Source organism: Sphingomonas sp. R647 (assembly GCF_020177055.1).
Lineage (GTDB): Bacteria > Pseudomonadota > Alphaproteobacteria > Sphingomonadales > Sphingomonadaceae > Sphingomonas.
In genome coordinates this window covers 227,845-339,444 of record NZ_JAIQXT010000003.1, presented here as the reverse complement: position 1 = coordinate 339,444, position 111,600 = coordinate 227,845, and the positions used below count along the sequence as shown (strand labels likewise).

Genomic DNA, 111,600 nt, shown 5'->3' with positions numbered 1-111,600 from the left:
CACCAGCAGCACGCGCTCGCCTTCCTCGAAAACCTGTCCCGCATTGTCGGGCTCAACCATCAGATAATGCGCCTGGCCGTGCCAGTCCTCGACCCGCGCGCGCGCCGGCGATCCGGTGGTCGCGCGCCCGGTAAGGATGGTCGCGCCGCTGCCCACCAGCGTCTCGATATCGATCGCGGTCGTGTGATCCTGCGGCAGGATCGGCGCGATCAGCCGCGCCGACAGCGCGGTCGCGGGCAGCGCCAGCGCCCCGGCGCCCGGCACCGCGATCCAGCCGGGAACGAGAATGCCGAAGATGTCGCGCGCCAACTGCTGCCCGATCAGCCCGATCAGCCCAAAGCTCGCCAGCAACAGCACGATGACGACCAGCAGCGGCACCCGCCCGAATCCCAGCCAGTCGAGCCAGTCCGGCGCGTCGAAATCGGCGTCCCCGGCCAGCCCCACCGCCTGCACGATTCCGAGCAGCAGCATCAGGACAAGCGCCGAAACGAAGACGATATTCTCCGGCGCTGACAGAAAGGCGAACACGTTGATTTCCCCCGATTCGCCGCTCAGTCTAGGGGTTGGGCACGCCCCCCGCCAGCGAATCCGGACAGATCAGAGCCAGCCTTCCTCCGCCCGGCGCCGCAGCACGCCGCGCCAATAGAGCCAGCCCCACAAGGCGACACCGGCGACGAACAGCCAGCCCCACAGATGCCGCCAGAACGGATAGACGAACCCCTCGGCCGGGTCGCGGCCCAGTTCCTTGCGCAGCAGCGCCTTGCCGGTCTCGCTCAGCGGCGCCATCACCGTTTCGCGCGGCGTCTCGGTGTACAGCACTGGCCCCAGCTCGGTGAAATAGGCAAAGGGCATCCCCAGGAACGTCCATTCGCGCACGCCATGCCCCAGCGCCGGCCAGATCTGGCTGTCCTGATAGGTCGGGGCGAACTGCGTCTGCCCGGCGGTCGCGCTCAGCATCAGCTGGGCGACCTTGCCATGTTCGACCGGGACATGGACCCCGCCATGAAACACCCATCCGGGCAGCTGGCTCAGGCCCGGCACGTCCTTTGGAATATCGGCGACATGCGCGACCATCCGCCGCTGATCGCTCAACACCCAGCCGCGGTCGGAAAACAACAGGATCCCCAACAACGCAAAGACCAGCACCACCCCCACGAAATCGCGCATCTTTCCCCCCGCTGCGTCAGTCCCCAATGGTCAGGACGATCTTCCCCATATGCGCGCCACTTTCCATCCGGCGATGCGCCTCTGCCGCCTGTGCCAGCGGATAGGTGCGGTCGATCACCGGGCGCAGCTGCCCGTCGGCGACATAAGGCCACACCGCACGCGACAGCTCATCGGCAACCAACGTCTTGAACGCCGTATCCCGCGCACGCAGCGTCGATCCGGTCAGCGTCAAGCGGCGGCGCATGATCTCGAACACCGGCACCGTCGCCATCGCCCCGCCCTGCACCGCGATCGACACATGCCGCCCGTCATCGGCCATGCACTTCATGTTGCGCGCGACATACTCGCCGCCGACCATGTCGAGCACGACATTGGCCCCGCGCCCCTCGGTCAGATCCTTGACCCGCGCCACGAAATCCTCGGTCTTGTAGTTGATCGCATGGGTAGCACCATGCGCCAGACAGGCGGCGACCTTCTCGTCGCTGCCCGCCGTCACGATCACCGTCACCCCGAACAGATTGCACAGGCTGATCGCCATCGTGCCGATCCCGCTGGTGCCGCCATGGACCAGTGCGACATCGCCCTCGCTGGCATAGCCGCGCTCGAACAAATTGGTCCACACGGTGAACAACGTCTCGGGGATCGCCGCCGCCTCGACCATCGACAGCCCATCGGGCACCGACAGGCACTGGCCGAGCGGCGCGACCGCATATTCGGCATAGCCACCGCCCGCGACCAGCGCGCACATCGGCTGCCCGATCATCTCGGGCGGCAGGTCCGCGCCGACCGCGACCACCTCACCCGCGACCTCCAGTCCCAGGATGCTCGTCACGCCCGGCGGTGGCGGATAACCGCCCATGCGCTGGAGCACATCGGGCCGATTGACCCCGGCGGCGGCGACGCGGATCAGCACCTCATCCGCACGCGGCACCGGCACCGGTCGCTCGACCGGGACCAGCACCTCAGGACCACCCGGCTGGTCAGGGTCGATCGCCATCATCCGGTCGGGCAGGCTGGTCATGCATATCCCCCAAGAACTGCGCCTGAATCGGGGCCGTATCCAATGACGTCAAGGCCGCAGTTGCGCAAAATGGCAGCGACCACCCGCTTGACACGGCCGCACCCGCGTCCGACCTTGGCCTGCATGGACTCGGACGATCTTCCCCGCCGAACCGACGACCCCGCCGCTCAGCTCGCGCGCCAGGATCTCGATCCCTTTTCGGTGGCGGAGCTGGAGGCGCGGATCGCGCTGCTTGAAAACGAAATCGTGCGCTGTCGTAGAATCATTGAACGCGCCGTTAACCATCGCGCAAGCGCGGATGCCTTATTCAAGCGATGAGTGGAGCACCGAACCCCGGGCGTCACGCTATAAGAGTCTTGGGGACAGGTGTGGCGCTTGATGCACGGTGCAACGCTCCCGACATAGGGAATGCACGGGCCGCGTATCCCTTTGGCCCGACTGGAGTTGACCTGAATGCCTAGTTTCGCCTCAGCACTCGAATCGACCCTCCATCGCGCGCTCGAAGCAGCCAGCTCGCGTCGCCACGAATATGCGACGCTTGAGCATCTGCTGCTGGCGTTGGTGGACGACGAACATGCCTCCAAGGTGATGGGCGCGTGCGGCGTGGACCTGGGCGAGCTGAAAACCACGGTCGCGCATTATCTGGATACCGAGCTTCAGGCGCTGCGCGTCGACCAGGCCACCGACCCCTCGCCGACCAGCGGCTTCCAGCGCGTCGTCCAGCGCGCGATCCTGCACGTCCAGTCTTCGGGCCGCGACGAAGTGACCGGCGCCAACGTCCTCGTCGCGCTGTTCAGCGAGCGCGAGAGCTACGCCGTCTACTTCCTGCAGCAGCAGGATATGAGCCGTCTCGATGCGGTCAGCTATATCAGCCACGGCGTCGGCAAGGGCTCGACCCCGGTCGAATCCGCCCCGCCCAAGGGTGCAGAGGAAGACAAGACCCAGAAGAGCGACGGCAAGAAGGGCGAGAGCGCGCTCAAGCAGTTCACCGTCAACCTCAATGAAAAGGCCAAGACCGGCAAGATCGATCCGCTGATCGGCCGCGGCCCAGAGGTCGATCGTACCGTCCAGATCCTGTGCCGCCGCAGCAAGAATAACCCGCTCTATGTCGGCGATCCCGGCGTCGGCAAGACCGCGATCGCGGAGGGCCTGGCGCGCAAGATCATCGAGGGCGACGTGCCCGAAGTGCTCAAGGAAGCGGTGATCTACTCGCTCGACATGGGCGCGCTGCTCGCCGGCACCCGCTATCGCGGCGATTTCGAGGAGCGGCTGAAACAGGTCGTCAACGAGCTTGAAAAGCTGCCCCATGCGGTGCTGTTCATCGACGAAATCCACACCGTGATCGGCGCGGGCGCCACCAGCGGCGGCGCAATGGACGCGTCCAACCTGCTCAAGCCGGCGCTGTCGGGCGGCTCGATCCGCTGCATCGGTTCGACCACCTACAAGGAATTCCGCAATCACTTCGAAAAGGACCGCGCCCTGCTGCGCCGGTTCCAGAAGATCGACGTGAACGAGCCGACGATCGAGGATACGATCAAGATCCTCGCCGGCCTGCGCTCGGCGTTCGAGGATCATCACAACGTCAAATACACCCCCGACGCGATCAAGTCGGCGGTGGAGCTGAGCTCGCGTTACATCAACGACCGCAAGCTGCCCGACAAGGCGATCGACGTGATCGACGAGGTCGGGGCGATGCAGATGCTGGTGCCGCCGTCCAAGCGCAAGAAGACGATCACGCCGAAGGAGATCGAGCTGGTCATCGCGACCATGGCACGCATCCCGGCCAAGACGGTGTCGAGCGACGACACCCGCGTGCTCGCCAACATCGAAACCGACCTCAAGCGCGTCGTGTTCGGGCAGGACAAGGCGATCGAAGTGCTGTCGAGCGCGATCAAGCTGAGCCGTGCCGGTCTTCGCGATCCGGAAAAGCCGATCGGCAACTACCTGTTCAGCGGCCCGACCGGCGTCGGCAAGACCGAAGTGACCAAGCAGCTTGCCGAACTGCTCGGCATCCCGCTGCAGCGCTTCGACATGTCGGAATATATGGAACGCCACAGCGTCAGCCGCCTGATCGGCGCGCCTCCGGGCTATGTCGGCTATGATCAGGGCGGCCTGCTCACCGATGCGATCGATCAGAACCCGCATTGCGTGCTGCTGCTCGACGAGGTGGAAAAGGCGCATCCGGACCTGTTCAACATCCTGTTGCAGGTGATGGATAATGGCCGCCTGACCGACCACCACGGCAAGACGGTCGATTTCCGCAACGTCATCCTGATCATGACGACGAACGCGGGCGCGTCAGACATGGCACGCGAGAGCATCGGCTTTGGCGACATCAGCCGCGACGACGTTCAGGAAGACGCGGTGAAGAAGCTCTTCACCCCCGAATTCCGCAACCGTCTCGATGCGATCGTGCCGTTCGATTATCTCCCGACCAAGGTGGTCGAGCGCGTGGTGGAGAAGTTCATCCTCCAGCTCGAACTCCAGCTCGCCGACCGCAACGTCCATATCAGCCTGGACGACGAGGCCAAGGCGTGGCTCACCGAGCGCGGCTATGACAAACTCTACGGCGCGCGCCCGATGGGCCGCCTGATCCAGGAAAAGATCAAGCAGCCGCTGGCCGAGGAACTGCTGTTCGGCAAACTCGTCCATGGCGGCGAGGTCGAGGTAAAGCTGAAGGACAACGCCCTGACCTTCGCCATCACTCCCGCGGCACCGAAGCGCGCGAAAAAGGGCGGCAAGAAGTCCGAGGCCGAAAAGGCGAAGTAACGCGCCTTACCGTCGAAAACCAGGAAGCCGCCCCGGTGAAAGCCGGGGCGGTTTTCGTTTGGGATAGCGAACGCCTCCCCACGTCGTCCGGGCTTGACCCGGGACCGGGCTGCCTTGGGCCGAAAGAAGCCTAGCCCCGGCTCAAGGCCGGCGCGACCATATGTTGGCACTGTCGGGCAAAGCCCCCACCGTGATGCTGAACTCGTTTCAGCATCCACCGCGCAACAGGCGACGGAGCCGCTGGCGCAGGCATGGTTCCTGAAACGAGTTCAGGATGACGGGAGGGGCTGAACCCGGGTCGGAAGCCGACGTTCGCTATGCAGTCACATCAGAAAGCGAACATGATTTACGCGCGTCCTTGATCCGCAAATCGCATATAACTCGGACCTGTTGAGGATGCGCCGCGCCCACCCACTCAACACCGCCGACGACCGGATTTCCCTTGCCATTCGCCAGACGGATTTGAAGGCTTTGCCGCCGGGCCCTCGTCGATCCCAGTTCATTGCGTGCTGCCTTGCTGACGCAGAGCGATCCAACCGTTTTGCAGGCCGAAATGCGCCGCTCAGCGCCAAGGACGCCTTCAAGGAAGGGGTCGCTACCGTTCTCTCCATAGATGATCATCAGAGAGGGCGCATTCTGGTCATTGTCTGCGGTCCGCACATCCACGACCACATCCGGCATTACCGGACGCCAGCTTCGTGCGGCCGCAAGCGCGGTCCCGCCCATTAACAACGCGAATATCGGCAAGCCAAAGGCAATCGTGCGTCTCATGATGCATCTCCACAAGGCCTTTGCACCATATTGCAAAGCCGAGTGTCCGCAATGGGGTCCCTCGCGGCACGTCCGCTCAGCGACCCCTCACCGCACCACCACCACCGTAACGCCCCCCGGCGGCGGCGGCGCATACCACCCCGCCGGCCGCGAACACCGCTCCCGGCACGCCCGCAACTGCGCCGCGCGCTCGTCCGCCAGCCGGCGCCAGGCTCGCGCCTTGCGAATCATCCGGTCCACCTGCCACTCGGTGCTTTCCCACGCCCCCTCGGCGCACGCGCGGTCGCTCCCGCACATCCGCTTCACCGCATGGTCGATCCGCGCCGCAAGAATATCGATCCCCGCCTCGGTCGACAGGTCCAGCCCCGCCGCAGGAACCGCGATCTGGCGCGTCTCGTACCGCTCGCCCGCCATCGCGGGGCCGGTCAGGACCATCGCCGCCGCCAGCGCGGCCATCAGGTGCATCGGTGTCATCATATCCCTCGTTGCGCGCAACTATAGCGCAATGCGCGCCAGTCGTTAACCAGCGGAGCGCATGCCCAGTCCCGCCATCGGACAGGCATCGCACGAACTTGAGCCGCATTTCGCGTGCCGCATCCGCGCCGACGGAGGCCTAAAATTAACCGCTTCTTCGCGTTCGCCCGTTTAGTTCAGTGATATGACAAGGGGGATCATCACACTGCTGGGGCTCGCGGTCGCGTTGGCGGCGATGCTTGTCTTTCCGGTCGAGGCGCGCCCGCCCGGCTGGAGTGCCGGCACCGCCGGTCGTCCGCTATCCACCTGCATCCGCCGCGCCGCGCCGGGCGACGATGCCCGCGCCATCGCGCGCGATCTCACCGGGTTCGATTGCACCACCCCGCAGCAACAGTTCGGCAGCGGCAATTTCTGGGTCATCTCCGAACCCGTCGGCGAACGCTCGCGCTCGCGCCGCCCGCTCAACGCGCGCATGCTCAGCCTGTGGCAAGGTCAGGTCACGCTTCACGTCCTTTACACCGACGGGCGCATCGAAACGATGTCCGACGACGCCGTCGGCCTGACCAAGCGGATCCAGCTCGGCGCAATCGTTGAATACACCATCCCCCGCCTGCGCGCGCCGGTCGACCGGCTGCTGTGGAAGGTCGAGGGGTCGAGCAACCTCTACGCAGTGGTCCGCAACCCGCGCGTCGCGACCGACGCGGAAAGCAACCGCGCCAATCTGTTCATGACGGCGCTCTATTCCGCATTCGGCGGGCTGTGCATCGCGCTGCTGACCTATAATCTCGCGCTATGGACCACGCTGCGCTACCGGTTCCAGCTGGCCTATGCGGCGATGGTCACCGCGTTGATGGCCTATGCCTTCACCTCCTCGGGTGCGCTCGCATGGGCGATGCCGGACATTTCCAACATCGTTCGCCTGCGGCTAAATTACATGCTGCTTATGCTGACCGCCGCATCGGCGATCTGGTTCGCGCGCACCTTTTTCGAAGAGCATGTATTCGGCCCGCGCATGCGCATGCTGATCCGCATCAGCATCGGCACGCTCATTGCCGCCGGCATCGGCTTCGCCCTGTTCGCGCCGCTCGCGCCAAATCTGGCGCATACCATGTACAACTGGGTGTTCGTCAGCATGTTGCTGCCGATCGTCGCGATCGTCGTGTCGGCGTGGCGACATCGCTCCAATTTCCTGTGGCTGTTCGGCATCGCCTGGGCTGCGCCGATCGCCTCGGGCTCGCTTCGCGTGCTCTCCAGCCTCGGCTTGCTGCCGTGGAGCTTCTGGCTCGACAATTCGACATTGCTGGCGATGGCGGCAGAGGCGTTGCTGTCGTCGATCGCCATCACCTACCGCATCCGCCTGCTCAGCCGCGAGCGCGACGCGGCGCTCGCCGCCGAAACGGTCGCGCGTCGCCTCGCCGATCTCGATCCGCTCACCGGCCTGCTCAACCGCCGCGCCTTCCTCGGCCATGCGATCGGGCGCAGCGGGCCACAGACGCTGCTGATCCTCGACCTCGACCGCTTCAAGCAGGTCAACGACACGATCGGCCATGACGGCGGCGACGAAGTGCTGCGCACCGTCGCCCGCACATTGCGCACGCTTGCCCCCGAAACCGGCCTGATCGCGCGCATTGGCGGCGAGGAGTTCGCCTTGCTCTGCCATGCCGACCAGCCGGTCGATCCCGACACCCTGCTTGCCCGGCTGCGCGCAACGCGCATGCCCTATGACCTGCGCGTCACGGCCAGCATCGGCAGCGCGCACGGCCCGATCGCCAATGAACGCGAGTGGAAAGCACTCTACCGCGCCGCCGATCAGGCGCTGTTCGACGCGAAGTCCGCCGGCCGCGACCGCGCCAAGACCGCGCTGGCCGCCTGACCGCAAATTCAGATGTCGTTCATTTGCGATTTGGTTTACAGCCGCTCCATCGGGAGGGCATGATGGACCAGTTGAACAAGCGCAGGATCATTCTGGCCGCCGGCGCCGCCGCGCTGCTGATGACCGCCGCGACGGTCCATCCGACTGCCGAGTTCGAGATCCTGACCCACGAACTTACCGACAAGACCCCGCGCAAATTCCAGGCCGCGGTCGACACCGGCGTGCTCGCCGTCTCCGTGATCTACACCTGGACCGAACGCTCGCTCCGCTGACCCACATGGCCCGACTTGCGTTTCGCCGGACCTTGCTTACACTCGTGTAAATGAACGATCCCGAGCACGCCTGGCGCACTAGCTATCGTCATCCCGGTCCATGGGACCAGATTCTGCCCCCGCTTTCCATGGTCGATGCGTTCGAGGAATCGGCGCGGCGCAAGGGCGATGCCCCGCTGCTCGACTTTCTTGGCCGCCACTACAGCTTCGCCGAAACGCTCGACGGCGCCAATCGCGTCGCCTGCGGCCTGAAGGCACTGGGCTATGGCCCGGGCGACCGCATCGGCCTGTTCCTGCCCAACGTCCCCCACTATGTCGCGGCCTATTACGGCATCCTCAAGCTCGGCGCGACGGTGGTCAATTTCTCGCCGCTCTACAGCGTCGATGAACTCGCCGCGCAGGTCGCCGACAGCGGTACGCGCCTGCTGTTCACGCTCAGCGCCACCGCCCTGCTCCCAACCGCCCTCAAGGTGCTGGACAAGAGCGGTCTCGAACGCCTGATTGTCGGATCGGTCGCCGGCGCGCTGCCCACCACCAAGTCGATCCTCTACCGCCTGTTCAAGGGCAAGGAGGTCGCGGCCAAACCCAACGACCCGCGCGTCACCGCCTTCTCACAACTCATCGCCAATGACGGCGCGTGCGTCGCGGCACCGATCGATCCCGACACCCAGCTCGCGCTGATCCAGTATACCGGCGGCACCACCGGCGTGCCCAAGGGCGCGATGCTGACCCACCAGAACCTCTCCGCCAATGCCCGGCAGGTGGCAAAGCTCGACCCCGATCTTGGCTCCAGCTTCGACCGCGTGCTCGGCGTGCTCCCCTTCTTCCACGTCTTCGCCAACACCTGCGTCCTCAACCGCACCATCCTGACCGGTGGCGAGATCGTGATGCTCCCGCGCTTCGACGCGGCCCAGGCGCTGGCGGCGATCAACCGCACCAAACCGACCGCCCTCCCCGGCGTGCCGACGATGTTCCAGGCGCTGATCGACCACCCGCACTCGAAATCGACCGACTGGTCGAGCCTCAAATACTGCATCTCCGGCGGCGCGCCCCTGCCCGCCGAGCTCAAGAAGCGGTTCGAGGCCGAGACCGGCGCGACGCTGATCGAAGGCTATGGCCTATCCGAAAGCTCGGGCGTCGTCTCCGCCAACCCCTATCGCGGCGAGGGCAAGTCCTGCACCATCGGCCAGCCGATCGTCGCCACCCGCGTGCGGCTGGTCGACAAGGAAGACCCTTCACACGACGCGCCGCAGGGCGAACCGGGCGAGATCGTCTTGGCCGGCCCACAGATCATGGCCGGATATTGGGACCGCCCGGAAACCGACGACACCACCTTCTGCCACGACGCCGCCGGCACCCGCTGGCTGCGCACCGGCGATGTCGGCCAGATCGACGCAGACGGCTTCATCCGCATCGTCGATCGCCTCAAGGACATGATCTCGGTCGGCGGGTTCAAGGTCTTCCCGAAACACGTCGAGGACGTCCTCTACCGCCACCCCGCGATCAAGGAAGTGCTGGTCGTCGGCATGCCCGACCCCCGCATGGGCGAAGTCCCCCGCGCCTATGTCGCGCTGAACGAGGATGCCGATCCGGTGACCGGCGACGACCTGCGCACCTGGCTCAACCCGCAAGTCGGCAAGCACGAGCGCGTCGACGCGGTGGTGGTGCGCGAGAAACTGCCCAAAACGATGATCGGCAAGCTGAGCCGTAAGGATTTGCTGCTAGAAATCGCGGCGGAGGCGGCGGGGGCTTAGTCGCGTAACGGAATGTTCGATACGAACAATCGTCTCTGTGGATCATCGATACCTGCACCCACTAACAGGTTATGTAGCGAATGATAAACAGGTAGAGGATGCGCCGTAGGCCCGATTATCAGGCGATTGACTAGCGCCTTCGGGTCAATCCCGTGCACGCCCTTTTCCGCATTATCTTCAAGGGCAATCTTGACGACCTCTTGCGGAACGCCGTTGATAATCTCGTTGTCTTTCCGTAGCCAGCTCGATGTGCCGTCGAGTATAGGTGAATGGAAAATTCGCCACTCTCGCTCTTCACTAAATCCGGGATGCTTAGTGCAGAGTGCGAACACTCGAAATGCGTACTTAAGCAAGAACAGGAGAGTGTCAGGTGGAGCAGCACATAACCGGGCCTCATTAGCAATGAGCTTCGCCGTCCAATCACTAAACCACGAGGCAAATTCGGGTACACCAAGATAGCGGACGGGTGCCGAATACACTTTCAATTCGTCTGTTTCAGCGGTGAAGATCGTTGGATTCAATACCAGCGCCACGCCGCACCTACCACCATAGGCACGCCACATCGAAAGGCGGCCAAACTCGTCCTCCGAATCATCGTGCTCCGAAAGCGACATCATAAAGGTGGCGACGCGCAACCCCTCCGTATCGGCGTCGAACGAGCGCTCCAACTCGAACCGAAGGTCTGGAAGCGCGCGGTCGAGCCAAGCCTTGAACCGCTCACCGCCCTCTGACCTCCAGCCAGCATACAAGCATTCGAGACCATGCTGGATTTCCGAGAAATCATTCATCAGCAGCGCATTTCGCAGCCAAACTTCTCGGCCAGAAATGATCCGAGCGGCTGCCTCAGCGCTGGTATAGTGAACCACTCGGCCTCCAGCTAACAATCGCTGGTGAGCCTGTTGCATGTCCTCAAAGAATAGCGCGGCGATCTCTTCATTCGTCATTACCCGAGGAGAGCGTCAAATCGTGCAAAACTCAACGATCTTTCTCGGACGTATCAAAACACGCCCTCAATCCCCCCGCATCTCAGCCTTCAAGTTCATAAACTCATGCAGCCCCCATGGCCCCAGCTCGCGGCCATGGCCCGACAGCTTCACCCCGCCGAACGGCGCGCCCGGCACAGACGCGAGCATCTGGTTCACCGCGGTCATCCCCGCCGCGATATCGCGCACCAGCCGCGCCTGCTCGTCGGCATCGTTGGTCCACACGCTCGACCCCAGCCCATAGGGCACATCGTTCGCCAGCCGGATCGCGTCATCGACCGACCCCGCCCGGAACAGCATCGCGACGGGTCCGAAAATCTCCTCCTTCGCGAACTCCGCCTCTGGATCGACATCGGTCAGCACGCCTGCCCGCATCCACGCGCCATCGCGGTCGATCTTCTCGCCCCCGTGCAGCACCGCGCCCGCCGCCACCGCCCGCTCCAGTTGCTCCAGCACCGTGTCGCGCTGCTCGACGCTCGACAGCGGGCCCATTTCGACCCCGTCTTCCATCGGATCGCCGATCTTCACCGCCTCCATCGCGGCGACGAACTTCTCCGCAAACGCATCGTACACATCGGCATGCACGATCATCCGCTTGGCACAGATGCAGCTCTGCCCGGCATTCTGGACCCGCGCCTTGACCGCCGTCTTCACCGCCGCATCCAGATCGGCCGACGGCATCACGACGAACGGGTCCGACCCGCCCAGCTCCAGCACGACCTTCTTGAGCGCCCGCCCCGCCGCCTCCGCGACCTTGGCCCCCGCCCCCTCGCTTCCGGTCAGCGTCACCGCGACCACGCGCTTGTCGGCGATGATCCGCGACACCTTGTCCGACTTGATCGGCAAATTCTGGAACAGCCCGTCCGGCGCCCCCGCCGCGCTCACCATCTGCTGGATCAGCGCCGCGCACCCCTGTGTCAGCGAGGCATGCTTCAACAACCCGACATTGCCCGCCAGGATCGTCGGCGCGAGCCAGCGCACCGCCTGCCAATACGGAAAATTCCACGGCATGATCGCGAGGATCGGCCCGAGCGGCAGCCAGTGCATCACCACCCGCCCGGTCGTCAGCGCGATCTCCTCGCCCTTCAGAAAGCCCGGCCCATGCTCGGCATAGTAGCGGAAGCCCGCGACGCATTTCTCGACCTCCGCCACCGCCGACGCCAGCGTCTTGCCCATCTCGCGCACCGCGGTTGCCGCAAGGTGGTCCTTCCCAGCCTCGAACCGGTCGGCAATCGCGTTCAGCAACGCCACGCGCCGCTCGATCGGACCGACCCGCCACGACGCAAACGCCGCATCCGCGCGCACCAGCGCCGCCTCGATCCCATCGCCGTCCAGTTCCTCGAACGTCTCGCCCGTTTCGCCCGTCGCCGGATTGATGCTGGTAAACATGCGCGCACTCCTTTGCAGGGCATATGGGAACGCTGGGGCAATCGCGGGAGGTTGAATTGGTTCCGCCGCCATCGCATAGCATCGCCATGACCGACCAGATCGACATCGCCGCCCTGTCCTTTGAGGATGCCCTTCGCGAACTCGAGCGGATCGTCGGACAGCTCGAAACCGGCGACGTCCCGCTCGATCAGGCGATCACTTTGTACGAGCGCGGCGACGCGCTCCGCCGCCAGTGTCAGGCCCGCCTCGACGCGGCGCAGGCGCGGATCGAACAGGTGCGCGCCGACGCCAGCGGCAACGTCACCGGCACCACCCCCTTCGCAGCAGGATGAGCGCGGACGTGGCCGACGCCAGCCAGACCCTCGAAACCGCGCTGCGCGATGTCGCGGCAGAGATCGACCGTCAGTTCGACCATTTCCTCGCCGTCCCAGCCGATCCGCGCGCCAAGCTCTATGAAGCGATGCGCCACGCCGCGATCGGCGGCGGCAAGCGGCTGCGCCCGCTGCTGACCTTCGCGACGGCGCAATTGTTCGCGGTCGACCGCCGCTGCACCGCGCGCGTCGCCACCGCGATCGAGGCGATCCATGTCTATTCGCTGATCCATGACGATCTGCCGGCGATGGACGATGACGATATGCGCCGCGGCAAGCCGACGGTGCACAAGGCATTCGATGAGGCGACCGCGATCCTCGCCGGCGACTGCCTCCACGCGCTCGCCTTCGAAATCCTCGCCGATCCCGACACCCATGCCGACCCGTTCGTCCGCGCCGAACTGATCGCCGATCTGGCGCAGGCGTCCGGCCCGTCGGGCATGGCGGGCGGGCAGATGATGGATCTGGTCGCCGAAAATACCAGCTTCGACCTCGCCACCGTCACCCGGTGCCAGGCGCTCAAGACCGGCGCGCTGATCGCCTGCTCGGTCGAGGCCGGCGCGATCCTCGGCCGCTTGCCACCCGAAGGCCGCACCGGCCTGCGCGGCTATGCCCGCGACATCGGCCTCGCCTTCCAGATCGCCGACGACATTCTGGACGTCGAGGGCGACCAGGACGCGGTCGGCAAGCAACTGCGGAAGGACGAAGCGGCGGGCAAGGAAACCTTCCTCTCGCTGCTCGGCATCGACCGCGCGCGCGAACAGGCGCGGATGCTGGTCGATCAGGCGATCGAACATCTCCACAGCTACGGCCCCGAAGCCGACCTCCTGCGCGCCATCGCCCGCTTTGTGCTGGAACGCGACCGCTGATCTGCCCGCTCACCCGATAGGGAGCTGAAACCATGACCACCCGCACCGGCGTCTACCCCGGCACCTTCGATCCGATCACGCTCGGCCATATGGACATCATCCGGCGCGGCGCGAAGCTGGTTGATCGGCTCGTCATCGGCGTCACCACCAACCCGTCGAAAAACCCGATGTTCACGGTCGAGGAGCGGATGGAGATGGTGCGGCGCGAGGTCGCGGACCTCGACGGCGAGATTCACGTCGTCAGCTTCGATTCGCTGCTGATGGACTTTGCCGAGCGTGAGGGCGCGAGCATGATCGTCCGCGGCCTGCGCGCCGTCGCCGATTTCGAGTACGAATATCAGATGGCCGGGATGAACCAGCAATTGAACGGCCGGATCGAAACCGTCTTCCTGATGGCCGATGTCTCGCTCCAGCCGATCGCCAGCCGCCTGGTCAAGGAAATCGCCCTGTTCGGCGGCGAAATCCGCAAATTCGTCCCCGCGACCGTGCGTGACGAGGTTGTGGCGCGGGTCGAAAAGATCGGCCGCAAGGGCAGCTGATCCCGCCCGCCGCATTCACTTTGCTGCAAGCCGCGATTTGCTCTAAGCCGCTTCCGTTCCAGAATCCGGTGGGGATATCGATGCGTTTTGTTGCCCTGTGTGTTGCCCTGCTCGGCTCGCTGTTCGCGATGCCAGCCACCGCCCAGCATGTTCCGCCCCCGCCCGGTCGCGCCGCGCCTCCCGCGACGACCGACAAAGAGAATCTGTGGGTTCTCGACCTGTCGACCGGTGGCCGCGTCACCATCTGGCTGCGCCCCGATGTTGCGCCCAAGGCGGTCGAGCGGATCAAGGAGCTGACCCGCAAGCGCTTCTATGACGGCCTGATCTTCCACCGCGTGATCGACGGCTTCATGGCGCAGGGCGGCGATCCCAAGGGCGACGGCACCGGCGGCAGCGAGCTGCCCGACCTGCCCAAGGAGTTCAACTATCTCCCGCATGTGCGCGGCGCGGTCGCCGCGGCGCGCGCGGAGGATGAGAACAGCGCGAACAGCCAGTTCTTCATCATGCTGGCCCCGCGCCTTCAGCTCGACCAGAAATACACCGTGTTCGGCCGCGTGCTTGAAGGCATGCAATATGTCGACGCGATCCCGCGCGGCGAACCGCCGGCGGAACCCGCCCGCGTCGTCCGCGCCTACATCGCCGCTGACAATCCCCCGGCCTATGCGCCCGTAGCGGCGGCCCCGGTGGAAACCCCGGCAGCGCTTCCCGCCGGCCCGGGCAAGTGAATCCAGATCCTCCCCGGAACGGGGAGGATTGAGACACAAGCATGAACGTCGACCTGTTCGATTTCGACCTGCCGCCCGAGCGGATTGCCCTGCGCCCGGCAAGTCCCCGCGACTCGGCGCGTCTGCTGCTGCTCGACGGGCAAGCGACCGAAGACCGCAGCGTCGCCGACCTGCCCGTCCTGCTGAGGGCGGGCGACATGCTGGTATTCAACGACACCCGCGTCATCCCCGCCCAGCTTGAAGGCAAACGGGGCGAGGCAAAAATCGGCGCCACGCTGCACAAGCGTGAAGGGCCGCGCCACTGGGTCGCCTTCATCCGCAACGCCAAGCGCCTGAAGCCCGACGACAGCATCGACTTCGGCAACGGGGTCACCGCGATTGCCGAGGCACGGCATGACGATGGCAGCTTCACTTTGTTCTTCCCCGGCGACGAGCCGGTCGAACTGCTGCTCGAACGCGCCGGCCGCATGCCGCTCCCGCCCTATATCGCCGCCAAGCGCCCGACCGACGCGCGCGACGCCGACGATTACCAGACGATGTTCGCCAACGAACCTGGCGCCGTCGCCGCGCCGACTGCCGCGCTGCACTTTACGCCGGAACTGATGGCCGCGCTCGACGCCGCCGGGATCGGCCACACCACGCTGACGCTGCATGTCGGGGCGGGCACCTTCCTGCCGGTGAAGGCCGACGACACCGAAGACCACAAGATGCACGCCGAATGGGGCCGCATCGACGCCGCCACCGCCGACCGCCTCAACGCCGTCCGCGCCGCCGGCGGTCGGGTGATCGCCGTCGGCACCACCAGCCTGCGCCTGATCGAAAGCGCCGCAGGTGAGGACAATGTGATCCGCCCGTTCGAAGGCGACACCGCGATCTTTATCACCCCCGGCTACCGCTTCCGCGGCATCGACGGCCTCGTCACCAACTTTCATCTGCCGCGTTCGACGCTGTTCATGCTGGTCAGCGCATTGATGGGGCTGGAGCGGATGCAGGCCGCCTATGCCCATGCGATCGCATCGGGCTATCGTTTCTACAGCTATGGCGACGCCAGCCTGTTGTTGCCGAAGGACCGCGCATGATCCCTGCTCTCGCCCTGCTCCTCGCAGCGACCCAAACCACGCCCGCCGCACCACCGCCCCAGCCGGGGATGGCGACCCCGATCCCGCTGATGATCGCCGAGCCGGTGGCGATGGCCATCGCCGCGTTCGACGCCGACCAGGACGGCATCGTCACCCGCGCCGAATTCGATGCCGGCGTCCGCCGCAGTTTCGAGGTCAGCGCCAAGGGCCAGCCCGCGATGGGCTATATCGCGTTCGGCGACTGGTCGGAACGCTGGCTGGGTAACCGCAACGCCCTGCCCAGCCCGTTCGAAGTCGACGGCGATGGCGACAACCGCATCACCCTGCCCGAGCTGCAGGCGCGGTTCGATTTGTTCTTCACCCGCTTCGACGCCGACAAGGATGGATCGCTGCGGCGCAGCGAATTGCTGACCGTGCGCACCCTGCCCCAGCCCGGCGCGCGGCCCGAGGACAGCACTAAGGGCCGCCCGCGCAAGCGGTAATCAGGTCCTAGCATATCCTGCCGCACTGCGGCTAAGGTCACTGCAATGCACGGCGCGCACCATCATCACGGCCCGGCCGGGCACGACCATGCGGGGCAAGGCCACGGCCACGCCCACGCGCCCAAGGATTTCGGCCGCGCCTTTGCGATCGGCACCGTCCTCAACCTCGGCTTCGTGCTGGTCGAGGGACTGGCGGGGATCGCGACCGGGTCGATGGCGCTGCTCGCCGATGCCGGGCATAATCTCTCCGACGTCCTCGGACTGCTGATCGCCTGGGGCGGCGCGTCGCTCGCCAAGCGGCCCGCGTCGCGCCGCTTCACTTATGGGTTGAGCAGCTCGACCATCCTCGGCGCGCTCGCCAATGCCGTGCTGCTGCTGTTCGCGGTTGGCGCGATCGCGCTGGAGGCCGTCCAGCGGCTCGGCTCTCCCGCCCCCGTTCCCGGCGCGACGGTGATGATCGTCGCCAGCATCGGCATCGTCATCAACACCGCCACCGCGTTGCTGTTTATGCGCGGCAGCAAGGACGACCTCAACATCCGCGGCGCCTATCTCCACATGGCCGCCGACGCCGCCGTGTCCGCCGCAGTCGTCGTCGGCGGGGCGCTGATCCTGTTCACCGGCAAGGCGTGGATAGACCCGGCGCTCAGCCTGCTGATCGTCGTCGTGATCCTGTGGAGCACCTGGGGCCTGCTGCGCGATTCGGTGGTGATGGCGCTCCACGCCGTCCCGCCGGGGATCGATGCCGAGAAGGTCGAGCAAACGCTGGCGACGCTGCCGGGCGTAACGCGCGTCCATGACCTGCATATCTGGCCGATGAGCACAACCCAGGTCGCGCTGACCGCGCATCTCCAGATGCCCGACGGGCATCCCGGCGACGCCTTCCTCAACGATACCCAGCACCGCCTCGCGCATGATTTCGGCATCCAGCACATGACGCTTCAGATCGAAATCGGCGACGGCGATCCGTGCCGACTGCATGGTGGCCATGGAGCCGGACATGGCTGACCCCGCGCCGCTGCGGCTGGTGATCTTCGATTTCGACGGCACGCTGTCCGACAGCGGTGGCTGGTTCCTGTCGGTCGTCGACCATTTGTCCGACCGCTACAATTTCCGCCGCGTCCTGCCTGAAGAGGTCGAGCCGCTGCGCAAGATGACGTCGCGCGACGTGATCAGCCATCTGCGCATCCCGCGCTGGAAACTGCCCTTCATCGCGCGCTACGTCCGCAAGCTGTTCGGGCGCAACACCGACAAGGTCCATCTGTTCGCCGGCGTCACCGAAATGCTCGCCGCGATCGAGGCGATGGGCATCCCGCTCGCGCTCGTCACCTCGAATAGCGAGGCGAATGCCCGCGCGGTGCTCGGCCCCGAAAATGCCGCGCGGTTCAGCTGGTGGGCATGCGGCGCGTCGCTGTTCGGCAAGGCACCCAAATTCCGCTCGGTCCTGAAGCAAAGCGGCATCCCCGCCGCACAGATCATCTCGCTCGGCGACGAAACGCGCGACATCGACGCCGCGCGCGAAGTCGGCATCCGCGCCGCCGCGGTGCTATGGGGCTATGCCGAGCCCGAGGCGTTCGCCCACCTCAACCCCGACCTCGCCTTCGCGACCCCCGGCGATGTCGTCGCCTATGTCGCCCGCTCAGCCAAGATGGACCGCCAGCCATAAGGTCGGCTCACCCGGATCGGTCCGGGTCACCCAGTGACGCACGCCGCCGGGGATGAAGAGGTAATCGCCGGGCGCCAGCGACACCTCCGCCTGCTCCTCGATCCGCAGCGCCGCACTCCCGCGCAGCACCACCACCCACTCATCGGCATCCTGCATGAACGGCGCATCCTCCGGCGTCGCCTGCCCATGCGACACGATCCGCTCGATCCGCACCCCGCCGCGCTCCAGCAACGGGGTGAACACCTCCCCGTCCCGCGCATCGGGTAACGGCGCGAAGAGATTGCCGCCTGTTTCAGCCATTGCCATTGCCCCCTCAACATCGCATCGGACGGTCATGTCCCGTTTCACCTTCACCATCCACGCCACCGACGGCAAGGCGCGCACCGGCACCATCGCGATGCAGCGCGGCGAAATCCGCACCCCCGCCTTCATGCCGGTCGGCACCGCCGCCACGGTAAAGGCGATGAAGCCGCAGGATGTGCGCGCATCGGGGGCCGACATCATCCTGGGCAACACCTACCACCTCATGCTGCGCCCGACAGCCGAGCGCGTCGATCGCCTCGGCGGCCTGCACAAGTTTATGGGTTGGGACCGCCCGATCCTCACCGACAGCGGCGGCTATCAGGTGATGAGCCTGTCCGACCTCACCAAGCGCAGCGAGGACGGCATCATCTTCAAGTCGCACCTCGACGGCTCGCGCCATTTGCTCAGCCCCGAACGCTCGATCGAGATCCAGCGGCTGCTTGGATCGAACATCGTCATGGCGTTCGACGAGCTGGTCCCGACCACTTCGACGCGGGAGGTTCAGGCGGCGGCGATGGAACGCTCGATGCGCTGGGCGAAACGCAGCCGCGATGCGTTCGATTCGGGCGGCGACCATGCCGCCAACAACGCGATCTTCGGCATCCAGCAGGGCGCGCTCGACGAGGGCATGCGCAAGGCCAGCGCCGACGCACTGCTCGACATCGGCTTCGACGGCTATGCCGTGGGCGGCCTCGCGGTCGGTGAGGGACAGGAGGCGATGTTCGGCTGCCTCGACTACGCCCCCGGCCAGCTCGACGCAACCAAGCCGCGCTACCTGATGGGCGTCGGCAAACCCGACGACATTGTCGGCGCGGTCGAGCGTGGGATCGACATGTTCGACTGCGTCCTCCCCACCCGCTCGGGCCGCACCGGTCAGGCGTTCACCCGCAACGGCCCGATCAACATCCGCAACGCCAAATTCGCCGAAGATCAGAGCCCGCTCGACCCCGACTCGCCCGTCGCCGGGTGGAGCAAAGCCTATCTCCACCACCTCGTCCGCTCGGGCGAGATTCTCGGCGCGATGCTGATGACCGAACATAATCTGTGGTTCTATCAGCGGCTGATGGCCGACCTGCGCGCCGCGATTGCGGAAGGGCGGCTGACCGCCTTCGCCAATGAGTTCCGCGCAGCATATTATGGCAGCCGCGACTGATTGCACCGGCCCCGCCCCTGTCCTACTCCTGTGCCACCAAGGAGTATCCAGTGACCGACAAGACCGACGCCACCGACGAAATCGCCAACGAAATCACCGCCGCCGCCCGCCAGGCGCGCGAGATTGCCGAGCGCGCGGAAGGCACGCCCATGCCCGGCGATGCAAAGAAATGGCCGCTCGCGAAGATCGGCATCGGCATCGGCTCCGCCGCGCTCGCCGCCGCGGTCATCTACGCCGCGCGCAGCCGCAAGAAAGACTGATTATCCTCCCTCCCGACCGGAGACCCAAATGCGCCTGACCCGCACCGCGCTGTACCTCAGTGCCGCCCTGCTCCCCTTCGCCGCGCACGCACAGCAGGCGGCTCCCGCCCCCGCCGCGCAGCAGCAGATCGCCGTCGCTCCGCTCAACTTCACCGAGCGGACTTTGCCCAACGGCCTCAAAGTCTATGCGATCCGCGACACCAGCACCGCGAACGTCTCGGTCCAGGTCTGGTACGATGTCGGCAGCAAGGACGATCCTGCGGGCAAGTCCGGCTTTGCCCACATGTTCGAACATCTGATGTTCAAGGGCACGAAGAACCTGGTCGATGAGCAGATGGACCGCCTGACCGAGGATGTCGGCGGCTACAACAACGCCTCGACCGCGTCGGACTATACCAACTATTTCGAGGTGGTCCCGGCCAACCACCTCGAGCGCCTGCTGTTCGCCGAAGCCGACCGCATGGCGAGCCTCGTCGTCGACGAGAAGGTCTTCGCCTCCGAACGCGATGTCGTGAAGGAAGAACTGCGCAGCCGCGTGCTCGCCCAGCCCTATGGCAAGCTGTTCTACGTCTATTTTCCCAACATCAGCTATGCGGTCCACCCCTATGCCCGCCCGGGCATCGGCAGCATCGAGGATCTCGACGCGGCGACGATCGGCGACATCCGCGCATTCCACGCCACCTATTACCGCCCCGACAACGCCGTGCTCGTCGTCGCAGGTAATTTCGACCCGGCCCAGCTCGACAAATGGGTAGACAATTACTTCGCGCCGATCGCCAAGCCCAACCGCCCGATCCCGCGCGTCACCGTCGCCGAACCGCCGCGTACAACCGCGGTGCGCAAGACGGTCTACGAAGCCAACACCCCGCTCCCTGCGGTGCTGCTGAGCTACCAGCTCCCAGCCGATAACCACCCCGACATCGCCGCCCTCACCGTCCTCAACGGCATCCTGTCGGGCGGCGAGAATTCGCGGCTCTACCGCAACCTCGTCTATCGCGATCAGCTGGCGGCACAGGCCAGCACCTTCCTCGATTCGCGCCAGTCGACCGGCGCCTATGCGATGTACGCGATCCTCGCCGGCGGAAAGTCGGCCGAGGACGGTGAAAAGGCGATGCGCCGCGAAATCGCGGAACTGCGCGACACGCCGGTCAGCGCCGCCGAACTGGCCGAGGCGAAGAACGAGATCCTGACCAGCGCGCTCAAGAGCCGCGAAACGGCGGAGGGCAAGGCATCGACCCTCGCCGCGTCGATCATCGTCAGCCGCGATCCCAAGGCGGCGGACCAGCAACTCTCCGCCATCGCCCGCGTCACCGCCGCCGACATCCAGCGCGTCGCGCGCCAGTATCTGGGCGACAACCAGTCCGCCGCGATCGTCTACCTCCCCGATGCAATGGCGCAGGGGGCCAAGGGCGATACCGTCGGCATCGCCGACACGGTCAAGGTCGCGCCACTGGTCGCGCCGAAGGACATCGTGATCCACACCGCTGCGAGCGCCGAAACCCGCGTCCCCGTCCCCGCCCCCGGAGCGCCCGTCTCGCCGACCATCCCCAATGCGGTGGAAACGAAGCTCGCCAACGGCATGCGCGTGATCGTGGTGGAAAAGCGTGACCTCCCGATCGTCACCGCCACCGTCGTCGCCCCGGCGGGCGGTGCGAGTGATCCGGCGGGCAAGGCCGGCACCGCCGCACTCGCCGCAGCGTTGCTGACCAAGGGCACCACCACCCGCTCGGCCGAACAGATCGCGCAGCAGATTGAATCGCTCGGCGGTTCGATCGGTGCCGGGGCCGACTGGGACGCCGCCTTCGCGACCGTCACGGTCAAGGCTGATCAGGTCGCACCCGCGCTCACCGTCCTCGCCGATGTCGCGCGCAACCCGGCCTTCGCGCAGGAAGAGCTCGACCGCGCGCGCAAGCAGACCGTCGATGGCGTCACCGTCCAGCTCAAGGATCCCGCTGCGCTGGCCGGCATCGCCGCCAGCCGCGCGGTGTTCGGCGACCGCGCCTATGGCAATCTGCTGTCGGGCACCCCGACCTCGCTGCCGCGCATCACCCGCGAGAGCATCGTCACCGCCTATTCACGCGCGTGGAATCCCGACCAGTCGGCGCTCGTCGTGGTCGGCGACATCGCGACCAAGGATGCGACGGCGCTGGCGCAACAGCTGTTCGGCGACTGGAAGCGCGGGAACCTCACCGTGGTTGCCGCGCCGGTCGCCGCCGCGCCCAAGCCGCGCGTGATCGTCGTCGACCTGCCCGAAGCGGGTCAGGCCGGCGTCGTCGTCGCGCGTCCGGGCATCGCGCGCTCCGACAAGGATTTCTACGCGGCACAGGTCGCCAACGCTACGCTCGGCGTTGGCTTCACCTCGCGCCTCAACCGCGAAATCCGCATCAAGCGCGGCCTCGCTTATGGCGCGGGTAGCAGCGTCGATGCGCGCCGCTCACCCGGCATCGTCTCGGCCTCGACCCAGACCAAGAACGCCTCCGCGCCAGAGGTGGTCAAGCTGATCGCCGAGGAGATGACCAAGCTCGGCGCCGCCCCCGTCCCCGGTGCCGAACTCGATTCGCGCAAGGCGGTGCTGATCGGCAACTTCGGCCGCCGCATCGAACGCACCGACGGCATCGCCGGCGCGCTCGCCGACTATGTCGCCGACGGCGTCCCGCTCGGCACGCTGCAGAGCTACATCCCGTCGATCCAGAGCGTCGATCCGGCGGCGGTGCAGGCCGCAGCCAAGAAGGTGCTCGAGCCCGCCAGCGCCAGCATCGTCGTGGTCGGCGACGCCAAGACCTTCGTCGACGAACTGCGCAAGACCTACCCCCAGCTGGAGGTCATCCCGGCCAGCGCGCTCAACCTCGACAGCGCGACGTTGAAGTGATCGGCGCGGCGGTCCTGCTCGGCGTTGCCGGACAGGCCGCCGCTCCCCCGGCGGCCCCACCGCCGGCGGGCTGGCGCGAGGCGATGGTCCGGCACGACACCGCGCGCCGGATCGCTGCCGACCTTCCTACAGAGCCGCGCCGCTTTCGGTTCCAGTGCAGCGTCGCGCAGGTTGTCCGCCGCCCCTATCAGTGGGTGCCCCCGAAATGCATCGAGGCTCGGGAGCGTCCTGTCACCGATCCGGAGCGCTTCGCCGAACTGGCACGAGTAGAGGCTGCCGCGCCCGAAGCGACGGCGGACGACCGGCTACGCCGCACTGCTTGGCTGCGCGTGATGCTGCTTCGCGCGTCGGCGGAGCCCACGAGCGAGCAGTTCAGGACCTTCTTTTTCGATGAGGCAGTGGCTGCGACGGACCTGCCGCCCCCTCCTCTTTCAAGCGGTGAGGCTCTACGATCCGACATTGTCTTCGCGGTCAAACCTCGATTGATCGAATATCCAAGGCAGGCGCTGCGCGCTTTCGCGCAGGGGCAAGTCGATCTTCGATGCACAGTGATTGGCGGAGGACGGCTGCATTGCGAAAGCATGACGCCTTATCTGCCCGACCCGCTCGTGCGTCCGGACGGCAGCCTTGGCTCACAGGATCGGTTCCACCTCGTTTCCGCCGCTGTTCGCTCCGCACTCTCCGGGATCGTGGCACCGCTCACGACGAATGGGCGGCCAAGTGAAGGCTTGAGCTTCACCTTTTCGGTCAGCTTCCGCATCAACGAGTAGTCCCTAATATTACCTTAACTATCAATCGTTTCACCCCGGGACGCGCCCAAATCCGCAGCAGAATTTAAACCCCCGCCACGCTATGTTGCAGGCTCGGGATTCTCCCGGCGGGACGAACATGCTGCGGCGAATGACACGGGTACAGCTAAGGGGCCTTGCGGCGGCGCTGATTGCGTCGCTGATCGGTGCCGGCTTTTCCGCGCATGCCGGGCTGACCGCGCTGCACGCTTCGCAACAGGGCGCGCGGCTCGCCGGGCCGGAGCCGACCGGCTATGAGGCCGACGATCATTTCCCCGGCGCGGCCTTTTACCAGCTCGCCGATGATGACGGCGCGGCGCAGGCGTCGGGCGCCACCGGCACGGTCGAACTGCCCGACACGCCGGTGCCTGAAGGCGCGGTCGCCGACCCGACGATCCGCCCAGCCCCGCCCTTCGACCTGCGCGGATCGGCGCAGGACAAGGCACGCGCGCTGCAATGCCTGACCACGGCGATCTATTACGAAGCCGCGACCGAGCCAGATGACGGCCAGCGTGCCGTGGCACAGGTGATCCTCAACCGCGCGCGCCACCCGACCTTCCCCGGCACGGTGTGCGGCGTCGTCTATCAGGGGTCGGAAAAATCCGGCTGTCAGTTCAGCTTTGCCTGTGACGGGTCGATGGCGCGCAAGCCGTCGCGCACCCATTGGGACCGCGCCGCGCGGGTCGCTTCGGCGGCGCTGGCGGGCGAAGTCTTCGCGCCCGTAGGCATGGCGACGCATTACCACACCCACGCGGTCACCCCGCGCTGGAACAAGTCGCTGGTGATGACCGGCGTGTTCGGCGCGCATTTCTTCCATCGCTGGAAGGGCTATTGGGGCACCGGCGCCGCCTTCACCCAAAGCTATCGCGGCGGCGAACCCGTCCCCGGCCCCAAGGCGCAGCTCGCGGTCGCGCCCGCGAGCGATGCCGCAACGCCGACTCCGATGCCGACCCCCGTCGCGGCGGTCGGGGCAGTGCAGAAGCCCGGCAACCCGTTGCTCCGCCCCACGCCCTCGGTCCCGATGCCCAGCACCGAACGCCGCGCCCCGCGCCGCGCCGAAGTGGAAAGCGGCGACGTCCTTCCCCGCTATGCCGAGCCGGCGGAGTCGCAAGTGCTCGACCGCTGGAAGGACAGCGGCAAGCCGATTCGGTAAGTGGATAGGACGCCCCAGCTCCGTTTGCCCTGAGCTTGTCGAAGGGCGACATCCGCCCTCACAAAGCGCAGGAGCCGTGCTTCGACGATCTCAGCACAAACGGTGTGAGGCGGGTCATTCAAACCGAAACGGCCCCCGCACCGGGGTGCGAGGGCCGTCATCGTTACAGCTTAGCGCCGAGGCTTAGCGGCGATTCTGCCAGTCGCGCCGCTCCCAGCGGATCTTGCGCGCCAGCACGTCGAAGCGGCGGTCAAGATCGGCCCGCTCAGCGGTCGTCAGGCCGGGGCGGCTCTGACGATAGCGTGCTTCAAGCGAGACGATCCCGCGGAACTCGGCGCGCAGACGGACTGCCTCGGCGCGGGTCAGCTGGCCGCTGCGCACACCCTGGTCGATCCGGCGATCGAGGACCGCCTGACGCTGGTTGATGTTCCACCAACCATTGCCGGCACCCTGATTGTCCTGACGCTCGGCGCGGATCTTGCGCGACAAGGCATCGAAACGACGGTCGAGGTCAGCGCGTTCGGCCATCGTCAGGCCGGGCGCCGAACGGCGATAGCGAATCTCGAGGTCCGCGATGCCGCGGAACTCGGCACGCAGGCGCGCCGCCTCGTTCCGGTTCAGCTGGCCGTTGCGCACGCCTTGGTCGATCCGCTGATCGAGCTGCGTCTGGCGCTGGTTGATATTCTGCCACCCGGCCTGCGCGGTCGCGGCAGGAACGGTGGCGGCGGCGATGCCGAGACCGGCAATCATCAGTGCGAACTTCTTCATCGAACGTCTCCTCTTCAAATTCGTCGCCGCATCGGCGGCTGTGCTCTTTATCGGCAGTGGGTGTCGCAGCGATTTGGCGAGAATGTCGTTATTGTGTCGCGGCGTGTCGCACCTGCGACGGCTCCGTTCATAATCGTTAACACGACCCTAGTGTTCTATCTTGCCAAAACACCTTCAAGGAGCCATCTTGCCGTCATGCTGAACCTTCTCTCGCTCGTCACCGGTGCCGTCGCGCTGCTCATTGCGCTGATCGGCATCCTGCCCATCCCGCTGTTGCCGCTGGTCAACTGGATCGCATTCCCGATCGCAGTCGTCGGCCTCGTCTTCGGCTTGTTGTCGAGCGGCACGGCCGGTCGGAACCTCAACATCGTCGTGCTGGTGATCAGCGGACTGCGCCTGTTCCTGACCGGCGGCCTGATCTGACCTGACGGACACGCCCCGGCCAGATCAGCCGGGGCGCTCCATCACTTGCGTTAGCGGCAGCGCACGTTGCCGCGATCGATTGACGCGCCGAGTGCCGCGCCACCGGCTGCACCGAGCAGCGTGCCAAGCACGTTCGAGCGCCCGTTCGACAGCGTATTGCCCAGCAAACCACCGGCGATCCCGCCAACGATCAGGCCGGTCGTGCCATCATTGCGGCGGCAATAGTAACGCCCGTCGCGCCCGCGATAGATGCGGTCCTGACGGCTCAGGCGGCGCTCCTGATAATACCGGCCGTCCCGATAATATTCGTCGGCATAATAAGCCCGCTGGCCACGCGCCGGGCGATTCCAGTCATAGTTGCGATACTGGCGCCAGTCGCGACGGTCCTCGCGGCGATCCTGGCGCGCGTCGCGCACCTCGCGCTGATATTCGCGCTGGGCGGCACGGCGCTCGGCTGGCGTATCGGCGCGGCGCAGGTCGCGGCGATAGTCACGCTGGGCATCGCGAACTTCTTCGCGATACTCGCGGTTCGTTTCGCGCGGCGACTGCTGAGCCATCGCCGGAACCGGGGCCAGAGCTACCGACGCCAGGATGGCAGCGATCAGAGGGGTACGCATGGAACTTCTCCTGCATCTTGAGTGCCGGGGCTAAACGGCTCGCAGAGACAGGAAGTTGCGTGAACAGAAAACTACCCGGCGTTCATCGCCCGGCCAGATTCACATGCGCGTATCGCCGGGATAGGCAAACAGCAGGTCGGCGTCCGGCGAGGCGGTCAGCACCGCGCTGCCACTGACGCTCAGGCAATCTCCAGCCTGCCACGCGACGCCGTCGACCTCGCCCGTTCCGCGCACCGGCACCAGCCATCCGGTCTCCCCATGCGGCAGGCGAATCATGCGGTCCCCGCCGATCCACCGCTCGAGCACGAATTTCGGCCCCTCGACCAGCAAGGTGCGCCCATGCTCGACGATGCCGGGGCTCGGCTGCGGCACCCATGGCTCGACCACCGCCACATCGATTCCATCCTCAAGATGCAACTCGCGCGGGCGGCCATAGTCGTAGAGGCGATAGGTGGTGTCGCTATTCTGCTGCACCTCGATCAGCGTGATTCCGGCACCGATCGCATGCACCGTGCCCGACGGCGCGTAGAAGAAATCGCCCGCGCGCACCGGCTTCCAGTCGAGCAGGTCAACGATCGACCCATCCTGCGCCGCCGCCCGCAACTTCGCAGTGTCGACCGCTTCGCGCGGCCCGATCGCGATCGTCGAATCAGGCTCGGCATCCAGAACCAGCCAGCACTCATCCTTCCCGCGCGGCAATCCGCGAGCATGCGCGGCAGCGTCGTCGGGATGGACCTGAACCGACAGCTTCTCGCTGGTGAACAGATATTTGATGAGCAGGTCGGGCGCGGAATCATCCGGCGACTGGAACCATACCTCCCCCACCGGCTCGCCATCGGGCGCGGGATCGTCAAAGCCGGGCCACAGCTGGTGGCGGCCCCAGGGCTTTTCGACTCGGTGAATGGCGAGCAGTTGCGCGGGCATCGGTGCTTCCTGAATGAGAATGTCGGCGTCTCGCATCAACGCCCGGATTCTGGCGGTCGATCCCGTTCACCGCAAGCACCCCCAAAAAACATTTCGCCAGCGCGTCAGGCTCGGCTAAGAACCGGCGCAATGCGTATGCTTTCCTCCCGCTCGCTCGTGCTCGGCGCACTGGTTCTGGCCCTTCCGATCGCTGGTTGCGCCAGCGGCGGCGGAAAGCGTGCCGACCTTCCCTATGTCGCGCGCGATGTAGGCACGCTGTACACGACGGCCAAGGACCGGCTCGATCGCGGCCAGTACAAGCTCGCCGCCGCGCTGTTCGATGAGGTTGAGCGTCAGCACCCCTATTCGGTGTGGGCGCGCCGCGCGCAGTTGATGGGCGCCTTCGCTTATTATCTCGACAAGAATTACACCCAGTCGATCCAGTCGGCGCAGCGCTTCCTTGCGGTGCACCCGGGCAACCGCGACGCGCCCTACGCCTATTATCTGATCGCACTCAGCTATTATGAGCAGGTCAGCGACGTGACGCGCGACCAGAAGATCACGCAGCAGGCGCTCGACGCGCTGGGAGAACTCAACCGCCGCTATCCCAACACGCGCTACGCTGCCGACGCGCGGCTCAAGATCGACCTCGTCCGCGACCATCTCGCGGGCAAGGAGATGGAGGTCGGGCGTTACTATCAGGTGCGCGGCCAGTGGCTCGCCTCGATCATCCGTTTCCGCAGCGTGATCGACCAGTATCAGACCACCACGCACACGCCCGAAGCGTTGATGCGCCTGACCGAGAGCTATCTGGCGCTCGGCGTGAAGGACGAGGCGAAGAAGGCGGCGGCCGTGCTCGGTGCCAACTACCCGGGTACCGAATGGTATGAGCGCGCCTATGAGCTGGTGCAGAAGCATGGCGAGGCAGTGCCGGTTCCGGCGCTGGTAACGCCCGCTCCTCCGCCCGCGCGTGACGAAACGCCGGCCCCCGCGCCCGCGACCAACTGACCCCGCGCAGCCTCCAGGCACATCCCCTCTCCCACAGCGGAACAAAAAGGGGTAATGCGGGCGCATGTTGACCGCGCTTTCCATTCGCGACGTGGTGCTGATCGAGGCGCTCGACCTCGATTTCGGTGCCGGCCTCGGCGTGCTCACCGGCGAAACCGGGGCGGGCAAGTCGATCCTGCTCGACTCGCTCGGCCTCGCGCTCGGCGCGCGCGCCGATAGCGGGCTGGTGCGGCAAGGCGCAGCACAGGCCGTGGTGACTGCCAGCTTCGAACCGTCAGACCTCGCTCCGATCGCCGCCCTGCTCGGCGACAGTGGCCTCGACCACGACCCGTCCGAACCACTGACGATCCGCCGCCTGGTCAAGGCCGATGGCGGCAGCCGCGCCTATGTCAACGATCAGCCCGCGTCCGCTGGACTTTTGAGGGAACTCGGCGCGCTGCTGGTCGAGATCCACGGCCAGCATGACGATCGCGGCCTGCTCAACCCGCGCGGCCACCGCGCCTTGCTCGACAGCTTCGCCCGCGCCGATACCGGCGCCGTCGCCTCGGCCCATCGCGCGCTACGTGAAGCCGAAGACGCCCTCGCCGCCGCGCACGCCGAACAGGAAAGCGCAGCGCGCGACCGCGAATGGCTCGAACATGCCGTCGCAGAACTCACCAAACTAGCCCCCGAACCCGGCGAAGAAGCGGTACTGGCCGAGCGTCGCGCGACGATGCAGCGCGGCGAGAAGATCGCGGGCGAGCTTCAGGCGATCGCCGAGCTGATCGACGGGTCGGACGGCGCGCTCACCCGGCTGCGTCAGGCGGCGCGCATCCTTGAGCGAATCGCTGAGGACCACCCCGCGCTCACCGAAGCCCTCGCCGCGCTCGACCGCGCGCTGAACGAAGGCAGCGCGACGCAGGAAGGCATCGACACCGCCGCCGAAGCACTCGCCTTCGACCCCGCCGCGCTGGAGGCGGACGAGGCACGGCTGTTCGAACTGCGCGGCCTCGCCCGCAAGCACCGCGTTCAGCCCGACGACCTCGCCGAGCTGACCGAAACGCTCGCGACACGCCTCGAACGGATCGAGGGCGGCGAGGGTCTGATCGCCCGCCTCACTGCCAATCTTACCGCAGCCGAAAAAGCCTATGTCGCGGCGGCAGAAACGCTCTCGGCGACCCGCACCGCCGCCGCCGCGCGGCTCGACGCAGCGGTCGCCGCTGAACTCGCCCCGCTAAAGCTAGACGCCGCCCGTTTCCGCACCACGGTCGACCCGCTGCCCCGTGACCAATGGTCGGCATCGGGCCGCGACCGCGTGGAGTTCGAAGTCTCGACCAACCCCGGCGCCCCCTTCGCGCCCCTCATCAAGATCGCCTCAGGCGGCGAGCTGTCCCGCTTCATCCTCGCGCTCAAAGTGGCGCTGGCGGAGGAAGGCGGCGCGCGCACGCTGATCTTCGACGAAATCGACCGCGGCGTCGGCGGCGCCGTCGCCAGCGCGATCGGCGAACGCCTCGCGCGCCTGTCGAGCGGCGCCCAGTTGCTGGTCGTCACCCACAGCCCACAGGTCGCGGCGCGCGGTGCGGCGCACCTGCTGATCGCCAAGAGCCATGACGGCCTCGTCACCCGCACCGGCGTGCGCCAGCTCAGCGAAGACGAACGGCGCGAGGAGATCGCCCGGATGCTGTCGGGCGCGCAGGTTACGGATGAGGCGAGGGCACAGGCCGGACGGTTGCTTGAGGCCGCGTAGACCGCTGAAGCGTAGACAACTGCTATCGAAAAGTCCCTGAATCGCCGACTATGGATCCTGATCTGCCCTCGTTGCCTTTTACAGTTTGGCGCAGGCATCGCCGCCAAAGGCCGTTGTCTGGCCGCCTTTAGCCGAAAGGAACTATTGTTTTGATCCCGTGATTGGTTTCACGATCAAAAGTGACATCATAGGCAGCGATGGCCCGAGCAGCGGATTCTGCAGCCGAAGCAGCACCAGCACAGCCAGCGGAATTTATGGCATCGACAACTTCCCGACGTCGAACCCAGGCGTTGCGAATATGCCCATCTTCGTGGGCAATCAGAGATATTAGATAGCGATTGAAATGTTCACGAACCTTTGGCGATACTTTCGGATCGTTTAATCGAGGGATGGTAACAGTAGCGGAGAATGTAATGTCATCCAGACTAGACTCACATTTGCCTTCGCCGTTGTCCCGCCAGCGCCACCGATAATCCCATGCAACAAGGCCATCGACACGCTGGCCATCCGCTTGATCAGTCGGTCGCACCCTGTTGATCGATCGACGGATCGCCGCGGGATCGCGTCCTGAAACTTCATAATAGTTGATAGTGACGCCCGGGATATCGGCGAAAGGCACAGAGACTTCAGCGTCTATCGACCCCGTCGCCTTCGACTGGGGCACGGAGGGGAGGGGCGCTTGGAACAGTCCATAGAGGACGATTAACATCAGCATGTGCGTGATGGTGCCTGAGCAACCAGCGCTCGGCAACGTCTTTCCTCTCGCCGTCGTTAACGCAACTTCCTGATCATGCAGCTTACGATGAGCCGCCACTTTAGAGCGTTTTTCCCCTCATCCGCTGCGGATCACTAAAAGGGCCTTTCAGTCAGTCCGGCGCATTATTTAGGGAAGCGCGTCGCTCGCGCGAGGCCCGCACAGGGGTCGTTTCCCGGCAAACGGCTCTCACGAGCCTACAGCCTAATTGCCTTTGTTCGCGATCAGGTCGATCTCGGTCCCGCCATCGCCGCGGGTCGACAGGAAGACGACATAGGCCGAATCGTCCTTCGCGCGTGTCCCGCCCAGCACATGCTGGCCGTCCTTCAACTGGTGCTCGGCCGAATAGCCGCCGCGGACGGCGCGGGTGTAATACCAGTCGATCATCGTTTGCAGCGGTTGCGGCGTCGAGAAGCTGACGACGCGCAGGGCGCACTGGCCGCCCTCGGCTCCCGCTGCTTCGGTCACGCGGGCCTGCGGATGCAGGGGCATGTCGGCGGGCAGGCGGGCGGCCCAGCCGGCGGAGTAATTCAGCTTTGCCGCGCAGTCGGCAGTGCGGCGGTCCTTTTGGCCCGCGGCGAGGCCGGCCAGCGTCACCGACTTGTCCTGGGCTTCGCAGGCGTCGCACTTGCCCTCGACCGGGGCCGGCGCCTTGAGCAATTCGCCTTCGGCCGGCATCGCGGCCTTGGCTGCGGCGACGGTGTCGGACGGGATCGGCGCGGAATAGGGCTGGCCCGGCGGGCGGATGGCGTCCTTGTTCGATTGCTGGGCAAGCTGCGGATCGACCATGATCTGGTCCTGCAGCGCGCCCATCAGCGCCGGATCGGTGGAATTGCCGCCGATCTCATTGTCGAGCGCATCGACATTGCCCGCCTCGCCCCCGCCACAGGCAGCGAGCGCCAGCGGCATCAGCAGGACGGCAAAATCATTGGCCCGACGGCTCATCATCACGCTCCGCATCCCCGCACAGGCTGCGGGATTTGGGGCGAAGGGATGACAGGCCAGGGTTAAGGAAGCGTTTGCCGGACCTTCACCCCGCCTTGCCGACCCGCGCCTTTTCCGCCGAAATGAACGTATCGATCTGCGCGTCCAGCACATCGAGCGGCACCGCGCCCTGCTCCAGCACCGCGTCGTGGAAGCGCTTAACGTCGAACTCGACCCCCAGCGCCTGCTCTGCCCGTGCGCGCAGTTCGCGGATCCTGATCTCGCCCAGCTTGTAGCCCAGCGCCTGCCCCGGCCAGCTGATATAGCGGTTCACCTCGGCATCGATATTCGCCGCCGACAGCGCGGTGTTGTCGAGCATGAACTGGACCGCCTGTTCCTTAGTCCAGCCCTTGGCATGGATGCCGGTATCGACCACGAGCCGGCACGCGCGCCACATCTCGTAGGACAGCCGCCCCATTTCCTTTTCGGGGGTGTCGTAAATGCCCATCTCGATCCCGATGCGCTCGGAATACAGCCCCCAACCCTCCGTAAACGCGGTGAAATTGGCGAGGTAGCGGCGGAATTTCGACGTCTCCAGCTCCTGCTGCAGCGCGATCTGGTGGTGATGCCCCGGCACCGCCTCATGCGCGGTCAGCGCGGGCAGTTCGTACAGCGGCCGCTGGTCGAGCTTCGAGGTGTTGACGTAATAATGGCCGGCCAGCCCCAGCTCGGGATTGCCCGGACCGTAATAGGCGGTGGTCGTCCCCTCCGCCGTCTCCGCCGGGATGCGCTTGAGGCCATAGGGCAGCCGCGCCATGCGGTTGAAGAAGCCCGGCATCTTGCCGTCGATGTCCTTGGCCTGCACCGCGGCGGCGGCCATCAGCTCCTCGGGCGTCTTGGCATAGTATTTGGGGTTGGTGCGCAGCTCGGCGACGAACGCCTCGCGTGTCGCGAAGCCCGCCTTCTTCGCCACCTCGACCATCTCGGCACGGATGCGCGCGACCTCGTCCAGCCCGATCTTGTGGATCTGCTCCGCCGACAGGTCGGTGGTGGTCAGCTGACGGATGCGGAAGGCATAGTAGCGCGCGCCATCGGGCTGCGCCGAGACGCCGACCGCCTTGGCGCATTTGGGGGCATAGCTGGTGCGGTAAAACGCCGCCGCCTTGGCATAGGCCGGGTTGATTACCTGAGTGACCGTCTTCTTCGCCCGCGCCTGCAGCGCGGCCCATTCGGCGTCGGTTGCATCGACCGGCTTTTTACGGGCGAAGGGCGCGTAGAAGCGCGACTTGGTTGCATCCTGCTGGATCACACCGGTGATCGTCTGTTCGAAGCCGACCAGGCTGACGCAGGGCTGGATATAGCCGCCCTTTACCGCCTGTGCGGTGATCGCGATCAGCGTGTCGTTGGTGGCGGGGAATTGATCCAGCCGATCGAGATAATAGCCATAGTCGGCCTTGCGCCGAAAGGCGGTGCGCTCGCCCTGCCCAGCCGCGCCCTGCCACGGGTTTGAGTAGCTGGTGAACAGGATCGTGCGCTGGCCGAAGCCGTTGCCCTCGATGCTTTCCGCCAGCAGACGGCGCAGGATCGCCTTGTCGGTGCGTTGCGCCGGGGTGAGGCCGGAATCGGGGATGGCATCGAGCCGTTTCAGGAACACCGCCTCCGCCACAGCGCGACGATCCTCGGCCGCGAGGCTGACATCGCCGACCGCGATCGGATCGATGTCGACGCCGACCGAGCGGGCGAAGCCGGGATTCTCCTTGAGCACCCAGTCGAAATGTTCGGCGAGCAGGGTGCGAAAGTCATCCTGCGGTCCGGCGACAGCGGGCGCAGCGGCGAGCGCGGCGGCCAATGCAGCCCCGACAAACGCGCCGCGGACAGCGAAACTTACAGTTTTGCCCCCGTGTACGGGGACAGGTGCGGAGCGGCGAGCGCGTCGCTGGGGGGTGCCGAAAATTGCCATTCCGGGAGGCAAGCAGAGGAAATCCAACATTGCAAGCAGGCTGTGCGGCACCCGATCGAACATCTGCAAATCGGTTTGCGGCGTAAACTTGTTTTCAGGCGGCCGGTGTCTAGATTTGCTCGTGCAGGGAGGTTTGCGATGAAGAATTTCGACATCGGTCAGATCGATGAAATGATCCACGCCCGCATGCGGCTTGGCATCATGGCCTATCTTGCCGATGCCGAAATTGCCGATTTCAACGCGTTGAAGACGCTGCTCCGGGCGACGCAGGGCAATTTGTCGGTGCATCTGCGCAAGCTGGAAGCGGCCGGATATGTCGCGATCGACAAGGGTTTTTCGGGCCGCAAGCCGCTGACCCGCGTGCGCATGACGCCGACCGGGCGCAAGGCGTTTGCGGCCTATATTGAAGCACTGGTCAAACTGATCGCATAAGGAACCTTGCCTCCCGGCGGTCCGTTGCATCCGCAATCGACAGCCCGCTTCTCTCCGGAGACCTGCCCGATGCCGATCTCGTGACCCCTGCCGCCACCCCGCGCCGCACGCTCCGCGCGGTCGATGTGTTCGCCCTGACCGTCGGCATCGTGATCGGCGCCGGCATTTTCCGCACCCCGGCGCTGGTCGCTGGCGTGGCGGGAGACGCGACGACGATGATCCTCGCCTGGGTGGCGGGGGGTGTGCTCTCGATCATCGGCGCACTCTGTTATGCCGAGATGGCGGCAGCCTGGCCGCATATGGGCGGCGATTATCACTTCATCGGGCGCGCATTCGGACAGCGAATCGCGTTCCTCTACGCCTGGGCGCGGCTGGCAGTGATCCAGACCGGATCGCTGGCGTTGCTGGCGTTCATCGTCGGCGATTATCTTCAGATTCTGCTGCCGCTCGGCCCCGCCGGTCCGGCGATCTGGGCAGGGATCGCGGTGGTCGCGGTCAGTGCAATCAACTGGCTGGGCGTGCGATGGGGGACGCAGGCGCAGCGCTGGCTGACGCTGACGGAAGTCATCGGGCTGGTCGCGATCATCGTCGCGGGCTTCTCGCTCGCCCCTGCGGACGCGGTGCCCGCAGCACCGGGCGGCGGAGCGCTGGGATTGGTGATGGTGTTCGTCCTGCTGTCCTATGGCGGGTGGAGCGAGGCGGTTTACGTCTCGGCGGAGATGAAAGATCCGCCGCGCCGGATCGCCGCGATCCTGTGCGCCGCGCTGGCGTTGGTCACCGCGCTCTATGTGCTGGTCAATCTGGCGTTGCTCAACGGACTGGGAATGGCCGGGATGGCGGGCAATGACGCGGTCGCGGCCGAAGTCATGCGCCGCGCATTCGGCCCGGCGGGCGCAGCAGCGATCAGCGCGGCGGTGGCGGTGGCGGCGCTGACCAGTGCAAACGCGACTGCGATCGTCGGCGGACGCACCGCCTGTGCATTGGGGCAGCGGATCAGGCCGTTGCGCTGGCTGGGCCATTGGGATCATCGTCGTGACACGCCGGGCAACGGACTGGTCGCGCAGGGCGGAATCGCACTGCTGCTGGTCGCGCTGGGCGGATTTGCGCGCGACGGGTTTCGCGTTGCGGTCGAGTACACTGCGCCGGTGTTCTGGCTGTTCCTGTTGCTCGCCGGGCTGTCGCTGTTCGTGCTGCGCCGGACCGAGCCGGGTACCCCCCGTCCCTTCCGCGTGCCGCTCTATCCCGTGCTCCCCGGGATCTTTTGTGCGACCACTGCGTATCTGCTTTGGTCGAGCCTCGCTTATACCGGATGGGGCGCGCTCGCTGGCGTCGCGGTTCTGGTCGTCGGCGCGTTGATGCTGTTGGTTGTCACCCCTGAAGAGGAGCTTGCGCCATGAAGCTGTTGATCCTCGCCGTCGCCACTTTCGTCGCCGGAAGCGCGGTCACGCCGCCTGCGGCACCCGTCGCGGTGGCATCCAGCCAAACCCCCGACGTCATCTATGTCCCGACCCCGCCCGCTTTGGTCGAGGCGATGCTGGACATGGTCGAGCTGCGCGATGGCGATGTCCTGTACGACCTCGGCTCGGGCGACGGGCGCATCCCGATCGCCGCCGCCAAGCGCAAACAGGTGCGCGCGGTCGGCATCGACATCGATCCGGCGCGGATCAAGGAGGCGAACGCCAATGCCAAGGCGGCGGGCGTCGCCGGCGAGGTGTCGTTCAAACAGGCGGATCTGTTCACCAGCGACTTCAGCGACGCGACCGTCGTCACCCTCTATCTGCTCGACACGCTGAACGAGAAACTGCGCCCGAAATTGCTCGCCGAGCTGAAGCCGGGGACGCGGATCGTCAGCCACGCCTTCCGCATGGGTGATTGGGAGCCGGAGAAGGAAGAAACGATCGACGGGCGGACGATCTATTACTGGACGGTGCCGGAACGGTAGATGGCGGGCCATGCCAATCCTCCCCCGCCAGGGGGAGGTGGCGCCGAAGGCGACGGAGGGGGAGGACGACTTCGCCCTTTCACCTCTTGCGGCACCCCTTCCTCCCCCTCCGTCAGCTATGCTGACACCTCCCCCTGGCGGGGGAGGATTAGTGACAGTCCTCGGGAATCGACCCGGAGCGGTTTCCGCGCTAGGGCGGCGATATGCATCATCTGTTTCTCGTCATGCTGGGCGGCGCGATCGGCGCCGGCGCGCGGCATCTGGTTGGGCGCGCGGCGCTCGCACTTTGGGGGCCGGGGTTTCCGGTCGGTACGCTCGCGGTCAATGTGATCGGCGGGCTGGCGATGGGTCTGCTCGCGGGCTGGCTCGCGACGCGGGCGAGCGGGGATGAGGCGCTCCGCTATCTGCTCGGCGTCGGCGTGCTTGGCGGCTTCACCACCTTCTCGGCCTTCTCGCTCGAGACCGTGATGATGATCGAGCGCGGCGACTTCGCGACGGCGGTTTTCTACATCCTCGCCTCGGTCGTGCTCGCAATCGGCGCGCTGTTCGCGGGCCTGCAGGTCAGCCGGATGGTGGCGGCATGAGCACCGAGAATGTGCGCCAGTTCACCGTCGCGCTCGACGATGACGGCATCCGGCTCGACCGCTGGTTCAAGCGGCATCTGCCCGACACCAGCTTCAACATCGTCTCGCGCTGGGCACGCACGGGTCAGCTGCGCGTCGATGGCGCGCGCGCGACTCCCGGCGACCGCATCCAGGCGGGCCAGGTGATCCGCGTACCCCCGGCCGACGCGGCGCAGGCTGCGGCGGTGGCGGCAAAGCCCAAAAAGGCGCGTCCGCAGCTGTCGCCCGAGCAGATGGAGTTCGCCGAATCGATGGTGATCCATCGCGATGCGCAGGCGATGGTGATCAACAAGCCGCCGGGCCTCGCGACGCAGGGCGGCACCAAGACGCATGATCATGTCGATCAGCTGCTCGACGGGCTCTATTACGAACTCGATGTGCGGCCGAAGCTGGTTCACCGGCTCGACAAGGATACGTCGGGCGCGCTGGTGCTGGCGCGGACGGCGCGCGCGGCGGCGTATTTCTCGAAGAGCTTTTCGGGGCGCACGGCGCGCAAGACCTATTGGGCCGTGGTCGTCGGCGTGCCGAGCATCGAGGACGGGTTCATCGAACTCCCGATCGGCAAGCAGCCGGGCACCGGCGGCGAGAAGATGCAGGTGGACGAGAAGGAAGGCCAGGCCGCGCGCACCCGCTATCGCGTGATCGACCGCGCCGGCAACCGCGCCGCCTGGGTCGAGCTGCAGCCGCACACCGGCCGCACCCATCAGCTGCGCGTGCACATGGCAGCGATCGGCCACCCGATCGTCGGCGACGGCAAATACGGCATGGCCGAAGCGTTCCTGTCGGGCAGCATCAGCCGCAAGATGCATCTGCACGCCCGCCGCATCCGCATCGACCACCCCGATGGCGGCAAGCTGGACGTGAAGGCGGACCTGCCGACGCATTTCGCGGAGACGTTGGTCCAGCTCGGCTTCAACCTCGAGGATGGCGACAATCTGCCGTCGGACGAAAAGGCGCCGCCGACCAAGGAGCAGGAAAAGGCCTGGGCCAAGGCGCATGCCAAGGCGGTGCGCAAGGAGCGCCGCGGTGAGCGGCAGGGCCGCCGCGACACGACGGTGAAGAAGGCCAAGCCCGGGAAGAAGGACGACAAAAAGGCGGAGAAGAAGGTCGACAAGAAGGTCGACAAGAAGCCCGCGCGGAAGCCGACCAAGAAGCCATGATCCGGCTCGCCGTGTTCGACTGCGACGGCACTCTGGTCGATTCGCAGGCCAATATCTGTCGCGCGATGGAGGCGTGCTTCGTCGCGCACCGGCTCGACCCGCCGACGCGCGAGGATATCCGGCGGATTGTGGGTCTGAGCCTTGTCCCGGCGATCGCGCAGTTGCTGCCCGACGGCGATGATGCGCTGCATGTCGAGATGGCGGAAGCCTATAAGCGCGCATTCCATGCGATGCGGATCGACGCGGCGCTCGATCCCGAGCCGTTGTTCGATGGCGTCGCAGAAGCGATCGAAGCGCTGAGCGATGCCGGCTGGCTGCTTGGCGTGGCCACCGGCAAGTCGGATCGCGGGCTGGCGCTGATCCTGGAGCATCATGGGCTGACCGACCGCTTCGTCACGCTGCAGACCGCCGACCGGCATCCGTCGAAGCCGCATCCGGCGATGCTTCAGGCTGCCATCGCCGAGGCGGGCGGCGATCCGCTGCGCACCGCGATGATCGGCGACACCAGCTATGACATCGCGATGGCGGTCAATGCTGGCACGCATGCGGTCGGGGTTGCGTGGGGCTATCACGAAGCGCATGAATTGCACGCCGCCGGGGCGCATCATGTGACCACGCACGCACGCGAGCTGCCGGCGCTGTTGGAGGCGTTATGACCGAGGATCAGGCCCGCAACCGCTATTTCGCGATGGTGTTCGCGCAGATGATCGCGGTCGCCGGGGCGGTGTTCGGGCTGATCATCATGGGCCGCGCCGAGGATATGCCGATGCGCCTGCTGGGTGCTGCGATCCTGATGTCCGGCCTCTATTGCATCGCCATCGTACCGCGCGCGCTCGCCCGGCGCTGGCGCACGCCGCCGACGGAATAGGATCATGCGACGGTTCTGGAAGCAGGTCGCGCTGGTCGCGGCTGATGGCGGGCATGACGTCCATCTCGACGGCAAGCCGGTGCGCACCCCGGGGCGCGCGCCGCTGACGCTCCCTAATCCGGCGCTGGCGGATGCGGTGGCGGAGGAATGGCGCGGGGTTGGCGAGACGATCGACCCGCGCGCGATGCCGCTCACCGGCCTTGCCAATGCCGCGATCGACCGGATCGCGCCCGATACCGCTGCCTTTGCCACTGGCCTTGCGAAATATGGCGAGAGCGACCTGCTCTGCTACCGCGCCGACCATCCGCTCGAGCTGCAGCTGCGCCAGGCGGCGAGTTGGGACCCGCTGCTCGGCTGGGCGCACGCGCGCTATGGCGCGGCGCTGATCCCGACCACCGGCATCATCCATGTCGCGCAGCCACCCGAGGCAGTGACGGCACTGGCGCAGGCGGTTGCCGCGCGGTCGCCGTTCGAGCTGGCGGGGCTGTCGCCGATCGTTACCGTCACCGGGTCGCTGGTCGCGGCGCTGGCGCTGCTCGAACAGGCCGCCGACCCCGAAGACATCTGGTCCGCCGCCAATCTGGACGAGGACTGGCAGGCCGAACATTGGGGGGACGACCCGCTTGCGCTCAAGGCGCGCGAAGCGCGGCGGGCGGACTATAGTGCGGCGGTCAAGTTCCTGCGCTTGCTTTGATCCCCCATGATGGTAGCGATCCCAGTTGGGGGCGATTTTTCCGCATTTCGGGTCACGAATCCGGCAGATAAAGCGGGCTGATCGATCGACCCAAGGGGGAGCGAGACGGTGTTCGAGGATCTGCTGGTCGATACGTGGCGCGCGCTGGGCGACATCATGGGCGCGCACGGGCCGGCGGTGAACTCCGCGGCGAGCTTTACCCCGACCGACTACAGCATCCATTTCTTCCTGCAGCTTGCCCTTATCATCTTCGCCGCGCGTGTGGTGGGATGGCTGGGGCAGAAGTTCCTCGGCCAGCCACAGGTGGTGGGCGAGATGATCGCGGGTGTCGTGCTCGGCCCGTCGCTGTTCGGGCTGTTCTTCCCCGAGTTGCAGGCGGCGATCTTCCCCAGGGAAACCAAGAACGTCCTGTATGTCGGCGCGCAGTTCGGCGTCGGCCTGTATATGTTTCTGGTCGGCTGCACGCTGCATCTCGACCATTTCAAGACCAAGGCGAAGAGCGCGGCCAGCGTCTCGATCGCGGGCATCGCGACACCGTTCCTGATGGCCGCGCTGATCACCCCGCTGCTGCTGACCGTTCCCGGGCTGTTCGCCGAGGGGATCAGCCAGTGGAGCGCGACGCTGTTCATGGGCGCGTGCATCGCGCTCACCGCCTTCCCGATGCTGGCGCGGATCATCAACGAGCGCGGCCTGGCCAAGACCTCGCTCGGTACCTTGTCGCTGACCGCCGGGGCGTTTGACGACGCGGTGTCGTGGTGCGTGCTCGCAATCGTACTCGCGACGTTCGGCGGCGGTCCCGGCATCGCGGTGATCGCGATCGTCGGGGGCGTCGGCTATGCGCTGTTCATGGCGATCTTCGGCAAACGCCTGCTCGCGCCGCTGGGCCGCGCGGTCGAGGCGCGGGGCGAGATGAGCAACACGGTGCTCGCGATCACGCTGATCCTGTTCTGCCTGTCCGCGTTCCTGATGGACGCGATCGGCATCCATGCGGTGTTCGGCGGCTTCCTGCTCGGCGCATTCATGCCGCGCGGGCTGTTCGTCGATGAGCTCAAGCGCAAGGTCGAGCCGCTGGCGGTAGTGATGCTGTTGCCGATGTTCTTTACCTATTCGGGGCTGAACACGCGGATGGACATGGTCAACAGCCTGCCGCTGTTCGCCATTGCGCTCGGCATTCTTGCGGTGTCGATTCTGGCCAAGTTCGGCGCGTGCTGGGCCGCGGCGCGGCTGTCGGGAGAGGATAACCGCACCGCGCTGGGCATCGGTGCGCTGATGAACTCGCGCGGGCTGATGGAGCTGATCATCATCAATATCGGCCTGCAAAAGGGCGTGATCGGGCCGACGCTGTTTTCGATGATGGTGCTGATGGCGATCGTCACGACGATGATGGCCGGGCCGCTGTTCGAGCTGGTCTATGGCAAAAAGGCGCGCGAGAGTGGAGAGCTGGATGCGATCAGCGGCGAGGACGGGGTTGCGCCAGGTGCCGCCATCGCTCCGCGCCCGGCATAAGGGTATTCACCGCATCACTCCCCTCCCTGAAAGGGAGGGGTTGGGGGTGGGTGCGCGCGTCAGCGCGCTCAAAAAACTAAACCACCCGTGCGGCAAAACAGCAGCAAGCGAGGCATCGAGCCTCGCTTGCTGCTAAACCCACCCCTAGCCCCTCCCTTTCAGGGAGGGGAACTGAAGGTCGCTTCAGCCTAGGGCATCGGAGCGGCAGGCTTTGGCAGCATCCACGCGATCACCGCACCGGCGGCAAGCCAGCCAGCGACTTCGCTGATCCAGCTGTAGATGAAATAGCCCCAGGGCGCGTGGTTGAACACCGGCTGCCCCAACTGGCTGTAGGCGGTGAACGCGACCGCGAACAGGCCGACGGCGGTCAGCCGCTGGGCAAAGCTCATGCCGATCGTCAGCCGCGCGAGCGCGAAGGCGAGCAGTCCTGCGCACAGCACGCCGAGCACCAGCCCGCCGACCAGAGCCGCGGTGTCGGGCAGCGCGAAGCCGCTGGTGTTGAACAGCACCATCGCGATCGGCCCTTCGCCATAGGCCTGCGTCCCCAACGGCGTGCCGGGCCAGGGGATCGGGTAGGCGCCGCTGCCATTGGGGCCGAGATGCTGGGCCAATGCAGCCTGAATCGCGACGCTCGCGGAATCGCCAGCGTTGCTCGTCGCCAGCATCGACAAGGGCGTGCCCCAGAAGATGAATCCGACGATCCACATTGCAACGCCGCCCAGCAGGCCGCCCAGCAAGACTCTTGTCATTTCGGCTCTCCCCGTTGTTTCGCCCAGCCTAACGCATGGGAACGCGGGAAGAAGCAGAAAATCAGCGCGTGGCGAGACCCATCTCGATCGCCTCTTCGGCGCGTTCGCGGATGAAGCCGATCAGGCCGGGCTTGCGTGAACGCTTCTCGCGCTCGGCCTTGAGGATGGTGTGGACCTTCTCGAAACAGGCATCGAGATCGTCGTTGACGACGACATAATCATAGCCGTCCCAATGGCTCAGCTCACGCTCGGCGCGCTTCATGCGATACTGGATCACATCTTCGCTGTCGGTCGCGCGGGCGCGCAGACGCTTTTCGAGTTCGGCGAGCGAGGGCGGCACGATGAAGATGCGGACGACGTCGCCGCCTTCAAGCTGGAACAGCTGCTGTGCGCCCTGCCAGTCGACATCGAACAGCACGTCCTGTCCGTCGGCGAGCATGCGCTTCACCGGTTCGCGCGGGGTGCCGTAGCGATAGTTGAAGACATGCGCCCATTCGAGGAATTCGTGGCGCGCGGCGGCGGCCTTGAAGTCGTCGGTCGACAGGAAATGATATTCGCGCCCGTCCTGCTCGCCCGCGCGGATCGGGCGGGTGGTCGCGGAGACTGAAACGCCCATGCCGGGCTCGCGCTCCAGCAGCTTGCGCGCGATGGTCGATTTGCCCGCGCCCGAGGGGGAGGACAGGACGAACAGCACGCCCCTGCGGTCGAACTCATATTTGGAATCGCGATGCGCCATGCGCGCCATTGGCGCCGGCGGGGCGGTTACGTCAAGGTGACCAGAGCGATTCCCGTCCTCCGTTTGCCCTGAGCTTGTCGAAGGGCTGGGCAAGGCGGTCATCGAACGCGGGCTGCGACGCTTCGACAGGCTCAGCGCAAGCGGAGTTCAGTACCGCCGTTTTCGGCCTGTGAGCAGCGACCACAGCAGGAACAGGCCGCCAACCACCCAGCCGAACGGGCCCATCCGCGTCAACGCGCGCTGGCCCATCGCCCCGATGATCGCGCCCTTCATCCCGCCGCGCCCGTCGCGACGGTCGATCGCGCGACCGAGCAACGCGGCGAAAAGCGTGCGGATCATGCCGCGGTCCGCATGCGACGACGCAGATAGCGATATCCAAATGCCGCTGCACCGATCACGATTGCGGCAGGAACCACCGTCTTGCCAACACGCCATGCGGCGATGCCGGCGATCGCGCCGAGGGTCCCGCCCTCGCCATCGCTCTCATCGGTTCGCTTGCCAATATAGCCTGCCACCAGATCGCCGATCATCTTCCAAACTCCTTGTCACCCGTGGCGAGGTCGAACACCTCGCCCATTCCGCGTAGGCCGGTCCAGAACGCTGCGCCCGCACATGCGACCGCAACTCCGCCGAGCAGCGCACCGAAGATCGATCCGTCCATTAACCAGCCCTCCGTTGGTGGAGGAAAAGCGCGAAACCGAATCCGGTTCCGCGCCGGGCGGTCACACCATGGTTTCGGGGCGGACGAGCCGGTCGAAGGTCGCGGCGTCGACCACGCCGAGCGCGAGCCCGGCCTCACGCAGCGTCGTCCCCTGCTCATGTGCGGTCTTGGCGATCTTGGCGGCATTGTCATAGCCGATCTCGGGCGCGAGCGCGGTGACGAGCATCAGCGAGCGTTCGACCAGTTCGGCGATGCGGCCTTCGTTCGCGGTCATCCCTTCGACACAGCGTTCGGCGAAGCTTTCCATGCCGACGCTGAGCAGATGGATCGATCGGAGCACCGCCGCGCCGATCAGCGGCTTGAACACGTTCAGCTCGAGATGGCCCTGCATGCCGCCGACGGTGACCGCCATATGGTTGCCGATCACCTGCCCCGCGACCATCGTCAGCATCTCGCACTGGGTGGGGTTGACCTTGCCCGGCATGATCGAGCTGCCCGGTTCGTTGGCGGGGAGCTCCAGTTCGCCGAGGCCGGAGCGTGGGCCGGAGCCCAGCAGGCGGATGTCATTGGCGATCTTGGTCAGCGCGACGGCCAGCGTGTTGAGCGTGCCGGAGAGGTGGACGAGCGGGTCGTTGGAGGCGAGCGCTTCGAACGCGTTCTCCGCCGGCATGAACGGGTGCCCGGTGATCTCGCCCAGTGCAGCACAGAACTCGGCGGCGAAATTCTCCGGCGCGTTGAGGCCGGTGCCGACCGCCGTCCCGCCCTGCGCCAGCCGGTTGGTCCCGGCGACCACCCCCGGCTCGATCCGGCGCAGCGCACGATAGACCTGATTCGCCCAGCCCGATGCCTCCTGCCCAAGGGTCAGCGGGGTCGCGTCCTGCAAATGCGTGCGGCCGATCTTGACGATGTCCGCCCATCCTTGCGCCTTGGCTTCGAGCGCCTTTTGAAGCCGCTGGCCCGCCGGCATCAGCGCGCGAGTGACGGCTAGGCTGGCGGCGATATGCAGCGCCGTCGGAAAGCTGTCGTTGGACGACTGGCTCATATTGACGTGATCATTGGGATGGACTGGCGATTTGCCGCCGCGCGTGCCGGCCAGCACCTCATTGGCGCGGCCCGCAATCACCTCGTTGACGTTCATGTTCGACTGGGTGCCGCTGCCGGTCTGCCAGATGACCAGCGGGAACTGGTCGTCATGCTGCCCCGCGGCGACCTCCGCCGCCGCCGCCTCGATCGCGTCGGCCAGCGCTCCGTCGAGCCCGTGGTTGCGGTTCACCCGCGCCGCCGCCTGCTTCACCAGCGCGAGCGCATGAATGATCCCGATCGGCATCCGCTCGGTCGGGCCAAACGGGAAATTCTCGATGCTCCGCTGAGTCTGCGCGCCCCAATAGGCGGTGGCGGGCACCTCGATCGCGCCGATCGAGTCGGTTTCGGTGCGCGTGGCGGTCATTTCAGTCTCCTGCAGCGGCTTGGGCCGAGATGGCGGTCGCACCGGCACGGGGCAAGCCGCGCGCGCGATTGATTTCGTAACGATAACGCAACTAGGCTGCGCCATCGCCGTCACGGGAGCCATCATGCCGCAGCCGATCACCGCCGACGCCTGCGCCGCGATGCGCGACCAGTTCCGCGACGCGCGGCTGATGATCGCCAACGAGTTTCGCGGGCTCGACACGCATGACCAATATTACAACGCCTTTGCCCGTGCCCTGAAGCGCGATCCGCTGGAGCGGGTGGCGATGCTGGGGACCGACCAGCGCGACCAGTTCGTGCCGGTGCTGCGCAGCCTGATCGCGGAGGCCGGCAACGCACCGCGCCGCATCCTCGATGTCGGGTGCGGCGATGGCCAGACCTTTGCGCTGATCGCTGACACGGTGCCGGCTGGATCGACGATCGACCTGATCGATCCGAACGAGGATTATGTCCGCGCCTATGCCGATCGCGTCGCGGCGATGCCCAATCTGGCGCTCGGCGCGGCGCACGCCCTGCCCTTCATCCCCGATGCGGAGGACAGTTTCTACAGCCCCGCACTCGATCGCGGCTATGACCTGATCCTCGCGATCCACGCGCTGTACTTCTTCGCCGACCTCGACGCCTGCCTTGCCGATCTCGGCGCGCGGCTGGCGCCCGGCGGGACCGCGATCATCGTGTTTGCCGACGAATCGGTTTCCTACACCGGCCTTGGCTATCGCGCTTTCCTGCGCAGCGGCGGGCAGGAGGATCTGGCGCAGGCGCATGCCGATCTGTGCGCCCAGCGGATTGCGCTGCTGCGCGGATCGGCGGGGGCACCGCCCGCGATCGCCGCGCGGTGGCAGGGCGATGCCCGCGTGCATCCGCAACCGACGCGGCTGTACGGCCACAGCCTTCCGGACCTGATTGCGCTCGGCAACATCGCCGGCTTGAGCCTGTTCGAGAGCGTGGCGAAGTTCGAGGTCATCGCCGACCTGCTCGAACATGCGCCCGAGCAGGCGGACTTGCGCATCGAAACCGAGGATGGCCCGCGTCAGGGGATGCTGAGCGTAACCCAGCCGCAGATCGTGTGTGCGATTACCAGGCCGGGCTGAACCGGCTTACTTCTTCCGCTTGAAGTCCACCGCGACGACGTTCGACCCATCCTCGACCGGGGTCGCGATGGGGGGTTCGTCATTTTCCGCCTCGTCATGCGGTTCGGGACCATCGGGGTCCTCCGCTGCCTGGAAGCGCAGTTCGAAATTGACGGCGGGGTCGTGGAAGCCGGTGATCGCGGCGAACGGGATGATCAGCAGCGACGGGATCTGGTTGAAGCTCAACCCCACCGAGAAGCGGTTGTCGTCAACCTTGAGGTCCCAGAAGCGGTGCTGGAGGACGATCGTCATCTCGTCCGGGAAGCGTTCGATCAGCCGGTCGGGGATGTCCACGCCGGGCGCGCGCGTCTTGAACGTGATGTAGAAATGGTGCGCGCCGGGCAATGCCCCGGTCGCAGCGACCTGATCCAGTACCCGGCCGACGACCGCGCGCAGGGCCTCCTGCACGATCTCGTCATAGGGAATCAAACTGTCGGGTACATTGCCGGTCATTTGCCCTGACCTAGCGACGCCAGCGGAGCGGTCAAGATTTGTTGCCATTCCCGAAAGTGCAGCGATGATTGCACCGGCCAGCGCAACCGCTATGGGAACCGCCATGCGTACCGCCACGATCAGCCGCAAGACCAGCGAAACATCGGTCGATGTGACCGTGAACCTCGACGGCACCGGCACTTATGCGATCTCCACCGGGATCGGCTTTTTCGACCATATGCTCGAGCAGCTGTCGCGCCATTCGCTGATCGACCTCGACGTCAAAACGGTCGGTGACCTGCATATCGACCAGCACCACACGGTCGAGGACACCGGCCTTGCCATCGGCGAGGCGGTGGCGAAGGCGCTCGGCGACAAGCGCGGGATCCGTCGCTACGCCGATGCGCTCTCGCCCATGGACGAGACGCTGACCCGCGTCGCGCTCGACATTTCGGGGCGCCCGTATCTCGTGTGGAAGACCGAGTTCAGCCAGAAGCGCCTCGGCGAGATGGATACCGAGATGTTCGAACACTGGTTCCACAGCTTCGCCCAGACCGCCGGCCTGACGCTGCATGTCGAGACGCTGTACGGCAGCAACAACCACCATATCGCCGAAGCCGCGTTCAAGGGCCTCGCCCGCGCGCTGCGTGAGGCGGTGGAGATCGACCCGCGCAAGGCGGACACGATCCCGAGCACCAAGGGGACGCTGTAATGGCGCGACTGGACGCCGCGCCGGTCTGTGTCATCACGCTGAGCTATGTCGCGCCGATCGAGCAGGTCGACGCGCAGATGGCGGCGCATGTCGCCTGGCTGGAAGCCGGTTTTGATGAAGGACTGTTGCTGATCGCGGGGCGTCAGGTGCCGCGCACCGGCGGCATCATCCTGTGCCGCGGCCATCGCGCCGAGGTGGAGGCCTTTGCCGCGACCGACCCGTTCGTCAGCTCCGGCGTTGCGACGGCGGTCGTGACCGAGATGGCGGCGAGCTTCGCCGCCGACGCATTGGCCCCGTTGCTGGCATGACCATCGCCCTGATCGATTACGGCGCGGGCAATCTTCATTCGGTCCACAATGCGCTGAAGGCCGCCGGAGCGGTGGGCGTCGCGGTTACCGCCGATCCCGACGCGGTGGCGCGGGCCGATCGCATTGTCCTGCCCGGCGTCGGCGCGTTCGGCGCGTGCGCGGCGGGGCTGCGCGCGATCCCCGGCATGGTCGAGGCGATGGAGCGCCGCGTGCTCGAACAGAGCGCGCCGTTCCTGGGCGTGTGCGTCGGCATGCAATTGCTCGCGACGCGCGGCGAGGAACATGGCAGCCATGATGGCCTTGGCTGGATGGACGGCGTGGTGCGCGAACTGCCGGCGGGCGATGTCCATGTCCCGCATATGGGCTGGAACGACGTCACTCCGCTCGCCCCGCATGTGCTGATCGAGCCGGGCGAAGCCTATTTCCTGCACAGCTTTGCCTATTCGGGCAGCGGCGTGCTGGCGGTTACCCAGCATGGCGGGCCGGTGACTGCGGCGATCGGCCGCGACAATATTCTGGGGGTGCAGTTCCACCCCGAAAAGAGCCAGCGTTACGGGCTGGCGCTTCTCCAGCGTTTTCTAGGATGGAAGCCGTGATCGTTTTCCCCGCCATCGACCTCAAATCCGGGCAGGTCGTCCGCCTTGCCGAGGGGGATATGGCCCGCGCCACCGTCTATGGCGACGACCCCGCTGCGCAGGCGACGCTGTTCGCGCAGGCCGGGGCCGAGTGGCTGCACGTCGTCGATCTCGATGCGGCCTTTGCCGGTGAATCGATCAACGGCGTCGCGGTCGCGGCGATCGTCGATCGCTTTCCGGGCAAGGTCCAGCTGGGCGGCGGCATCCGCAACCGCGCATCGGTCGAGCGCTGGCTCGATCTGGGCGTAACCCGCGTGGTGATCGGCACGGCGGCGCTGGAAGACCCCGATTTCGTGCGCGAAACGGCAGCGGCGCATCCCGGCCGCGTCGTCGTGGCGGTCGATGCGCGCGACGGCTTCGTCGCGACCAAAGGCTGGGCGGATGTGTCGACCGTGTCGATCGCGGAACTCGGCCACCGCTTCGAGGATGCCGGGGTCGCCGCTTTGCTGTTCACCGATGTCGGGCGCGACGGGCTACTCAAGGGTTGCAATGTCGAGGCGACGGTGGCGCTCGCCGCCGAGGTGTCGATTCCAGTGATCGCCAGCGGCGGCGTCGCGGGGATTGAGGACATCCATGCGCTGGTCGGCCAGCCGGGGATCGAGGGCGTGATCACCGGAAGGGCGCTGTATGACGGGCGGCTCGATCTGGCCGAGGCGATCAGGGCCGCCGCATGACCGTCCGCGCGCGCGTCATTCCCTGTCTCGACGTCGCTGGGGGCCGCGTCGTCAAGGGTGTGAACTTCGTCGATCTGGTCGATGCCGGCGATCCGGTCGAGCAGGCGCGCGCCTATGACGCCGCCGGGGCGGATGAATTGTGCTTCCTCGACATCACCGCCAGCCATGAGGCGCGGGGCACGATCCTCGATGTCGTGCGCCGCACCGCCGAGGTGTGTTTCATGCCATTGACGGTCGGCGGTGGGGTACGCAGCGTCGAGGATGCCCGTGCGCTGCTGCTCGCCGGCGCGGACAAGGTTGCGGTCAACAGTGCTGCGGTCGCGCGGCCCGAACTGGTCGCCGACATCGCCGAGAAAATGGGCAGCCAGTGCGTCGTCGCTTCGGTCGATGCGCGGCAGGTCGCGCCGGGCCGGTGGGAAGTCTTTACCCATGGCGGGCGCAAGCCGACCGGCATCGATGCAGTCGAGCATGCGCTCAACCTTGCGCGGCTGGGGGCGGGCGAGTTGCTCGTCACCTCGATGGACCGCGACGGGACGCGCGACGGCTATGACCTCGCGCTGATCCGCACGATCGCCGATCAGGTGCGCGTGCCGGTGGTCGCGTCGGGCGGGGTCGGCGGCCTCGCCGATCTGGTCGCCGGCATTGTCGAGGGGCATGCCAGCGCCGTCCTCGCCGCATCGATCTTCCATTTCGGTCAGGCGAGCATCGCCGACGCGCATGCCGCGCTGGCAGGAGCCGGGATCCCGGTCCGCACCGTCGGTTAATTTGACAGTTACCGGTTGCGACGTCGGCGCGTTAACCCTCGACTCCGGCTGATCCGGCGCATTTGCACCCGCTGGCAGGCTTCTTGCTCCCTCCCCCGCTAACCACAGGGAAAGGGAGAACCCCATGATTCGAACCAGCCTTCGCCTCGCCGCGCTCGCCGCAGCTTTCGCCGCCGCTCCGGCGCTTGCCTATGACAAGCCGCCGAGCAGCTCGACCCCGCCGGGATCGTCGTCGGGCGGCGGCACCGGGTCGTCGGGCGGCAGCCCCACCTCGATCCCCGAGCCTGCCGCGATCGGCCTGTTCGCGCTCGGCATTGCTGGCGCCGCGATCATGCGCCGCCGTCGCAAGCGCGAGGATTGATCCTTCGCTGAAGCGGCGCCGGCGCGCTGAAATCGCGCCTCAACCTTTTGGCAGGGGTCGCGGATTATGGTCGCACCATGATCCGCGCCCTGCCCCTGATCCTACTGACCGCCGCCCCCGCATTCGCCGCGCATAGCGGCGAGATCAGCCGCCGGACGATGCCCGAACTGTCCGATCTGGCGCTCGCCGCGATGGCGGCGGTCGGGCTGTGGCTTGCCCAGCGCGCCATGCGCCGTCGCGCCCGTGCGCGCCGCGAGGCCAGTTCACAGGATTGACAGGAAAGCCGCGCTGACCGACTGCGCGACCATGGCCGACGACATCCTCGCGACGCTCGAATCCGTGATCCGCGACCGCCGCATGGGCGATCCGGCGTCATCCTATGTCGCGAAATTGACCGCCAAGGGTCGCGCCAAGATCGCACAGAAATTGGGCGAGGAAGCGGTCGAGGCCGTCATCGCCGCGGTGCAGGACGACCGCGCCGGGCTGACCGGCGAAGCGGCGGACCTGATCTTTCATCTGCTCGTCCTGCTCGCCGACATGGACCTGAGCCTCGATGATGTCCGCGCCGAACTCGCGCGGCGCGAAGGGGTTTCGGGGATCGAGGAAAAGGCAGGGCGCGCGGTCTGACTTCCGCGTCAGCTCCGGCGGGGTTATGACGGCGGCAAAGGAGCCCCTTATGCCCGTCGACGCTACTCAGCCCTATGACGACCAGAATATCTTCGCGAAGATCCTGCGCGGCGAGATTCCGGCCAAGCGCATCTATGAGGACGATTACGCCCTCGCCTTTCCCGATATCGCCCCGGTCGCGCCGACGCATATCCTGGTGATCCCCAAGGGCGCCTATGTCAGCTGGGACGATTTCAGCGCGCGGGCGAGCGACGCGGAGATTGCGGGATTCGTCCGCGCAGTGGGCACGGTTGCGCGCGACGCCGGGCTGGTCGCACCGGGATATCGCCTGCTCGCCAACACTGGCGCAGATTCGCACCAGACGATCGGCCATCTCCACGTCCACCTGTTCGCGGGGCGCAAGCTCGGCCCGATGCTGGTCGATCGCGGCACCGTGGACGCGATGATCGCGCGCGGCGACACGATCGGTTGAGGATCGCGACGTAACATCTGTAACAAAGCCGCAATTCGGGGATTGCGCGCAACTGAATTGCGGCTAGGCTCCCCGGGCTTTCGTATCAGCGGCGACCGGTCACTCCGGCGTCGCCAAGGGGGAAACCTTCATCATGACATTTGGTCGCGTTAAGCCACTCGGCGCGATCCTGGCGACGGCGGAGAAGAAATCGCTCCATCGCTCGCTCGGATGGTTCCAGCTCACTTTGTTCGGCATCGGTTGCGTCATCGGCACGGGCATTTTCGTGTTGACCGCAGCCGGCGCGCAGAAGGCCGGTCCCGGCCTCATGCTCGCCTTCGCCATTGCCGGCCTGATCTGCATCGTCGCGGCGCTCTGCTACGCCGAAATCGCGGCGATGATCCCGGTCGCGGGCTCCGCCTACACCTATACCTATGCGACTATGGGCGAGGTGCTCGCCTGGACCGTCGGCTGGGCGCTGGTCCTTGAATATGCGGTGGCGGCAAGCGCCGTGTCGGTCGGGTGGTCCGGCTATTTCACAGGGACGATCTTGAACGAGTTCCTGGGGATCCAGCTTCCCGCGTTCCTCGCCGGCGCGCCGCTGGCGCTCGGCGGCGTCGAGGGTGGGTTCATCAACCTGCCCGCGGTCGTGATCGCACTGCTCGTCACCTGGCTGCTGATGGTCGGCACGACCGAGAGCGCCCGCGTCAACGCGGTGCTGGTGGCGATCAAGGTGACCGCGCTGACCGCGTTCATCGTGCTGACCCTGCCCAGCGAGTATTTCTCGATGGAAAAGTTCAACCCGTTCCTGCCCGCTGGCGTGTTCGGCGGCTTCGGATCGGGACTTGGCGCGGTTGGCGCGGCGGCAACGATCTTCTTCGCCTATGTCGGCTTTGACGCGGTTTCGACCGCGGCTGAAGAGACCAAGAACCCGCAGCGTAACGTGCCGATCGGCCTGATCGGATCGCTGCTGTTTTGCACCGTCTTCTACATCCTCGTCGCGGCTGGCGCAGTCGGCACCGTCGGCGGTCAGCCGATCATGGGCCCGAATGGCGTCCCCTTCCCCGCCGGGTCGGAAGAGCTGGCGCGCCAGTGCGCCACCTATGCCGCCGATGCGCTCCCGCTCGTCTGCTCGAACGAAGCGCTGGCGCATGTGCTGCGTCAGATCGGCTGGTCGGGCGTGGGTAACATGCTGGGCATCGCCGCATTCGTCGCGCTGCCGTCGGTCATCCTGATCCTGCTGTTCGGCCAGACCCGCGTGGCATTCGTGATGAGCCGCGATGGCCTGCTGCCCGAATCGTGGAGCACGGTGCACCCGAAGTGGAAGACACCGCACATCATCACCGCCATCACCGGTGGTGCGGTCGCGGTCGCGGCGGCATTCCTGCCCGTCGGCAAGCTGGCGGACATCGCCAATGCCGGTACGCTCTATGCGTTCATGATGGTCGCCATCGCGGTGATGATCCTGCGCAAGACCGCGCCGAACACGCCGCGCAAGTTCAAGACGCCGATGCTGTGGCTGATCGGCCCGGCGACGATCGCAGGAACGGTGTTCCTGTTCCTCAACCTGCCGCTTGAGGCGATGCTGGTGCTCCCGATCTGGGCCGCCGTCGGTCTGGTGATCTATTTTGCCTACAGCCGCAGCCGCAGCCATCTTGGCAAGGGTCTCGTGGAGAGCCACGAGGTCGAGGCGGTGACGGAGATCGAGCCGCACACCCCCGGCACCCACTAAGGGCCGGGGCGACTGCCCAAAGCAAAAGGGCCGGGGTTTCCCCCGGCCCTTTTTTTGTCTCTAGCCCCTCCCGCCTTCGCGGGAGGGGTTGGGGAGGGTCTTCTTCTTGAGGCAATCGCTACGCCTCAAGAAGAAGACCCTCACCCTCCCACCGCTTCGCGGCGGGCCCCGCCCTCTCCCGCGAAAGCGGGAGAGGGAAAGAAGGTCAGCCGAGCTTTGCGGCGACGTCCTTGAGGTCCGCCTCAGGCCGCGCGCCATAGTGCGAGATGATCTCCGCCGCGCACACCGCACCGAGCTTCAGCGACTTTGCGACGTCCCAGCCCTGTGCCTGGCCGTGCAGGAAGCCCGCCGCGAACAGGTCACCCGCGCCGGTGGTGTCGACCACGCGCTCGATCGGCTCGGCCGCGACTGCAACGCGCTCCCCGCCCTGTATCGCAATCGCGCCATTCTCACTGCGCGTGACGACGAGCGTCGGCACCTGCGCCGCAACCTGCTCCACCGCCGCGTCGAAATCCTCGACCTGTGCCAGCGCGAGCAGTTCATTCTCGTTCGCAAACAGGATGTCGACCAGGCCCTCGGCGATCAGTGCGCGGAAATCGTCACCATGACGGCTGATGCAGAACACGTCCGACAGCGTGAAGGCGACCTTGCGGCCGGCGTCGCGCGCAATGCCGATCGCGGCGCGCATCGCCTGGCGCGGTTCTTCCGGATCCCACAGATAGCCTTCGAGATACAGGATCGCGCCGCTGGCGATCAGGTCGCGGTCGAGTGCTGCCTCAGGCAGGAACTGCGACGCGCCGAGGAAGGTGTTCATCGTGCGCTGGCCATCCGGCGTCACGAAGATCAGGCAGCGCGCGGTGGTCGGCTGGCCCGCGCGGACCGCAGTGCCGAAATCGACGCCGGCGGCGCGCAGGTCATGGCCGAACACCTGGCCCAGCTGATCATCGGCGACCTGGCCGATGAACGCGGTGCGGCTGCCCAGCGCGGCCATGCCGGCAACGGTGTTCGCCGCCGACCCGCCCGAAACCTCACGGCCCGGACCCATCTTGGAATAAAGGGCATCGGCCTCTTCGGGCGAGAACATGAGCTGCATCGAGCCCTTGGCGACGCCGATCTCTTCGATGAAGCTGTCTTCGGCCTGGGCCAGAATGTCGACGATGGCGTTGCCGATCGCGACGACGTCGTGGGTGGGTGCGGTCACGTTTTTCTCCGGAGAATAGATGTCGCGCGCCTATCCTGCGGCGCGGTGCGGCGCAACTGCGTTGACTTGGGGCAATCGCCCCCGCATCGATGCGCGTGATGATCCAGGCGCTGCTCCTTTCGATCGGCCAGCTCGGCGACAAGCGGATCGTCGCGGTGTTTGCCAAGTCGATGCTGGTGACGCTGGCGATCTTTGCCGCGCTCGGCGCGGGTCTGTGGTTCGGGATCGAATATCTCGTCGCGACCACTTTCGCCGCCAGCCAGAGCATGGCGAGCCTTGCCGCCGCAGCCGCGTTCCTGATCGCGCTGCTCGGCGCCTGGCTGTTGTTCCGCGTGATCGCGATCGCGGTGATCGGCGTGTTCGCGGACGAGGTGGTCCATGCGGTCGAGGCGAAGCATTATCCCGAACGCTTCGCCGCCGCGCGCGAGCTCAGCTTTGCGCGCTCCGCCGCGATGGGGCTGCGCTCGGCCGGGCGCGCGCTGCTGGTCAACCTTGCGCTCTCGCCGCTTTACCTGATCCTGATGGTGACCGGAATCGGCACGCCGATCGCCTTCTTCATCGTCAACAGCTGGCTGCTCGGGCGCGATCTGGGGGACATGGTCGCGGTGCGCCACATGCCCGCGCGCGATGTGCAGCGTTGGCGCGCCTCCACCCGGCTCGTCCGATTTGCGACCGGCGCGGCGGGAACCGGATTGTTCTTCATCCCGTTCGTCAATCTGATCGCGCCGATCGTCGGCGCGGCGATGGCGACGCACATGTTCCACCGGAGAAGCCCCAAGTGAGAGTGATTGCGGCGCTGACCGCCCTTGTCCTGTTGTCCGCCTGTGGCGGCGGCGGCGTCATTCCCCCGCCCGGCCGCGCCGCGCCGGTGCCGGTGCCCCAGCCGGGCATGGCCGCGCTGACCACGGTGATGGGTGCCAGCGCCAATGCGCTGATCGCGCAATTCGGCCGCCCGCTGCTCGACGTGACCGAGGGCAGCGCGCGCAAGCTGCAGTTCGGCGGGCCGATCTGCGTGCTCGACGCCTATCTCTACCCGCCCAAGTCCGGGCGCGGCGATCCGGTGGTTACCTTTGCCGAGACCCGCCAGCGCGACGGTTCGCCGATCGATCAGGCGAGCTGTGCCGCGGCGATCCGGGCGAGCCGCGCGGGGCGGTAAAGAAGAAGAAGACCCTCCCCAACCCCTCCCGCAAGCGGGAGGGGCTAAGAGTGGCGTTAGGCGCGCGTGCCGAGTAGGACCCGGCGCATGTCCCCCTGCGCGCTGATCGTCAGCCACAGCAGATAAGGCAGCAGGAATCCCGCGCCAGCGAAGAACGCGACTAGCGCCAGCGTCAGGCCACCCGCCGAAAAGCCGCTGCGCCACGCCGTCCACAGCGCGGACAGAACGAGGAAGCACATAAAGTCGAGGTTGAACTGCCCCGGCCAGGCGACCTTGGCCATGTCGCCGAAGAATACGGGCAACAGGTCGATGCCGTGCCGGGCGATCACGACGCCGGTGTAGGCCACCAGCACCAGCCACAGTGCAATCAGCAAGATTTGAAACAGGCGCATCGTCCCCTCCCCTATCCGCCGAGCTTCGCCAGCGCCCAGTCTGCCGCCTCGCTTACCACCGGATCGGGGTCGTCCACCAGTGCCGCGACCGCCGGACGCAGTGCCGGATCGCCGCTGTTCCCCGCCGCGATCAGGCAGTTGCGCACCATGCGGTCGCGTCCAATGCGCTTGATCGGGGAGCCGGAGAACACCTGCCGGAACCCGGCATCGTCGAGCGCGAGCAGATCGGTGAGTTCGGGTGCGGTCAGTTCGGCGCGCGGGGCGAAGGCCAAGTTGCGCGCGGCAACCTGCGCGAACTTGTTCCACGGACACACCGCGAGGCAATCGTCGCAGCCATAGATGCGGTTGCCGATCCCTTCGCGAAACTCCTCCGGGATCGGCCCCTTATGCTCGATCGTCAGGTACGAAATGCAGCGCCGCGCATCGAGCGTGTAGGGCGCGGGAAACGCGTCGGTCGGGCAGGCGCGCTGGCAGGCGTCGCACGACCCGCAGCGGTCGCGGCCGGGCGTGTCGGGTGCGAGCTCTAGCGTCGTGTAGATCGCGCCGAGGAACAGCCAGCTGCCATGCTGACGGCTGACCAGATTGGTGTGCTTGCCCTGCCAGCCCAGCCCCGCAGCCTCCGATAGCGGCTTTTCCATCACCGGGGCGGTGTCGACGAACACCTTGAGGTCGCACCCCGCCTCCTGCGCCAGCCAGCGGCCGAGCGCCTTGAGCGCCTTTTTGACCACATCGTGATAGTCCGCGCCCTGCGCATAGACCGAGATGCGGCCACGATCCCCCTCCCCTGCGAGCGCGAGCGGATCGAGCGCGGGGGCGTAGCTCATGCCGAGCGCGATCACGCTGCGGACCTCGGGCCACAGTCCGGCGGGGCTTTCGCGGTGGTGCGCGCGCTCCTCCATCCAGATCATGTCGCCGTGGCGGCCCTCCGCGAGCCATTCACGCAGCCGCTTGCCGGCGAGCGGCGCGGCGTCGGCCGACGCGAAGCCGCAGGCGGCAAAGCCCAGCTCCGCCGCCTTTTCGCGGATTAGGGATTCGAGTGACTTGCGCTCATGCATCACCCCCCGCTACCACGGTAAGCCAAGCGAGGGGATTCCAGTTGCATCACGAATTGGCGGTCACCGCCCAAGGCCTCGTCAAACGCTTCGGCGACCGCCGCGTGGTCGATGGCGTCGATATCGCGGTGCCCAAGGGCATGATCTATGGCGTGCTCGGCCCCAATGGCGCGGGCAAGACCACGACGCTGCGCATGCTGCTTGGCATCATCGAGCCCGATGAGGGCGAGCGCACCATGCTCGGCAGCGCGAACCCGCGCCAGATGAGCGACCGGGTCGGCTATCTGCCCGAGGAACGCGGCCTTTACCCCAGCATGAAGGCGACCCATGCGATCGCGTTCATGGGCGCGCTGCGCGGGCTGGACTGGAAGACCGGGCGCAAGCGCGCGGTCGAACTGATGGAGGCTGCGGGCCTCGGCCACGCCACCGATCAGAAGATCCGCAAGCTGTCCAAGGGCATGGCGCAGCTCGTCCAGCTGCTGGGGTCGGTCGTCCATCAGCCCGACCTGCTCGTGCTCGACGAACCCTTTTCCGGCCTCGACCCGGTCAATCAGGAGCGGCTGGAGAAGCTGATCCTGGCCGAACGTGACCGCGGCGCGACGATCCTGTTTTCGACGCACGTCATGGCGCATGCCGAACGGCTGTGCGACCGGCTGACGATCATCGCGGGCGGCAAGGTGCGGTTCGAGGGTAGCATGGCCGATGCGCGCGCGACCCTGCCACACAAGGCGCATTATGTGCCGCACCGCGCCGATGCCGGCATCGCCGCGCTGCTCCCCGCCGATGCGGTCGAGGACAGCGCCGGCGGCTGGCGCTTCACCATGCCGGATGAGGGGATCGAGGCGTTGCTGGTCAAGCTGATCGACGCCGGATACGGCATTTCGGGCCTGTCGATCGAACGGCCCTCGCTGCACGATGTGTTCGTCAAGATCGTCGGCGCGCAGGCACTGGAAGAGGCGGCAGCGGCATGAACGGCTTTACCCGACTGGTGCGCCAGACGATGACGATCGCCCGCCGCGATTTCGTGGCGACGGTGTTCACCCCCACCTTCCTGCTGTTCCTGCTCGCGCCGCTGATGATGCTGGCGTTCGGCACGATCGGTGGCCTCGGCGCCGCGACGATGGCGAAGAGCGGTGATTCGCAGTCGCGCATCGTGATCCTTGCCAATGGCGAGCAGGCGCGCTCTGCAATCGCGATGGACAAGCAGATGCGCCGCCTGTTCCGCGCCAGCGAGCAACCGGCCAAGCTGATCGTCGAAGCGCCGAGTGCCAATCCGCGCGCGCAGGCCAAGGCAATGATCGAGCGCAAGGGCGTCGATACCTATGCCGTCCTCTACGGCCCGTTCGAACGGCCACAGATCCTGCATGTTCAGAATGGTCCGCGCTCGGCCGAGTATCTCGCGGAGCTGGCCAATCAGGTCCTGCGCGCGAATCGCGCCGGCACCGATGCGCCGCTGAGCGAAGCGACCAAAACCGTCATTTCACGCACCACCACCTCGGCGAGCGGACAGGGTCAGGCCGCGTTCTTCACCGTGTTCGCGCTGTTCATCGTTTCGCTAATGCTGGCCGGACAGGTGGTCGGCACAATGGCGGAGGAGCGGTCGAACAAGGTGATCGAAATCCTCGCCGCCGCGGTGCCGCTGGAAAGCGTGTTCTTTGGCAAGCTGCTCGGCATGTTCGGCGTGGCGATCCTGTTCCTGCTGTTCTGGGGTACGGTCGTCGTCAATGTCGGCGCGTTCCTGCCCGGCAGGCTGGCGATCGCATTCTCCGACATCGGCCCGGCGGTCGGCACGACGGCCTATGTGCTGCTGTTCCTCGCCTATTTCGTGATGGCCTATCTGCTGCTCGGCGCGGTGTTCCTGGGGCTGGGCGCGCAGGCGGCGACACAGCGCGAGTTGCAGATGATGTCGCTGCCGATCACGATCTTCCAGGTCGCGATGTTCGGCTTTGCTTCGGCGGCGGCGGCGAGCCCGGACAGCTGGGTCGCAACGGCGGCGGAGCTGTTCCCGTTCAGCTCGCCCTTCGCGATGGCGGCGCGCGCGGCGAACTCACCGGAGCTGTGGCGGCATTTCGCGGCGCTGGCGTGGCAGGCGCTGTGGGTGATCATCACCGTGACGATCGCCGCACGGCTGTTCCGGCGCGGGGTGCTGCAATCGGGGAGTCCGAAGCTGCGGCGGAAGAAGGTGGCGGCTGCTTAAGCCCCTCCCCTTCAGGGGAGGGGTGGGGGGTGGGGCAGTGACTGTCTCACCGAGACCGCTCGCCCAGAGGATAGGCCCCACCCCAACCCCTCCCCTAAAGGGGAGGGGCTATTGAAACCCCGCTATTGACATTCCTGTAAGTTAATTCACTCTCCCGGAAAGACAGAATCCGGGAGAGTATCGCCATGGCCACCCTTGCGCCCGAAACCACGCCTGCGGTCGATCCGCTCGACGTGACCCGGCCTGAACTCTACAGCGAGGATCGCTGGCACGAACCCTTTGCGCGGCTGCGGGCCGAAGCGCCGGTGTACAAGTGCGAGAACAGCGCGTTCGGCCCCTATTGGTCGATCTCGACCTACAAGCCGATCGTCGAGGTCGAATCGCTCCCCGAACTCTACTCCTCCGAAGCCGGCGGGATCGTCGTGGCCGACCTGATGCCCGAAGACATCCGCATGCCGATGTTCATCGCGATGGACCGGCCCAAACACACCGGCCAGCGCCGCACCGTCGCCCCCGCCTTCACGCCGAGCGAGATGGTGCGGATGACCGGCGACATTCGCCAGCGCACCGCCGAGATCCTCGATGCCCTGCCGGTCGGCGAGACGTTCGACTGGGTCGATCGCGTGTCGATCGAGCTGACCACGCAGATGCTGGCGTTGCTGTTCGACTTTCCGTGGGAAGAGCGGCGCAAGCTGACCCATTGGTCCGACTGGGCCGGCGATATCGAGATCGCCAAGGACCCGGTGAAGAAGGAAGAGCGCCGCGAAATCCTGTTCCAGTGCGCGGCGGAATTCGGCGCGCTGTGGAACAGCAAGGTCGGCAAGGCGCCGACCCCCGACCTGATTTCGATGATGATCCATTCGGACGCGATGGCCGAGATGGACCAGTTCGAATTCCTCGGGAACCTGATCCTGCTGATCGTCGGCGGCAATGACACGACGCGCAATTCGATGAGCGCCTATGCCTGGGCGCTTGAGCAATTCCCGGAGCAGCGCGCGAAGCTGGAGGCTGACCCCTCGCTGATCGCCAACGCGACGCAGGAAATCATTCGCTGGCAGACCCCGCTCGCGCATATGCGCCGCACCGCGACGCAGGATGCCGAGCTGATGGGCCAGAACATCCGCGCGGGCGACAAGCTGATCCTGTGGTATCTCTCGGCCAACCGCGACGAGAGCGTGTTCGAGCGCCCGAATGACATCATCGTCGATCGCGCCAATGCCCGCCGCCATCTGTCATTCGGCCATGGCATCCACCGTTGCGTCGGCGCGCGGCTGGCCGAATTGCAGATCGGCGTGCTGATGGAGGAGATGGCCAAGCGCCGCCTGCGCCCGAACGTCGTCGCGGAGCCGGAACGCGTCGCGGCGTGCTTCGTCCATGGCTATAAGGCGATGCCGGTCGAACTCAGCCGCTACTGACGCAGTCATCCGGTGCGGCGGGCATGGCGGCGGGGCGCTTGCGGCCCAGCGTCCAGTTGCCCTGCATCCGCACCAGCGGGTTGGGCGCGCACCAGATCTCGCCGCTTTCGTCGAGCGCGGTGACCCAGATCAGGTTGCGCTCCGGCCCATAGTCGATAACGGCAAAGGCATAGCCCTTGCCCTTGTCGATCACCTGCACCGGGATCGGTGGATCAAGCTGTTGAAATGCCATAAGTCGCTCGCCGCTGCCCCCGTGCTGCATGAAAGCCGGGAGCGTGCGTTGGTTCCGGCAGCGGTCTGTCGCATCGGTTGAAACCAAATCGCGTCCCGCCACGTACCTGGGGATGAAGGGAGAAGCATGATGCGCATTCACCGTCGCCAGTTCTTCGGCGTCGTCGGCTCGGCGATGATCGTCGGATGCAGTTCGGACGAGAGCGAGGCTGCGGCCCAGAAGTTCGAATTCAGCCTGAGCGATGCCGAATGGCGCAAGCGGCTGACCCCTGCACAATATCGCATCCTGCGGCAGGAGGGGACCGAGCGTCCGTGGACCAGCCCGCTCAACAAGGAAAAGCGCGCGGGCGTGTTCGCCTGTGCCGGGTGCGGGCTGCCGCTCTATTCATCGAAGACCAAGTTCGAGAGCGGGACCGGCTGGCCGAGTTTCTGGGCGCCGCTCGACAATGCCGTGCGGACCAAGTCGGATTTCTCGCTGGGCATGGCGCGGACCGAGGTCATCTGTCGCCGCTGTGGCGGGCATCTTGGCCATGTGTTCGACGATGGACCGCGCCCGACGGGCAAGCGGCACTGCATCAATGGCGTGGCGCTGAACTTCCGCGCCGCCTGACGCTTACTTCTGCAGCGAAGTTTCGATCCCGAACTTCGACAGGTCGATCTGCGCGATCGTCTCGCCACCGAACGGTGCGGCGTTGTTGCGCGGCGCCTCGCCCGAATAGATGAAGCCGTTGACCGGATAGGTCGAGGTGCCAAGGCCGTTGTTCGACGCGAACCACACCTTGACCCGGCTCCAGTCGCCCGCTTCCGACACGTCGATCGCGATCACGTCCTTCTCGACGCCGCCGCGGCGCGACCAGTTGGCGTGGGTGAGCAGCACCTGGCGCTCGTTCAGCACCTTCGACACCATCGCGACATGGCCAAGGCGCATCTTCTGGGTCGGCGCGAACGACATCACCGCGCCTTCGACCGGGGCGTCGCCACGGGCATAGCGGCCCTCGGCCTGTGCCCACCAGGTGTGCGCGTTGCCATAGATTTCGATGCCGGAGACGGCACGGGCAAAGGGGGCGCACTGCCAGAACTGAGCCTGAGCCGGCGTGGCGATCGTCGCCAGGCAAAGCGCGGCCATCAGCGCGAAACGCGCTTTCAGCGTCTGAAACATGGTGGAAAACCCCTTCCCCGATCTCTTAGAATGGGGATTGGCAGGGCGGTCGCGGGCTGACCACCCCCCGCACCTGTATATCCGATGAATCGTTTCGTCGGGGCGATGACTTGCGGAACGAGGCGCGCTGCGACGCAACAGACGCTTACGGACGACTACCTATACCGCGTGAATCCGGTTCCGGTGCGACCAGCCAGCCCGTCCACGCCCTATGGTGAATGAACCGATCATCCACAACGGGTTCGGTCGCAGTGTTCCGGGCGCAGCATGGTTTGTTGCGCAAAAGTCGCACGCCGCGATCGTTTCAAAAGTGACTGACTCGGTTCGCCGCAGCCATGTTGCGTTGCAATAGATGCTGTGATCACATGCTTAACGCGAGGCGACGCACTGTTATCGCGTCGTTAACCATGCGGGGAGCATGATCGCGAGTGGGCAAATGAGTGGGGTGGGAGTGTAGTCAATGAGTGCACGGAGCAAGCCGGCCGAAGGGGCCATGACCCTCGCCGAGATGAAGGAATTTGCGGGGTTCGCCGCAGCGACGCAGCGCTATATCCGCCGCGCGCTCGACATCGGCCTCGACCGCGACGACGCGATGGAGCGCTGGTCGCGCGACGTGGTCGAAGCGGCAAGCATCCGTGCCCAGGCGCACATCTATGACCGGCTTCCCGAAATCCGCGCGCTGATCCCCGATGATACCGGCCTTGATGCGATGGAGCCGTTCCTAGCGCCGCTGATCACCGTCACTGCGTTCGACCTGTCGCAGGGGCGGCTGACCAGCTTCTCGGCCTATCGTTTCCTTTATGAGCGGCTGGTCGGTGCGGAGGTGCGCCCGTGGCTTCCCGCCGCTTTCTGCTCGGCCGCAGCGCTGCCGCATCTGCACCCGGACCTGCGCCGCAAGCTGCTCCAGTCGATCAGCGAAGCCGCCGCGACCGCATCGGGCTGGTCCAACCGCCAGCCGGCCTTCTACCCGCAATGGGTGGAGAAGGTTGAGGCAGGGGCGCTGCCGAATTGAGCGAGTTGCAGAAACCCCGACCCCGTTTGTGCTGAGCTTGTCGAAGCACCATTCCTGCGCTCGGTGAGGGTGGGAGTCCGCCCTTCGACAGGCTCAGGACTGGCCCTTCGACAAGCTCAGGGCAAACGGGGGTTAGTAGCGCAGCCTATTTCACCCTACCGACACGCCCGCCAGCCCATCGCGCCGCGCTCGGCCTGGTCGAAGTGGAAATGGTCGCGGTGGGCTTCGTTGTAATCGGGTGACAGCACGGTCGCGAACAGGTCGCAGCCGCCGTCGCGCACCGCGCGCAGGAATTGCGCGTTCGGCCCCTCCCCCGCCCAGTCGCCGATCAGCGTGATGCGCGTACCATCGGCCAGCCGGAAGCCGGCGATATCGACCGCGTCGGCGGTGGCATGCTCGCTCCAGCTGGCGCCTTCGCGATTATACATGCGGCGGCAATTATAGCTGCCGAAATGCTCGATCTCCGCGACGCGCTGACCGAAGATGCGCTGGGCGGCGGGCTGGACCACTTCCCATTCCCACACCGCCAGCCCCGCCGCGACCGGGCAGGATACACCGAGGTCAGCGGGCGCGAAGCCGATCCGCCGCGCCCCGCCCTTGGTCAAGCGCACCGCGTCGGTGTAGCCGCAGCCCTCACCCTCCGTGCGCGCGGGCAGCGCGGTGTAGCGGATACCCGCCTTGTCGAGCGCGGCGCGGCAGGCGGGGAAATCGTCGGTCAGCGCGGTCAACTTGCGCCCGGTGAACATGCCGACGGGCTGCGACAGATCGACCTTCGTCCACGGCAGATCCTGCGGCCGGTTGCGCAGCATCGCATAGACGAGCAGCGCCAGCGTCAGCAGCAACGCAGCGATGACGATCGCGGCGATCGAAGTGCGCAGCGCCTTCATGCCCGCAGCGCGGCGCCCAGCGGTTGCGCGGTGACCGGATAGCCCAGCCCTTCGGGAATGCAGAGATGGTCCACGCCGTCGCGCGCCTCGATCCAGGGGGTGATGGTCTCGATCGGATGCGCCCGCGCATCGGCGACCGCATCATCGAAGCTGTTGAACAACGCCAGCCGCTCAAGGTTGCGTCGCGTCGGAAAGATCATGCGCACTTTGCCCGCATCGGCAGCGGCAAGCGTGTCGCGCGCGCTCGACCAGAAGAGCAGGCTATTCTCATTGCCGTCCACCGCCGGATCGGGAGCGCCATCGGGCCAGCGGGCGAGGTAGAAGCGCGTGTCGAAGATGCGATGCGCGACGCCCTGATGTGGCAGCCAGCGGGCGAAGGGGACGAGCGCGGCGAGGTCGAACCTAGCCCCCGCGATCACCTCCGCGAACGGGGTGCCATCATACAGCGCGCGCCGCGCGGCGGGCAGGTCGGGCAGGTCGACGCCGATCGCCACCCCCGCCTCCTCGATGGTTTCACGCACCGCCGCCACCCGCGCGGCAAGGTCGTCGGGGTCGCCGTCCAAGGTCGCGGCAAAGGCATGGTCGCCCGCATCAACTCTGCCGCCGGGAAACACCACCGCCCCACCCGCAAACCGCATCGCCGCCGAGCGTTCGAGCATCAGCAACTCGGGCGCGCCGTCGCTGCGCTCGCGGAATATGACGAGGGTGGCGGCGGGGATGGGGGTTAGGTCTTCGGGCATTGGGGACGGGTGTATGGGGAGTTACGGATATCGGCAACGACTGCTGGCTCCGCGAATGCGTTAGATGAATGGCAAACCACCGCACTTGCCAAGGTCGGTGGATATGTCATTCATCCACCATGCCCTATTCCAGCAGGCGATCGCGAATTCTCGGTTGCGCGGCGCTGTTCGCATGTGCGGCTGCCGCGTTGCTGCTCTTCTTTGGATGGTTTGCCGGGGGACCCTATACATCCAGCCTGCCCCGCCCCTTCAACGCGGCGGCGTGGAAGACCGGCGAGGGCGAAGCGCGATGCGGCATGATTGCCGACTTGCAGCATCGCATAGGTGTCGTCGGAAAGACGCGGACTGAGCTTTATGAGATGCTGGGTCGGCCTGATGATGAAGATGGCAGGGATCCTACTCTGGACCACTGGCATTTGTGTCCGAGTTTCATGGACATCTATATTCTCGAAGTGCGCTGGAAGAACGATCGCGTTGAAACGGCGTGGGTGCGCGACACCTAGGATCAAGCAAGTTGCCTGAGTCGGGACCGAGGCTTTTGATCCGGGCTAGATAGTCGCTCGAAGCTTTATGGGCCATATCATCGTCACCCCCGCGAAAGCGGGGGCCCATCTCCTGCGGGATTGGCGCGAATTGCCGGTGGTGTACGCGGACAGTCCGGGAGATGGGCCCCCGCTTTCGCGGGGGTGACGGATTGGGGCAGGCCGCCTCCCCCTAAAACAACACCGCCTGCTCCCCACCCACCCGCTCTCTAGGCGCCGTCCGAAACGCCGCCGCATGGTCGACCAGCGGAATGTCCGGCCGCCGCCCCCTGAACAGTTCCTCGACCGTCAGGATCTGCATCCGCGCATAGCTCCGCCCGGTCGCCTCTGAATGAAACCGCCCCACCGCCGCCGCTTCGCGCAGCATCGGGGCGGAGGGGGTGGAGCGGGTGAGGACGACGCCGATCGGGGCGCGCTCGCGTTCCATTGCCGAGTGGAGGTCGCGGACCACGCCGACGCCGACGCGCTCGCCGCCCTTGACCGAGACCAGAGCCCGCGCGGTCTGGCGGGGTTCGGGGCGGAAATAGATGATGCCGTCGATCCCGCCATCCGCGCCCTTGCGCCGACCGCCAAACGGCACCGCGTCGATCATCGCGACCGCCCACCATTGGAACTGGTACGGGTCCCGCCGGGCAAGATCGGCGGCGCCGGCGCAGTCGCGCGGCGTCCCCTCCACCCGCAGCGCAACGCCGGGAAAGGCGGCGCGCATCCGCCTTTCGATGAGGCCGATGGCGAGGTGGGTAACGTCGATCCCCGCCCAGCGCCGCCCAAGCTTTTCTGCGGCATGCACCGCGGTGCCGCAGCCGCAGAACGGGTCGAGCACCAGATCGCCGGGGTCGGACGAGGCGGCGATGATCCGTTCGAGCAACGCGATCGGCTTTTGCGTGGGGTAGCATAGCCGCTCCTGCGCCTGCGAATTGAGTGCGGGGATGTCGCTCCACAGCGCCTGCACCGGCGATCCGCGCGCCTCGTCCAGATAGCGTTTGAGCCGGATGCCGCCGGTGCGGGTGAAGTGCAGCCGCCCCTCCCGGTCCAGCCGCTCCATCGTCTCGACCGGCATCCGCCAATATGAGGTCACGCCCTTATAGGCATAGCTATAGCCGCCGCCCGACAGCCCCTTGGCGGTCAGATTGTCGTCCATCCACAGCCGCCCGTCAGGATCGCGGTTGCGGAAGCGCGCGGCATAATCGGCATCATAGGGGGTGAAGAGCGGGTTCCAGCGCGGCTTCGTGCCCTTCGCGTAAAACAGGATGGTGTCGGTGTTGCGCCCGTAGCGCCCGCCATCGCTATGCGCTGCCGTGCGTTTCCACGTGATCTCGTTGCGGAACCGCTCGGCCCCGAACACCGCGTCGAGCAGCAATTTGAGGTAATGGCTCGCCGTGGGATCGCAGTGGAGATAGAGGCTGCCCTCCGCCTTGAGCACGCGGTGCAGTTCGATCAGGCGGATCGCCATCATCGCGAGGTACGCCATCATGTCGTTGGTGCCGAGCGCGCTGCGGAAGGCGGCGAGCAGGTCGAAGGCGCGGGCGTGGCCGCTCTGCATCGCCTGATCGAAGGCATTCTCCGCCGCGTCATTCCAGTGCCAGCTATCTTCGAACGCCTGAACCTGCGCATCCGCGTCGCTGCCGGTCGGGGAGCGGAACAGGATATTGTAGTTCGCATTCGAGTTGAACGGGGGGTCGAGATAGACCAGATCGACGCAGCCATCCGGGAAATGCGCCCGCATCACATCGAAATTGTCCCCGTAGAACAGGGAGTTGACAACGCTCATCCGCTCCTCCCACCGCGCCGTGCGGTCGGGGAACGTTACCGGAACACGTGCGCGTCGGGGCGATGATCCCATCCGTTGCGGACCCATTTGCTGAGAGCGCCAGCCTAGGACCGCGCCCGCCACAGGGGCGAATGGAGATGGATCGAGAGCGGCGCGGATCGCGTCCGCTTTGGATCAGTGACGTTACGATCGTGGCGGCGCGGTCGACTCTCGAACGGTCAGCGACGGCGTGACCACCACCGGCGTGTCCAGGGCCGCACGACAGGAACGCGCGCCGATGATCAACTCGACCGCGCGTGCCGTCACCGCCGCAATCGGCTGTTCGATTGCGGTCAGCGGCGGGTGGGCGAAGCGGACCACTGGCGTATCGTCGAAGCTGACGATCGACAGGTCGCCGGGCACCGACTGGCCGCGCGCGCGCGCGGCCTCCAGGGTCGCCATCGCCATCTGGTCGTTGCTGGCGATGATCGCGGTCGCGCCGACATCGATCAGGTCTGGCGCACGGGCGCGTCCGGATTCGATGCTGAAATCGCCCTGCGCCAGCATCCCCTCGGTCGACAGGCCCGCCTCCGCCATTGCCGCGCGCCAGCCATCGACGCGCCATCCGCTCAGTTCATATTCGAGCGACCCGGAAATGAAGCCGATCCGGCGATGTCCCAGCTCGACCAGATGCCGCGTCGCCATCGCAGCGGCAAGGTCGTCGCCCATCGTCAGCCGGAACCCCGGCCCCGGCATCAGCGATCCGATCCGCGCCTGTTCGATCCCCGCCGCATCGAGCAGCGCCATGATCTTGGGATTGGCCGAGTGCGGCGGCGTCAGCAGCACGCCATCGGGCTGGAGCGCGGCGATCGCGGCAGACAGCTCCCGCTCGATATGGTCGCTATGCGTATCGACCAGCTCGACGATCAGGCGATAGCCATGTTCGGCGCAGGTCAGCATCCCGCCGAACAGCATCTGATCGACCCAGTCGGTGCCCTCACGCGACTTCCAGCCATCGATCGTGCGCTCGCGGTCGTTGAGCGCCATGATGAGGTAGGAGCGCGACCCGCTCATCCGCTGCGCCGCGATCGACGGGACATAGCCCAGCCGCGCGATCGATTCCTGCACCCGCGCCATCATCTCGGGCCGGACGTTCGGCTCCTTGTTGATGACGCGGCTCACAGTCTGCAGCGAGACCCCGGCGTCCGCTGCAACATGCTTGATCGTAACCGCTTGTTTCCGTCGCGCCATCAGGCAGCTGCGGGCTCAGCGGCGCCGCAATAGCGGGCGACATAAGCGGCATGGTCGGGAAGGCCCGCGACGGTGCGCGTCACATCCTGCCGGATCATGCCAAGCAGCCGGTCGAGCTCATCGTCGTTGAGCTTCCCCGCGATCGGGTGCCATGACTGCGGCGCGATCCCCTGCCCCAGCATCACCTGAACCCAGCTATTCTCGGCGAACAGCTCCTCGTTGCGGCGGAAGACGCGTGCGGTTTCTCGGAACAGCTCGATCTTCTGCGCCAGGCTGTCGGGCACGTCCATCGCGGCGCATTGCCGCCAGAAGGGGGAGTCGCGGCGGTCGGTGACCTTGTAGTGGAGGATCAGGAAGTCGCGGATCTGCTCCATGTCCTGGAACTGCTGATCGTTGAATTCGGCAATGTCGCGCGGGCTGATCGCGCCCTGCGGCATCATCCGGACGAGGCGCAGGATCGCGCGCTGGATCAGGTGAATCGAGGTGGATTCAAGCGGCTCCATGAACCCGCCCGACAGGCCGATGGCGATGCAGTTGCGGTGCCATTGCTTGCGCCGCGCACCGGTCTGGAAACGGATCTTGTTGGGCACAGTCAGCGGCTCGCCCTCGATATTGCCGAGCAGACGTTCGAGCGCGGCGTCATGGTCGAGATAGCGGCTGCAATAGACGATGCCGTTGCCGGTGCGGTGCTGCAGCGGGATGCGCCATTGCCAGCCGGCATCATGCGCCATCGCGCGGGTATAGGGGACGGGCGGGCGGACATTCGGCGTCTGCAGCGCGATCGCGCTGTCGCATGGCAACCAATGGGTCCAGTCGTCATAGCCCGCGTGCAGCGCGCCTTCGATCAGCAGCGCGCGAAACCCGGTGCAGTCGAGGAACAGGTCACCCTCGACCCGGCGGCCACCGTCCAGCTCAAGCGCGGCGATGTCACCGCTCTCGCCGTTCAGCTCGACGCGGGCGATCTTGCCCTCGATCCGCGTAACGCCGTCCGCTTCCGCCATCTGCCGCAGGAACCGGGCGTAGAGGCCGGAATCGAGCTGATAGGCGTAGTTGACCTTGTTGTCGGGCAGCTGCGCGAACTTGCTCTGCAGCGCGGCGACCAGTTCGAGGCAGTAATCGTCATAGGACTGGGTGTGCCCGCGCGCACGGCCCTCCAGCCAGTAATGCTGGAAGCCGGCGGCCCAGTGATCCTTTCCGGTGTAGCCGAAGCTGTGGAAATAGCGGTCGCCCGGCTGTTTCCAATTGTCGAACAGGATGCCGAGCTTGAACGTCGCCTGGGTGGCGCGCATGAACTCGGCCTCGTTGATGCCGAGCAGGCGGTTATAGACGACGAGCGGCGGAATCGTGGACTCGCCGACGCCGACCGTGCCGATCGCTTCGGATTCGACCAATGTCACCGCGACCGTTTTGCCCAGCGTCCGCGCAAGGGCGGCGGCGGCCATCCATCCGGCGGTGCCGCCACCGGCAACGACGATACGCTTGGTCATGTCTTTCCTCATCGGCTGAGCTGCCGCAGCAAATAGGTTCGGATGCGCGATGCGGTCTCGGGCGTCAGCGGATCGAGGATGCTGCGACCACCCTCCGGAATATGCGCGGCGACGGCGTCGTCATTGTCAAAGACATAATAGTCGAACAGGTCGCGCCAATGCGCCTTTTGCGCAGGCGGCAGGTCGCGGATCGCGAGCAGCGCGTGGTTGAGCGCATCCTGTGGCGTGCCGAGCCAGGCCGAGGTTTCGCGCCACCAATAGTTCAGCAGGATGTTGAACGGCTCGAGCCCCTCGACATGGTGATACCACATCGACGGGATGTGCAGCGCGTCGCCGGGCTCCAGCTCGACAACCTGCGCATGCGCCAGTGCTTCGCGGAACTTCGGATGCACGGCAAAGTCGGGATTGCTGAAATCGACCATGCTGACTGCGCGCCCGGCGGGCGTGTTGTCGAGCGGGCCGAGATAGAGGTTGCGGAACTGATCGGGCGGAAACAGCGTGAAGCGGCGACGTCCCGCGGCAACACAGGCGAGGTTCGCCGGCATGTCATTATGCGCCGCGATGCGCGTGCGCGTGCCGATCCAGATGCTGGCAAGGCAGCTTCGCTCGCCCAGATCGACCTGATTTTCCTCGTGCAGCCCCTGAAAGAAATCGTGCACGTCGATCGAGGCGAGGTAGATCGGCGGTGCCGCAGGATCGCCTTCGGTTTCGTCGATCTTCGCGAAGATTTCGGGAAGCTTGGCGCGAACGGTCTGGAAGTTCATCCCCATCGCCGCGTCGTAGAACAGCCGACCGTCGCTGCCCGGCGCCCCGACTGACACAGTAAAGCGCGCATCGCGGCGGCGGCGCAGCAGATAGTCGCGTGCGGCCTGGCCCGATTGCAGCCCCGCCTGAACGAGCGGCCAGCCGCGCACCAGTCCGCGGACGACGAACGGCGCGGTCGCGGACCGTAACTGCGCATCGAGCGCAGCGGCATCAGCAACCACAACTTCGGGCACCGCCGCAATGCCCTCTAAGATGCCGGAATCGGCCTCAGCCATCCGCCATCCGCCGGTTCTTGCGTGCGACCAGAGTGGCGATGTTGCCGATCGACGCGACCGCCATGAACAGCGGCATCAAATGCCCCTCGGCATGCAGGTCGCCCAGCGCCGACGCGTCGAGGCCGCGCAGCCGGTCCTCATTCACCGCATGGAATCCGACCAGCCGGTGGGTCGATCCATTGTCCAGCGTGATCTCGAACGTCAGCGGTTCGAGCAGGTCGTGGCGGCGCAACGCCGCGTAAAAACTCGCGGCACCCTGCCATCCGGCATCCAGCGCGCCGAGCTGTTCGGCGATGGTTTCGAGATAGGGGGTCGGGCGCGCATGTTCATCGAACACCCGCACACCCTCCGCCCCGGCGATGCGCGGGCTGGCCAGATCGACATGAACCTGCTTGTCCCCCGCCGCGCCCGGCGCCCCGCCGATCAGAAACGGCTGGATGGACATCGCTAGCGGCACATAGTCGGCGTCCCAGCGATCGCCGTCGAGGAACAGATTCTCGCCCTCCTCGAACCCGAACAGGGCGACCGCGACCACCTCGCCACGTTCGATGTTACGGCGGAACAGGATCGGATAATGCGCCTGCACCTGCCGGAATTCGTCGGGCACGGTGACGCAGGACATGACCGCATCGCCATAGTCTGCGCCGCGTTCGCGACGGACGCGCAGATCGGCATGGGCTTGCGGGGTCAACACGTGATGATCGGTCATAGGGTCTCCAGCGCCCTGCGTGGCGCGGCGGCGCGCAGCGCGTCAAGATAGGCGCGGTTGGTGGGAAGGCTGGCGGCGAGCGCGCGACCGCGCTGTGCGGCCTGGGCCATGGCGCGAACCGCCGCATCGGCATCAACCGCCAATGGCCCGTCGGACGGCACTGAATGGCCCATGCCGTACAGGACATATTGATAGCTGGCGGCGGGGAAAATCTCGTCGATCGCCGGAAAATCCGCCTGTGACGGCGGCTGGTGTCGCCACAGGGTCAGCAGCTCCACCAGCCGATCGGGGATCGACGCCGCATCGCGATGCGCGCGCCAATAGGGCTCGGTCCGGCGGCTCGGCACATAATGGAGCTTCAGAAACTCGACGATCCGGTCCCAGCGGTAACGGAACAGGTCGTTGAAGCGCCGCGCCTGAATGTCCATCGCGGCGCGGTTCACGGGGAAATTGTCGACCAGCGCGTCGAGCGACAATTCGATCAGCACGATCGCCGAGGCTTCGAGCGGTTCAAGGAAGCCTGCGGACAGCCCCACCGCCACGCAGTTGCGCTCCCAGAACCGGGCGCGATGGCCGGAACGAAAGGCGATCCGCCGGGCATTCAGATCGTCCGGATCGCGCCCGAGATAGGCGGCCAGCGTCGCCGCAGCTTCGTCGTCGTCCATAAAGGCCGACGCATAGACGCACCCCACCCCGCGCCGCGTCGGCAGGCCGATGTCCCAGATCCATCCCGCATCATGGGCGGTAGCGTCGGTCTGCGACGCGATGCGACTGTCCGGTTCGATTGGAATCTGCACCGCAAGCGCGCGATCGTTGAACAGCACATCACCACGGTCGATAAACGGCACGCCGAAATGACCGCCGATCAACAACGCCGCCTGCCCCGTGCAGTCGATGAACAGGTCGCCAGAAACCGGATCGCCATCGCGGAGCCGCACTGCGGCGATATCGCCATCGTCCTGCGCCTCGACTCCGGTGACATGGCCGCGCACATGGCGCACGCCCAGCCGCTCGACCGCGTGGCGTGACAGCAGCGCCGCCAGCTTTACCGCATCAAGGTGATAGCCATAGTTGAGCGCGCCGACATAGCCGGACATCGCCCGCTGGCGCGGCGCAAGATCGAGGCTGCAGATGCGCGGCTGGGGCGATACGGCAGCGGCGAAGGGCTCCGTCGCGGCTGCGTCCTGCCACCCACGGACGATCCCGCGCGCTTCGCCTTCGACGGGCGGCGTGAAGGGGTGGTAATAGGCGTCGTCCGTCGCCCCCGTTGCCCAGCCGACGAAGCGCGATCCCTGTTTGAACGACGCGTCGCACGCGGTGAGGAACTCAGCCTCGTCGATGCCGATGCGTTGCAGCGTGCGCCGCATCGTCGGCCAGGTCCCCTCGCCCACCCCGATCGTCGCCACATCGGGCGATTCGACCAGCGTGACGCTGGCACCCGGAACGCGGGCGGCGAGCAAACAGGCCGACAGCCAGCCGGCGGTTCCCCCACCGACGATGACGATCCGAACCGCTGCCTGCTCCACCGTTCAATCCCGTTCGCTGTATTGGGCCCGCGCGATGCGCCAGCCGATCCGCGACTTGTGCCTCCCCCGTAAAAAAAGGGCCACCCTCGAATGAACGAGGGTGGCCTTGGGGGGGAGGTCAGAAGTTGAAGCGGACACCGCCCATGTAGCGGGCGAAGCCAGGCTGAGCGAAGGTCACCATATTCTCGTTACGGCGGTGACCGCGGCGCCCTTCACCGGTCAGGTTGATGCCCTCGACATACGCCGTGAGTCCGGGAATGAACTCATAGCTGATGCTGGCATCGAACTGGCCATAGGCTTCGACATAGGTCGGGTTCGGGTTGCCGCCGGCGTAGAATTTGTCACGCCAGTTATACGCGACACGCGCCTGCAGTCCGCCCTTGTCGTAGTAGAGGACCGCGTTGGCGCTGTCGCTCAACCCCGCCAGCGCGAACTGGCCGATATTGGGGTTGGCGGCATTGTCGAACTCGGCATCGCCGCGCACGATCGTGTAGTTCAGCTGCGCGCCAAAGCCGGTGTCCCAGAAGGCGTGCTGGATCGCGAACTCGAAGCCGTAAAGCGTCGCGGTCTGGTCCGAGTTGAACGGCGTGCCGACATTGAAGTCGACCAGGCCATCTTCCGGCAGGCCAAGAATGCGACCGGTGTAATAGCCGTTCACATCAAGGATCGGATTACCCGATCCGTCGCGTGCGACCTCGACCCCGCTGGTGAAGTTACGCAGGATGTAATTGCGGATCGCACCAACGTCGATGGTGCCACCCAGCGCCGCCTGCGCAGCACGGAAACGCGGTCCGTCTGCGGGATTGCGCAGATCGAACGCGGAGCGCTCGACCTCCTGCGAGTTGATGAAGTTGCTTACCTTCTTGCGGAAATAGCCGGCCGAGACGTAGCTTGCAGGTGCGTAATACCACTCCGCCGAAAAATCGATGTTCTTCGACAGGAACGGAACCAGGTTCGGGTTGCCCTGAAGCCCGCCGCCGCCAGTAATACCGAACTGGCGATTGAGGGTCAGCCCACCCTGAAGGCTGGCATAGTCCGCACGCGTGATCGTGTGGCTGTACGATGCGCGCAGCTTGACATTGTCGATCGGCTCGATGTCGAAATCGATCGCCGGCAGCCAGTTGTCATAGCTGCCCTTGGTGGTCTGGAAATCAAGGACCGGAGCCCCCTGAGCATCGAGCTGATAGACGACATTGAACTCGCCGACCGCGCCCCACGACGTACCAATCGCAACCGGCGTCAGCGAGGACGATGCCACCGTCGTCTGATCATAGCGCACACCCGCGATGATATGCGCATCACGGTCGCCCACAGTGAATTTGGTGTTGAACTGAACGAACGGCGAAATCGTCTTTTCGTGAATGCGCCGATCCGTGTCGTAGTTGGCGAGGCAGTTGCCATCGCCGCCACAGATTCCGAAGCGGTCGTCAAGCAGATCGACCATCCGTTCGAAATCGAACCGCAGATAGGACGGAATCATCCCATCCGAACCCGAGATGCCCGGGAACTTGTCCGGCAGCGTCACCAATTCATACAGGTCGTCGGGCAGATCCGCCGGGGTGCCGAGACCGCCCCAGGTGTCATTTTGCACGAAGCCATAAGCCGAACGCACCTTGTTCTCGACGAACGAGAAACCAAAGTCGATCGAATCGAGGAAGCCGCCATCATGGTCATAGCGACCGGTCAGCTGCGCCTGATTGATCTCGTCCTTGAAATAGGCGTTGCGGAACGAGTTGCCGGTCGCATTGACCAGCGCTGCGTTGAGCGGGTTGATGCCGGGCTGCATGGTGTAGGACAGGACCGGCAGTTCCTTGGTGAAATCGACGGTCTGCGACGCCACGCCAAAGATTGCCGAACCGACCGAGGTGCTGGTCCCGAAGCGATTGGTTGGCTTCGATTCCGCAGTCGAGTGATGGCCGTCGAGCGTGATCGTCACCCCGCCCGGTGCTTCCCACTTGAGGTTCCCGCCGAACGACTTGTTGACCGTCTCGTTCGCGGTCAGCGAACCGCTGTACGACAGATCCTTACCCGGGCCAAAACGCTCGGTGTAGAAGACCGGGCCGGCCGCCGGACCGTCGGTCCATTCGGTGCTGGTGTCGCCGAAGTTGAACCAGATGCCGACACTGCTGTCGCGCGCTTCCACGCGGTTGCGCGAAAAGGTGAAGTCGAGCGTCGCGGTCAGCGAATCGATCGGGCGATACTGCAGCACGACCTGGCCGTTGATTCGCTCACGCTCGATGTCGGTGAGGTTGTACGCCGCGCTCTGCGGGATTTCGTACACTTCGGTCGCACCGGGGCGGTTGATGACGTTCGGCCCCTCCGGCCCGAGCGTACCCCAGTCATTCTCGTTCCCCAGGAACGAGTTGCCGAACCCGACCGAGCCGGTGTTCACGCTGGCATTGCGCTTCTGGTAGATGCCAGAAATGAGGATGCCGAACTGATCCTCACTGCCAAAGGTGGTGCTGAACACGCCCGACACTTCCGGCGTGATCTTGTCCCCGCCGTTGGTCGAGGTATCGAGCACACCCTTGGCCGAGACCGACCCGCGCATGCCCGGACGGTCCAGCGGACGCGGCGTCTTGATATTGATGGTCGAACCGATACCGCCCGATGCGACGGCTGCGCGGCCGGTCTTGTAGACCTCAACCCCCGAAATGCCTTCCGAAGCGAGGTTGGCAAAGTCGAACGATCGGGTTGCCGGTGCGCTGGCACCATCGCCGAGCGACGACGTCGGCATCTGACGACCGTTCAGCGTGACCAGGTTATATTCGGGGCCAAAGCCGCGAACGGTGACGGTCGAGCCTTCACCATTGGCGCGGTCGATCGACACGCCGGTGATGCGCTGAAGCGATTCGGCGAGGTTGGTGTCGGGGAATTTGCCGATATCCTCAGCGGAAATCGCGTCGACCACGCCCTGCGCGTCACGCTTGATGTCCACTGCCGCCTGAAGGCTGGCGCGGATGCCGGTGACGACGATTTCCTCGCCCTCATCGGCCGGTGCAGCCGCTTCAGTTTCCTGTGCAAATGCCGGCGCAGTCACGATCGCCAGCGTCGAAACGCCGATCACAAGTCGCGAAAGCGCGCGCGCCTTAAGGTCACGCATTCCCCAATCCTCCCCATCGAGCGGCACGCCATTCGTGCTCGCGTTGAGAACGTTCACTTGAACCCGTTGTACAACGTTGTCAAGCGGGGTCGGACATGGCATTCGGATGATGAAAGCGCGCAAATCTGCTATTGTGAACGTTCCCAATCTATGCTGTCTGGAGGATCAGTGCAGCTGGCGGGGAAACGCTCGGCGCACGGGTCTGGAGAGGAATTTCGATGTCGAGGATGATCGCCGCACTCTTGTCCGCGGCCGCAATCGGCGCATTTGCGACGACCGCCGGTTTCGCCCAACAGGCTCCCACGGCCTCCGCCAAATCCACCGTTACGCCGAAACAGGCGCGCGCGCGTGCCGATGCGATCGTCGCGAAGCTGACGCTCGATGAAAAGATCGCGCTGGTCCATGGCCTGTTCCCGCCGATGGCCGGCGGCAAGACGCAGGACGAGCTGATCCCGTCGGCCGGCCATATCGACGGCGTGCCGCGCGTCGGCATTCCGATCGTGCGTGAAAGCGATGCCTCGCTCGGCGTCGCCAATCAGGTCGAACAGCGCAAGGGCGATGTCGCCACCGCTCTGCCCTCCAGCCTCGCCACCGCCGCGACCTTCGACCCTGAAATCGCCCGCGCGGGTGGCGCGATGATCGGCGCAGAGGCCCGCGCCAAGCGCTTCAACGTCCTGCTCGCCGGCGGCGTCAACCTGACCCGCGACCCATGGGGCGGGCGCAATTTCGAATATCTCGGCGAAGACCCGCTGCTCGCGGGCGAACTGGGCGGCGCGCACATCGCGGGCGTCCAGTCGAACCGCATCGTGTCGACGATCAAGCATTTCGCGCTCAACGCCCAGGAGACGGGCCGGATGGTCCTCGACGCGCAGATCGACGAGGCCGCGCTGCGCGAAAGCGACTTGCTCGCCTTCCAGATCGCGATCGAAAAGGGCAAGCCCGGATCGGTGATGGCCGCGTACAACAAGGTCAACGGCCATTGGGCGTCGGAGAACGACTTCCTGCTTAACACGGTGCTCAAGCGCGACTGGAATTACCCCGGCTGGGTGATGAGCGACTGGGGCGGCGTGCACACCACGGTGAAGGCGGCCAATGCCGGGCTCGACCAGCAGTCCGGGCAGGAACTCGACAAGGCGATGTTCTTCGACGCGCCGTTGAAGGCCGCAGTCGAGAAGGGCGAAGTGCCGCTGCCACGCCTCAACGACATGGTCGCGCGCTATTTGACCGGCCTGATCCTGACGGGCGCATTCGACACGCCCGCGCCCGCCGCGGCCCAGCCAATCGACTATGCCGCCAATGCCGCGGTCGCACAGCGCGCCGCCGAAGCGGGCATCGTGCTGCTCAAGAATGACGGCGGCATCCTGCCGCTGGCGGCGAGCGCGAAGAAGATCCTCGTCATTGGCGGCGGTGCGGATGTCGGCGTCCTGTCGGGCGGTGGCTCCAGCCAGGTCCGTTCGGTCGGCGGTGCACCGATCGAAATCCCGCTCGCTTATGGCGGCTCCGCCTCGTTCGCGCGGATCACGTACCACGCCTCCTCCCCGCTCGCCGCGCTGCGAAAGGCAGCTCCCGGTGCACAGGTCGACTTCACCGACGGCCGCAACATGAATGCGACGCTGGAGGCTGCGGCAAAGGCCGACATCGTCATCGTCTTCGCAACGCAATGGACGACCGAGGCCGACGACGTTCCGAATCTGCGCCTGCCCGACCATCAGGACGCGCTGATCGGCGGGGTATCGCGGGCACAGCCCAAGACCGTCGTGGTGCTCACCACCGGCGGCCCGGTGACGATGCCATGGATCACACAGGTCCCGGCAGTCGTGCAGGCGTGGTACCCCGGCCAGCGCGGCGGTGAGGCGATCGCCAATATCCTGACCGGCAAGGTCAATCCCTCGGGCCGCCTGCCGATCACCTTCCCCGCGCGTGAGGCACAGGCGCCGCGCCCCACTCCGGTCGGCCTCGACCTGCTCACCGGGCTTGAACGCGACGCCGCGTCGAACCCGGCGGCGGGCGGGGATTTCAGCCTCAAGACCTTCCCGGTGAAGTATCCCGAGGGCAGCGACGTCGGCTATCGCTGGTATGAGCGGCAAGGCAACAAGCCGCTCTTCGCCTTCGGCCATGGCCTCAGCTACACCAGTTTCGCATACGCCCAGCCACAGGTGACCGGCGGCAAGAAGCTGACCGTCAGCTTTACAGTCACCAACACCGGCCAGCGCGCCGGCGCCGACGTACCGCAGCTCTATGTAACCCGCGACGGATCGGGCAAGCCGATGCGGCTCGCCGGGTTCCAGCGGGTGACGCTGAACCCCGGCGAATCGCGCCGTGTGACGCTGACCGCCGAGCCGCGCATCCTCGCCGATTACGACACCAGCCTGCCCGGCTGGCGGACCGGAGGGGGCAGCTATCGCGTCGCCATCGCCCGCGATGCGACGGATCGATCGATGACGCTCACCACCACGCTCGACGCGGCGACGATGAAGCCCTAGCCATCGGCAAACGGTCCGCGCATCCACGCGACCGAACGGGCGGAGAGGGTGACGACCGATAGCGGTTCAGGCGGCGCGGCAGGGCGCGGGATGGGCTTCATCCTGCTGGTCGCGCTCGCCAATGCAGGCGGCGTCATCGCCTTTTTGCCGCTGCTCAGCCTGTTGCTGCCGGTCAAGATCGCGGAGATTGCGGGCGAGGCGCGGATCGGCCTGTTCACCGCGACGGTGATCGCCGGGGCACTCGCCGCAAGCATCGCCAACATCGCCTTCGGATGGGCCAGCGACCGCGCGCTCGCCCGGGGCAGGCAGCGGCGCCCCTGGGTGGTGCTCGGCCTGATCCTGCTCGCCGCGTCCTTTGTCGCGGTGGCGCTGGCGCAGACCCCCGCCGCGATCATCCTCGCGATCATCCTGTTTCAGGTCGCGGTGAACGCGCTGCTCTCGCCCATGTTCGCGATCATGGCGGATGAAGTCCCCGGCGCGCAGATGGGGCTCGCCGGCGGACTGATCGCGCTCGGCTCCCCGCTCGCATCGGCGGTCGGCGCGCTGATGATCGCGCTCGGGCTCGCCGGAGCGGGCGCACAGCTCGGCTTCGTGTTCGCCGCAGTGCTGATCTGTGTCGTGCCGTTGCTCCGCGTCCCGGCTCGTCCCGCAGCGCCCGCGAGTGGCGGCGCCCCGGCCCGCTTGCTCGGTCGCGACCTCGCTATCGCCTGGACCGCGCGGCTGCTCGTCCAGATCGCGGGCAACGTGTTGTCGCTCTATCTCGTCTATTATTTCGTCAGCATCGACCCCGATCTGTCCGCCGCGCAGCAAGTTGGCCCGATCGGCCAGTTGATGACGATCGCCTATCTTCTCCCCCTCCCCGTCGCGATCCTTCTCGGGCGCTGGTCGGACCGGATCGGGCAGCGCAAGCCCTTCCTCCTCGGCGCAGCCACCCTCGCCGCGATCGGCCTGCTCGGCCTCGCCCTGGCCCGCGACTGGTCGATCGCCGCCCCCGCGTTCGCGCTGTACGCAATGGGCTCGTCGGTGTTCCTGTCGATCCATTCGGGCTTCGCAATGCAGCTGCTTCCCAGCGCACAGAACCGCGGCCGCGACCTCGGCCTGATCAACCTCACCAACACCCTCCCCGCCTTGCTCGGCCCCGCCCTCGCCTGGGCCCTCGCAACACCACATGATTTCGGTCCGGTCATGCTGCTGCTCGCCGCACTAACCCTGATCGGCGGCGCGCTCGTCCTCGGCATCCGCCAGCAACGCTGAGGGAGAGGCGAGAAAAAATCGAAGCGCTGCACAAATTTGCGAGCGATGGCGGTTGACAGCCGCGGGACGCAACCGTAGGTGCGCTCGCCTACCCCGTGCCCAGATGGCGGAATTGGTAGACGCACCAGCTTCAGGTGCTGGCGATCGCAAGGTCGTGGAGGTTCGAGTCCTCTTCTGGGCACCAGAGGCCTTTCCGGCGACGTCCGGGAAGGTCCAGTAAGCAGCTGGTTTTACAGCATATTTTCAGTGAAAATCGCCGAATGGAATCCGGGCTCATCCACCCGAATCCATCGGCAGCACCATCAAAATGATGGTGTTTTTGATGGTGCCGGCGAGCCCTTTGGAGCTAGCACCATCATGGCACTGAATCACATCCAGATCACCAACGCCAAGCCCAGGGACAAAGCCTACAAGGTAGCCGACTCCGAGGGGCTTTACCTTCTCGTACAGCCGAACGGCGCGAAGCTCTGGCGTATGAATTACCGTCACCTTGGTCGGCAGAAGACACTGTATTTCGGGGCCTGGCCCGAGGTGGGAATCGCAGCGGCACGCCAGCGACGGACCGAAGCGAAAGAGCAGATCGCCGCCGGACTCGATCCGTGCGCAGAGAAGAGACTCTCTCGAATCGCGGAGAAGATCGCATCCGACAATACGTTCAAGACGGTTGCCGAGGAGTGGCTCGACAAGATTGAACGGGAGGGTCGGGCGCATGTCACGCTGGAGAAGATTCGCTGGCTATTGGGCATGGCCTATCCCACGATCGGCAACCTGCCGATCTCAAAGGTCACTGCGCAGGACGTGCTTTCCGTGTTGCGCAAGGTGGAGGCAACTGGGCGCTACGAGAGCGCCCGCCGGATGCGCAGCGTACTAAGCCGCGTCCTTCGCTATGGCATCGCAACCGCCCGAGCAGACCGCGACGTAGCGGCCGACCTTCGCGGTGCCCTCATCACACCCAAGGTCACGCACCTTGCAGCCATCACGACGCCGAAGGAAGCTGGTGCGCTGATGCGCGCGATCGAAGGCTACACTGGCCACGAGATTACTGCGGTCGCACTTCAGCTATCGCCGTACTTGTTTGTCCGGCCAGGAGAGTTGCGCAAGGCCGAATGGGCCGAAATTGAAGCGCAGAATGCAATCTGGTCGATCCCGGCGGAGAAAATGAAAATGCGCCGCCCGCATCGGGTGTCGCTGTCCCGACAGGTCATGGCGCATCTCGATCACCTTCATACGCTCACCGGACATGGGAAATACCTGTTTCCATCCTTCAGGTCGGCGGACAAGCCGATGTCGGAGAACACGATCAACGCAGCGCTTCGCCGGCTTGGCTACAGTCAGCAGGAGATGACCGCGCATGGCTTTCGCGCCATGGCAGCAACGCTGCTCAACGAGATGGGCATCTGGAACCCCGATGCGATTGAAAAGCAGCTCGCTCACCTCGACGGCAGCGCGGTGCGCCGCGCTTACACGCGGGGAGAATATTGGGACGAGCGAGTCCGAATGATGCAGCACTGGTCGGACCATCTTGACCAGCTGCGTGACGGCGCAGCAATTTTTCGTCCGATCTTCGGGAGCGGAGGCGGTCGACGATAGGGTTAGCCGCCGACCAGCTCCTTGAGGCTGCGATATGGTATGAGTGTCGACCGACCGACCTTGACCGTCTCAAGATCGCCAGACTGGATAAGTTCATAAAGTCGAGAGCGGCTGATCCCCGTGATCTGGACCGCTGTCGCGATGCGCACGGACAATGGCTCGATCGCGACACCGCCATGCTCATGGTTCCGCGTCGGCAGGGAGGGTGAAGTCATGATTTCGCCTTCCCGCGGCTGAAACCGCGATCGCTCTCAAGAAAGGAGCGAAGCATATAGGGGATCAGGTCAGTCACCTGCTCCGACTGACCATAGGCATCCCGATAGGCTTCCGCGTAGTCCGCCAGCAACTGGTTCAGGTCCGGCGTGATGGTGATGGTGAGCTTGATCGGCGTGCGATCAGGCAGCTTGGTCAGCTTAATGGTTGGCATCGTTGTCTCCTAGCCGCGCCAGGGCGCGAGAATCAGGTCGCGATGGACGACCAGCCGAACAGGGGCGCCGGGCCGGATCGTGATGGTCGGCTGAACTTGCAGGTTGCGCGACGTGATCTGGTCTCCAGCGCGGGAGACATTCTGCTGGGTCGATTCCCGAATTGCTTGAACGAGATCGCTTTCACCGGAGAAGGAGAGGTTGGCACCGACGCCCAACAGCGTTGAAATCGCGACGCCCTTGAGCAGCGTCCAGGTGTGGAAGTCGACCTTGTCGGCGAGTCCCGCATAGCCCGACGGGTCGGTCGCGGGGACGTTATCTAGCCGGATCGAACTGCCGTCGGGCAATATGATCCGCTGCCACACGATCAGCGCGCGCTTCTGCCCATACGCTACGACGCTGTCATAGCTGCCGATCAGCCGAGCGCCCTGCGGAATGAGCAGGATGGAGCCGGTTGCGCTGTCATAGACCCGTTCGGTGACCTGGGCGGTGACGAGGCCGGGGAGATCTGACCTAAGACCGGTGATCAGACCTGCGGCGATCACGCTGCCGGCTGAAAGCATATTTGGTGATGCAGGTGGGGTCAGCCGATCACCGTTGACGTCGCCGCCGGAATCGCGCTTGGCCACAAAATCGGCCTTGCGCTGCTGGGCGTTGGGATCGCGGTCCGGGTTGACTGCAGGCCGCGGCGCATCGGCGCTTGCCACCGGTGCCAGAGGCAATGCTGCCTGAGCCTCAGCGGTCGGGATTGGACGACTGCCCGACTGAACGAGCAACCCGGATTCTCGCGCAGCTCTCAATTCAGCAGCGCGCCGCTCACGTTCGGTTGCTGCCGCCTGATCGGCCCGGGCTGCCTCTCCTTCCACCGGCTCGGTTCCCATTGCGCGCTGATGATCGAGAATGGGTCGGCCGAGATCACCAGGCAACGGCGGTCCGAGCTTGGGTACGTCGCCATAGCCGCCCGGAAGTGCGCTGAGCGCGTCGGTAGGGGGCTTCGCAATGATTGTCCGATCGTCAGCCTGGCCTACGAGCTGCAGATTGGATGGCCTGAGCGCAACCCAGGCGGTTGCGACAAGGCTGACGGAGCCGAGCGCCGCGATCGCCACGATGGCACCGCGCTTGAAACGGATCGCCCGCGCCGGCTGGGCGCGAAGTGCCAGTGTTTCCGGATCAGCCTTGCCGGGCGCTGCTTGGACATCAGTCGCCGGCCGATCATTCCCGTCGGTCATGATCCCCTCCGTGTCTTAGCGCCAGCCGCCAGCCGGCTGATGCGGACGACCTGCTGATTCTTCGTGCCGAGACGAAGCTCCGCAGCATCGAAGATCCGATCGACCACGTAGAAACGGCCCTTCACCCGATAGTTGACCAGCTGGGCCTCGCCCTTTGCGTCCACCAGAAAGATCGGGGGAGCCACCCCGACAGCGAGCGACGCAGGAAACTCGATGAACGTCTGCCTGCCATCGTCGAACGCGCGTAGCGGCCGCCAGGAAGGACGATCGCCCGATACGACATAGTTGAAATGAAGAGTTTCCACCTCGATGCCGGCGGCCACCGGGGCCATTGCCTCGGCGGCCGTGGCCGCGCGTTTGAGGGCGATCAGCGCATCCTGCGGATAGGTCCATGAGAGCGCAGCCATCGCCGTCTTCCCGACGCTGGTGAGCGCAATATGATAGCTGCGGCGGTCAGTGGTGATCACAAGGTTGGTCGACAACCCAGCACTGAACGGTTTGACCAACACATGCGTACGCTTCGCGGTGCCCGATCCGCTGGTCGTATCGCCGATAACCCAGCGAGCCGTGTCGCCGCTGGCTACCGCCACGAGCGTTTCCCCTGGCTGGAGCGCAATGTCGGTAACCCGCCCGGGTGCGGTCATCACGCGATAGATTGCCCCTTCCGTAAAGGGATAAACCTGAACGGCATGCAGGAAACCATTTGCAGCGGGTTCGATGGTTGCAAGGCGGTTGGCGGATGCGACCGTCCGTTGCGTCGGGCTGCTTTGAGATGGTGAAGCCCCGGCCGCATGCGCTGCTGGCGGAAGGGCAAGCACCAGCAGGGATGGCACTGCAAGGTAGCGGATCATGGCTGTGTCTCCGGATTGGGGGTCGGTTGTGCGGCAAGGTTCGGATCGAGCGGCGAGCCCAGCGGCAGGTTGTCTGAGGACGGAGGCGGCGGCGTGCGCGCCGGGGCGGTGACCGTTGCCGGCTCGATCTCGCGGCTCCAGTCGATCGCATCGACGTAGATGCCGAGCGGATTCTTGCGAATCGTGTCCGCCGATACGGGCGGCTTCGTCACGATCGTCAAAATCCCCGTCCAGGTCGATGATCCCCCCGCACTCCCGCGCTCGTAGGGCGTTTCGGTCCATTTCACCTGAAACGATCGCTCCGAGGCGCGGACGACGCTGGTCACCTGCACCGCCACGGTTCGCTCGCCGATCCGGGCGAACGGGTCCGCAGCCCTTGCATAGTCGTCGAGGGATCGGGCGCCGCGCTCGGTCACGAAGGCGTAGGCTGATAGCCAGTCGCGGCGCATCAGCACCGGGTCGAGCGAAACAGCGCGAACATTTTCGATGAACTTCGCCAGATGCCAGGCGATCTGTGGGTCTGTGGGCTTGTATCCAGCCTCGGCCTCGGTGACCGCCCGTGCCTCGCCAAGACGATCGACCTCGACCACATAGGGCGTGACCCTGCTCTGGAGTGACTGCCAGATGAGTGCGGCAGACATGGCGCAGGTGAGCGTCAACGTTCCGAACGCCATTAGCCGCCAGTTTCGGGCCTGAACCCGGGCCGAGCCGATCCGCTCGTCCCACAGCTGACTGGCACGTTGGTAGGGCGTTTCGGGCTGGGGTGTCCGTCCGTAGCGCTGGACGGCGCGCTTGAAGATCATCAGTCGTCCCTTTCCTTGATGTCGGGGTGAGCGGAGGCACCGCCACGATCGCCCTGTTGAATCGAGTGCAGTGCGATCTGACGGTGATGACGAGCGTTTTGCTGCGCGCGCATCGATTGAGCCCATTCGGGCGCTCCTTCGCCGACAGTCGTTGAGGAGGCAGGCTCACCTGCGCCGGACCGATTGAGCGCGTTCCAGGCAGCCGTGCGGCCGCTCGATGCGGCTTCGCCAAGCCCGAGCGCGCTCGACGCGCGATCGCGGGCGGCGTTACCTGCGGCGCGGGCGACGCCGCCAAGGCCGGCAGCCATGGTCGGCGACGGGGCGGTGTCCTTGCCGAGCGTGTAAGCGGTCGATGCAGCCGATCCCATTGATGTCCCGGCGCGGACCGCGCTGAGCGCACCGCCCCCGATCGCGCTGGCCGCGCCCATCGTCGCACCGCCGGCAAGCATGGTGACGCCCGCCGCGCCGGCGGCCGTACCGAGCGCAGCGCCTGCACCCAGCTGCGGCGCGCCCGCTACCAAACCGGAGGCGATGCCGGGACCGAAGATACCGAGGCCGAACAGCGAAAGCGCGCCGAGCGCGAGGCTCATCGCGGCACCGAGATCGGGCTCTTGTCCCTGCATCGAGGTGGTAAACTCGGCGAAAAAGTTCGAACCGATGCCGACGATGACCGCGAGCACCATCACCTTGATGCCCGAGCTGACCACATTGCCAAGCACGCGCTCGGCGAGGAAGCTGGTGCGGTTCCACAGCGCGAACGGCACGAGGATGAAGCCGGCGAGGCTCGTCAGCTTGAACTCAATGATGGTCACGAACATCTGCACGGCGAGGATGAAGAAGGCGAGGATGACGATCGCCCAGGCAAACAGCAGGACCATGATCGTCAGGAAGTTCTCGAAGAAGCTGACAAAGCCCATCATGCTCGAGGCCTGCTCGAGCAGCGGCCAGGCGGCGCTGAAGCCGGTTGATGCGACTTGTCCGGGGCGAAGCAGGTCGTCGGCCGACAGCGTGCCGCCGCCAGCCGTCAGTCCGGCCTGGGCGAACGATTTGAAGATGATGTCAGCAAGCGTCGAGAAGCTGTTCAGGATGAACGCGAACGCACCAATGTAGAGGATTTTCTTGAGGAACCGGCCAAGGACGTTGTCGTCGCCACCCATTGCCCAGAACAGGCCAGCGAGCGTGATGTCGATCCCTATCAGCGTCGCGGTGAGAAATCCGACGTCATTGCCGAGCAGCCCGAATCCGCTGTCGATGTAGCGGATGAAGGCCTGCATGAAGCGGTCGATGACATTGAGATCTTGCACGGTTCGGCAGCTTTCGACTTGAGTAAAGGTGTCGCGGAGCCCGCCACCCGGGGGCAAAGGCAAACGGACTCCGCGACGAGGCGGCGCGATCGGGGAGCTGGACTGCGCCGCCTCAGCTCGTCACCGCGCCTATTCGCGCGTGTAGGCTTGGCCGGTGCCCAGAAATTTCCGGGTGCGTTCCCGCCCTTCTGCCTCGGCCTGTGCACGACGCGCGGCTTCGGTTGCTTCGGCGCGGTATTGCGCCGCCATCATCTTCTGGATCTGGAACTGCTGCTTGGCGGTGAGTGCCAGTAGCTGGTTCGTGGCTTGTTGGGCTTGCAAGCCGCCCTCAGCGCCCTGGCTCTTCGCAACGATCTCGCTCAGCGTCCCGGCATCAGCCTGCACGTTGGTGACGATCTGGGATTGCACGCCCATCGCCTGCCGGAAGCCCGACATTGCGGCATCGAGCCGCGCTTTGGCGGCGACCACCTGTTTGTTGGTGGTCAGTGCCTGATTGAAGTCCTTGGGAAACAACTGGCTGAACTGCTGGTCCAGGCCATCGACCCTGAAATCGATCCCTTGCGCCTGCCCCATCAACCGGTCGATCGCAGCCAAGTTCTGGTTGAGCTGCTGGAGTTGCGGAAAGTCGATCCGGCTGAGGTTCTTCGCCTGATTGATTAGCATCGTCGCTTCGTTCTGGAGCGACTGGATCTGATTGTTGATCTGGGTGAGCGTGCGCGCCGCAGTGAGCAGGTTCTGGCTGTAGTTGGTCGGGTCGAATACGCTGATTTGCGCGCGTGCCGGGGTGCTCGCACTGGCGAGCCCCATAGCCAGCGAACCGGCGGTTCCGATGCTGAGCGCGGACGCGATCAGGACTTTGCGGGTGACAATACGCATTACACTTCTCCTTCTTCGGTGGGCGCGAAATTCGGGAAATCGGCGAGGAGGTCGGCGGCCCAGTCGAGACCAGCTTGCTCAAGGAAGCGGGCCGCGAAATTCTCGGGGCCATGCTCCGCCAGCAGCGCGTCGATGCGCGCCTGGGTTGCCGGATCGGACGCACCGCACAGCGCGAGCGCGATTGGCCCGAGGCCGAGCTCGAACAGCCGATTGCCGCGCGCCGATTGAAGGTAATATTGCCGCTTCGGCGTTGCGCGGCTTACCAGCTCGATTTGCCGGTCATTGAGTCCGAAACGCTCATAGGCGGCCCGCGATTGCGGCTCGATCGCGCGGTCGTTGGGCAGCAAAATGCGCTGCGGGCAGCTCTCTATGATCGCCGGCGCGATGCTGCTGTCGGCGATATCGGCGAGGCTCTGCGTTGCGAACAGCACCGCGACATTCTTCTTGCGCAGGGTCTTCAGCCATTCGCGAATGCGCGCGGCAAAGATTGGATGATCGAGAAAAATCCAGGCCTCGTCGAGAACGAGTAGCGTTGGCCGACCGTCGAAGCGCTCTTCGAGGCGGTGGAAGAGATAGGTCAGAACCGGGGCGACCACCCCGGCCTGTCCCATCAGCGCCTCGGTTTCGAAGCACTGGATGTCCGCGAAGGCGAGATGCTGTTCAGCCGCGTCCAGGAGACGCCCATAGGGGCCGTCGAGCGTATAGGCGGTCAGCGCGATGCGTAACGCATTGGACTGGAGTAGCATGGCCAGTCCGGTCAGCGTCCGCTCCTGAGGTGGTGCCGATGCGAGGCTGCAAAGTGCGGACCACACAGCGTCCTTGACCTCGGGGGTGACGATGACCTTTTCGTGGGCCAGCAGCGCCGCGATCCATTCTGCCGCCCAGCTCCGTTCGCTGGGATCATCAACGCGGCGAAGCGGCTGGAACGCCAAAGTGTCGCCGCTATCCGCGCCGAGACCCAACGCATGATGCGCGCCGCCCATCGCCAGCACCGCCGCGCGTGCCGAATAGCCCTTGTCGAAGATATAGAGTTGCGAGCCGGCATAGCGCCGGAACTGCAATGCGATCAGGGCCAGCAGCACCGACTTGCCAGCACCGGTGGGACCGACGACGAGCATGTGCCCGACATCGCCGATATGGGTCGACAAGCGAAAAGGGGTTGATCCACTGGTCTGCGCATAGAGCAGTGGCGGGCCGTCGAGATGGCGGTTGCCAGCAGGTCCTGCCCACACCGACGACAGTGGCATGAGATGGGCGAGATTGAGGGTATGGATCAGCGGCTGGCGCACGTTCGCGTAAGCCTGACCGGGCAGCGACGACAGCCACGCTTCGACCGCGTTGATGCCTTCGCGCAAGCATGTGAAGCCGAGGCCGTTGACGATCCGCTCGACCGCGCGAACCTTGTCCTCTGCGCGAGCGCGATCGGAGTCCGACACCGTGATCGTCGTAGTCAGATACCCAAAGGCAACGTGATCGCCGCCGAGCGTCTGGAGCGCAAGGTCGGCATCGACCACCTTGTTATCAGCGTCGCTGTCGAGAAGCTGGGCTGGCTGGTTGTACATCACCTCGCGCAGCAGCGCGGCGATCGACTTGCGCTTGTTGAACCATTGCCGCCGGATCTTCGTCAGCGCCTTGGTCGCATCGGTCTTGTCGAGGGCAATGAAGCGCGTGACCCAGCGGTATCCGAAATCCTGATGGTTGAGCGCATCGAGAATGCCGGGTCGACTGAGGTTCGGAAAACCGGGGATGGTGAGGGTGCGCAGATGCAGATCGCCGAGCCTGGGCTCAAGCCCGCCGGTCAGCGGTGTGTCAGCGAGCAGCGCATCGAGATAGATCGGCGTTTCCGGCACGACGACGGGGTGACGACGGCTGGAAACGGTGCCGTGGAGATACGTCAGCGTCTCCCCGTCGTTTAATGGGCGCACCTCCGGCATGAAGCTGGACAGAAGGTCGAGCACGCGATCGCTTTCGGCGATGAAGCCGGAGAGGCTGGCGTGCCAGTCGCGCCCTTTGGCGTCGTCGGGTCGCTCGACGAGTGTCCGTCCTGCCGCATCGCTACTGTCGGCATCCGGCAGCCAGACCAGCGTGCCGTGAAAGCGGCTCTCGAAATGCTGGCCTTGGGCCTCGAAACTGGCACGCCGCTCCTGATCGATCAGCCACGACGCAGGATCGGGAAAGACATTTTCAGGATAGCCCAGTGCTTCGCGCCGTTCGGCCTCGAAGAATAGCGCCCAACCCGACCCATGCCGCTTGAGGACGTTGTTGGCGCGCGCGCAGGCGGAGACGAGCTCCGCCTCGGTCGCGCTTTCGAGGTCGGGACCGCGAAACGCGAAACTGCGCTGGAAGCTGCCATCCTTGTTGAGGACGATTCCGGGTGCGACCAGCGCCGCCCAGGGCAGATGATCGGCGAGCCGGTCGGCACGGCTGCGATACTCGGCGAGGTTCAGCACGCCAGATATCCCTTCTGACGCAGGTGGCGGAGCAAAACGGCTGCGAAATCAGGATCGCGGCGCGCGGCGAAAACCGCGATGCTGTGTCCGACTGCCCATAGCGCGATCCCGACCAGCCATTGCTGGAGGCCTAGCCCGATGGCCGCTGCGACCGTACCGTTGACGATGGCGATTCCGCGCGGCGCGCCGCCAAGCAGGATTGCTTGCCCGAGGCTCGCGTGGATCGGCGCCTCGAAGCCCGCAACATGACCGGTGTCCACGGGGCTCATGCGACGAGCGCCCCGCCGCCAAAGCTGAAGAAGGACAGAAAGAAGGACGAAGCGGCGAACGCGATCGAAAGGCCGAACACGATCTGGATCAGCCGGCGAAAGCCGCCCGAGGACTCGCCGAAGGCGAGCGTCAGGCCGGTGGTGATGATGATGATCACCGCGACGATCTTGGCGACCGGTCCCTGGACAGACTCGAGAACCTGTTGGAGCGGCTGCTCCCAAGGCATGCCGGACCCGCCGGCCTGTGCTGCGCTCGCCAAGGTGAACGAAAGGCCGAGCGCCAGGCCGGTCAGGAAAAAGCGCTCGCGGTTGGGGATATGAAGCATACGCATGTCAGTCTCCTTGAAGGTCAGGGGTCAGGACGGGTGTGAGATCGACGACGGCGTAATCGCCCTGGGGGTCGAGCCCTGCGACGCGCGCGATCGTTTCGATGCGCCGCGCGGTGCCGCGTCCGGCAATGAAGACGATCATGTCGATCGCGTCGGCGACGAGGCGGCGCGGGACGGTGACGACAGCTTCCTGAATGAGCTGTTCGATCCGGTAGAGCGCGGATGCGGCGCTGTTGGCGTGGACGGTCGCGATCCCGCCGGGGTGACCGGTGTTCCAAGCCTTGAGCATGTCCAGCGCTTCGGACCCACGTACCTCGCCGACGATGATGCGGTCAGGTCGAAGGCGCAGCGTCGAGCGCACGAGATCGCCCATAGTCACGGTGCCAGCCCGGGTTCTGAGCGCGACCGTGTCCCGCGCGGGCGATTGCAGCTCGCGGGTGTCCTCAATCAGGATCACCCGTTCGTCCAAATGCGCCATCTCGGCGAGCAGCGCGTTGGCGAGCGTGGTCTTGCCCGAACTGGTTCCACCGGCGACGAGGATGTTGCGGCGATCGACGACGGAAAGCGACAAGAGGCGCGCGGCCTCCGCCGACATGATGCCGTCGGTCACATAGTCCATCAGCGTGTAGATGCGGGCCGCAGGTTTCCGGATCGAAAAGCAGGGGGCAGTCGAAACTGGCGGCAGAATTCCTTCGAACCGCTCCCCGGCCCCGGAGCCAAGCGGCGGCAGCTCAGCCGACACGATGGGCCTCTCGCCATGGACTTCGGACCGGACATGCGATGCCACCAGCCGGATGATCCGCTCGACCTGGGCGGGATCGAGCTTCACGCCGGTATCGACGCGGCCTTCGCCCAGAATGTCGATGCCCAGCGCACCGTCGGGATTGACCATGATCTCGATGACGCGCGGGTCGGCGAGCGCGGCGGCAATCGCCGATCCCATTGCGGTGCGCAGCATCGCGCGGCGGCGTTCTGCGGAGACGCTTTCAGGCTGGGCGGACATCACGATGATGCTCCGTCGGATTCGGCAGGCACGAGCGTGCGGGTGCCGCCCGCAATCTGGCGGCCAACCTGTGAGACGAACGCATCGAAGCGGTCGCGGCCGGTGGCGCGGGCCGCGGCGTCGGCTTCAGGCAAAGGTGCCGTCACCATCAACTGGTAGCGGACGAACAGCGACAGGCTTTCCAGCAGCACGTCGATGTCGCGCCGCGCGCCGGCCAGTTCGCGCGACAGCCGGTCGAGGCGAACCTTGAGGAGGTCATCGACCTCCTTGGTCCCCCGGCGCGCGAGCCAGTCCTTCAGTGCATCGTTGACGAGATGGCTCTTGTTGCCGCGCGGTCCGGCGGCGAGCACTTCCAGCGCGTCGCTGAGTTCGCGGTCGATATAAAGGTTCTGACGGATCTTCATCGCAGCCTCAGAAATCCGGTATGAGGTCGCGCTTCGCGCCCTCGTTGATCGCATGGCTCCGGACGACGGCGTTCTGCCCTTGCGCCTGGTCCATGGCGCGCTTGTCGGCGGCGACATCGTCGTCGTCGGGCACGATCTGGGGATCGCGTGTTTCGGCGGCGTCGGTTGCCTTAGAGACCTGTTCGGGAAGGCCGGGATGACGCTGCTGCTGCATGCCGCTTTCGTCCTCGCCGCCCGCAGCATCCTCTGCCTGGTGCAGCCGGGCATCGATGCCGCGCACCTGATCGGACCAGTCATTGCCGCGCGGCTTAGGGCGATCGGAATATTCACCCGATGCCAGCACCGGCGCGGGTGTCACGCGCGCGACAAAGTTGCGGTCGCGGAAGTAGCGCAGTTTACGCGCCCGGATCGGCGCGAGCCCGGACACGAGCACGAGTTCCTCGTCGGGCGATAGCTGCATGACCTCGCCGGGGGTCAGCAGCTGCCGGGCGGTTTCCTGGCGGCTGACCATGACGTGCGCGAGCCACGGCGCGAGGCGATGGCCTGCATAGTTGCGCATGGCGCGCTGCTCGGTCGCGGTGCCGAGCGCGTCGGAAATGCGTTTGGCGGTGCGTTCGTCGTTAGTCGCGAATGCAACCCGGACATGGCAATTGTCGAGGATGGCGTTGTGATCGCCATATGCCTTCTCGATCTGGTTGAGGCTCTGCGCGATCAGGAAAGCGCGAATGCCATAGCCGGCCATGAATGCGAGACTGGTCTCGAAGAAATCGAGACGGCCCAATGCCGGGAACTCGTCGAGCATCATCAGGAGCTGGTGCCGACGCGCGGATGTGCCGGGCTGGTCGAGCCGCTCGGTGAGCCGACGGCCGATCTGGTTGAGCACAAGACGGATCAGCGGCTTGGTGCGGCTGATGTCCGACGGCGGAATGACGAGATAGAGCGACAAGGGGCGTTCGGCCTCGATTAGGTCGGCGATCCGCCAGTCGCAGCGGGACGTGACCTCCGCGACGGTCGGATCACGATAAAGGCCAAGGAAGGACATGGCGGTCGAGAGCACGCCAGAACGCTCGTTCTCGCTTTTGTTGAGCAGTTCGCGTGCGGCGGACGCAATTACAGGATGGACCCTGGGGCTTTGATCGTCGCCAAGATGATTGGTGGTCATCATCCGACGCAGCGTGGCCACGAAGCTGCGCTGCGGGTCGGACAGGAAGGTCGCGACACGCGCGAGCGTCTTCTCCTGCTCGGCATAGAGGATATGGAGGATCGCACCGACCAGCAGCGAATGGCTCGTCTTTTCCCAATGGTTGCGGCGTTCCAGCGCACCCTCGGGATCAACCAGGATATCTGCGATGTTCTGGACGTCGCGCACTTCGTCGATACCGCGCCGAACTTCGAGCAGCGGATTGTAATGCGCCGACGCGACATCGGTGGGGTTGAACAGCAGGCAGTGCGAGAAGCGTGCGCGCCAGCCAGCGGTCAGCGTCCAATTCTCACCCTTGATGTCGTGGACGACGGTCGAACCGGTCCAGGACAGCAAGGTGGGGACGACGAGGCCAACACCCTTACCCGATCGCGTGGGCGCAAACGCCATGATATGCTCCGGGCCGTCATGGCGCAGATAGCGGCCACCGAGCGTGCCGAGCATGACTCCCGCGTCGCAATGCAGCCCAGCGCGTTCGATCTCGCGGCGGCTGGCCCAGCGCGCCGAGCCATAGGTGGTGACATTGCTCGATTGGCGCGCGCGCCATATCGATCCAAAAATCGCCGCCGCGCAGCCGATAAAGCCGCTGGTGCCGGCAAGCATGCCCGCCTTGTCGAAGACGATCGGGGCATAGGCATCATAATGATACCACCAGCCGAATAACGCCCAGGGACGGTAAATTGGCACGGACCCGAGTTGGAACCACGGCCGCCCCAGTTCGGACTGATAAGCGAGCATCGCCGCCGCCCACTGCGTCGCGGCCCACACGCCCGCGATGACGATCGCGAAGACGACAAGGATCTGGCCGATGAGCAATTTGGTCGGTGTCACGTCGAGGCTCCCGCCCGCCGGACAGGATCGGCTCGGGCGGATTCAGACTCGGTCACGGACGCCCAAAACGGAACGGAGCTGATGGGCGCAGATGGGCTTGTCTTGGTGCGTTTCGGTCAGATGCCGGAGCCGGAAGCTATCCGGCAGCTATCGCTCGGCAGTTAGAGACCGGCGTCTATCCGGAGCGTTTCGATACGTTCGCGCGAGACCATTTCGACGATATCGCGAAGGGTGCGGACCGATTGGGACAAGACATTGAGGTCGTCATTGGTGATCTCGAAGCTCGCCGAGTAGCGAGCCTCGACATAGGCGCGCTTGAGCAATTCGAAGCGCCGGCGGTCAATCCGGGTGGCGCGCGGCCATGCGTCGATCAGCCGTGTCTCGCTGTCCTCGGCCAGCGACCGCAGGAATTTGATGTTGTGCGAGCGGGGGAAGTACAGGGTTCGGACAAGCAGGAAGCAGATATAGGCGCGCTCCGTCGCCTGATGCAGCGAGAACACGGCCTCCTTGCGCCATCCGAGATCGTCAGCGCCCTTAAGCGCCTGCTCGTGTGCCGTCGTCAACGCTCTATCTGTGCTGGGCAGCCATTCGGAAAGGTACTTGCTCGCCATCTCATACGCATCAGCCATCGTTAGCGGTTGCGGTGTGGCAAACGCACTGCCAGGCCGTTCGTATAGGACGATGCCGTCGCGGACGATATCGACCCAAAAATACTCGCCCCGGCTCAGCGCTTGGTTCACCTCATCCAGCGTGTGGACGATGATGTTCACTGGCCGGGCGATTTCGGCGTCGCGCAGTATCTTATCCTCGGCGACATACCAGTAGTCGGCAATGTCAGTGAGATCAGGATGACTGACGATGATCAGCAGGTCATAGTCGGACTGGTAGCCATTCTGGGGTTCATCGACCCAATCCTCTCGGGCATAACTGCCGAACAACACGACCTTGAGGATGCTCCCGTTTCTCTTCCAGGGCTGAGTTGCGCGCGCCGTCGCTTGGGCGAACTCGCCCATCAGCAATTGCTTCACTCGGTCCAGCTCGCCTTGCTGGACCAAGGGCAGATGATCCACGCCGTGCCTCACGGTCACGATTCTCGCGGCGAACCGCCTTGGCAGCAACATAATTCGTCCATTGCCTCTTCCAAAGCCCAACGGCTTACGGAGCGGGCCGATCGGAGCATGGAGGAAAGCCACGAGTTATGCACATTTGCCTTTGCACTTCCGCCAATTCGCGCTGCAACTAGCTTGCCGGGAACACAGAGAGAACATGGTTGACGGCGCCTAGCGCACCAATTACATGGGGCTGGCCCCACCTCAGGCCGTTGTGAGCCCCATGCATTATACGATTGGCCAATTGCGTGACACCGTCGGCCTCTCGCTAGAAACCTATCGGCACTGGAAACGCGCGTTGCCGTCCTATGCTGGGCGCACTGGACGAGCGCCATGCTTCACAATTGGTGATCTGGTCGCGGCGAGCATCATCCGGCGACTGACCGAAACGGCTGGCATTCGAGTAAGCGCGCTGAAGGATATTGTCCCGGACATCATCACTATCTGCGATGCGTCCCCTTGGAGCGTCATGGAAGGCGGTGTCTTCGCAATCGACCTGCTGCAACGCAAATGCCGCATTGTCCGGGATCCATCGCCGTGGAAAGCTGGCGAGCTGACGATCTTCTGTCCGCTCGATCCGCTGCTCGCGGAGCTGCGTGGTGCCCTGCTTCGCGAGCAGGGCGAGAGCGATCAAAGTCAATTGATGTTCCCGCCACTTGTACTGACGCGCGCTGCAGCCACCGGATGAGCGACCCGATGACCCTCGCGCTTAGCCCGGAATGGAAGGAGCGGCTTGGCCTCGCCAACCGGCAGGCGCCGGAACTCTACGACGTGTCAGCGTCTGTTGTTGATGCGCCGCACGCCTCGGCGATCCGGGTGGCGCTGGATGACCTTCAGGTGTCGGCGGTGTTTTGCGTCCAGACGGTGCCAACGATCGCTATTCTGGTCACCGACAATTACGACCGCAAGGCGATCGTCGATCTCCATGGTGCATTGTGGAACCAAGGGCTGATCAGTCTGCTCCTAGTCATCAGTGGTGAGGTCATGCGGGCGTTCTCGCTCGCCCGAACGCCGCTGAAAGATGCCGACGAGGCGTTCGAGAATCGTTGCTTGGTCGACACGTTGACGCTGACGGCCGATGCCCTGCGGTTTCGAAATATTGTCGATGGCGCCGAATCGGGTCGGTTGTGGTCCGAGCACGCGGAATACTTCAAGCCGAAGGAACGCATCGACCAGGTTCTGCTCGACAATCTCAAGGTCTCGCACACGCTGCTTCGCAAGGAGGGTCTCGATCCCGACCCCGCTCAGGCGCTTCTGATCCAGGCGATGTTCATCGCTTATCTCGAAGACCGCGACATCATTTCGACCGAATATTTCCGCACGGTATCCTCAGGAGCCGCGAATAGCTTCCTTGAAATGCTAGGACAGCGGGACGTGTCGCTTCTTCAGGCTCTGTTCGCGACGCTCAAGGCCGACTTCAACGGCGATATTTTTGTCGCGCCCTGCTCGTTCGAGCCGCAGGTACAAGCGCCGGAGATCAGGGGCAGCCATCTTGATATCCTCGCCTCGTTCCGCCTGGGTCGCGAAGAGATGGCGCACGGGCAGCATAGGTTCTGGGGCTATGATTTCCGATACATCCCCGTCGAACTCGTCAGTGCGGTTTATGATCGCTTTCTAGGGGAAAAAGAAGCGGAGCGTCGGGCGACCGGCGCCTTTTATACCCCCATGTTCCTGGCCGATACCGTCGTATCGCAGGTCTGGGACATGCTAAGCCCAGCAGTGCGCGACAAAGGCCGCTTTCTCGATCCGGCATGCGGGTCGGGTGTTTTTCTGGTCCGGTCCTTCCAGCGGCTGTGCGAACACTGGCGAAGCCGTTCGAACGATGGCGAGATCGCCTGGGACCAGCTCCTCGGGATACTGCGCCGTGTCCATGGCTGGGATATCAATGGCAGCGCGGTGCGCGTGGCGGTGTTCTCTCTCTACGTCGCATTGCTCGAGGAAGTATCGCCCCGCGACATCCGACGGCTGATCAGCCGAGGGAAGGTCTTGCCGGAGCTGTGGGGCCACAGCCTCATCTGTCGGGACTTTTTCGCGGTGCCCGAAGCCGAGGAGGGCTTCGATCTCATCATCGGCAATCCGCCTTGGACGAGCCGGCGAGGACCCGACCGGTCGTCGGTTCGGTGGAGTAAGGCGGCAGCGCTCCCGATGCCCGGCAAGGAGGACGCCTGGGCCTTCACCTGGAAGGCCGGTCGGCATCTCGCCGCAGGCGGCGTCGTCGCTTTTCTTCTTCCGTCGATGGGCTTCCTGCATAACCATTCGGCAAAGACGGTGGCCGCGCGAAACCAATTTATGCGCGCGTGCCGCATCCGGCGGATCATCAACTTCGCCGACCTGCGCTTCCAGCTCTTCGAACATGCCCATCGTCCCGCAGCACTTGTCATTTATGGTGCCGGCTCAGTGGACCATTTTCCCTACACGTTTGATTATTGGGCGCCGAAAGCCGATCTGAACCTGCGGATCAAACGGGTGATCACGCTCAGCAGCGCCGACAAGATGGCGATGTCCGTGGAGGCCGTTCTAGATAACCCGTTAGCATTCAAGCAACGCCTCTGGATGCGGGAACCGGACGCCAAACTGTTCGGCTATCTCGCCCGGCTGTCAAAAATCGGCGACCTTGTCGCTGACTTTGGGTCGTTCAGCCGGCGGCGGCAGGACCCGACTGGGCACTGGGTCATTGGGCAAGGCTACCAGCCATTCACGACCGATGACGATGAAGATGATGAAACTGCGGGCTACGCCGGCGCCGAGGAGGACGAAACGGGGAGCAAACCGGTCAAGCCTCAGGTTAGCCAGTATGTCGGCACATACCCCGACCTCCCGATCGGTGCTTTTCGCAGACTGGCACAAGCCGATGATGGCCTGCACCCTGCTATCAGCAACCTTGTGCGCAGAAGGGGTTTCGAGCCGGGCTTTGCTGGGGTTCGCATCCTTGTCCCGCGCGGGGTCGAAACCTCCCAAACCAGGTTGCGCGCCGCCTATTGTCAAAGTCCGTTGACGTTCCAAGACATTCTGCAGGCGATCATCGTTCCGTCCGGCGAGGAGCGGCGGGCAAAATTGCTCACGGCTATCCTGAACAGCCGACTTTCCGTCTGGTACGCATTCCATGGCACGGCATCGTTCGGATCGGACCGGCCGGAAGTGAAGCAGGCCGAACTGCGACGCCTGCCCTTCCCGCAACTCGCGGAGCTGCCGGATCCCGATCGAGCGGCCCGCGCCTCGGACGCGCTGGTCGCGGTGATCGACGCGGCGATGGATGCCTCGCGCCAACCTTTCACGCTCGGTGGCGGAGACGATGCGTATCTCGGCGCGATCGACCGCTTAACATATGATTATTTCTGCCTTTCGGACGACGAGATCGTTCTGATCGACGATGCGGTCGAAACAATCATTCCCGCGATCCAGCCGCACGAAGGTGCAAGTCCGGGTCTTTGGAAGCCGCCGCTCGAAGATCAGCGGCGGGCATATGCCGAAACCTTGGCCGAGAGTCTGCGGGGATGGCTCCTTGATGGCGGATCGGTAGGCACGAAGTTGGTCGCCAGGAGCGTCGATCTCGCAATATTGCGGATCACGCTCGAGCATGAGAGCAGCTATTCCGAGGATGACAGCGCTTCTCTGAACGATGTGCTGGATTATCTGTCGGAGCACATCAATCAGCCGCTGGACGGTAATTTCCAGTTGATCCCCGATCTCCGGGTCTTCGTCGGCGACAGTCTCTATCTGATCAAGCCGATGCAAATGCGGTTCTGGCTTCGGGCTGCCGCACTTGCCGACGCGGATTCGATCGCGATGGATCTTCAGGACGCGATCACCATCCAAAGACGGACTGCCGGCGCCTGATGCTGCTGGGCGACACTGAGAAATGGGCAGCGCGTTTTGCCTCGCTCGATGATCGCATTCTCGACCGTATTGCGGCGGTATGGCCCACGCTCCTCGATCTTCTGCCCGGACAACCCGACGAAGACACGATCACAATCAATCTCGTCTCTTTGCTGGGCAAGGATCCTGTGGTTCGTCGGCTTTGTCACTGGATAGAATTTCAGTTCGAACCGACCGGCACCCATCCAACAGGCGCCCAATACAGCAAAGGTCAGATCGACCTCGCTGTCATTCTCGACTGGGATCGCACGCGCTACCTCGCCTACGAATGCAAACGCCTAAATGTGATCTACAGCGGTGGCAGACAATCACTGGCCGGCCCTTACGTCACCGACGGAATGATGCGCTTCATCACCGAGCAATATGCCGAAGGGTTGGAGGTCGGTTGCATGCTCGGTTATGTGTTGGACGGCGATCTCGGTTTCTCAATGGAGCGATTGGCAAATGCGATCGCGTCTCACGCTGCGCTAAATATTCTAGGTGGTCCGGTTCCTATGGTCCCGGTGCATCGAATCAACCGGTTCAGTACGACCCATAGCCGCGCCGGAACGAAGAACATCGAAGTGCGTCACGCTTTGCTTTCGCACGCGCTTGATCCTTTTGGTTGATCGTACATACGCGCCAGCACGGCTGCCCGACTGGTTTGAAAACTGGCACCGCGGATTCTCGTCAGGTACCTGCGAGAACTCCAAGAGCTCACCGAGCTTGACACAACCACGCCGATGTCGAGTTTTGCTGATCGCTGCATAAGTTCGGCTCAATCGCCATCAAGTGCGTAGCCAAGAAATTCGTCGTGCTCCCGACGCTCGACATCCCAGCGTTTAGCGCCATCCGGGCGCTGGCGACAGTGACACGTGGTTAGCCAAAGCCTTTGTTTAGCGCGGGAAATCCCGACAAAATAGGCAGCGCGCTCCGCCGATGATTCACCCCAGAAAGTCTCTTTCTCGACCCCGAGAATGACGACTGTATCAAACTCCAGACCCTTACTCTTATGCACCGACATGATGCGAACCGCGCTGTCGCCAGAGAAGGACGCCAAGGCCGTCGCCGGCTCCGCGTCGCCTTGCAGCAACAGATGCGCGCGTTCGAGTGCCTGTTCTATAAGTTGGTCGAGGCGGCCACCATGCGCGTAGTCAGGCGAAAGCGCGATGAGATTGTCGCGCCCGACTACGCCTACCAGCGCCGTGGCAACGGCTTGCAGGTCGTTGATATGGCCTAGATTGATCTCACCCGACGCGATCTGCCGCCTAGTTTCTGTAACGAAGCGATCCCAGCGTGAGCGCAGTTGATATTCGCGCTCCTCGTCATAGCCATGGTTGAACACCACGATATCCAGTAATCGGCGATAGGCGGCGGGCTGCCGCGAACCGCTGGCGACTAGGAGAAAGTCGATGAGCAGGCAGGCGACCGGCTCCGACGCCAGATCCTGTTCCTTGTCTTCCTCACGAAACGGGATTTCGGCGGCCTCGAATGCGACCGTAAGGCGCTGGCAATAGAGGTTCTGCTGCTTGCTGACGAGAATCGCGATTTCAGAGGGTCGGACGCCATTGTCGATCAGGTCGCGGATTTGCCCCGTCAGGCTGGCAGCTTCTTCGCCATCATCGTCGAAACGAAGAACAGCGATCTCGCCCTCTTCGCCGAGGATATCCGCATCGTCGAGCGCGGCGGGCGGATCCATCACTTTGACCATCGCATTCTGCATGCGGCGTAGCCGCGGTGCGGATCGGAAATTCTGGTAGAGGTTGCGCGGTAGCGCATCGAACTCATCGGCAAAGGTCTGGAAGATACCCTCAAGCGCGCCGGCCCAGCCCATGATGCTTTGCTTGGTATCGCCCACCGCTGTCAGAATCGCCGAGGTGCCCCCGAAGCAAGCGAGAATCAGGCGATATTGCTCGGCCGTGCAGTCTTGAAATTCATCGAGAAAGATATGGGTGTAGGTCTGACGCACTGCGTTGCGTGCAATGAGGCTGGCTTCGATGATCGTATGGGCGAGCGGCACCATGTCGGCGAAGGTGATGGACTGGCGCTGCACCCGACGTGTACCGATCGAATAGTCCGGGCCCAGGGCATCCCGTCCGGTGAGCACGGGGCGAAAGCGATCGATGATCCGCTTCGCAAATGCATGAAAGGTGTGGCTGTCGAAGCGCGCCGCCAGTTCGGGTCCACAGCGTTTGCGGACGCGCGCCTTTAAGTTCTGGCTGGCATCGGTCTTGAAGGAGATGGCGAGGATCCGCCGCGGATAGCGGCAAGTGCCGGTCCGAAGCAGGAAGTCCGCACGTTGCGCGAGCATTTCGGTCTTGCCGGCACCCGGACCTGCGGTCAGCGCCAGATTGCGTGCGATCTCCGTAGCGGCAGCCATCGCATTCGGCTCGAGCGTCAAGCCGTCGGCAGGAGACCATCGCTCGGCCGAGATCATTCTGGCAGGCCTTCCAGTGCGGTTTCAACATAGTCGATCAGCGCTGTCATAACTGCTGGCATGTCGGCCGCTAGTTCCGCATCATCGAGCGCCGCCATCGCCCGGATGTGCCAAGCCGGCTTGCTGCCGATCTTGAACCTGCGGTGATAGGCATCGAACAGCTCCAGCTGCTCGTCGGAGTACTGGCCATCAACTGTGTCGTGCTTCTTGCCAAGAACCGCCTTGAGCGTGCTTTCGTCCGGTTCCTCGCGCTCGTCGTCGTCAATCTTGTACACTTCCCCAAACGCTTCGATCATCATGAAGTCGAGATCAAGCGGAGAAGAGAAGAAGATTCCCCGATCTGCGAAATACTCGATCCAGTCATCGTCATCGTCCAGCAATCCCAGATCGCTGTCCCAGGCCGGAATGCCCGCGATATCGTCGTCGTCGATGCCGGCGTTTTCGATATCGCCGTATTTGAGGCGTTGCTTCGCGGCATATTTGATCCGGCCCCAGCCCCCTTGATAGCGAGCAAGGTCAAGGTCGAGCAGTGTCGCGTGCGGAATGCCGAGCGCGTGCAGCAACCGCCAGAAATGATTGACGTGCCGACCGCCCAAGGGAACGATCGAAATCGACGCGTCATCGGTAAGAATCCCGCGCGCGCCGAGCAGCCGCGGCAGAACGACCTCCTCGCTGTCGCCTTCACCCAGGATCACGAACCGCGAGAAATACAGCTCCGGAAAGGCTTGTACGCCTTCGCGCACATATTTGGCGGCGTCCGCATTTTGAGGAAGCACGACACGCGTAACGACCGTGCGGCGGTTGCCGTCGAGCCGCAGATAACGAATGGTCTCGGGCGCAACCCGCCGCAGAAGCGACGGCGCGTGCGTTGCCACGAGCGCTTGGGTATTCTGACCTTTGGCGAATTCGGAAACGGCACGCACGATGCGTCCCAGATAATGTGGCGACAGGCTGTTCTCCGGCTCTTCGACCGCAATCAGAGTGAAGATTGCGGGCCGCAGCTTATCGATATCGAACGCGCACAGCTCGCCTGCTAGCACCTTGTCGCTGATCTCGCGCATGGCGAGTACCAGCGAGATGTAGAGCAGCGACTGCTGACCGTCGCTCAACCGCGAAAAATCAACGAGAGGTTCACCGTGTCCGGGCGTGAACGTCAGGCTCAAATGGCGAAGCAGCGTATCGATCTCGCTCTGCTCGAAGGAAACCCCGGGGTCGGCGAAGAACTGGCCCTTGTGCAGTTGGCTCCAGATCGTGGTCAGGGATTCGCCAATGCTTTCGATGGCGGCGTTGCCCGTCAGCGCTGCGGTGATCTGCGCGGTGAGATCGCCGATTGCCGCACGTTCACCGCTCCAGTCCGCCGCCCGCAATGCCCGGCCCAACAGCGCATTGGACGAGTAGGAGATATGATCGGAAGGATCGCGCCGAGCGGGCAGATAGTGCACCTGAATGGCATTGCGATCTTGCTTGGATGCGCGGCTTTCCTCGGTCGGCACCCCTGCATCGTCGGTTTTGGTCACATAGGTGAAGGTTTCCTCAATATCGCCATCCTGATCGAGCGTCGCAGCCAGACGGAAACGGACGCGCACAGCCTCATCATCGTCCACCATCAGCATGTGCGCGAAATTGCCCGGCACGGCGGGCATGGCGCCTTCGTCGTCCAGTTCGAGTTCGGGAAAGTCGAAATCGGCTTCGATCCAGAGCCTGCGCTCTTCCGGCGCGGCATCGGGTGCTTCATCGGTTGCAATGTGAAAATCCGAATGCCTGATCTTGCGCAGCGCAGGATCGAGACTGAACATTCTTGCCAGCGCCTGCAGGATCGCAGTTTTGCCGGTGCCGTTAGGTCCGAGGATGAACGTGGTGTCGTCCAACCCGATCTCAGTAGCGACATTTCCAAAGCACCTGAAGTTACAGATGCGCAAATGCGCGAGCTTCATCGGTCCATCCCCCGGAGGTTAGCAGTCTTAGCACTGACTCATACTGCGCTGTGCGATCAATTATTTACGGCAATAACCTTGCGCGGACGTTCTGGGAACGGTCGCTTTTCGGAGTCAGCTTCTACAAGCTAACGCCCAGGGTCGGGTATCTCCGCGAGCGCTTGGAGCGACCGAATCGGTCGTTTGCCACTTCGCTCAACGAGACGCCAAGTCAGCGTGGCGCCAAAGACTCAATGATCCGGCATGTTGAGACCGTCTCCTGGCTGCATTGATCGAGCATCTCTTGCAGTTCGCGGCGGAGCGCCCGCAAATCGGTGATCTTGCGGTCGATTTCGGACACGTGCTGACGAGCCACGGTATCGACTGCACTGCAAGACTGGTCCCGATCATCTGACAAGGCGAGCAAACCGCGTATCTGATCGAGCGTAAAGCCAAGGTCGCGGGCGCGGCGCACGAAGGACAGACGGGCCAGTTGGGTTTGATTGTAGGCGCGATAATTCGCTGCAGTCCGAGCGGGCGCGGGAAGCAAACCGATCTTCTCGTAAAAGCGGATCGTTTCGATCTTGGTGCTGGTCGCTCGTGCGAGCTCGCCGATTTTCATGCCCATTGACCCTCGAGTTACTACAGGGTCCATATAGCCTGTCACATCGAGTCGTGCGAGGTGGCAATGGCCTGCAATAGCTGTGCTTCGGACAAGTCCGACGCGAACAATGACCCCAAATGGCGCCGCGCTCTGTGGATCGCGCTGGTGGTCAACGCGACGATGTTCGTGGCCGAGATGATCGCCGGTGTCTCGGGCGGATCGAAAGCGCTTCAGGCCGATGCGCTCGATTTCCTGGGCGACGCGGCCAACTATGCGATCAGCCTCGGCGTTGCCGGTATGGCGCTCGGCTGGCGTGCGCGTGCCGCCCTGTTCAAGGGTGTGACGCTCCTTCTGCTTGGTACCTATGTGCTCGGCGCGACATTGTGGGCTGTGTGGGACGGACAGACGCCGGAGGCCGAAGTGATGGGTGTTGTTGGCGTCGTGGCGCTGATCGCCAATGCCGGCGTTGCGTTGCTGCTCTACCGCTACCGCGCGGGCGACGCGAACATGCGGTCCGTGTGGATCTGCTCGCGCAACGATGCGATCGGCAACGTCGCCGTGGTCATGGCTGCTGTCGGGGTGTTCGGCACCGGGACGGCCTGGCCTGATCTGATCGTGGCGGCGATCATGGCCGGCCTAGGGATCACCGGCGGTGTTCAGATTATCCGTCAGGCTAAGCGTGAGATTTCCGCGTCCGGGCAGCAGGGCATCTTCCGTCTGCAAGTCAAATGAAAGATGAAGATGAAATACATCGGGCGTCTATACGGAATGAGTTCAGACCTTTGGCCAGGATATTTATGGTCTCAAGCGTTAACTCGAAATGCCGACAGTTCGATTCACTTTCGTCGGCGATATGATACGCTATATCAACTTCGTTGGCGCGCACTTTGCAGATGACAACCCGGCCACGAAAGGATAACGCGGCATCGCGATGATCCGTCTGTTCACCTTGATGCTTTGTGCGTTTGCGCTGCTGTCGATCGGCACTGCGCCGGTCGCGCATGCCGTGGAGCGGTCGATCTGCGTCGAGATGGCTCCCTCGCTGCCGGGCGTGGATGTGGATCACGCCGATCAGAACGCGCCGGAGACCGGCAAGAGCGACCAGAACATCGCGCATCAGCACGGCGGCTGCCACGGCCACCATTTCGCGTCGCTTGACGATGCCGCCGTGACAGCGACGCTAACCTCACATGAGAATATTCGTGATCGCGGCCCGGCGAGTGTGCTGGTCGCGGCCGCGCCCGACGCCGCGTTGAGACCTCCGCAAGCCTGACGCCCCTCCGCCGCGGGCCGATGCCCGGCGGCTGTTTGTGGCTGTCAGGAGTGTTCCATCATGAAGTCCATCTACGCGGCGCTTCTCGCCGCGGCGTCGTGCGCAGGGATTGCGCAGGCGCAAAGTTCGACATCGTCCGCGCCGGTCTCAGCTGGCGAGACGCTAACGCTTGACGAAGCGTTGGCTCAGGCGGGCGCGATCGCGCCGGCCAACGAAGTGGCGGCGCTCGGCATCGAAGCCGCCGAAGCGGGTCGTGTAGTCGCTGCGTTGCGACCGAACCCGACGCTCAGCGCCGATGTCGAGAATGTAATCGGCACCGGCCCGTACAAGGGCATCAACGAAGCCGAGACAACGATTGCGTTCGCGCTTCCGCTTGAACTCGGCGGTAAACGCCCAGCACGCATCGCAGTAGCCGACGCGCAGACGGCGCGCGCCAAGATCGACGCAGTGATCACGCGAGCCGACCTCAGGCTACAAGTCACACAAGCGTATATCGAGGCGGTCGCCGCTGAACGAAGGCTGACGATCGCGCAGGACCAGCTTGGGGTCACGCGCGAAAATTTGCGTATCGCGCGCGACCGGGTCGAAGCCGGGGCGAACTCACCCATCGATCAGCAGCGCGCTGCCCTGCTGGCGGCAAACGCGGAAGCAGAGCTGGAGCGTGCACAGCGCAGCGTCGAGGCGAACCGATTAGCGCTCGCCCAGTTCGTCGGCGCCAGCCGGCCCGGTGCCCTGGACCAGCCGTGGTTCGATCGTATCGACAACGTTCGGGCGGGTCCTGCGACACCGGCGAATGCGGATGGTACGTTGGCGCTCGCAGCCGCAGGTGCCGACGTCGCCACCGCCGATGCACAACTTCGCCTCGCGCGCAGTCAGCGCATTCCCGACCTGACGGTAAGCGCGGGTACGCGCCGTCTTCAGGCCAGCGGCGACATGGCGATGGTCTTGGGCGTCTCGGTGCCGCTGCCGGTGTTCAACAACGGCCGGGCTGCCGTGGGTCAGGCTACGGCGCTGCGCAACCAGAGTGACGCCAAGCGGCGAGTGGCCCGCTTCGAGGCTGAACGTGCGATCACCGCGGCGCGCGCCGACCGCGATCGGGCGGCGGCAAGCGTGCGGGCGTCTGGACCGGCACTCGGTGCCGCACAGGAAGCCGCCCGCATCGCACGCATTGGCTATGGCGAGGGCAAGTTCGACCAGCTGGTCTTGCTAGAAGCCGAACAGGCACTGCTCGATGCCCGCACCGCCGCGGTCGATGCGCGCGCACAATATCATGATGCCGAGGCGCGTCTCGCCCGGCTGACAACACCGGCTCTCACGCCGGTGCAAACGGGGAATTGACGATGAAGAAGCTCGTAAGCGGGGCTGCGGCACCGCTCGTCCTGGCGATGCTGCTGGCAGGTTGCTCAGGTAACGAAGATGCCGCCAACAACAGCGCGGCCGTGGGAGCCGGTGCAGAGGCTAAGGATGATCATGGCGACAATGAAGCCGCCCACGGAGAAGGCGAAGGCGAAGAAGGCGTCATCACGCTGACCGCGCAACAGATTAAGGCTGCGGGCATCGAGGTTGTCCGGGTCTTGTCCTCCGGCGGCGGCGCGCTGACGCTCCCCGCGACGATCGAGGGCGATCCGCAGGGGACACAAGTGGTCTCCGCAGCGATCGGCGGTCGCGTCGTCGCACTCAACCGCAATCTGGGCGACGCCGTCGCGCGCGGCCAGGTGGTCGCCGTGATCGAAAGCCGTGAAGCCGCGTCGCTCAGGGCCGAGGTCGAAGCGGCGCGAGCACGTTCGGCGCTCGCCCAATCCAACCTGCGGCGCGAAGACCGGCTGTTCAAGCTTCGTGTCTCGCCCGAACGCGATCTCATCGCAGCTCGCACCGCGGCGACTGAGGCCAGTATCGCACTACGCCTTGCCCAACAGCAGGTCTCTGCGGCTGGCGTCGGCGGTGGCCCACTCAACCGCATCGGTGTCGTCGCGCCGCTTGGCGGGCGCATCACCGCACGACCGGTTGTGCTCGGCCAGACCGTTGCGGCAGATGCCGAGCTGTTTCGCGTCTCCAATCTGTCGCTCGTCGCAGTAACGATTTCGCTTTCACCGGCCGATGCCGCGCGCGTGCGGGTTGGCACGCCGGTCGAGGTCAGCGCGGGTGGCCGCCGCTCGGCTGCAGTGCTCAGCTTCGTCTCGCCAGTGCTCGACGAAACGACGCGCCTGGTCGCCGCCATCGCGCTGATCGACAATCGTGCCGGCCAGTGGCGTGTCGGCGAACCGGTGTCCGCCATATTGAATTTGCCGGGCGAAGGGGGCGGCGCGGTCAGCGTGCCGACTGCCGCAGTCCAGACGGTCGAAAACCGCAACACCGTGTTCGTCCGCACCGCTACCGGATTTCGCGCGCAGGCGGTCACGCTGGGCGCTCGCGGCGCCGGCACGGTCACAGTCACGTCCGGCCTCACCGGCCGCGAGGAAGTCGCCGGTAATGGCAGCTTCACGCTCAAGGCAGAGCTCGCCAAGGGCGAAGCCGAGCACGGAGGGCATTGATCCGTGATCGAACGCATTGTCAATTTCGCGGTCGAGCGGCGCTGGTTCGTGCTGCTCTTGACCCTCATCGCCGCGGTTATCGGCGCGGTCTCCTTGTCGAGGCTGCCGATCGATGCCGTTCCCGACATCACCAACAACCAGGTGCAGATTAACGTCCGCGCCTCGGCGCTTTCGCCCGAACTGGTCGAGAAGCAAGTCGCATTCCCGATCGAGACCGCGCTCGCGGGCATTCCCGGTCTAGAATACACCCGATCGCTAAGCCGCAACGGCTTTGCGCAGGTGACTGCGGTGTTCACCGACGCCACTGATATCTATTTCGCGCGCCAGCAAGTTGCTGAACGGCTGCGCTCCGCCGAGGAAAACCTGCCGGAGGGCGTCGCACCGGAAATGGGGCCGATCGCGACCGGCCTTGGCGAAGTCTATATGTGGACCGTCCACATGGCTCATCGGCCCGAGGACAAGCACAAGGCCGGCGAGCCGGGCATCCAGCCGGACGGCAGCTACATCACGCCGGAAGGTGACCGGCTGGTCAGCGACGCTGACAAGGCGACCTATCTGCGCACTGCGCAGGACTGGATCGTCGCGCCGTTGCTCAAGTCGGTCCCCGGCCTGGCGGGCGTGGACTCGATCGGCGGCTATGTGAAGCAGTATCAGGTCGTGCCGGACGTACAGCGGCTGACCGCGCTCAAACTCAGCCTTAGCGACCTTGCCGAAGCGCTTGAGGCGAACAACAGCGCGGTCGGCGCAGGTGTCGTCGATCGCAACGGTGAAGGTCTCGCGGTTCGTTCCGACGCGCGCATCGCCAATGCCGACCAGCTTGCCCGCACCGTGATCGCGACGCGCGAAGGCGTGCCGATCCTGCTCAATCAGGTCGCGACGGTAAAGCTCGGTCAGGCAACGCGGATGGGATCGGCGTCCGAAAACGGTCGGGAAGTCGTCGTCGGCACAGCCGTCATGCGCATCGGCGAGAACAGCCGCAATGTCGCCTCGGCGGTCGCCGACCGGCTCGACGAGGTCAACGCTTCGCTGCCGACCGATATCATCATCCAGCCGGTGCTCGACCGCACGGGGCTGGTCAATTCGACGATCAAGACCGTCGCCAAGAATCTGTCGGAAGGCGCACTGCTCGTCGTGGTCGTGCTGTTTCTGCTGCTCGGCAATTTCCGGGCCGCGCTCATCGCGGCGCTGGTCATACCGATCACCATGTTGATGACCAGCTTTGGCATGCTGCGCGGCGGTGTATCGGCAAATTTGATGAGTCTCGGCGCACTCGACTTTGGCCTGATCGTCGATGGTGCCGTCATCATCGTCGAGAATGCGCTGCGACGGATCGCCGAACGCCAGCATCACCTTGGCCGCACCCTCGACAAGGGCGAACGACTGCACGCGGTGGCGAGCGCCACGCGCGAAATGATCCGCCCCTCGGTCTATGGCCAGGCGATCATCATCCTCGTCTATGTTCCGCTGCTCACGCTCACCGGGGTCGAGGGCAAGACGTTCACGCCGATGGCGCTGACCGTAATCCTGGCGCTGGCCTGCGCGTTCATCCTCTCGCTTACCTTCGTGCCAGCGATGCTGGCGATCTGGCTGTCAAAGCCGGTCGAGGAGAAGGAGGGCCGGATCATGACCTGGCTCAAACGGCGCTACGAGCCGGGCCTTGGCAAGGCAATGAAACGGCCACGCACGACGATTGCCGCCGCCGTCGGTGCTTTCGTGCTGGCGATCGGTGCGTTCATGACGCTGGGCCAGGAGTTTCTGCCGCAGCTGGACGAAGGGGATGCGACCGCGCAGATGCTCCGCGTGCCGGGCACGTCGGTCGAGCAGAGCCAGACGATGCAGTTCCGCGTTGAAAAGGCCATCTCGGCGATTCCCGAGGTCAAGTTCGTCTTTTCCAAGACAGGCACCGCCGAACTCGCGTCGGATCCGATGCCGCCGAACATCTCCGACACCTTCATCATCATGAAGGACCGCAACGAGTGGGCCGATCCGAAGCTGCCAAAGGCGGAACTGGTTGCGAAGATCGAGAAGGCACTGGAAAGCCTCCCGGGCAACGCATTCGAGATCAGCCAGCCGATCCAGATGCGCTTCAACGAGTTGATCGCGGGCGTGCGCGGCGACATCGCGGTCAAGGTGTTCGGCGACGACACCGACACGATGAACGCAACGGCCAACCAGATCGCGGGCATTTTGCGTAATGTTGAGGGCGCGACCGATGTGCGGGTCGAACAGACCGAAGGTCTGCCCATGCTCGACGTCCGGCCCAACCGCGATGCGATGGCGCGGCTGGGGATCACTGCGCAGGTCATGCAGGACACGCTTGCCGCCGCGATCGGCGGGCGCGACGCCGGGATGATCTTCGAGGGCGATCGGCGTTTCGCGGTGACGATCCGGCTGACCGACGCCGCGCGCGCCGATCTACAGACGCTGGGGCAGGTTCCCGTGCCCACGCCGGATGGCGCATTCGTCCCGCTCGAAAGCATCGCCGACATCGCGGTGACGGCCGGTCCCAATCAGATCAGCCGCGAAAATGGCAAGCGCCGTGTCGTCGTTCAGGCCAATGTCCGGGGCCGCGATGTCGCGGGCGTGGTCGAAGACGCCCGCGTGGCGATGGCCCGGGAGGTACGTCTGCCGGCCGGCGAGTATCTCGAATGGGGTGGCCAATTCGAGAATCTGCAATCGGCCAGCCAGCGGCTGATGCTGGTCGTGCCGGCCTGCTTCGCGCTGATCATCCTGCTGCTCTACGGGGCATTGGGCAGCGTGCGCGACGCAGCGATCGTCTTCACCGGCGTGCCGCTCGCGCTGGTCGGCGGGGTGCTCGCGCTGTTCCTGCGCGGGATGCCATTCTCGATCTCGGCAGCGGTCGGGTTCATCGCCTTGTCCGGCATCGCGGTGCTCAACGGCCTTGTCATGGTCAACTCGATTCAGGATCTGATGGCGCGCGGCGTCGCGAGGGCAGATGCGGCCTGGCAGGGCGCGCTCGCCCGGCTGCGGCCGGTGGTGATGACCGCACTGGTGGCCTCGCTCGGCTTCGTGCCGATGGCGATCGCGACCGGGTCGGGTGCCGAAGTGCAGAAGCCGCTCGCGACAGTCGTCATCGGCGGCCTGATCTCGGCGACGCTTCTGACCCTGTTCGTCCTGCCCACGCTCTACGCCCGTTACGGCCGGCGTGAGACCGACGTGGCCGAGGTCGAACGGGATGACGTCCGTCCAACGGAGGCCATCGCATGACCGATCAAGCCCCACCCGAGCCAAATGGCCGGCACGATCATGCGCACGGTAGGATTTTTGGCGCAAATACCGAACTGATCTGCGCGCTGCTGTGCGGCGCGCTGCTCGCGATCGGCTTTGCGCTCGAGAAGCTGACCAATCCGCCCGGCTGGATACCGCTAGCCTGCTACGTCGCCGCGTATCTGTTCGGTGGCTTCTTCACGTTGCGCGAAGCGATCGACAACCTGCGGCACAAGCGGTTCGAGATCGACACGCTGATGCTGGTCGCCGCAGTGGGTGCGGCGGCGCTTGGCGCGTGGGCCGAAGGCGCGCTGCTGCTGTTCCTGTTCAGCCTTGGGCATTCGCTCGAAAACTACGCCATGGGGCGCGCCAAACGGGCGATCGAGGCGTTGGCTGAGTTGGCGCCGCAGACAGCTTTGGTGCGCCGTGATGGCGAGCTGGTCGAGTTGCCGGTCGAGCAACTCGTGGTTGGCGACACGGTGGTTGTCAAACCCGACGAGCGGCTGCCAGCGGATGGTTTCATCGTCAAAGGGACGACCAGCATCGATCAGGCGCCGGTGACGGGTGAGAGCATGCCGGTCGACAAGCGGCCGGTGCCCGACGAAGCCGCGGCGCGCACCAGACCGGACACGATCGAAGCGCCCTATCGAGTGTTCGCCGGCACGATCAACGGCAGCGGTCTGATCGAGGTCGAGGTCACGCGCAAGTCGAGTGAGACGACGCTGGCGCGCGTCGTCGAACTGGTCAGCGAGGCCGAAACGCGCCAGTCGCCGACGCAGCGTTTCACCGATCGGTTCGAGCGCGTGTTCGTGCCGTCGGTGCTACTTCTCACGGTCGTGCTGCTGTTCGCCTGGGTCGTGATCGACGAGCCGTTCCGCGACAGCTTCTATCGCGCAATGGCAGTGCTGGTGGCGGCAAGCCCCTGCGCGCTGGCAATCGCCACGCCAAGCGCGGTGCTATCCGGTGTCGCTCGCGCTGCCCGAGGCGGCGTGCTGGTAAAGGGCGGTGGTCCGCTCGAGGATCTGGGATCGCTCAAGGCCATCGCCTTTGACAAGACCGGCACGCTGACCGAGGGGCGTCCGCGGATCACCGACATCATCCCGGCGGACGGTGTGGATGAGCGCGATCTGCTCGCGGTCGCGGTGGCGGTCGAGCGGCTCAGCGACCATCCGCTCGCGCGTGCGATCGCCAAGGACGGCGAGAAACGGCTCGGCGAGATCAAGCTTCCCGCCGCGACCGATCTCGCCAGCCTGACCGGACGCGGGATCACCGCGAAGATCGATGGCGAGCCGGTGCTGATCGGTAAGGCGGAGATGTTCGGCGCTGACGGCATTGCGCCGCTTTCGGATGCCATGCGCGATGCCATCGCCCGGCTGCGAGACGGCGGGCGAACGACGATGGTAGTGCGTCGCGGCGAACGCGATCTCGGCGCCATCGGGCTGATGGACACGCCGCGCGCGGCTGCGAAAGACACGATCGCGCGTCTTCATGCGCTCGGCATCACGCGGATGATCATGATCTCGGGCGACAACCAGAAGGTTGCCGAGGCAATTGCGCGCGACGTCGGCCTCGACGAGGCATGGGGCGATTTGCTGCCCGAAGACAAGGTCGAGGCGATCCGCAAGCTGCGTGGCGAAGCGAAGGTCGCGATGGTGGGCGATGGCGTAAACGACGCGCCGGCGATGGCCAATGCGACGGTCGGCATCGCGATGGGCGCCGCCGGTTCGGACGTGGCGCTGGAAACCGCCGATGTCGCGCTGATGGCGGATGACCTCGCCCATCTGCCCTTCGCGGTTGGTCTAAGCCGCAAAACGCGCGGCATCATCCGGCAGAATTTGGTGGTCAGCCTCGGCATCGTCGGGTTTCTCGTGCCCGCTACGATCCTGGGCCTGGGCATCGGACCGGCGGTGATGATCCACGAGGGATCGACACTGCTGGTCGTATTCAATGCCCTTCGTCTGTTGGCGTATCGCCAATGAGCAGCGATCCGACCGACACCTCCGCGCGCCGCAAGCCGCGCCCAT

Annotated in this window: 114 protein-coding genes and 1 tRNA gene (2 of these 115 cut by a window edge); 63 read left to right on the top strand and 52 right to left on the bottom strand. The window is 65.2% G+C overall.

Annotation, left to right across the window (positions count from 1 at the left end):
- From K9B35_RS08610 to K9B35_RS08600, 3 genes are all read right to left on the bottom strand, one after another.
- Positions 1–528: the 5' portion of a YqiJ family protein gene (locus tag K9B35_RS08610; protein ID WP_224921418.1), read on the bottom strand. 69 nt of this gene lie to the left of the window's left edge; 528 of the gene's 597 nt are visible here — the first part of the coding sequence; it begins with the start codon at positions 526–528; its stop codon lies beyond the left edge, outside the window.
- Between the two features lie 69 nt (positions 529–597).
- Entirely contained in the window at positions 598–1,167 is a 570-nt protein-coding gene (locus K9B35_RS08605; RefSeq protein WP_224921417.1) for a hypothetical protein, read from the bottom strand.
- Between the two features lie 16 nt (positions 1,168–1,183).
- The gene (locus K9B35_RS08600; protein ID WP_224921416.1) at positions 1,184–2,188 is read right to left on the bottom strand and encodes an NAD(P)H-quinone oxidoreductase; all 1,005 of its coding nucleotides are present in this window, start codon (positions 2,186–2,188) and stop codon (positions 1,184–1,186) included.
- A gap of 123 nt (positions 2,189–2,311) precedes the next feature.
- Here K9B35_RS08600 and K9B35_RS08595 point away from each other — a divergent pair, with 123 nt between their 5' ends.
- Both K9B35_RS08595 and clpA read left to right on the top strand, forming a co-directional pair.
- On the top strand, positions 2,312–2,506 hold the full coding sequence (locus K9B35_RS08595) for a DUF1192 domain-containing protein (protein ID WP_224921415.1): 195 nt from the start codon (positions 2,312–2,314) through the stop codon (positions 2,504–2,506).
- 135 nt (positions 2,507–2,641) lie between these two features.
- Entirely contained in the window at positions 2,642–4,957 is a 2,316-nt protein-coding gene (clpA, locus tag K9B35_RS08590) for an ATP-dependent Clp protease ATP-binding subunit ClpA (protein ID WP_224921414.1), read from the top strand.
- Positions 4,958–5,272: 315 nt separating this feature from the next.
- On the opposite strand, the gene K9B35_RS08585 is transcribed toward clpA, so the two are convergent.
- Both K9B35_RS08585 and K9B35_RS08580 read right to left on the bottom strand, forming a co-directional pair.
- Positions 5,273–5,728, bottom strand: coding sequence for a hypothetical protein (locus tag K9B35_RS08585; protein ID WP_224921413.1), 456 nt, complete (start codon positions 5,726–5,728; stop codon positions 5,273–5,275).
- Positions 5,729–5,815: 87 nt separating this feature from the next.
- Positions 5,816–6,202, bottom strand: coding sequence for a UrcA family protein (locus K9B35_RS08580; RefSeq protein WP_224921412.1), 387 nt, complete (start codon positions 6,200–6,202; stop codon positions 5,816–5,818).
- 184 nt (positions 6,203–6,386) lie between these two features.
- On the opposite strand from K9B35_RS08580, the gene K9B35_RS08575 reads away from it, so the two are divergent.
- The 3 genes from K9B35_RS08575 (at position 6,387) to K9B35_RS08565 (ending at position 10,101) form a co-directional block, all read left to right on the top strand.
- On the top strand, positions 6,387–8,075 hold the full coding sequence (locus K9B35_RS08575) for a sensor domain-containing diguanylate cyclase (protein WP_224921411.1): 1,689 nt from the start codon (positions 6,387–6,389) through the stop codon (positions 8,073–8,075).
- A 62-nt stretch (positions 8,076–8,137) separates the two neighbouring features.
- Entirely contained in the window at positions 8,138–8,347 is a 210-nt protein-coding gene (locus K9B35_RS08570) for a hypothetical protein (protein WP_224921410.1), read from the top strand.
- 50 nt (positions 8,348–8,397) lie between these two features.
- Positions 8,398–10,101: a long-chain-fatty-acid--CoA ligase gene (locus tag K9B35_RS08565; protein ID WP_224921409.1), complete on the top strand. Its 1,704-nt coding sequence runs from the start codon at positions 8,398–8,400 to the stop codon at positions 10,099–10,101.
- On the opposite strand, the gene K9B35_RS08560 is transcribed toward K9B35_RS08565, so the two are convergent.
- Both K9B35_RS08560 and K9B35_RS08555 read right to left on the bottom strand, forming a co-directional pair.
- Positions 10,098–11,045: a DUF2971 domain-containing protein gene (locus K9B35_RS08560; RefSeq protein ID WP_224921408.1), complete on the bottom strand. Its 948-nt coding sequence runs from the start codon at positions 11,043–11,045 to the stop codon at positions 10,098–10,100. The genes K9B35_RS08565 and K9B35_RS08560 overlap by 4 nt on opposite strands.
- A gap of 66 nt (positions 11,046–11,111) precedes the next feature.
- Positions 11,112–12,473 carry an NAD-dependent succinate-semialdehyde dehydrogenase gene (locus K9B35_RS08555; protein ID WP_224921407.1) on the bottom strand — a complete coding sequence of 454 codons (1,362 nt, stop codon included), beginning with the start codon at positions 12,471–12,473 and terminating at the stop codon, positions 11,112–11,114.
- An 86-nt stretch (positions 12,474–12,559) separates the two neighbouring features.
- Between K9B35_RS08555 and K9B35_RS08550 the strand changes: the two genes are divergently transcribed.
- The 8 genes from K9B35_RS08550 to K9B35_RS08515 all read left to right on the top strand — a co-directional run bounded on the left by K9B35_RS08550 (position 12,560) and on the right by K9B35_RS08515 (position 18,201).
- Positions 12,560–12,805: an exodeoxyribonuclease VII small subunit gene (locus K9B35_RS08550; protein ID WP_224921406.1), complete on the top strand. Its 246-nt coding sequence runs from the start codon at positions 12,560–12,562 to the stop codon at positions 12,803–12,805.
- A complete protein-coding gene (locus K9B35_RS08545; RefSeq protein WP_224921405.1) occupies positions 12,802–13,713 on the top strand; it encodes a polyprenyl synthetase family protein in 912 nt (303 codons plus the stop codon). Before K9B35_RS08550 ends, K9B35_RS08545 begins: the two co-directional genes overlap by 4 nt.
- Positions 13,714–13,745: 32 nt before the next feature.
- Entirely contained in the window at positions 13,746–14,252 is a 507-nt protein-coding gene (gene coaD / locus K9B35_RS08540; RefSeq protein WP_224921404.1) for a pantetheine-phosphate adenylyltransferase, read from the top strand.
- An 80-nt stretch (positions 14,253–14,332) separates the two neighbouring features.
- Positions 14,333–14,977 carry a peptidylprolyl isomerase gene (locus K9B35_RS08535; protein WP_412103451.1) on the top strand — a complete coding sequence of 215 codons (645 nt, stop codon included), beginning with the start codon at positions 14,333–14,335 and terminating at the stop codon, positions 14,975–14,977.
- Between the two features lie 41 nt (positions 14,978–15,018).
- On the top strand, positions 15,019–16,056 hold the full coding sequence (gene queA, locus K9B35_RS08530; protein WP_224921403.1) for a tRNA preQ1(34) S-adenosylmethionine ribosyltransferase-isomerase QueA: 1,038 nt from the start codon (positions 15,019–15,021) through the stop codon (positions 16,054–16,056).
- On the top strand, positions 16,053–16,538 hold the full coding sequence (locus K9B35_RS08525) for an EF-hand domain-containing protein (protein WP_224921402.1): 486 nt from the start codon (positions 16,053–16,055) through the stop codon (positions 16,536–16,538). Before queA ends, K9B35_RS08525 begins: the two co-directional genes overlap by 4 nt.
- Positions 16,539–16,583: 45 nt before the next feature.
- Positions 16,584–17,543: a cation diffusion facilitator family transporter gene (locus tag K9B35_RS08520; protein ID WP_224921401.1), complete on the top strand. Its 960-nt coding sequence runs from the start codon at positions 16,584–16,586 to the stop codon at positions 17,541–17,543.
- Entirely contained in the window at positions 17,536–18,201 is a 666-nt protein-coding gene (locus tag K9B35_RS08515) for an HAD hydrolase-like protein (RefSeq protein WP_224921400.1), read from the top strand. The genes K9B35_RS08520 and K9B35_RS08515 overlap by 8 nt, the downstream gene beginning before the upstream one ends.
- On the opposite strand, the gene K9B35_RS08510 is transcribed toward K9B35_RS08515, so the two are convergent.
- Positions 18,175–18,501, bottom strand: coding sequence for a cupin domain-containing protein (locus K9B35_RS08510; protein WP_224921399.1), 327 nt, complete (start codon positions 18,499–18,501; stop codon positions 18,175–18,177). The two genes, K9B35_RS08515 and K9B35_RS08510, sit on opposite strands and share 27 nt — an antisense overlap.
- Positions 18,502–18,535: 34 nt before the next feature.
- On the opposite strand from K9B35_RS08510, the gene tgt reads away from it, so the two are divergent.
- The 5 genes from tgt to K9B35_RS08485 all read left to right on the top strand — a co-directional run bounded on the left by tgt (position 18,536) and on the right by K9B35_RS08485 (position 24,727).
- Complete coding sequence (gene tgt / locus K9B35_RS08505) at positions 18,536–19,657, top strand: tRNA guanosine(34) transglycosylase Tgt (protein ID WP_224921398.1); 1,122 nt, start codon at positions 18,536–18,538, stop codon at positions 19,655–19,657.
- Between the two features lie 50 nt (positions 19,658–19,707).
- Positions 19,708–19,917: a hypothetical protein gene (locus K9B35_RS08500; RefSeq protein WP_224921397.1), complete on the top strand. Its 210-nt coding sequence runs from the start codon at positions 19,708–19,710 to the stop codon at positions 19,915–19,917.
- Between the two features lie 28 nt (positions 19,918–19,945).
- Entirely contained in the window at positions 19,946–22,786 is a 2,841-nt protein-coding gene (locus K9B35_RS08495; protein WP_224921396.1) for a M16 family metallopeptidase, read from the top strand.
- Entirely contained in the window at positions 22,783–23,556 is a 774-nt protein-coding gene (locus tag K9B35_RS08490) for a hypothetical protein (RefSeq protein ID WP_224921395.1), read from the top strand. The genes K9B35_RS08495 and K9B35_RS08490 overlap by 4 nt, the downstream gene beginning before the upstream one ends.
- 130 nt (positions 23,557–23,686) lie before the next feature.
- The gene (locus K9B35_RS08485) at positions 23,687–24,727 is read left to right on the top strand and encodes a cell wall hydrolase (RefSeq protein ID WP_224921394.1); all 1,041 of its coding nucleotides are present in this window, start codon (positions 23,687–23,689) and stop codon (positions 24,725–24,727) included.
- Between the two features lie 183 nt (positions 24,728–24,910).
- On the opposite strand, the gene K9B35_RS08480 is transcribed toward K9B35_RS08485, so the two are convergent.
- Complete coding sequence (locus tag K9B35_RS08480; RefSeq protein ID WP_224921393.1) at positions 24,911–25,495, bottom strand: hypothetical protein; 585 nt, start codon at positions 25,493–25,495, stop codon at positions 24,911–24,913.
- Positions 25,496–25,690: 195 nt separating this feature from the next.
- Between K9B35_RS08480 and K9B35_RS08475 the strand changes: the two genes are divergently transcribed.
- Entirely contained in the window at positions 25,691–25,918 is a 228-nt protein-coding gene (locus K9B35_RS08475; protein ID WP_224921392.1) for a hypothetical protein, read from the top strand.
- Positions 25,919–25,968: 50 nt separating this feature from the next.
- On the opposite strand, the gene K9B35_RS08470 is transcribed toward K9B35_RS08475, so the two are convergent.
- Together K9B35_RS08470 and K9B35_RS08465 are read right to left on the bottom strand one after the other, a co-directional pair.
- Positions 25,969–26,535: a glycine zipper 2TM domain-containing protein gene (locus K9B35_RS08470; protein ID WP_224921391.1), complete on the bottom strand. Its 567-nt coding sequence runs from the start codon at positions 26,533–26,535 to the stop codon at positions 25,969–25,971.
- 99 nt (positions 26,536–26,634) lie between these two features.
- On the bottom strand, positions 26,635–27,459 hold the full coding sequence (locus K9B35_RS08465) for a class I mannose-6-phosphate isomerase (protein ID WP_224921694.1): 825 nt from the start codon (positions 27,457–27,459) through the stop codon (positions 26,635–26,637).
- Between the two features lie 129 nt (positions 27,460–27,588).
- Between K9B35_RS08465 and K9B35_RS08460 the strand changes: the two genes are divergently transcribed.
- The gene (locus K9B35_RS08460; protein ID WP_224921390.1) at positions 27,589–28,446 is read left to right on the top strand and encodes an outer membrane protein assembly factor BamD; all 858 of its coding nucleotides are present in this window, start codon (positions 27,589–27,591) and stop codon (positions 28,444–28,446) included.
- 64 nt (positions 28,447–28,510) lie between these two features.
- Entirely contained in the window at positions 28,511–30,172 is a 1,662-nt protein-coding gene (recN, locus tag K9B35_RS08455) for a DNA repair protein RecN (RefSeq protein WP_224921389.1), read from the top strand.
- A gap of 127 nt (positions 30,173–30,299) precedes the next feature.
- Here the strand turns inward: recN and K9B35_RS08450 are convergent, their stop codons facing one another.
- The 3 genes from K9B35_RS08450 to K9B35_RS08440 form a co-directional block, all read right to left on the bottom strand.
- Complete coding sequence (locus K9B35_RS08450) at positions 30,300–30,887, bottom strand: DUF922 domain-containing protein (protein ID WP_224921388.1); 588 nt, start codon at positions 30,885–30,887, stop codon at positions 30,300–30,302.
- A gap of 243 nt (positions 30,888–31,130) precedes the next feature.
- A complete protein-coding gene (locus K9B35_RS08445) occupies positions 31,131–31,871 on the bottom strand; it encodes a hypothetical protein (RefSeq protein ID WP_224921387.1) in 741 nt (246 codons plus the stop codon).
- Positions 31,872–31,956: 85 nt separating this feature from the next.
- Positions 31,957–33,699, bottom strand: a complete 1,743-nt coding sequence (locus tag K9B35_RS08440; protein WP_224921386.1) for a DUF885 domain-containing protein — start codon at positions 33,697–33,699, stop codon at positions 31,957–31,959.
- 249 nt (positions 33,700–33,948) lie between these two features.
- Here K9B35_RS08440 and K9B35_RS08435 point away from each other — a divergent pair, with 249 nt between their 5' ends.
- The 9 genes from K9B35_RS08435 (at position 33,949) to K9B35_RS08395 (ending at position 41,035) form a co-directional block, all read left to right on the top strand.
- Entirely contained in the window at positions 33,949–34,242 is a 294-nt protein-coding gene (locus K9B35_RS08435; protein WP_224921385.1) for a winged helix-turn-helix domain-containing protein, read from the top strand.
- Positions 34,243–34,322: 80 nt separating this feature from the next.
- Complete coding sequence (locus tag K9B35_RS08430) at positions 34,323–35,639, top strand: APC family permease (protein WP_224921384.1); 1,317 nt, start codon at positions 34,323–34,325, stop codon at positions 35,637–35,639.
- Positions 35,636–36,184 carry a class I SAM-dependent methyltransferase gene (locus tag K9B35_RS08425; protein WP_224921383.1) on the top strand — a complete coding sequence of 183 codons (549 nt, stop codon included), beginning with the start codon at positions 35,636–35,638 and terminating at the stop codon, positions 36,182–36,184. The genes K9B35_RS08430 and K9B35_RS08425 overlap by 4 nt, the downstream gene beginning before the upstream one ends.
- A gap of 203 nt (positions 36,185–36,387) precedes the next feature.
- On the top strand, positions 36,388–36,768 hold the full coding sequence (gene crcB, locus K9B35_RS08420) for a fluoride efflux transporter CrcB (protein ID WP_224921382.1): 381 nt from the start codon (positions 36,388–36,390) through the stop codon (positions 36,766–36,768).
- Positions 36,765–37,967: an RluA family pseudouridine synthase gene (locus K9B35_RS08415; RefSeq protein ID WP_224921381.1), complete on the top strand. Its 1,203-nt coding sequence runs from the start codon at positions 36,765–36,767 to the stop codon at positions 37,965–37,967. Before crcB ends, K9B35_RS08415 begins: the two co-directional genes overlap by 4 nt.
- Entirely contained in the window at positions 37,964–38,623 is a 660-nt protein-coding gene (locus tag K9B35_RS08410; protein WP_224921380.1) for an HAD-IA family hydrolase, read from the top strand. Before K9B35_RS08415 ends, K9B35_RS08410 begins: the two co-directional genes overlap by 4 nt.
- The gene (locus tag K9B35_RS08405) at positions 38,620–38,835 is read left to right on the top strand and encodes a hypothetical protein (RefSeq protein WP_224921379.1); all 216 of its coding nucleotides are present in this window, start codon (positions 38,620–38,622) and stop codon (positions 38,833–38,835) included. Before K9B35_RS08410 ends, K9B35_RS08405 begins: the two co-directional genes overlap by 4 nt.
- A gap of 4 nt (positions 38,836–38,839) precedes the next feature.
- Entirely contained in the window at positions 38,840–39,529 is a 690-nt protein-coding gene (locus K9B35_RS08400) for an ATP12 family chaperone protein (RefSeq protein ID WP_224921378.1), read from the top strand.
- A 156-nt stretch (positions 39,530–39,685) separates the two neighbouring features.
- Complete coding sequence (locus K9B35_RS08395; protein ID WP_224921693.1) at positions 39,686–41,035, top strand: cation:proton antiporter; 1,350 nt, start codon at positions 39,686–39,688, stop codon at positions 41,033–41,035.
- A 188-nt stretch (positions 41,036–41,223) separates the two neighbouring features.
- On the opposite strand, the gene K9B35_RS08390 is transcribed toward K9B35_RS08395, so the two are convergent.
- The 6 genes from K9B35_RS08390 to fumC all read right to left on the bottom strand — a co-directional run bounded on the left by K9B35_RS08390 (position 41,224) and on the right by fumC (position 44,628).
- On the bottom strand, positions 41,224–41,784 hold the full coding sequence (locus K9B35_RS08390) for a hypothetical protein (RefSeq protein ID WP_224921377.1): 561 nt from the start codon (positions 41,782–41,784) through the stop codon (positions 41,224–41,226).
- Positions 41,785–41,845: 61 nt separating this feature from the next.
- Positions 41,846–42,520: a guanylate kinase gene (gene gmk / locus K9B35_RS08385; RefSeq protein ID WP_412103450.1), complete on the bottom strand. Its 675-nt coding sequence runs from the start codon at positions 42,518–42,520 to the stop codon at positions 41,846–41,848.
- A 147-nt stretch (positions 42,521–42,667) separates the two neighbouring features.
- Positions 42,668–42,859 carry a hypothetical protein gene (locus tag K9B35_RS08380; protein ID WP_224921375.1) on the bottom strand — a complete coding sequence of 64 codons (192 nt, stop codon included), beginning with the start codon at positions 42,857–42,859 and terminating at the stop codon, positions 42,668–42,670.
- Positions 42,856–43,050 (bottom strand): hypothetical protein, encoded by a 195-nt coding sequence (locus tag K9B35_RS08375; protein WP_224921374.1) that lies wholly within the window; start codon positions 43,048–43,050, stop codon positions 42,856–42,858. Before K9B35_RS08375 ends, K9B35_RS08380 begins: the two co-directional genes overlap by 4 nt.
- Entirely contained in the window at positions 43,047–43,181 is a 135-nt protein-coding gene (locus K9B35_RS20175) for a hypothetical protein (protein WP_263622440.1), read from the bottom strand. Before K9B35_RS20175 ends, K9B35_RS08375 begins: the two co-directional genes overlap by 4 nt.
- A 61-nt stretch (positions 43,182–43,242) precedes the next feature.
- Positions 43,243–44,628: a class II fumarate hydratase gene (gene fumC / locus K9B35_RS08370; protein ID WP_224921373.1), complete on the bottom strand. Its 1,386-nt coding sequence runs from the start codon at positions 44,626–44,628 to the stop codon at positions 43,243–43,245.
- A 124-nt stretch (positions 44,629–44,752) separates the two neighbouring features.
- Between fumC and K9B35_RS08365 the strand changes: the two genes are divergently transcribed.
- Positions 44,753–45,739 carry a class I SAM-dependent methyltransferase gene (locus K9B35_RS08365; protein WP_224921372.1) on the top strand — a complete coding sequence of 329 codons (987 nt, stop codon included), beginning with the start codon at positions 44,753–44,755 and terminating at the stop codon, positions 45,737–45,739.
- A 6-nt stretch (positions 45,740–45,745) separates the two neighbouring features.
- Here the strand turns inward: K9B35_RS08365 and K9B35_RS08360 are convergent, their stop codons facing one another.
- Positions 45,746–46,231, bottom strand: coding sequence for an SspB family protein (locus K9B35_RS08360; protein WP_224921371.1), 486 nt, complete (start codon positions 46,229–46,231; stop codon positions 45,746–45,748).
- Positions 46,232–46,334: 103 nt separating this feature from the next.
- Here K9B35_RS08360 and hisB point away from each other — a divergent pair, with 103 nt between their 5' ends.
- From hisB to K9B35_RS08310, 10 genes are all read left to right on the top strand, one after another.
- Positions 46,335–46,922 carry an imidazoleglycerol-phosphate dehydratase HisB gene (hisB, locus tag K9B35_RS08355; RefSeq protein WP_224921370.1) on the top strand — a complete coding sequence of 196 codons (588 nt, stop codon included), beginning with the start codon at positions 46,335–46,337 and terminating at the stop codon, positions 46,920–46,922.
- A complete protein-coding gene (locus K9B35_RS08350; protein ID WP_224921369.1) occupies positions 46,922–47,230 on the top strand; it encodes a YciI family protein in 309 nt (102 codons plus the stop codon). Before hisB ends, K9B35_RS08350 begins: the two co-directional genes overlap by 1 nt.
- Entirely contained in the window at positions 47,227–47,826 is a 600-nt protein-coding gene (hisH, locus tag K9B35_RS08345) for an imidazole glycerol phosphate synthase subunit HisH (RefSeq protein WP_224921368.1), read from the top strand. The genes K9B35_RS08350 and hisH overlap by 4 nt, the downstream gene beginning before the upstream one ends.
- Positions 47,814–48,539 carry a 1-(5-phosphoribosyl)-5-[(5-phosphoribosylamino)methylideneamino]imidazole-4-carboxamide isomerase gene (gene hisA, locus K9B35_RS08340; RefSeq protein ID WP_224921367.1) on the top strand — a complete coding sequence of 242 codons (726 nt, stop codon included), beginning with the start codon at positions 47,814–47,816 and terminating at the stop codon, positions 48,537–48,539. Before hisH ends, hisA begins: the two co-directional genes overlap by 13 nt.
- Complete coding sequence (gene hisF / locus K9B35_RS08335; RefSeq protein WP_224921366.1) at positions 48,536–49,303, top strand: imidazole glycerol phosphate synthase subunit HisF; 768 nt, start codon at positions 48,536–48,538, stop codon at positions 49,301–49,303. The genes hisA and hisF overlap by 4 nt, the downstream gene beginning before the upstream one ends.
- A gap of 124 nt (positions 49,304–49,427) precedes the next feature.
- On the top strand, positions 49,428–49,664 hold the full coding sequence (locus K9B35_RS08330; protein ID WP_224921365.1) for a PEP-CTERM sorting domain-containing protein: 237 nt from the start codon (positions 49,428–49,430) through the stop codon (positions 49,662–49,664).
- Between the two features lie 77 nt (positions 49,665–49,741).
- Complete coding sequence (locus K9B35_RS08325; RefSeq protein WP_224921364.1) at positions 49,742–49,939, top strand: hypothetical protein; 198 nt, start codon at positions 49,742–49,744, stop codon at positions 49,937–49,939.
- A 31-nt stretch (positions 49,940–49,970) separates the two neighbouring features.
- Positions 49,971–50,291 (top strand): phosphoribosyl-ATP diphosphatase, encoded by a 321-nt coding sequence (locus K9B35_RS08320; protein WP_224921363.1) that lies wholly within the window; start codon positions 49,971–49,973, stop codon positions 50,289–50,291.
- Positions 50,292–50,340: 49 nt separating this feature from the next.
- The gene (locus K9B35_RS08315) at positions 50,341–50,763 is read left to right on the top strand and encodes a histidine triad nucleotide-binding protein (RefSeq protein WP_224921362.1); all 423 of its coding nucleotides are present in this window, start codon (positions 50,341–50,343) and stop codon (positions 50,761–50,763) included.
- 133 nt (positions 50,764–50,896) lie between these two features.
- A complete protein-coding gene (locus tag K9B35_RS08310; protein ID WP_224921361.1) occupies positions 50,897–52,474 on the top strand; it encodes an amino acid permease in 1,578 nt (525 codons plus the stop codon).
- A gap of 205 nt (positions 52,475–52,679) precedes the next feature.
- Here K9B35_RS08310 and K9B35_RS08305 read toward each other — a convergent pair whose 3' ends face one another.
- Positions 52,680–53,675 carry an adenosine kinase gene (locus K9B35_RS08305; protein WP_224921360.1) on the bottom strand — a complete coding sequence of 332 codons (996 nt, stop codon included), beginning with the start codon at positions 53,673–53,675 and terminating at the stop codon, positions 52,680–52,682.
- A gap of 89 nt (positions 53,676–53,764) precedes the next feature.
- On the opposite strand from K9B35_RS08305, the gene K9B35_RS08300 reads away from it, so the two are divergent.
- Positions 53,765–54,457, top strand: coding sequence for an EI24 domain-containing protein (locus K9B35_RS08300; protein ID WP_318245962.1), 693 nt, complete (start codon positions 53,765–53,767; stop codon positions 54,455–54,457).
- Positions 54,454–54,831, top strand: a complete 378-nt coding sequence (locus tag K9B35_RS08295) for a hypothetical protein (protein WP_224921359.1) — start codon at positions 54,454–54,456, stop codon at positions 54,829–54,831. The genes K9B35_RS08300 and K9B35_RS08295 overlap by 4 nt, the downstream gene beginning before the upstream one ends.
- Positions 54,832–54,887: 56 nt before the next feature.
- Here the strand turns inward: K9B35_RS08295 and K9B35_RS08290 are convergent, their stop codons facing one another.
- The gene (locus K9B35_RS08290) at positions 54,888–55,223 is read right to left on the bottom strand and encodes a hypothetical protein (RefSeq protein WP_224921358.1); all 336 of its coding nucleotides are present in this window, start codon (positions 55,221–55,223) and stop codon (positions 54,888–54,890) included.
- 11 nt (positions 55,224–55,234) lie between these two features.
- Positions 55,235–56,278 carry a tRNA epoxyqueuosine(34) reductase QueG gene (queG, locus tag K9B35_RS08285; RefSeq protein ID WP_224921357.1) on the bottom strand — a complete coding sequence of 348 codons (1,044 nt, stop codon included), beginning with the start codon at positions 56,276–56,278 and terminating at the stop codon, positions 55,235–55,237.
- A gap of 41 nt (positions 56,279–56,319) precedes the next feature.
- Here queG and K9B35_RS08280 point away from each other — a divergent pair, with 41 nt between their 5' ends.
- From K9B35_RS08280 to K9B35_RS08270, 3 genes are all read left to right on the top strand, one after another.
- Positions 56,320–57,246 carry an ABC transporter ATP-binding protein gene (locus K9B35_RS08280; protein WP_224921356.1) on the top strand — a complete coding sequence of 309 codons (927 nt, stop codon included), beginning with the start codon at positions 56,320–56,322 and terminating at the stop codon, positions 57,244–57,246.
- Positions 57,243–58,472, top strand: coding sequence for an ABC transporter permease (locus K9B35_RS08275; protein WP_224921355.1), 1,230 nt, complete (start codon positions 57,243–57,245; stop codon positions 58,470–58,472). Before K9B35_RS08280 ends, K9B35_RS08275 begins: the two co-directional genes overlap by 4 nt.
- 185 nt (positions 58,473–58,657) lie before the next feature.
- Entirely contained in the window at positions 58,658–59,887 is a 1,230-nt protein-coding gene (locus K9B35_RS08270; protein WP_224921354.1) for a cytochrome P450, read from the top strand.
- Here K9B35_RS08270 and K9B35_RS08265 read toward each other — a convergent pair.
- Entirely contained in the window at positions 59,874–60,119 is a 246-nt protein-coding gene (locus tag K9B35_RS08265) for a hypothetical protein (protein WP_224921353.1), read from the bottom strand. The two genes, K9B35_RS08270 and K9B35_RS08265, sit on opposite strands and share 14 nt — an antisense overlap.
- Before the next feature lie 129 nt (positions 60,120–60,248).
- Between K9B35_RS08265 and msrB the strand changes: the two genes are divergently transcribed.
- Positions 60,249–60,728, top strand: coding sequence for a peptide-methionine (R)-S-oxide reductase MsrB (gene msrB / locus K9B35_RS08260; RefSeq protein ID WP_412103449.1), 480 nt, complete (start codon positions 60,249–60,251; stop codon positions 60,726–60,728).
- Between the two features lie 3 nt (positions 60,729–60,731).
- On the opposite strand, the gene K9B35_RS08255 is transcribed toward msrB, so the two are convergent.
- Complete coding sequence (locus K9B35_RS08255; RefSeq protein ID WP_224921351.1) at positions 60,732–61,244, bottom strand: CHAP domain-containing protein; 513 nt, start codon at positions 61,242–61,244, stop codon at positions 60,732–60,734.
- A 493-nt stretch (positions 61,245–61,737) separates the two neighbouring features.
- On the opposite strand from K9B35_RS08255, the gene K9B35_RS08250 reads away from it, so the two are divergent.
- Positions 61,738–62,289, top strand: coding sequence for a hypothetical protein (locus K9B35_RS08250; protein WP_224921350.1), 552 nt, complete (start codon positions 61,738–61,740; stop codon positions 62,287–62,289).
- 155 nt (positions 62,290–62,444) lie between these two features.
- On the opposite strand, the gene K9B35_RS08245 is transcribed toward K9B35_RS08250, so the two are convergent.
- Entirely contained in the window at positions 62,445–63,176 is a 732-nt protein-coding gene (locus K9B35_RS08245) for an extensin family protein (RefSeq protein ID WP_224921349.1), read from the bottom strand.
- Complete coding sequence (locus K9B35_RS08240; RefSeq protein ID WP_224921348.1) at positions 63,173–63,916, bottom strand: NUDIX hydrolase; 744 nt, start codon at positions 63,914–63,916, stop codon at positions 63,173–63,175. Before K9B35_RS08240 ends, K9B35_RS08245 begins: the two co-directional genes overlap by 4 nt.
- A 119-nt stretch (positions 63,917–64,035) precedes the next feature.
- Here K9B35_RS08240 and K9B35_RS08235 point away from each other — a divergent pair, with 119 nt between their 5' ends.
- On the top strand, positions 64,036–64,419 hold the full coding sequence (locus tag K9B35_RS08235; RefSeq protein ID WP_224921347.1) for a hypothetical protein: 384 nt from the start codon (positions 64,036–64,038) through the stop codon (positions 64,417–64,419).
- A gap of 211 nt (positions 64,420–64,630) precedes the next feature.
- Here the strand turns inward: K9B35_RS08235 and K9B35_RS08230 are convergent, their stop codons facing one another.
- The 7 genes from K9B35_RS08230 to K9B35_RS08200 all read right to left on the bottom strand — a co-directional run bounded on the left by K9B35_RS08230 (position 64,631) and on the right by K9B35_RS08200 (position 75,324).
- Positions 64,631–66,229: a DNA methyltransferase gene (locus tag K9B35_RS08230; RefSeq protein WP_224921346.1), complete on the bottom strand. Its 1,599-nt coding sequence runs from the start codon at positions 66,227–66,229 to the stop codon at positions 64,631–64,633.
- A gap of 183 nt (positions 66,230–66,412) precedes the next feature.
- The gene (locus K9B35_RS08225) at positions 66,413–67,459 is read right to left on the bottom strand and encodes a LacI family DNA-binding transcriptional regulator (RefSeq protein ID WP_224921345.1); all 1,047 of its coding nucleotides are present in this window, start codon (positions 67,457–67,459) and stop codon (positions 66,413–66,415) included.
- Positions 67,459–68,946: a tryptophan halogenase family protein gene (locus K9B35_RS08220; RefSeq protein WP_224921344.1), complete on the bottom strand. Its 1,488-nt coding sequence runs from the start codon at positions 68,944–68,946 to the stop codon at positions 67,459–67,461. Before K9B35_RS08220 ends, K9B35_RS08225 begins: the two co-directional genes overlap by 1 nt.
- Positions 68,947–68,954: 8 nt before the next feature.
- Positions 68,955–69,986, bottom strand: coding sequence for a cupin-like domain-containing protein (locus K9B35_RS08215; protein WP_224921343.1), 1,032 nt, complete (start codon positions 69,984–69,986; stop codon positions 68,955–68,957).
- Complete coding sequence (locus tag K9B35_RS08210; protein WP_224921342.1) at positions 69,979–70,695, bottom strand: SapC family protein; 717 nt, start codon at positions 70,693–70,695, stop codon at positions 69,979–69,981. The genes K9B35_RS08215 and K9B35_RS08210 overlap by 8 nt, the downstream gene beginning before the upstream one ends.
- Positions 70,692–72,221 carry a tryptophan halogenase family protein gene (locus K9B35_RS08205; RefSeq protein WP_224921341.1) on the bottom strand — a complete coding sequence of 510 codons (1,530 nt, stop codon included), beginning with the start codon at positions 72,219–72,221 and terminating at the stop codon, positions 70,692–70,694. The genes K9B35_RS08210 and K9B35_RS08205 overlap by 4 nt, the downstream gene beginning before the upstream one ends.
- A 118-nt stretch (positions 72,222–72,339) precedes the next feature.
- Positions 72,340–75,324 (bottom strand): TonB-dependent receptor, encoded by a 2,985-nt coding sequence (locus K9B35_RS08200; protein WP_224921340.1) that lies wholly within the window; start codon positions 75,322–75,324, stop codon positions 72,340–72,342.
- A 218-nt stretch (positions 75,325–75,542) separates the two neighbouring features.
- On the opposite strand from K9B35_RS08200, the gene K9B35_RS08195 reads away from it, so the two are divergent.
- The 4 genes from K9B35_RS08195 (at position 75,543) to K9B35_RS08180 (ending at position 80,651) form a co-directional block, all read left to right on the top strand.
- Positions 75,543–77,807, top strand: a complete 2,265-nt coding sequence (locus K9B35_RS08195; protein ID WP_224921339.1) for a beta-glucosidase family protein — start codon at positions 75,543–75,545, stop codon at positions 77,805–77,807.
- Between the two features lie 48 nt (positions 77,808–77,855).
- Positions 77,856–79,061, top strand: coding sequence for an MFS transporter (locus K9B35_RS08190; RefSeq protein ID WP_224921338.1), 1,206 nt, complete (start codon positions 77,856–77,858; stop codon positions 79,059–79,061).
- 97 nt (positions 79,062–79,158) lie between these two features.
- A tRNA-Leu gene (locus tag K9B35_RS08185) sits at positions 79,159–79,245 on the top strand.
- 173 nt (positions 79,246–79,418) lie between these two features.
- On the top strand, positions 79,419–80,651 hold the full coding sequence (locus tag K9B35_RS08180) for a tyrosine-type recombinase/integrase (RefSeq protein ID WP_224921691.1): 1,233 nt from the start codon (positions 79,419–79,421) through the stop codon (positions 80,649–80,651).
- A gap of 2 nt (positions 80,652–80,653) precedes the next feature.
- Here the strand turns inward: K9B35_RS08180 and K9B35_RS08175 are convergent, their stop codons facing one another.
- The 14 genes from K9B35_RS08175 to K9B35_RS08110 all read right to left on the bottom strand — a co-directional run bounded on the left by K9B35_RS08175 (position 80,654) and on the right by K9B35_RS08110 (position 93,696).
- Positions 80,654–80,866: a helix-turn-helix domain-containing protein gene (locus K9B35_RS08175; RefSeq protein WP_224921337.1), complete on the bottom strand. Its 213-nt coding sequence runs from the start codon at positions 80,864–80,866 to the stop codon at positions 80,654–80,656.
- A complete protein-coding gene (locus tag K9B35_RS08170; RefSeq protein WP_224921336.1) occupies positions 80,863–81,078 on the bottom strand; it encodes a DUF2274 domain-containing protein in 216 nt (71 codons plus the stop codon). The genes K9B35_RS08175 and K9B35_RS08170 overlap by 4 nt, the downstream gene beginning before the upstream one ends.
- Before the next feature lie 9 nt (positions 81,079–81,087).
- On the bottom strand, positions 81,088–82,305 hold the full coding sequence (locus tag K9B35_RS08165) for a TrbI/VirB10 family protein (protein WP_224921335.1): 1,218 nt from the start codon (positions 82,303–82,305) through the stop codon (positions 81,088–81,090).
- Positions 82,302–83,156, bottom strand: coding sequence for a P-type conjugative transfer protein TrbG (gene trbG / locus K9B35_RS08160; protein WP_224921334.1), 855 nt, complete (start codon positions 83,154–83,156; stop codon positions 82,302–82,304). Before trbG ends, K9B35_RS08165 begins: the two co-directional genes overlap by 4 nt.
- Complete coding sequence (trbF, locus tag K9B35_RS08155; protein WP_224921333.1) at positions 83,153–83,959, bottom strand: conjugal transfer protein TrbF; 807 nt, start codon at positions 83,957–83,959, stop codon at positions 83,153–83,155. The genes trbG and trbF overlap by 4 nt, the downstream gene beginning before the upstream one ends.
- A complete protein-coding gene (gene trbL, locus K9B35_RS08150; RefSeq protein WP_224921332.1) occupies positions 83,959–85,263 on the bottom strand; it encodes a P-type conjugative transfer protein TrbL in 1,305 nt (434 codons plus the stop codon). Before trbL ends, trbF begins: the two co-directional genes overlap by 1 nt.
- A 129-nt stretch (positions 85,264–85,392) precedes the next feature.
- A complete protein-coding gene (gene trbJ, locus K9B35_RS08145) occupies positions 85,393–86,139 on the bottom strand; it encodes a P-type conjugative transfer protein TrbJ (RefSeq protein WP_224921331.1) in 747 nt (248 codons plus the stop codon).
- Complete coding sequence (trbE, locus tag K9B35_RS08140) at positions 86,139–88,589, bottom strand: conjugal transfer protein TrbE (protein ID WP_224921330.1); 2,451 nt, start codon at positions 88,587–88,589, stop codon at positions 86,139–86,141. Before trbE ends, trbJ begins: the two co-directional genes overlap by 1 nt.
- Positions 88,583–88,858: a VirB3 family type IV secretion system protein gene (locus K9B35_RS08135; protein ID WP_224921329.1), complete on the bottom strand. Its 276-nt coding sequence runs from the start codon at positions 88,856–88,858 to the stop codon at positions 88,583–88,585. The genes trbE and K9B35_RS08135 overlap by 7 nt, the downstream gene beginning before the upstream one ends.
- The gene (locus K9B35_RS08130) at positions 88,855–89,184 is read right to left on the bottom strand and encodes a TrbC/VirB2 family protein (protein WP_374581286.1); all 330 of its coding nucleotides are present in this window, start codon (positions 89,182–89,184) and stop codon (positions 88,855–88,857) included. The genes K9B35_RS08135 and K9B35_RS08130 overlap by 4 nt, the downstream gene beginning before the upstream one ends.
- A gap of 7 nt (positions 89,185–89,191) precedes the next feature.
- Positions 89,192–90,190, bottom strand: coding sequence for a P-type conjugative transfer ATPase TrbB (gene trbB, locus K9B35_RS08125; protein ID WP_224921327.1), 999 nt, complete (start codon positions 90,188–90,190; stop codon positions 89,192–89,194).
- The gene (locus tag K9B35_RS08120; RefSeq protein ID WP_224921326.1) at positions 90,190–90,594 is read right to left on the bottom strand and encodes a CopG family transcriptional regulator; all 405 of its coding nucleotides are present in this window, start codon (positions 90,592–90,594) and stop codon (positions 90,190–90,192) included. Before K9B35_RS08120 ends, trbB begins: the two co-directional genes overlap by 1 nt.
- A 7-nt stretch (positions 90,595–90,601) precedes the next feature.
- Positions 90,602–92,626 (bottom strand): conjugal transfer protein TraG, encoded by a 2,025-nt coding sequence (locus K9B35_RS08115; protein WP_224921325.1) that lies wholly within the window; start codon positions 92,624–92,626, stop codon positions 90,602–90,604.
- A 161-nt stretch (positions 92,627–92,787) separates the two neighbouring features.
- The gene (locus tag K9B35_RS08110) at positions 92,788–93,696 is read right to left on the bottom strand and encodes a HEPN domain-containing protein (RefSeq protein WP_224921324.1); all 909 of its coding nucleotides are present in this window, start codon (positions 93,694–93,696) and stop codon (positions 92,788–92,790) included.
- Between the two features lie 262 nt (positions 93,697–93,958).
- Here K9B35_RS08110 and K9B35_RS08105 point away from each other — a divergent pair, with 262 nt between their 5' ends.
- From K9B35_RS08105 to K9B35_RS08095, 3 genes are read left to right on the top strand one after another with little or no spacing between them, the layout of a single operon-like run.
- Positions 93,959–94,423 carry a hypothetical protein gene (locus K9B35_RS08105; protein WP_224921323.1) on the top strand — a complete coding sequence of 155 codons (465 nt, stop codon included), beginning with the start codon at positions 93,959–93,961 and terminating at the stop codon, positions 94,421–94,423.
- Positions 94,420–97,572 carry a class I SAM-dependent DNA methyltransferase gene (locus tag K9B35_RS08100; protein WP_224921322.1) on the top strand — a complete coding sequence of 1,051 codons (3,153 nt, stop codon included), beginning with the start codon at positions 94,420–94,422 and terminating at the stop codon, positions 97,570–97,572. Before K9B35_RS08105 ends, K9B35_RS08100 begins: the two co-directional genes overlap by 4 nt.
- Entirely contained in the window at positions 97,572–98,219 is a 648-nt protein-coding gene (locus K9B35_RS08095; protein WP_224921321.1) for a hypothetical protein, read from the top strand. Before K9B35_RS08100 ends, K9B35_RS08095 begins: the two co-directional genes overlap by 1 nt.
- A 149-nt stretch (positions 98,220–98,368) precedes the next feature.
- Here the strand turns inward: K9B35_RS08095 and K9B35_RS08090 are convergent, their stop codons facing one another.
- From K9B35_RS08090 to K9B35_RS08080, 3 genes are all read right to left on the bottom strand, one after another.
- Complete coding sequence (locus K9B35_RS08090) at positions 98,369–100,027, bottom strand: UvrD-helicase domain-containing protein (protein WP_224921320.1); 1,659 nt, start codon at positions 100,025–100,027, stop codon at positions 98,369–98,371.
- Positions 100,024–101,961 carry an ATP-dependent nuclease gene (locus K9B35_RS08085; protein WP_224921319.1) on the bottom strand — a complete coding sequence of 646 codons (1,938 nt, stop codon included), beginning with the start codon at positions 101,959–101,961 and terminating at the stop codon, positions 100,024–100,026. The genes K9B35_RS08090 and K9B35_RS08085 overlap by 4 nt, the downstream gene beginning before the upstream one ends.
- Before the next feature lie 211 nt (positions 101,962–102,172).
- Complete coding sequence (locus tag K9B35_RS08080) at positions 102,173–102,562, bottom strand: MerR family transcriptional regulator (protein WP_224921318.1); 390 nt, start codon at positions 102,560–102,562, stop codon at positions 102,173–102,175.
- 66 nt (positions 102,563–102,628) lie between these two features.
- On the opposite strand from K9B35_RS08080, the gene K9B35_RS08075 reads away from it, so the two are divergent.
- The 7 genes from K9B35_RS08075 to K9B35_RS08045 form a co-directional block, all read left to right on the top strand.
- On the top strand, positions 102,629–103,276 hold the full coding sequence (locus tag K9B35_RS08075) for a cation transporter (protein WP_224921317.1): 648 nt from the start codon (positions 102,629–102,631) through the stop codon (positions 103,274–103,276).
- Positions 103,277–103,475: 199 nt separating this feature from the next.
- Positions 103,476–103,817 carry a hypothetical protein gene (locus K9B35_RS08070; protein WP_224921316.1) on the top strand — a complete coding sequence of 114 codons (342 nt, stop codon included), beginning with the start codon at positions 103,476–103,478 and terminating at the stop codon, positions 103,815–103,817.
- Positions 103,818–103,877: 60 nt separating this feature from the next.
- Entirely contained in the window at positions 103,878–105,155 is a 1,278-nt protein-coding gene (locus K9B35_RS08065; RefSeq protein ID WP_224921315.1) for a TolC family protein, read from the top strand.
- 2 nt (positions 105,156–105,157) lie between these two features.
- On the top strand, positions 105,158–106,348 hold the full coding sequence (locus K9B35_RS08060) for an efflux RND transporter periplasmic adaptor subunit (protein ID WP_224921314.1): 1,191 nt from the start codon (positions 105,158–105,160) through the stop codon (positions 106,346–106,348).
- Positions 106,349–106,351: 3 nt separating this feature from the next.
- A complete protein-coding gene (locus K9B35_RS08055) occupies positions 106,352–109,576 on the top strand; it encodes an efflux RND transporter permease subunit (RefSeq protein ID WP_224921313.1) in 3,225 nt (1,074 codons plus the stop codon).
- On the top strand, positions 109,573–111,555 hold the full coding sequence (locus tag K9B35_RS08050; protein ID WP_224921312.1) for a heavy metal translocating P-type ATPase: 1,983 nt from the start codon (positions 109,573–109,575) through the stop codon (positions 111,553–111,555). The genes K9B35_RS08055 and K9B35_RS08050 overlap by 4 nt, the downstream gene beginning before the upstream one ends.
- On the top strand, positions 111,552–111,600 hold the 5' end (the start) of the coding sequence (locus tag K9B35_RS08045; RefSeq protein ID WP_224921311.1) for a hypothetical protein. The gene runs 191 nt beyond the window's last position; the window shows 49 of its 240 coding nt (coding positions 1–49); the start codon lies at positions 111,552–111,554; the stop codon falls past the right edge of the window. The genes K9B35_RS08050 and K9B35_RS08045 overlap by 4 nt, the downstream gene beginning before the upstream one ends.

Coding starts and splice junctions, on each gene's coding strand:
- K9B35_RS08605 (WP_224921417.1), bottom strand. CDS start 1,167: ATGCGCGATTTCGTGGGGGTGGTGCTGGTCTTTGCGTTGTTGGGGATC.
- K9B35_RS08600 (WP_224921416.1), bottom strand. CDS start 2,188: ATGACCAGCCTGCCCGACCGGATGATGGCGATCGACCCTGACCAGCCG.
- K9B35_RS08595 (WP_224921415.1), top strand. CDS start 2,312: ATGGACTCGGACGATCTTCCCCGCCGAACCGACGACCCCGCCGCTCAG.
- clpA (WP_224921414.1), top strand. CDS start 2,642: ATGCCTAGTTTCGCCTCAGCACTCGAATCGACCCTCCATCGCGCGCTC.
- K9B35_RS08585 (WP_224921413.1), bottom strand. CDS start 5,728: ATGAGACGCACGATTGCCTTTGGCTTGCCGATATTCGCGTTGTTAATG.
- K9B35_RS08580 (WP_224921412.1), bottom strand. CDS start 6,202: ATGACACCGATGCACCTGATGGCCGCGCTGGCGGCGGCGATGGTCCTG.
- K9B35_RS08575 (WP_224921411.1), top strand. CDS start 6,387: ATGACAAGGGGGATCATCACACTGCTGGGGCTCGCGGTCGCGTTGGCG.
- K9B35_RS08570 (WP_224921410.1), top strand. CDS start 8,138: ATGGACCAGTTGAACAAGCGCAGGATCATTCTGGCCGCCGGCGCCGCC.
- K9B35_RS08565 (WP_224921409.1), top strand. CDS start 8,398: ATGAACGATCCCGAGCACGCCTGGCGCACTAGCTATCGTCATCCCGGT.
- K9B35_RS08560 (WP_224921408.1), bottom strand. CDS start 11,045: ATGACGAATGAAGAGATCGCCGCGCTATTCTTTGAGGACATGCAACAG.
- K9B35_RS08555 (WP_224921407.1), bottom strand. CDS start 12,473: ATGTTTACCAGCATCAATCCGGCGACGGGCGAAACGGGCGAGACGTTC.
- K9B35_RS08550 (WP_224921406.1), top strand. CDS start 12,560: ATGACCGACCAGATCGACATCGCCGCCCTGTCCTTTGAGGATGCCCTT.
- K9B35_RS08545 (WP_224921405.1), top strand. CDS start 12,802: ATGAGCGCGGACGTGGCCGACGCCAGCCAGACCCTCGAAACCGCGCTG.
- coaD (WP_224921404.1), top strand. CDS start 13,746: ATGACCACCCGCACCGGCGTCTACCCCGGCACCTTCGATCCGATCACG.
- K9B35_RS08535 (WP_412103451.1), top strand. CDS start 14,333: ATGCGTTTTGTTGCCCTGTGTGTTGCCCTGCTCGGCTCGCTGTTCGCG.
- queA (WP_224921403.1), top strand. CDS start 15,019: ATGAACGTCGACCTGTTCGATTTCGACCTGCCGCCCGAGCGGATTGCC.
- K9B35_RS08525 (WP_224921402.1), top strand. CDS start 16,053: ATGATCCCTGCTCTCGCCCTGCTCCTCGCAGCGACCCAAACCACGCCC.
- K9B35_RS08520 (WP_224921401.1), top strand. CDS start 16,584: ATGCACGGCGCGCACCATCATCACGGCCCGGCCGGGCACGACCATGCG.
- K9B35_RS08515 (WP_224921400.1), top strand. CDS start 17,536: ATGGCTGACCCCGCGCCGCTGCGGCTGGTGATCTTCGATTTCGACGGC.
- K9B35_RS08510 (WP_224921399.1), bottom strand. CDS start 18,501: ATGGCTGAAACAGGCGGCAATCTCTTCGCGCCGTTACCCGATGCGCGG.
- tgt (WP_224921398.1), top strand. CDS start 18,536: ATGTCCCGTTTCACCTTCACCATCCACGCCACCGACGGCAAGGCGCGC.
- K9B35_RS08495 (WP_224921396.1), top strand. CDS start 19,946: ATGCGCCTGACCCGCACCGCGCTGTACCTCAGTGCCGCCCTGCTCCCC.
- K9B35_RS08485 (WP_224921394.1), top strand. CDS start 23,687: ATGACACGGGTACAGCTAAGGGGCCTTGCGGCGGCGCTGATTGCGTCG.
- K9B35_RS08480 (WP_224921393.1), bottom strand. CDS start 25,495: ATGAAGAAGTTCGCACTGATGATTGCCGGTCTCGGCATCGCCGCCGCC.
- K9B35_RS08475 (WP_224921392.1), top strand. CDS start 25,691: ATGCTGAACCTTCTCTCGCTCGTCACCGGTGCCGTCGCGCTGCTCATT.
- K9B35_RS08470 (WP_224921391.1), bottom strand. CDS start 26,535: ATGCGTACCCCTCTGATCGCTGCCATCCTGGCGTCGGTAGCTCTGGCC.
- K9B35_RS08465 (WP_224921694.1), bottom strand. CDS start 27,459: ATGCCCGCGCAACTGCTCGCCATTCACCGAGTCGAAAAGCCCTGGGGC.
- K9B35_RS08460 (WP_224921390.1), top strand. CDS start 27,589: ATGCGTATGCTTTCCTCCCGCTCGCTCGTGCTCGGCGCACTGGTTCTG.
- recN (WP_224921389.1), top strand. CDS start 28,511: ATGTTGACCGCGCTTTCCATTCGCGACGTGGTGCTGATCGAGGCGCTC.
- K9B35_RS08450 (WP_224921388.1), bottom strand. CDS start 30,887: ATGCTGATGTTAATCGTCCTCTATGGACTGTTCCAAGCGCCCCTCCCC.
- K9B35_RS08445 (WP_224921387.1), bottom strand. CDS start 31,871: ATGAGCCGTCGGGCCAATGATTTTGCCGTCCTGCTGATGCCGCTGGCG.
- K9B35_RS08435 (WP_224921385.1), top strand. CDS start 33,949: ATGAAGAATTTCGACATCGGTCAGATCGATGAAATGATCCACGCCCGC.
- K9B35_RS08425 (WP_224921383.1), top strand. CDS start 35,636: ATGAAGCTGTTGATCCTCGCCGTCGCCACTTTCGTCGCCGGAAGCGCG.
- crcB (WP_224921382.1), top strand. CDS start 36,388: ATGCATCATCTGTTTCTCGTCATGCTGGGCGGCGCGATCGGCGCCGGC.
- K9B35_RS08415 (WP_224921381.1), top strand. CDS start 36,765: ATGAGCACCGAGAATGTGCGCCAGTTCACCGTCGCGCTCGACGATGAC.
- K9B35_RS08410 (WP_224921380.1), top strand. CDS start 37,964: ATGATCCGGCTCGCCGTGTTCGACTGCGACGGCACTCTGGTCGATTCG.
- K9B35_RS08405 (WP_224921379.1), top strand. CDS start 38,620: ATGACCGAGGATCAGGCCCGCAACCGCTATTTCGCGATGGTGTTCGCG.
- K9B35_RS08400 (WP_224921378.1), top strand. CDS start 38,840: ATGCGACGGTTCTGGAAGCAGGTCGCGCTGGTCGCGGCTGATGGCGGG.
- K9B35_RS08395 (WP_224921693.1), top strand. CDS start 39,686: ATGGGCGCGCACGGGCCGGCGGTGAACTCCGCGGCGAGCTTTACCCCG.
- K9B35_RS08390 (WP_224921377.1), bottom strand. CDS start 41,784: ATGACAAGAGTCTTGCTGGGCGGCCTGCTGGGCGGCGTTGCAATGTGG.
- gmk (WP_412103450.1), bottom strand. CDS start 42,520: ATGGCGCATCGCGATTCCAAATATGAGTTCGACCGCAGGGGCGTGCTG.
- K9B35_RS08380 (WP_224921375.1), bottom strand. CDS start 42,859: ATGATCCGCACGCTTTTCGCCGCGTTGCTCGGTCGCGCGATCGACCGT.
- K9B35_RS08375 (WP_224921374.1), bottom strand. CDS start 43,050: ATGATCGGCGATCTGGTGGCAGGCTATATTGGCAAGCGAACCGATGAG.
- K9B35_RS20175 (WP_263622440.1), bottom strand. CDS start 43,181: ATGGACGGATCGATCTTCGGTGCGCTGCTCGGCGGAGTTGCGGTCGCA.
- fumC (WP_224921373.1), bottom strand. CDS start 44,628: ATGACCGCCACGCGCACCGAAACCGACTCGATCGGCGCGATCGAGGTG.
- K9B35_RS08365 (WP_224921372.1), top strand. CDS start 44,753: ATGCCGCAGCCGATCACCGCCGACGCCTGCGCCGCGATGCGCGACCAG.
- K9B35_RS08360 (WP_224921371.1), bottom strand. CDS start 46,231: ATGACCGGCAATGTACCCGACAGTTTGATTCCCTATGACGAGATCGTG.
- hisB (WP_224921370.1), top strand. CDS start 46,335: ATGCGTACCGCCACGATCAGCCGCAAGACCAGCGAAACATCGGTCGAT.
- K9B35_RS08350 (WP_224921369.1), top strand. CDS start 46,922: ATGGCGCGACTGGACGCCGCGCCGGTCTGTGTCATCACGCTGAGCTAT.
- hisH (WP_224921368.1), top strand. CDS start 47,227: ATGACCATCGCCCTGATCGATTACGGCGCGGGCAATCTTCATTCGGTC.
- hisA (WP_224921367.1), top strand. CDS start 47,814: ATGGAAGCCGTGATCGTTTTCCCCGCCATCGACCTCAAATCCGGGCAG.
- hisF (WP_224921366.1), top strand. CDS start 48,536: ATGACCGTCCGCGCGCGCGTCATTCCCTGTCTCGACGTCGCTGGGGGC.
- K9B35_RS08330 (WP_224921365.1), top strand. CDS start 49,428: ATGATTCGAACCAGCCTTCGCCTCGCCGCGCTCGCCGCAGCTTTCGCC.
- K9B35_RS08325 (WP_224921364.1), top strand. CDS start 49,742: ATGATCCGCGCCCTGCCCCTGATCCTACTGACCGCCGCCCCCGCATTC.
- K9B35_RS08320 (WP_224921363.1), top strand. CDS start 49,971: ATGGCCGACGACATCCTCGCGACGCTCGAATCCGTGATCCGCGACCGC.
- K9B35_RS08315 (WP_224921362.1), top strand. CDS start 50,341: ATGCCCGTCGACGCTACTCAGCCCTATGACGACCAGAATATCTTCGCG.
- K9B35_RS08310 (WP_224921361.1), top strand. CDS start 50,897: ATGACATTTGGTCGCGTTAAGCCACTCGGCGCGATCCTGGCGACGGCG.
- K9B35_RS08300 (WP_318245962.1), top strand. CDS start 53,765: ATGCGCGTGATGATCCAGGCGCTGCTCCTTTCGATCGGCCAGCTCGGC.
- K9B35_RS08290 (WP_224921358.1), bottom strand. CDS start 55,223: ATGCGCCTGTTTCAAATCTTGCTGATTGCACTGTGGCTGGTGCTGGTG.
- queG (WP_224921357.1), bottom strand. CDS start 56,278: ATGCATGAGCGCAAGTCACTCGAATCCCTAATCCGCGAAAAGGCGGCG.
- K9B35_RS08275 (WP_224921355.1), top strand. CDS start 57,243: ATGAACGGCTTTACCCGACTGGTGCGCCAGACGATGACGATCGCCCGC.
- K9B35_RS08270 (WP_224921354.1), top strand. CDS start 58,658: ATGGCCACCCTTGCGCCCGAAACCACGCCTGCGGTCGATCCGCTCGAC.
- K9B35_RS08265 (WP_224921353.1), bottom strand. CDS start 60,119: ATGGCATTTCAACAGCTTGATCCACCGATCCCGGTGCAGGTGATCGAC.
- msrB (WP_412103449.1), top strand. CDS start 60,249: ATGCGCATTCACCGTCGCCAGTTCTTCGGCGTCGTCGGCTCGGCGATG.
- K9B35_RS08255 (WP_224921351.1), bottom strand. CDS start 61,244: ATGGCCGCGCTTTGCCTGGCGACGATCGCCACGCCGGCTCAGGCTCAG.
- K9B35_RS08250 (WP_224921350.1), top strand. CDS start 61,738: ATGAGTGCACGGAGCAAGCCGGCCGAAGGGGCCATGACCCTCGCCGAG.
- K9B35_RS08245 (WP_224921349.1), bottom strand. CDS start 63,176: ATGAAGGCGCTGCGCACTTCGATCGCCGCGATCGTCATCGCTGCGTTG.
- K9B35_RS08240 (WP_224921348.1), bottom strand. CDS start 63,916: ATGCCCGAAGACCTAACCCCCATCCCCGCCGCCACCCTCGTCATATTC.
- K9B35_RS08235 (WP_224921347.1), top strand. CDS start 64,036: ATGCCCTATTCCAGCAGGCGATCGCGAATTCTCGGTTGCGCGGCGCTG.
- K9B35_RS08230 (WP_224921346.1), bottom strand. CDS start 66,229: ATGAGCGTTGTCAACTCCCTGTTCTACGGGGACAATTTCGATGTGATG.
- K9B35_RS08225 (WP_224921345.1), bottom strand. CDS start 67,459: ATGGCGCGACGGAAACAAGCGGTTACGATCAAGCATGTTGCAGCGGAC.
- K9B35_RS08220 (WP_224921344.1), bottom strand. CDS start 68,946: ATGACCAAGCGTATCGTCGTTGCCGGTGGCGGCACCGCCGGATGGATG.
- K9B35_RS08215 (WP_224921343.1), bottom strand. CDS start 69,986: ATGGCTGAGGCCGATTCCGGCATCTTAGAGGGCATTGCGGCGGTGCCC.
- K9B35_RS08210 (WP_224921342.1), bottom strand. CDS start 70,695: ATGACCGATCATCACGTGTTGACCCCGCAAGCCCATGCCGATCTGCGC.
- K9B35_RS08200 (WP_224921340.1), bottom strand. CDS start 75,324: ATGCGTGACCTTAAGGCGCGCGCGCTTTCGCGACTTGTGATCGGCGTT.
- K9B35_RS08195 (WP_224921339.1), top strand. CDS start 75,543: ATGTCGAGGATGATCGCCGCACTCTTGTCCGCGGCCGCAATCGGCGCA.
- K9B35_RS08180 (WP_224921691.1), top strand. CDS start 79,419: ATGGCACTGAATCACATCCAGATCACCAACGCCAAGCCCAGGGACAAA.
- K9B35_RS08175 (WP_224921337.1), bottom strand. CDS start 80,866: ATGACTTCACCCTCCCTGCCGACGCGGAACCATGAGCATGGCGGTGTC.
- K9B35_RS08170 (WP_224921336.1), bottom strand. CDS start 81,078: ATGCCAACCATTAAGCTGACCAAGCTGCCTGATCGCACGCCGATCAAG.
- K9B35_RS08165 (WP_224921335.1), bottom strand. CDS start 82,305: ATGACCGACGGGAATGATCGGCCGGCGACTGATGTCCAAGCAGCGCCC.
- trbG (WP_224921334.1), bottom strand. CDS start 83,156: ATGATCCGCTACCTTGCAGTGCCATCCCTGCTGGTGCTTGCCCTTCCG.
- trbF (WP_224921333.1), bottom strand. CDS start 83,959: ATGATCTTCAAGCGCGCCGTCCAGCGCTACGGACGGACACCCCAGCCC.
- trbJ (WP_224921331.1), bottom strand. CDS start 86,139: ATGCGTATTGTCACCCGCAAAGTCCTGATCGCGTCCGCGCTCAGCATC.
- K9B35_RS08135 (WP_224921329.1), bottom strand. CDS start 88,858: ATGAGCCCCGTGGACACCGGTCATGTTGCGGGCTTCGAGGCGCCGATC.
- K9B35_RS08130 (WP_374581286.1), bottom strand. CDS start 89,184: ATGCTTCATATCCCCAACCGCGAGCGCTTTTTCCTGACCGGCCTGGCG.
- trbB (WP_224921327.1), bottom strand. CDS start 90,190: ATGTCCGCCCAGCCTGAAAGCGTCTCCGCAGAACGCCGCCGCGCGATG.
- K9B35_RS08120 (WP_224921326.1), bottom strand. CDS start 90,594: ATGAAGATCCGTCAGAACCTTTATATCGACCGCGAACTCAGCGACGCG.
- K9B35_RS08105 (WP_224921323.1), top strand. CDS start 93,959: ATGCATTATACGATTGGCCAATTGCGTGACACCGTCGGCCTCTCGCTA.
- K9B35_RS08100 (WP_224921322.1), top strand. CDS start 94,420: ATGAGCGACCCGATGACCCTCGCGCTTAGCCCGGAATGGAAGGAGCGG.
- K9B35_RS08095 (WP_224921321.1), top strand. CDS start 97,572: ATGCTGCTGGGCGACACTGAGAAATGGGCAGCGCGTTTTGCCTCGCTC.
- K9B35_RS08090 (WP_224921320.1), bottom strand. CDS start 100,027: ATGATCTCGGCCGAGCGATGGTCTCCTGCCGACGGCTTGACGCTCGAG.
- K9B35_RS08085 (WP_224921319.1), bottom strand. CDS start 101,961: ATGAAGCTCGCGCATTTGCGCATCTGTAACTTCAGGTGCTTTGGAAAT.
- K9B35_RS08080 (WP_224921318.1), bottom strand. CDS start 102,562: ATGAAAATCGGCGAGCTCGCACGAGCGACCAGCACCAAGATCGAAACG.
- K9B35_RS08075 (WP_224921317.1), top strand. CDS start 102,629: ATGGCCTGCAATAGCTGTGCTTCGGACAAGTCCGACGCGAACAATGAC.
- K9B35_RS08070 (WP_224921316.1), top strand. CDS start 103,476: ATGATCCGTCTGTTCACCTTGATGCTTTGTGCGTTTGCGCTGCTGTCG.
- K9B35_RS08065 (WP_224921315.1), top strand. CDS start 103,878: ATGAAGTCCATCTACGCGGCGCTTCTCGCCGCGGCGTCGTGCGCAGGG.
- K9B35_RS08060 (WP_224921314.1), top strand. CDS start 105,158: ATGAAGAAGCTCGTAAGCGGGGCTGCGGCACCGCTCGTCCTGGCGATG.
- K9B35_RS08050 (WP_224921312.1), top strand. CDS start 109,573: ATGACCGATCAAGCCCCACCCGAGCCAAATGGCCGGCACGATCATGCG.